Source organism: Alcaligenes sp. Marseille-Q7550 (genome assembly GCF_965112015.1).
The window spans coordinates 115343-230685 of sequence record NZ_CBCOPU010000001.1 but is presented as its reverse complement, the minus strand read 5'-3'; the positions used below and the strand labels follow the sequence as shown (position 1 = coordinate 230685).

The 115343-nt window shown below is 66.2% G+C and carries 99 protein-coding genes and 7 pseudogenes (1 of these 106 cut by a window edge); 52 read left to right on the top strand and 54 right to left on the bottom strand.

Annotated elements, in window-relative coordinates; all coding sequences use genetic code 11:
* The 4 genes from ACWPWO_RS01055 to ACWPWO_RS01040 form a co-directional block, all read left to right on the top strand.
* Positions 1-229, top strand: the 3' portion of a protein-coding gene (locus ACWPWO_RS01055) for a DEAD/DEAH box helicase (protein WP_454003742.1). It extends 1157 nt beyond the left edge of the window; 229 of the gene's 1386 nt are visible here — the last part of the coding sequence; its start codon lies beyond the left edge, outside the window; the stop codon is at positions 227-229.
* Positions 230-294: 65 nt separating this feature from the next.
* Positions 295-921, top strand: coding sequence for a LysE family transporter (locus ACWPWO_RS01050; RefSeq protein ID WP_394063249.1), 627 nt, complete (start codon positions 295-297; stop codon positions 919-921).
* Between the two features lie 106 nt (positions 922-1027).
* Complete coding sequence (locus ACWPWO_RS01045) at positions 1028-2644, top strand: peptide chain release factor 3 (RefSeq protein WP_454003741.1); 1617 nt, start codon at positions 1028-1030, stop codon at positions 2642-2644.
* Between the two features lie 108 nt (positions 2645-2752).
* Positions 2753-3379 carry a hypothetical protein gene (locus tag ACWPWO_RS01040; protein ID WP_454003739.1) on the top strand — a complete coding sequence of 209 codons (627 nt, stop codon included), beginning with the start codon at positions 2753-2755 and terminating at the stop codon, positions 3377-3379.
* 63 nt (positions 3380-3442) lie between these two features.
* Here ACWPWO_RS01040 and bfr read toward each other — a convergent pair whose 3' ends face one another.
* The 3 genes from bfr to rpoN form a co-directional block, all read right to left on the bottom strand.
* Complete coding sequence (gene bfr / locus ACWPWO_RS01035) at positions 3443-3922, bottom strand: bacterioferritin (protein WP_394063243.1); 480 nt, start codon at positions 3920-3922, stop codon at positions 3443-3445.
* 278 nt (positions 3923-4200) lie between these two features.
* On the bottom strand, positions 4201-4488 hold the full coding sequence (locus tag ACWPWO_RS01030; protein ID WP_454003735.1) for a (2Fe-2S)-binding protein: 288 nt from the start codon (positions 4486-4488) through the stop codon (positions 4201-4203).
* A gap of 174 nt (positions 4489-4662) precedes the next feature.
* Positions 4663-6045, bottom strand: coding sequence for an RNA polymerase factor sigma-54 (gene rpoN, locus ACWPWO_RS01025; RefSeq protein WP_454003733.1), 1383 nt, complete (start codon positions 6043-6045; stop codon positions 4663-4665).
* A gap of 16 nt (positions 6046-6061) precedes the next feature.
* On the opposite strand from rpoN, the gene ACWPWO_RS01020 reads away from it, so the two are divergent.
* From ACWPWO_RS01020 to ACWPWO_RS01005, 4 genes and pseudogenes are all read left to right on the top strand, one after another.
* Positions 6062-6616 (top strand): hypothetical protein, encoded by a 555-nt coding sequence (locus tag ACWPWO_RS01020; protein ID WP_454003731.1) that lies wholly within the window; start codon positions 6062-6064, stop codon positions 6614-6616.
* Between the two features lie 52 nt (positions 6617-6668).
* Entirely contained in the window at positions 6669-6818 is a 150-nt protein-coding gene (locus ACWPWO_RS01015; RefSeq protein ID WP_454003730.1) for a hypothetical protein, read from the top strand.
* Between the two features lie 136 nt (positions 6819-6954).
* Positions 6955-8651 (top strand): annotated as a pseudogene (gene leuA / locus ACWPWO_RS01010) (2-isopropylmalate synthase).
* A 271-nt stretch (positions 8652-8922) separates the two neighbouring features.
* Positions 8923-10035: a porin gene (locus tag ACWPWO_RS01005; RefSeq protein ID WP_454003728.1), complete on the top strand. Its 1113-nt coding sequence runs from the start codon at positions 8923-8925 to the stop codon at positions 10033-10035.
* 49 nt (positions 10036-10084) lie between these two features.
* On the opposite strand, the gene ACWPWO_RS01000 is transcribed toward ACWPWO_RS01005, so the two are convergent.
* A complete protein-coding gene (locus tag ACWPWO_RS01000; protein WP_454003726.1) occupies positions 10085-10402 on the bottom strand; it encodes a hypothetical protein in 318 nt (105 codons plus the stop codon).
* An 85-nt stretch (positions 10403-10487) separates the two neighbouring features.
* Positions 10488-10835, bottom strand: coding sequence for a DUF1840 domain-containing protein (locus ACWPWO_RS00995; RefSeq protein ID WP_454003725.1), 348 nt, complete (start codon positions 10833-10835; stop codon positions 10488-10490).
* 97 nt (positions 10836-10932) lie between these two features.
* On the opposite strand from ACWPWO_RS00995, the gene ACWPWO_RS00990 reads away from it, so the two are divergent.
* The 6 genes from ACWPWO_RS00990 (at position 10933) to ACWPWO_RS00965 (ending at position 17758) form a co-directional block, all read left to right on the top strand.
* Complete coding sequence (locus tag ACWPWO_RS00990; protein WP_454003723.1) at positions 10933-11196, top strand: hypothetical protein; 264 nt, start codon at positions 10933-10935, stop codon at positions 11194-11196.
* On the top strand, positions 11193-11816 hold the full coding sequence (locus tag ACWPWO_RS00985) for a hypothetical protein (RefSeq protein WP_454003721.1): 624 nt from the start codon (positions 11193-11195) through the stop codon (positions 11814-11816). The genes ACWPWO_RS00990 and ACWPWO_RS00985 overlap by 4 nt, the downstream gene beginning before the upstream one ends.
* On the top strand, positions 11764-14466 hold the full coding sequence (locus tag ACWPWO_RS00980) for a phospholipase effector Tle1 domain-containing protein (protein ID WP_454003719.1): 2703 nt from the start codon (positions 11764-11766) through the stop codon (positions 14464-14466). The genes ACWPWO_RS00985 and ACWPWO_RS00980 overlap by 53 nt, the downstream gene beginning before the upstream one ends.
* A gap of 122 nt (positions 14467-14588) precedes the next feature.
* Positions 14589-16274 (top strand): arginine--tRNA ligase, encoded by a 1686-nt coding sequence (gene argS / locus ACWPWO_RS00975; RefSeq protein ID WP_454003717.1) that lies wholly within the window; start codon positions 14589-14591, stop codon positions 16272-16274.
* A 387-nt stretch (positions 16275-16661) separates the two neighbouring features.
* Positions 16662-17027, top strand: a complete 366-nt coding sequence (locus tag ACWPWO_RS00970) for an SPOR domain-containing protein (RefSeq protein WP_454003715.1) — start codon at positions 16662-16664, stop codon at positions 17025-17027.
* A gap of 92 nt (positions 17028-17119) precedes the next feature.
* On the top strand, positions 17120-17758 hold the full coding sequence (locus ACWPWO_RS00965) for a thiol:disulfide interchange protein DsbA/DsbL (protein WP_454003713.1): 639 nt from the start codon (positions 17120-17122) through the stop codon (positions 17756-17758).
* Positions 17759-17881: 123 nt separating this feature from the next.
* On the opposite strand, the gene ACWPWO_RS00960 is transcribed toward ACWPWO_RS00965, so the two are convergent.
* The 3 genes from ACWPWO_RS00960 to ACWPWO_RS00950 all read right to left on the bottom strand — a co-directional run bounded on the left by ACWPWO_RS00960 (position 17882) and on the right by ACWPWO_RS00950 (position 21627).
* The gene (locus ACWPWO_RS00960) at positions 17882-18829 is read right to left on the bottom strand and encodes an Rpn family recombination-promoting nuclease/putative transposase (RefSeq protein WP_454003711.1); all 948 of its coding nucleotides are present in this window, start codon (positions 18827-18829) and stop codon (positions 17882-17884) included.
* 431 nt (positions 18830-19260) lie between these two features.
* Positions 19261-20457 (bottom strand): cystathionine beta-lyase, encoded by a 1197-nt coding sequence (gene metC / locus ACWPWO_RS00955; protein ID WP_454003709.1) that lies wholly within the window; start codon positions 20455-20457, stop codon positions 19261-19263.
* A gap of 96 nt (positions 20458-20553) precedes the next feature.
* Positions 20554-21627 carry an MBL fold metallo-hydrolase gene (locus ACWPWO_RS00950; RefSeq protein ID WP_454003708.1) on the bottom strand — a complete coding sequence of 358 codons (1074 nt, stop codon included), beginning with the start codon at positions 21625-21627 and terminating at the stop codon, positions 20554-20556.
* 399 nt (positions 21628-22026) lie between these two features.
* Here ACWPWO_RS00950 and ACWPWO_RS00945 point away from each other — a divergent pair, with 399 nt between their 5' ends.
* From ACWPWO_RS00945 to ACWPWO_RS00910, 8 genes are all read left to right on the top strand, one after another.
* A complete protein-coding gene (locus ACWPWO_RS00945) occupies positions 22027-22416 on the top strand; it encodes a MerR family transcriptional regulator (protein WP_454003706.1) in 390 nt (129 codons plus the stop codon).
* An 82-nt stretch (positions 22417-22498) separates the two neighbouring features.
* A complete protein-coding gene (locus ACWPWO_RS00940) occupies positions 22499-23677 on the top strand; it encodes an isovaleryl-CoA dehydrogenase (RefSeq protein WP_454003704.1) in 1179 nt (392 codons plus the stop codon).
* Between the two features lie 7 nt (positions 23678-23684).
* Positions 23685-25568 carry a bifunctional isocitrate dehydrogenase kinase/phosphatase gene (aceK, locus tag ACWPWO_RS00935; RefSeq protein WP_454003702.1) on the top strand — a complete coding sequence of 628 codons (1884 nt, stop codon included), beginning with the start codon at positions 23685-23687 and terminating at the stop codon, positions 25566-25568.
* Between the two features lie 26 nt (positions 25569-25594).
* Positions 25595-26734, top strand: a complete 1140-nt coding sequence (locus tag ACWPWO_RS00930) for an acetyl-CoA C-acyltransferase (protein WP_454003700.1) — start codon at positions 25595-25597, stop codon at positions 26732-26734.
* A gap of 73 nt (positions 26735-26807) precedes the next feature.
* Positions 26808-28415 carry a carboxyl transferase domain-containing protein gene (locus ACWPWO_RS00925; RefSeq protein ID WP_454003698.1) on the top strand — a complete coding sequence of 536 codons (1608 nt, stop codon included), beginning with the start codon at positions 26808-26810 and terminating at the stop codon, positions 28413-28415.
* Between the two features lie 20 nt (positions 28416-28435).
* Entirely contained in the window at positions 28436-30460 is a 2025-nt protein-coding gene (locus ACWPWO_RS00920; RefSeq protein ID WP_454003696.1) for an ATP-binding protein, read from the top strand.
* 109 nt (positions 30461-30569) lie between these two features.
* On the top strand, positions 30570-31481 hold the full coding sequence (gluQRS, locus tag ACWPWO_RS00915; RefSeq protein WP_454003695.1) for a tRNA glutamyl-Q(34) synthetase GluQRS: 912 nt from the start codon (positions 30570-30572) through the stop codon (positions 31479-31481).
* Between the two features lie 233 nt (positions 31482-31714).
* A complete protein-coding gene (locus ACWPWO_RS00910; RefSeq protein WP_454003694.1) occupies positions 31715-32173 on the top strand; it encodes a DUF494 family protein in 459 nt (152 codons plus the stop codon).
* Between the two features lie 85 nt (positions 32174-32258).
* On the opposite strand, the gene ACWPWO_RS00905 is transcribed toward ACWPWO_RS00910, so the two are convergent.
* Positions 32259-34658 (bottom strand): GDYXXLXY domain-containing protein, encoded by a 2400-nt coding sequence (locus ACWPWO_RS00905; RefSeq protein WP_454003692.1) that lies wholly within the window; start codon positions 34656-34658, stop codon positions 32259-32261.
* Positions 34659-34786: 128 nt separating this feature from the next.
* On the opposite strand from ACWPWO_RS00905, the gene ACWPWO_RS00900 reads away from it, so the two are divergent.
* The 6 genes from ACWPWO_RS00900 (at position 34787) to ACWPWO_RS00875 (ending at position 42712) form a co-directional block, all read left to right on the top strand.
* Positions 34787-37366, top strand: a complete 2580-nt coding sequence (locus ACWPWO_RS00900; protein ID WP_454003690.1) for a DNA topoisomerase III — start codon at positions 34787-34789, stop codon at positions 37364-37366.
* Between the two features lie 182 nt (positions 37367-37548).
* Positions 37549-38079: an RNA polymerase sigma factor gene (locus tag ACWPWO_RS00895; RefSeq protein ID WP_394063195.1), complete on the top strand. Its 531-nt coding sequence runs from the start codon at positions 37549-37551 to the stop codon at positions 38077-38079.
* Positions 38080-38967 carry a FecR family protein gene (locus ACWPWO_RS00890; protein ID WP_454003688.1) on the top strand — a complete coding sequence of 296 codons (888 nt, stop codon included), beginning with the start codon at positions 38080-38082 and terminating at the stop codon, positions 38965-38967.
* A 79-nt stretch (positions 38968-39046) separates the two neighbouring features.
* Positions 39047-39427 carry an STN domain-containing protein gene (locus ACWPWO_RS00885; RefSeq protein ID WP_454003686.1) on the top strand — a complete coding sequence of 127 codons (381 nt, stop codon included), beginning with the start codon at positions 39047-39049 and terminating at the stop codon, positions 39425-39427.
* 25 nt (positions 39428-39452) lie between these two features.
* Positions 39453-41561 carry a TonB-dependent receptor gene (locus tag ACWPWO_RS00880; protein WP_454003684.1) on the top strand — a complete coding sequence of 703 codons (2109 nt, stop codon included), beginning with the start codon at positions 39453-39455 and terminating at the stop codon, positions 41559-41561.
* A gap of 14 nt (positions 41562-41575) precedes the next feature.
* A complete protein-coding gene (locus tag ACWPWO_RS00875) occupies positions 41576-42712 on the top strand; it encodes a YncE family protein (protein ID WP_454003682.1) in 1137 nt (378 codons plus the stop codon).
* Here ACWPWO_RS00875 and ACWPWO_RS00870 read toward each other — a convergent pair.
* The 5 genes and pseudogenes from ACWPWO_RS00870 to ilvB form a co-directional block, all read right to left on the bottom strand.
* Positions 42697-43131: a CopD family copper resistance protein gene (locus tag ACWPWO_RS00870; protein WP_454003680.1), complete on the bottom strand. Its 435-nt coding sequence runs from the start codon at positions 43129-43131 to the stop codon at positions 42697-42699. The two genes, ACWPWO_RS00875 and ACWPWO_RS00870, sit on opposite strands and share 16 nt — an antisense overlap.
* Before the next feature lie 28 nt (positions 43132-43159).
* A pseudogene (locus tag ACWPWO_RS00865) lies at positions 43160-44438 on the bottom strand (TRAP transporter large permease).
* 20 nt (positions 44439-44458) lie between these two features.
* Complete coding sequence (locus ACWPWO_RS00860) at positions 44459-44956, bottom strand: TRAP transporter small permease (protein ID WP_454003678.1); 498 nt, start codon at positions 44954-44956, stop codon at positions 44459-44461.
* Positions 44957-44961: 5 nt separating this feature from the next.
* Positions 44962-45924 (bottom strand): TRAP transporter substrate-binding protein, encoded by a 963-nt coding sequence (locus ACWPWO_RS00855; protein WP_454006219.1) that lies wholly within the window; start codon positions 45922-45924, stop codon positions 44962-44964.
* A gap of 111 nt (positions 45925-46035) precedes the next feature.
* Positions 46036-47772 carry a biosynthetic-type acetolactate synthase large subunit gene (gene ilvB, locus ACWPWO_RS00850; protein ID WP_454003675.1) on the bottom strand — a complete coding sequence of 579 codons (1737 nt, stop codon included), beginning with the start codon at positions 47770-47772 and terminating at the stop codon, positions 46036-46038.
* A gap of 75 nt (positions 47773-47847) precedes the next feature.
* Between ilvB and ACWPWO_RS00845 the strand changes: the two genes are divergently transcribed.
* From ACWPWO_RS00845 to ACWPWO_RS00820, 6 genes are all read left to right on the top strand, one after another.
* Complete coding sequence (locus tag ACWPWO_RS00845; protein ID WP_454003673.1) at positions 47848-48678, top strand: SET domain-containing protein; 831 nt, start codon at positions 47848-47850, stop codon at positions 48676-48678.
* Positions 48679-49095: 417 nt separating this feature from the next.
* Positions 49096-49617 carry a TRAP transporter small permease gene (locus ACWPWO_RS00840; protein WP_454003671.1) on the top strand — a complete coding sequence of 174 codons (522 nt, stop codon included), beginning with the start codon at positions 49096-49098 and terminating at the stop codon, positions 49615-49617.
* Positions 49614-50948: a TRAP transporter large permease gene (locus tag ACWPWO_RS00835; protein WP_454003669.1), complete on the top strand. Its 1335-nt coding sequence runs from the start codon at positions 49614-49616 to the stop codon at positions 50946-50948. The genes ACWPWO_RS00840 and ACWPWO_RS00835 overlap by 4 nt, the downstream gene beginning before the upstream one ends.
* A 21-nt stretch (positions 50949-50969) precedes the next feature.
* Positions 50970-51995, top strand: a complete 1026-nt coding sequence (locus ACWPWO_RS00830; RefSeq protein WP_454003668.1) for a DctP family TRAP transporter solute-binding subunit — start codon at positions 50970-50972, stop codon at positions 51993-51995.
* A 151-nt stretch (positions 51996-52146) separates the two neighbouring features.
* A complete protein-coding gene (locus tag ACWPWO_RS00825) occupies positions 52147-52953 on the top strand; it encodes a MetQ/NlpA family ABC transporter substrate-binding protein (RefSeq protein WP_454003666.1) in 807 nt (268 codons plus the stop codon).
* A gap of 13 nt (positions 52954-52966) precedes the next feature.
* The gene (locus ACWPWO_RS00820; RefSeq protein ID WP_454003664.1) at positions 52967-53620 is read left to right on the top strand and encodes a methionine ABC transporter permease; all 654 of its coding nucleotides are present in this window, start codon (positions 52967-52969) and stop codon (positions 53618-53620) included.
* A gap of 4 nt (positions 53621-53624) precedes the next feature.
* On the opposite strand, the gene ACWPWO_RS00815 is transcribed toward ACWPWO_RS00820, so the two are convergent.
* The gene (locus ACWPWO_RS00815) at positions 53625-55127 is read right to left on the bottom strand and encodes an AMP nucleosidase (protein WP_454003662.1); all 1503 of its coding nucleotides are present in this window, start codon (positions 55125-55127) and stop codon (positions 53625-53627) included.
* A gap of 99 nt (positions 55128-55226) precedes the next feature.
* Here ACWPWO_RS00815 and ACWPWO_RS00810 point away from each other — a divergent pair, with 99 nt between their 5' ends.
* The 6 genes and pseudogenes from ACWPWO_RS00810 (at position 55227) to ACWPWO_RS00785 (ending at position 61223) form a co-directional block, all read left to right on the top strand.
* Entirely contained in the window at positions 55227-56168 is a 942-nt protein-coding gene (locus tag ACWPWO_RS00810; protein ID WP_454003660.1) for an AEC family transporter, read from the top strand.
* Between the two features lie 393 nt (positions 56169-56561).
* A pseudogene (locus ACWPWO_RS00805) lies at positions 56562-58682 on the top strand (malate synthase G); the annotation flags it as partial.
* A gap of 365 nt (positions 58683-59047) precedes the next feature.
* Positions 59048-59200 carry a hypothetical protein gene (locus ACWPWO_RS00800; protein WP_454003659.1) on the top strand — a complete coding sequence of 51 codons (153 nt, stop codon included), beginning with the start codon at positions 59048-59050 and terminating at the stop codon, positions 59198-59200.
* A complete protein-coding gene (gene modD / locus ACWPWO_RS00795; protein ID WP_454003657.1) occupies positions 59197-60126 on the top strand; it encodes a ModD protein in 930 nt (309 codons plus the stop codon). Before ACWPWO_RS00800 ends, modD begins: the two co-directional genes overlap by 4 nt.
* Positions 60127-60215: 89 nt before the next feature.
* A pseudogene (locus tag ACWPWO_RS00790) lies at positions 60216-60809 on the top strand (cupin domain-containing protein); the annotation flags it as partial.
* A 111-nt stretch (positions 60810-60920) separates the two neighbouring features.
* Positions 60921-61223, top strand: coding sequence for a helix-turn-helix transcriptional regulator (locus ACWPWO_RS00785; RefSeq protein WP_454006217.1), 303 nt, complete (start codon positions 60921-60923; stop codon positions 61221-61223).
* Here ACWPWO_RS00785 and ACWPWO_RS00780 read toward each other — a convergent pair.
* The 3 genes and pseudogenes from ACWPWO_RS00780 to dinB all read right to left on the bottom strand — a co-directional run bounded on the left by ACWPWO_RS00780 (position 61220) and on the right by dinB (position 64460).
* Positions 61220-61729 (bottom strand): 2,4'-dihydroxyacetophenone dioxygenase family protein, encoded by a 510-nt coding sequence (locus ACWPWO_RS00780; RefSeq protein ID WP_454003655.1) that lies wholly within the window; start codon positions 61727-61729, stop codon positions 61220-61222. The two genes, ACWPWO_RS00785 and ACWPWO_RS00780, sit on opposite strands and share 4 nt — an antisense overlap.
* Positions 61730-61930: 201 nt before the next feature.
* Positions 61931-63115: pseudogene (locus tag ACWPWO_RS00775) on the bottom strand (acetylornithine transaminase); the annotation flags it as partial.
* 190 nt (positions 63116-63305) lie between these two features.
* Entirely contained in the window at positions 63306-64460 is a 1155-nt protein-coding gene (gene dinB, locus ACWPWO_RS00770) for a DNA polymerase IV (protein WP_454003652.1), read from the bottom strand.
* Positions 64461-64712: 252 nt separating this feature from the next.
* Here dinB and ACWPWO_RS00765 point away from each other — a divergent pair, with 252 nt between their 5' ends.
* From ACWPWO_RS00765 to ACWPWO_RS00745, 5 genes are all read left to right on the top strand, one after another.
* A complete protein-coding gene (locus tag ACWPWO_RS00765) occupies positions 64713-66284 on the top strand; it encodes an ABC transporter substrate-binding protein (protein WP_454003650.1) in 1572 nt (523 codons plus the stop codon).
* Positions 66285-66437: 153 nt separating this feature from the next.
* Positions 66438-67424: an ABC transporter permease gene (locus ACWPWO_RS00760; protein WP_454003648.1), complete on the top strand. Its 987-nt coding sequence runs from the start codon at positions 66438-66440 to the stop codon at positions 67422-67424.
* A 1-nt stretch (position 67425) separates the two neighbouring features.
* Positions 67426-68340, top strand: a complete 915-nt coding sequence (locus ACWPWO_RS00755) for an ABC transporter permease (RefSeq protein ID WP_394063147.1) — start codon at positions 67426-67428, stop codon at positions 68338-68340.
* A 3-nt stretch (positions 68341-68343) separates the two neighbouring features.
* Complete coding sequence (locus ACWPWO_RS00750) at positions 68344-69318, top strand: ABC transporter ATP-binding protein (RefSeq protein WP_454003646.1); 975 nt, start codon at positions 68344-68346, stop codon at positions 69316-69318.
* The gene (locus ACWPWO_RS00745; protein WP_394063143.1) at positions 69315-70319 is read left to right on the top strand and encodes an ABC transporter ATP-binding protein; all 1005 of its coding nucleotides are present in this window, start codon (positions 69315-69317) and stop codon (positions 70317-70319) included. Before ACWPWO_RS00750 ends, ACWPWO_RS00745 begins: the two co-directional genes overlap by 4 nt.
* A 480-nt stretch (positions 70320-70799) precedes the next feature.
* Here the strand turns inward: ACWPWO_RS00745 and ACWPWO_RS00740 are convergent, their stop codons facing one another.
* From ACWPWO_RS00740 to ACWPWO_RS00710, 7 genes are read right to left on the bottom strand one after another with little or no spacing between them, the layout of a single operon-like run.
* Entirely contained in the window at positions 70800-71510 is a 711-nt protein-coding gene (locus ACWPWO_RS00740) for an energy-coupling factor ABC transporter ATP-binding protein (RefSeq protein WP_454003644.1), read from the bottom strand.
* Entirely contained in the window at positions 71507-72196 is a 690-nt protein-coding gene (locus tag ACWPWO_RS00735; protein WP_454003642.1) for a CbiQ family ECF transporter T component, read from the bottom strand. Before ACWPWO_RS00735 ends, ACWPWO_RS00740 begins: the two co-directional genes overlap by 4 nt.
* Positions 72196-72795, bottom strand: coding sequence for a cobalt transporter CbiM (gene cbiM / locus ACWPWO_RS00730; RefSeq protein WP_454003640.1), 600 nt, complete (start codon positions 72793-72795; stop codon positions 72196-72198). Before cbiM ends, ACWPWO_RS00735 begins: the two co-directional genes overlap by 1 nt.
* Before the next feature lie 9 nt (positions 72796-72804).
* Entirely contained in the window at positions 72805-73311 is a 507-nt protein-coding gene (locus tag ACWPWO_RS00725) for a hypothetical protein (RefSeq protein ID WP_454003638.1), read from the bottom strand.
* Entirely contained in the window at positions 73311-74009 is a 699-nt protein-coding gene (locus ACWPWO_RS00720) for a DUF4198 domain-containing protein (RefSeq protein ID WP_454003636.1), read from the bottom strand. Before ACWPWO_RS00720 ends, ACWPWO_RS00725 begins: the two co-directional genes overlap by 1 nt.
* Before the next feature lie 26 nt (positions 74010-74035).
* The gene (locus ACWPWO_RS00715) at positions 74036-75082 is read right to left on the bottom strand and encodes a TonB-dependent receptor domain-containing protein (RefSeq protein WP_454003635.1); all 1047 of its coding nucleotides are present in this window, start codon (positions 75080-75082) and stop codon (positions 74036-74038) included.
* On the bottom strand, positions 75079-76119 hold the full coding sequence (locus ACWPWO_RS00710) for a TonB-dependent receptor (RefSeq protein WP_454003632.1): 1041 nt from the start codon (positions 76117-76119) through the stop codon (positions 75079-75081). Before ACWPWO_RS00710 ends, ACWPWO_RS00715 begins: the two co-directional genes overlap by 4 nt.
* 352 nt (positions 76120-76471) lie before the next feature.
* On the opposite strand from ACWPWO_RS00710, the gene nikR reads away from it, so the two are divergent.
* Positions 76472-76933 (top strand): nickel-responsive transcriptional regulator NikR, encoded by a 462-nt coding sequence (gene nikR, locus ACWPWO_RS00705; RefSeq protein ID WP_454003630.1) that lies wholly within the window; start codon positions 76472-76474, stop codon positions 76931-76933.
* Positions 76934-76991: 58 nt separating this feature from the next.
* On the opposite strand, the gene panD is transcribed toward nikR, so the two are convergent.
* The gene (panD, locus tag ACWPWO_RS00700) at positions 76992-77549 is read right to left on the bottom strand and encodes an aspartate 1-decarboxylase (RefSeq protein ID WP_454003628.1); all 558 of its coding nucleotides are present in this window, start codon (positions 77547-77549) and stop codon (positions 76992-76994) included.
* A 271-nt stretch (positions 77550-77820) separates the two neighbouring features.
* Between panD and ACWPWO_RS00695 the strand changes: the two genes are divergently transcribed.
* Complete coding sequence (locus ACWPWO_RS00695) at positions 77821-78597, top strand: ABC transporter ATP-binding protein (protein ID WP_394063126.1); 777 nt, start codon at positions 77821-77823, stop codon at positions 78595-78597.
* A gap of 3 nt (positions 78598-78600) precedes the next feature.
* Here the strand turns inward: ACWPWO_RS00695 and ACWPWO_RS00690 are convergent, their stop codons facing one another.
* Positions 78601-79215, bottom strand: coding sequence for a flavin reductase family protein (locus ACWPWO_RS00690; RefSeq protein ID WP_394063124.1), 615 nt, complete (start codon positions 79213-79215; stop codon positions 78601-78603).
* Between the two features lie 152 nt (positions 79216-79367).
* On the opposite strand from ACWPWO_RS00690, the gene ACWPWO_RS00685 reads away from it, so the two are divergent.
* Complete coding sequence (locus tag ACWPWO_RS00685; RefSeq protein WP_454003625.1) at positions 79368-80345, top strand: AraC family transcriptional regulator; 978 nt, start codon at positions 79368-79370, stop codon at positions 80343-80345.
* Positions 80346-80384: 39 nt separating this feature from the next.
* Here the strand turns inward: ACWPWO_RS00685 and ACWPWO_RS00680 are convergent, their stop codons facing one another.
* From ACWPWO_RS00680 to ACWPWO_RS00660, 5 genes are all read right to left on the bottom strand, one after another.
* Positions 80385-81977: a phytoene desaturase family protein gene (locus ACWPWO_RS00680; protein ID WP_454003623.1), complete on the bottom strand. Its 1593-nt coding sequence runs from the start codon at positions 81975-81977 to the stop codon at positions 80385-80387.
* A 1-nt stretch (position 81978) separates the two neighbouring features.
* Complete coding sequence (locus tag ACWPWO_RS00675) at positions 81979-82566, bottom strand: flavin reductase family protein (RefSeq protein WP_454003621.1); 588 nt, start codon at positions 82564-82566, stop codon at positions 81979-81981.
* 18 nt (positions 82567-82584) lie between these two features.
* The gene (locus tag ACWPWO_RS00670; protein ID WP_454003619.1) at positions 82585-83829 is read right to left on the bottom strand and encodes a styrene monooxygenase/indole monooxygenase family protein; all 1245 of its coding nucleotides are present in this window, start codon (positions 83827-83829) and stop codon (positions 82585-82587) included.
* A 179-nt stretch (positions 83830-84008) separates the two neighbouring features.
* A complete protein-coding gene (locus tag ACWPWO_RS00665) occupies positions 84009-84791 on the bottom strand; it encodes an SDR family oxidoreductase (protein ID WP_454003617.1) in 783 nt (260 codons plus the stop codon).
* A gap of 22 nt (positions 84792-84813) precedes the next feature.
* The gene (locus ACWPWO_RS00660; RefSeq protein WP_454003615.1) at positions 84814-85701 is read right to left on the bottom strand and encodes a SphA family protein; all 888 of its coding nucleotides are present in this window, start codon (positions 85699-85701) and stop codon (positions 84814-84816) included.
* A 359-nt stretch (positions 85702-86060) separates the two neighbouring features.
* Between ACWPWO_RS00660 and ACWPWO_RS00655 the strand changes: the two genes are divergently transcribed.
* Entirely contained in the window at positions 86061-87431 is a 1371-nt protein-coding gene (locus tag ACWPWO_RS00655) for a DUF6056 family protein (protein ID WP_454003613.1), read from the top strand.
* Positions 87432-87484: 53 nt separating this feature from the next.
* On the opposite strand, the gene ACWPWO_RS00650 is transcribed toward ACWPWO_RS00655, so the two are convergent.
* The 19 genes from ACWPWO_RS00650 to ACWPWO_RS00560 form a co-directional block, all read right to left on the bottom strand.
* On the bottom strand, positions 87485-88528 hold the full coding sequence (locus tag ACWPWO_RS00650; protein WP_454003611.1) for a TRAP transporter substrate-binding protein: 1044 nt from the start codon (positions 88526-88528) through the stop codon (positions 87485-87487).
* A 57-nt stretch (positions 88529-88585) separates the two neighbouring features.
* The gene (locus tag ACWPWO_RS00645) at positions 88586-89875 is read right to left on the bottom strand and encodes a TRAP transporter large permease (RefSeq protein WP_454003609.1); all 1290 of its coding nucleotides are present in this window, start codon (positions 89873-89875) and stop codon (positions 88586-88588) included.
* 15 nt (positions 89876-89890) lie between these two features.
* Positions 89891-90310: a TRAP transporter small permease gene (locus tag ACWPWO_RS00640; protein WP_454003607.1), complete on the bottom strand. Its 420-nt coding sequence runs from the start codon at positions 90308-90310 to the stop codon at positions 89891-89893.
* A 368-nt stretch (positions 90311-90678) separates the two neighbouring features.
* Positions 90679-91410, bottom strand: coding sequence for an SDR family NAD(P)-dependent oxidoreductase (locus ACWPWO_RS00635; RefSeq protein WP_394063102.1), 732 nt, complete (start codon positions 91408-91410; stop codon positions 90679-90681).
* A gap of 20 nt (positions 91411-91430) precedes the next feature.
* Positions 91431-91844, bottom strand: coding sequence for a Zn-ribbon domain-containing OB-fold protein (locus ACWPWO_RS00630; protein WP_454003604.1), 414 nt, complete (start codon positions 91842-91844; stop codon positions 91431-91433).
* Positions 91841-93025 (bottom strand): thiolase family protein, encoded by a 1185-nt coding sequence (locus ACWPWO_RS00625; protein WP_454003602.1) that lies wholly within the window; start codon positions 93023-93025, stop codon positions 91841-91843. Before ACWPWO_RS00625 ends, ACWPWO_RS00630 begins: the two co-directional genes overlap by 4 nt.
* A gap of 3 nt (positions 93026-93028) precedes the next feature.
* Positions 93029-94660 carry an AMP-binding protein gene (locus ACWPWO_RS00620; protein ID WP_454003600.1) on the bottom strand — a complete coding sequence of 544 codons (1632 nt, stop codon included), beginning with the start codon at positions 94658-94660 and terminating at the stop codon, positions 93029-93031.
* 22 nt (positions 94661-94682) lie between these two features.
* Complete coding sequence (locus ACWPWO_RS00615) at positions 94683-95165, bottom strand: aromatic-ring-hydroxylating dioxygenase subunit beta (protein ID WP_454003598.1); 483 nt, start codon at positions 95163-95165, stop codon at positions 94683-94685.
* Positions 95166-95183: 18 nt separating this feature from the next.
* Complete coding sequence (locus tag ACWPWO_RS00610; RefSeq protein WP_454003596.1) at positions 95184-96503, bottom strand: aromatic ring-hydroxylating dioxygenase subunit alpha; 1320 nt, start codon at positions 96501-96503, stop codon at positions 95184-95186.
* 24 nt (positions 96504-96527) lie between these two features.
* Entirely contained in the window at positions 96528-97502 is a 975-nt protein-coding gene (locus tag ACWPWO_RS00605; protein WP_454003594.1) for a PDR/VanB family oxidoreductase, read from the bottom strand.
* 321 nt (positions 97503-97823) lie between these two features.
* The gene (locus tag ACWPWO_RS00600) at positions 97824-98612 is read right to left on the bottom strand and encodes a cyclase family protein (RefSeq protein ID WP_394063088.1); all 789 of its coding nucleotides are present in this window, start codon (positions 98610-98612) and stop codon (positions 97824-97826) included.
* A 211-nt stretch (positions 98613-98823) separates the two neighbouring features.
* Positions 98824-99855: a carbon-nitrogen hydrolase family protein gene (locus tag ACWPWO_RS00595; RefSeq protein ID WP_454003591.1), complete on the bottom strand. Its 1032-nt coding sequence runs from the start codon at positions 99853-99855 to the stop codon at positions 98824-98826.
* Positions 99856-99870: 15 nt separating this feature from the next.
* Positions 99871-100794 carry a fumarylacetoacetate hydrolase family protein gene (locus tag ACWPWO_RS00590; protein WP_394063084.1) on the bottom strand — a complete coding sequence of 308 codons (924 nt, stop codon included), beginning with the start codon at positions 100792-100794 and terminating at the stop codon, positions 99871-99873.
* A 90-nt stretch (positions 100795-100884) separates the two neighbouring features.
* On the bottom strand, positions 100885-102015 hold the full coding sequence (locus ACWPWO_RS00585) for a cupin domain-containing protein (protein WP_394063082.1): 1131 nt from the start codon (positions 102013-102015) through the stop codon (positions 100885-100887).
* A gap of 20 nt (positions 102016-102035) precedes the next feature.
* Positions 102036-104372, bottom strand: coding sequence for a bifunctional salicylyl-CoA 5-hydroxylase/oxidoreductase (locus ACWPWO_RS00580; protein ID WP_454003588.1), 2337 nt, complete (start codon positions 104370-104372; stop codon positions 102036-102038).
* Positions 104373-104515: 143 nt separating this feature from the next.
* Positions 104516-104959: an acyl-CoA thioesterase gene (locus ACWPWO_RS00575; protein ID WP_394063079.1), complete on the bottom strand. Its 444-nt coding sequence runs from the start codon at positions 104957-104959 to the stop codon at positions 104516-104518.
* Between the two features lie 97 nt (positions 104960-105056).
* On the bottom strand, positions 105057-105572 hold the full coding sequence (locus ACWPWO_RS00570; protein WP_394063077.1) for a MarR family winged helix-turn-helix transcriptional regulator: 516 nt from the start codon (positions 105570-105572) through the stop codon (positions 105057-105059).
* A 230-nt stretch (positions 105573-105802) separates the two neighbouring features.
* On the bottom strand, positions 105803-107308 hold the full coding sequence (locus ACWPWO_RS00565; RefSeq protein ID WP_454003585.1) for an indolepyruvate oxidoreductase subunit beta family protein: 1506 nt from the start codon (positions 107306-107308) through the stop codon (positions 105803-105805).
* A gap of 21 nt (positions 107309-107329) precedes the next feature.
* Positions 107330-109528 (bottom strand): thiamine pyrophosphate-dependent enzyme, encoded by a 2199-nt coding sequence (locus ACWPWO_RS00560; protein WP_454003583.1) that lies wholly within the window; start codon positions 109526-109528, stop codon positions 107330-107332.
* Positions 109529-109728: 200 nt separating this feature from the next.
* Between ACWPWO_RS00560 and ACWPWO_RS00555 the strand changes: the two genes are divergently transcribed.
* Positions 109729-110187 (top strand): MarR family winged helix-turn-helix transcriptional regulator, encoded by a 459-nt coding sequence (locus tag ACWPWO_RS00555; protein WP_394063071.1) that lies wholly within the window; start codon positions 109729-109731, stop codon positions 110185-110187.
* A gap of 129 nt (positions 110188-110316) precedes the next feature.
* Here ACWPWO_RS00555 and ACWPWO_RS00550 read toward each other — a convergent pair whose 3' ends face one another.
* Together ACWPWO_RS00550 and ACWPWO_RS00545 are read right to left on the bottom strand one after the other, a co-directional pair.
* Positions 110317-111300 (bottom strand): Bug family tripartite tricarboxylate transporter substrate binding protein, encoded by a 984-nt coding sequence (locus tag ACWPWO_RS00550; protein ID WP_394063069.1) that lies wholly within the window; start codon positions 111298-111300, stop codon positions 110317-110319.
* A gap of 58 nt (positions 111301-111358) precedes the next feature.
* Positions 111359-112908: pseudogene (locus ACWPWO_RS00545) on the bottom strand (sulfatase-like hydrolase/transferase).
* Positions 112909-113218: 310 nt separating this feature from the next.
* On the opposite strand from ACWPWO_RS00545, the gene ACWPWO_RS00540 reads away from it, so the two are divergent.
* Entirely contained in the window at positions 113219-114001 is a 783-nt protein-coding gene (locus ACWPWO_RS00540) for an IclR family transcriptional regulator (RefSeq protein ID WP_454003580.1), read from the top strand.
* Here ACWPWO_RS00540 and ACWPWO_RS00535 read toward each other — a convergent pair.
* Positions 113962-114897, bottom strand: a complete 936-nt coding sequence (locus ACWPWO_RS00535; protein WP_454003578.1) for a 5'-nucleotidase — start codon at positions 114895-114897, stop codon at positions 113962-113964. The two genes, ACWPWO_RS00540 and ACWPWO_RS00535, sit on opposite strands and share 40 nt — an antisense overlap.
* A 120-nt stretch (positions 114898-115017) precedes the next feature.
* Between ACWPWO_RS00535 and ACWPWO_RS00530 the strand changes: the two are divergent.
* Positions 115018-115212, top strand: a pseudogene (locus ACWPWO_RS00530) (hypothetical protein); the annotation flags it as partial.
* Positions 115213-115343 lie beyond the last annotated feature (131 nt).

Sequence of the window (115343 nt, the reverse complement as noted above, 5' to 3'; positions counted from 1 at the left end):
CTTCAACAATGCGCCCGCCCCGCGCGCGCATGCTCCGCGCCGCTCCGGCCAGGGCCGGCCCGGCGAAGGCCGCGGCAGCGCGGACACCCGTCCCCGCCGTCCCGGCAACGACAGCCGTCCACGCCGCAACGGCGCGCCCGCCCAGGGTCGTCCCGCCCAGGGCCGCCAGGAAGGGCGCGGCCAGGGCCGCGGCAACGGCGGTCGCGGCGCGCAGCACGCCAAGGCCTGATCCCTCATCAGGCGCATCGCCTGCCTGGGGCGGGCGATGCGCCCGCCTCTGGATAGAACGACATCATGGCACTGAGCACCTGGCTCGCCTTCTTCGCGGCTTCCTGGGTCATCTCCTTCTCGCCCGGACCGGGCGCGATCTCCTCCATGTCCTCGGGGCTGAAGTACGGCTTCCGGCGCGGCTACTGGATGGCCATAGGCCTGAACATCGGCATCATGATCCAGGTGCTGATCATCAGCCTGGGACTGGGCCAGGTGCTGGCCCGCTCCGAACTGGCCTTCAACATCATCAAATGGCTGGGCGCGGCCTACCTGATCTACCTGGGCTGGAAGCAACTGCGCACCGACGCCATGCCGGTGGAGGTCGCCGGACAGGAACCCAGCGACTTCCGCATCCGCGACCTGCTGCTGCGCGGCTGCCTGATCAACATCACTAACCCCAAGGGCACGGTCTTCCTGCTGGCCATCATGCCGCAGTTCCTGGACCTGGGCCGGCCGCTGCCCCTGCAGTACCTGCTGATCGCCCTGACGCTGTGCTTCACGGACCTGGTGGCCATGGGCTGCTACACCTCGCTGGCCGCCCGCATGCTCCGCATGCTGCGCCAGGCGCGCCACATCCGGCTGCTGAACCGCGTCTTCGGTTCGCTGTTCATCCTGGCCGGCACCGTGCTGGCGGGCGTCTCGCGTCACTGAAGCCGATCGGCCGCCGGCGGGCGCGGCTTGCCCCGCACCCGCCCTTTACGGATAATTCGCTACTGTTTTCCACGCGCCGACCGCGGCGCCGCCACAAGGATTTTCAATGTCGTCCGGTGACATACGCTCTGAAGTCAAGAAACGCCGCACTTTCGCCATCATCTCCCACCCCGACGCGGGCAAGACCACGCTGACTGAAAAACTGCTGCTGTTCGCGGGCGCGATCCAGATCGCCGGCAGTGTGAAGGCGCGCAAGGCCAGCCGCCACGCCTCGTCGGACTGGATGGAGATCGAAAAGCAGCGCGGCATTTCGGTGGCTTCGTCCGTGATGCAGATGGAGTACCGGGACTGCGTGATCAACCTGCTCGACACCCCCGGCCACCAGGACTTCTCGGAAGACACCTACCGCGTGCTGACCGCCGTGGACGCCGCCCTGATGGTGATCGACGCGGCCAACGGCGTGGAGCCGCAGACCATCCGCCTGCTGCAGGTCTGCCGCGCGCGCAACACCCCCATCATCACCTTCGTCAACAAGCTGGACCGCGAAGTGCAGGAGCCGCTGGACCTGCTGTCGGAAATCGAATCGCACCTGAGCATGGAAGCCGTGCCCTTTTCCTGGCCCATCGGCATGGCGCGCCGCTTCGGCGGCGTATTCAACCTGCGCAAGGACCACATGCGCGTCTTCAAGCCCGGCCAGGAGCGCCACGGCGACGACGACGAACTGATCCCCGGCCTGGACAACCCGGTCATCGCCCAGCGCTTTGGCGAGGCCTTCGAAAAAGCCCGCGAGGAGATCGAGCTGATCTCCGAAGCCTCGCCCGTCTTCGACCACCAGGCCTTCCTGGACGGCCGCCAGACTCCGGTCTTCTTCGGATCGGCCATCAACAACTTCGGCGTGCAGGAAGTGCTGGACGCCCTGGTGGAGCTGGCGCCCGCTCCCGGCCCGCGCACGGCCCTGCAGCGTGAAGTGCAGCCGGACGAACCCAAGTTCAGCGGCGTGGTCTTCAAGGTGCAGGCCAATATGGACCCGGCCCACCGCGACCGCGTGGCCTTCGTGCGCGTGAGCTCCGGCCACTTCAAGCGCGGCATGAAGCTGAAGGTGTCGCGCACCGGCAAGGAAATCCGCCCCAACAACGTGGTGTCCTTCCTGTCCCAGCGCCGCGAACTGCTGGACGATGCCTTCGCCGGCGACATCATCGGCGTGCCCAACCATGGCGTGCTGCAGCTGGGCGACGTGCTGACCGAGGGCGAAAACCTGCAATTCACCGGCCTGCCGTTCTTCGCCCCCGAACTCTTCCAATCCATCGAGGTCAAAGATCCTTTGCGCACCAAGCAGTTGCGCACCGGCCTGACCCAACTGGGCGAAGAGGGCGCGATTCAGGTGTTCCGCCCGCATATGGCCGGCGGCATGATGCTGTTGGGCGCCGTGGGCCAGCTGCAGTTCGAAGTGGTGGCTCACCGCCTCAAGACCGAATACGGCGTGGACGCCCGCCTGTCTTCCAGCCGCTTCAACCTGGCCCGCTGGGTGACCGCCAAGGATCCCAAGGACATGAAGAAATTCATCGAGACCAACGCAGGCAACATCGCCTACGATGTGGTCGAGGCAACCGCCTTCCTGGCTTCTTCGCCGGCGCAGTTGCGCGTGGCCCAGGAACTCAATCCCGGCATCGAGTTCCATGCCTTGCGCGAGCACGGCGGACACGTCTTCGGGGACGCAGTCTAATTCTGTCACAAGAGCGGCGCCGACATTTCGCTACAATGTCGGCTCCATTTCATCAATTTCACGCATCCGGAACGCGGATTGCCCACTGACTAGACCGAGAAATAGCCTATGCCCTGGCGTTTTATCATTGCTGTCTTGCTGCTGGCTGCAGGAGCCTCGGTATGGGGCGGACTGGAACTCGGAAACTGGCTGATCGCGCACGGTCCCGAGAAATCCATGGCCGTGGCCACGGCCGATCCGGACGACCTGCCCACGCTGGACGCGGACGGCAAGCCCTTTACCGCGCAGCCGCCTCAGCCCCTGCCGGACGGCCGCCTGGGGGTGCCCCAGCCCGGAACGCCCGTGGCCTGGGAAATCAATACCGAATCCCTGGAAGACGAAAAGCCGCCGATCGCGCTGGCCACCACCTCCATTTCCCTGGAAGAAGCCATCCAGATCGCCATGAGCGAGCAGAACCGCGAGCTGCAAGGCATCGCCACCGTCAACAATCTGGGCGGCCAGCAGCCCATCCAGCCCGTGGACATCGGCACGCCGCCGCCTCCGCCGCCGCAGAACGTGCAGGTGGGCGGCGCCAACGGCGGGGCCTGGCAGGCTCAACTGCAGCAGGAACTGAACGCCTGCAGCGCCAAAGGCTTTTTCGAGCGTCCCAGTTGTTCCTGGGAAGCCCGCAACAAGTACTGCGGCCCCAACAATGCCTGGGGCCGGGTGCCCGGCTGTCCCGACAAAGCTTTCTAGGCCGCTTGCGGCCCGCACGAAAAAAGCGCCCCGAGGGGCGCTTTTTCTTTGGAGCCGCGCGGCTTATTCGCCGTGCTCGCCCATCTGCGACTGCAGGTAGTTCTGCAGACCGACCTTGTTGATCAGCTCGATCTGGGTCTCCAGCCAGTCGATGTGCTCTTCAGTGTCGTCCAGGATCTTCAGGAACAGGTCGCGGGACACGTAGTCGCGTGCGGATTCACAGTATTCGATGGCCTCGACCACGGTCTCGCGGGCGGCCTTCTCCAGCTTCAGATCGCAGCCCAGCAGCTCGGGCACGTTCTCGCCAATCATGATCTTGTGCATGTCCTGCAGATTGGGCAGGCCGTCCAGCATGAAGATGCGCTCGATCAGCATGTCGGCGTGCTTCATTTCCCCGATGGACTCGTCGTACTCGTGCTTGCCCAGCTTGTTGAAGCCCCAATGGTTCAGCATGCGGGCATGCAGGAAATACTGGTTGATGGCCGTGAGTTCGTTCTTCAGTTGCTTGTTCAGGTGTTGAACCACCACTTTATCGCCAAACATGTTCTTCTCCTGTGAATCTGGCGGCGCCTGCCCCAACAGGACGCCGGACTCCCGCAACGCGGGGCCGGGCCGGCTTCGGAGCGAACACGAAATCCGGCCCCTGGCTTTGGGGGTGAAAGCCACAGACTACCATGCACAGGGGAATTGCGGCGCAAAAGAGGACAGTCCCGCTGCCCGATCCGTTGCGGATTTGGGTTAATAGCAGGACTAACGAAACTCATTCCCACTACCGGAGCCGGTGCGGGGTGGTTCGGGGCCGGCCAGTCACCGGAGCCGCGTCAGGCGCGGCAGACGATGCGTTCGAAGGCTTGCTCGGCGATGTGGTTGTCGTTGGCGGCGTCCTCGACCCGGGCGGCCCCGGCCGGGGCGATCATGACCTGGTTGGCGTAGCGCCCGCCCGGCAGGTAATCCTGGGCCGTATCCGCACAACAACCGCAGCAGGACGCAACCCCCAGCTGACCCTGCAGGTCCGCCAGGCTGGCAGCGCCGCCTTGCACAGCTTCCTGTACTTGACGCTCGGTGATGGCATTACATATGCAAATATACATGAGAACAATTATCATCAAGAATATTGAAAAGATCAATAGTCATTCTCATTTAGTTCACATTTTCTGTTCCGTCTCCCTATGAGAGCCCTTTCGACACCCGGCATAAGCAGCAGAAAGCGCGTCAATCCTGCAACAAATGGCCCATCAGCAAACAAACGCCTTCTCGATTTCTCCTAATTCCCCTCTCTATTTCTACGCACCCGCCGCCGCCCGCATCTTGCGCTGCGAAGCCGTGGCCAGGCCTTCGGCCTCGCGGTATTTGGCCACGGTGCGCCGGGCCACGTTCAGGCCCCGGGCCTGCAACTGATCGGTGATCTGCTGGTCGGACAGGGGCTTGGCAGGCGACTCGGCGCGTATCATCTGGACGATCAGGGCGCGCACCGCCGCGGCGGAGGTATCGTTGCGGCCGTCCGCACTGTTCAGGCCCACGCTGAAGAACTGCTTGAGCTCCATGACGCCGTGCGGAGTCTGGAGATACTTCTGGCGCGTGGCGCGCGAGATGGTCGATTCATGCAGGTCCAGCTCGGCCGCCAGGTCGGCGAGCTGCATGGGGCGCAGGCCGGCGGCGCCCCGGATGAAGAAGTCCTGCTGAATCCGCACGATGGCCTGGGCCACGCGCAGGATGGTGGCGAAGCGGCTGTGCACGCTGCGCAGCAGGCCCGCCGCCTTCTGGCGTTCGGCCAGCAGCGCGGGATGCGCCTCGATGTCGCAGCCCGGCATGGACGCCAGCCGCAGACGCGGCACCGCCAGGGGATTGAGCACCGCCTCCCAGCGGTCCCCGACGCGCTTGAGCAGGACGTCGGGGACCACATAGGCGGACACATTCTGGGTCCAGCCGCGTCCCGGCTTGGGATCCAGCTTCAGGATCAGGTGATGGGCACGCTCCACCAGTTCGGCGGCGAACAGGCCCGCGGTGCGCTGGCGCAACTGATTGGGCGAAGCCAGGCTGGCCACATGCTCGCGCGCCAGAGGGCGGGCGCAGCGCAGCAGGTCCGGCTCCAGGCGGCCCGCCGACTGCATCAGCTGCAGATCCAGGCATTCGGCCAGGTCGCGCGCTCCCACTCCGGCCGGCTCCAGCGACTGCACGCGGGCCAGGGCGCAACGCAGCTCCTCGGCCTGCACCTCCAGCTCGGCCGGCAGCCAGGCCAGAACCTCGTCCAGGGAGCAGGGCAGGTAGCCGTTGTCGTCCAGCTCGTCGATCAGCAGTTGCGCCAGCGCCAGCTCGCGCGGGGCCAGGCGCAGCAGGCCGAGCTGCTGGCGCAGGTGCGCCCCGAGGTCCTGGGGGGCGCGCGTCTCGGGAACCCAGTCCTCGTCCTCGTCGCCGCCGCGAAAGTTGGAAAAATCCAACGCCGCCCACGACTGATCCGCCTCGTCCCGCCCATCGTCGGAAGACGGCCCGGCAACGTCCGCCTGCGGGTCCAGTCGCTCCAGCAGCGGGTTCTCCAGCAGGGCCTGGGCCAGCTCCTGTTCCAGTTCCGCCCCCGACAGCTGCAGCACTTTAATAGACTGTTGCAATTGCGGCGTCAAAGCCAGCGTCTGCTGCTGGCGCAAATCTAGTGACTGACGCGTAAGCATAGGTACAATCGTTTCCATGAAAACCGACAATGCCCAGATCCCTACCCCGAGTGACAGCCAGACGCTGCGCAACACTCTGTTCAAGCTCTGCGCCACGGCCACCATCATCTGCGCCGTGATCATCGTCGCCGTCGCCATCGTCTGGTGGGACCTGCTCAACCGTCTGATCAGTTTCGGGCGCGGACTGGACTATTCCGGCCTGCAGGCCCTGAGCATCCAGAACCTGGCCCTGATCAAGCAATACAACCCCTTCTTCTGGTGGACGGTGGTTGGCATCATTTCCCTTATTATTGCCTATCTTTTACACGGCTTCGTACAGGCCGTCATGCGCCGCAACCGGCAGCGCATCGTGGATGAAGCCACCATCGCGCACCTGGCCCGCAACCTGAGCCGGCCCGCGCGCGACGTCATCCTGTGGGCCTGGCCCGACCCGCGCAACCCCATCACTGTCGGCGATTTGCAACGCGCCTACGCCGAAATGCGCTCGGGCCGATACTCGAAGATGCAACTGGCCCAGCAGCAGAACCTGCTCCTGCAGACCGACTACGAGCGCAGCGAGCCCCAGGCCTGAGAACCTCTTTCGGCGCTTGCCTTGTTGCTCTTTTTGTGTTTGACTTACGGACATGGACCACGCACGCACATCCTTCAACGCATTCCAGGGCTTCAGCCGCGCCGCTGAACCGTCCCTGCATGCCGTGCGTCCCGGCCGCCGTCCGGCCGCCCTGTCCCGCCTGTTCTCCCTGCTACTACTATCGTCCGGTTGCCGGGCCTAGCGTCCCGCGGCAGTTCGGCAGCCAGACTCAGCCACATCTACGTCATCTGCGCCGCCACCGGCCTACGTACATGCTGAACCGCTGGTGACGGCAAGAAGTAAAAAACACTTTTTGTCCGACAGGTATCCCCATGGCAATGCTGAAAAACCCCTCCCAGAAGTATCGTCCGTTCGTCGCGTTCGACCGCGATTTCTCGGAACGCACCTGGCCGTCCAAGCGCATCACCCAGGCTCCGATCTGGATGAGCACGGACCTGCGCGACGGTAACCAGTCCCTGATCGAACCCATGAGCGTGGCCCGCAAGCTGCGCTTCTTCGAACAGCTGGTCAAGATCGGCTTCAAGGAAATCGAGGTCGGTTTTCCATCGGCATCGCAGACCGACTTCGATTTCGTTCGCAAGCTGATCGACGAGAAGCGCATCCCCGAGGACGTCACCATCATCGTGCTGACCCAGTCCCGCGAAGACCTGATCAAGCGCACCGTGGAAGCGGCCGCCGGCGCCAAGCAGGCCATCATCCACCTGTACAACGCCTGCGCCCCGGCCTTTCGCAAGATCGTCTTCAACCTGAGCAAGGACGAAATCAAGAATATCGCCCTGACGGGCACGCGCCTGGTCAAGCAGGAGGTGGCCAAATATCCGCAGACCTCCTGGCGCTACGAGTACTCGCCTGAAGTCTTCAGCACCACCGAGCCCGAATTCGCGCTGGAAGTCTGCAACGCCGTGGTCCAGGCCTGGGAGCCGACCGCCGACAAGCCCGTCATCCTGAACCTGCCCGCCACCATCGAGGCCACCACGCCCAATATGTATGCGGACCAGATCGAATGGATGCACAACAACCTGCAGCAGCGCGACCGCATCGTGCTGAGCGTGCACCCCCACAATGACCGCGGCACGGCCGTGGCCGCCGCCGAGCTGGCCGTGATGGCCGGCGCGGACCGCATCGAGGGCTGCCTGTTCGGCAGCGGCGAGCGCACCGGCAACGTCTGCCTGGTCACCCTGGCGCTGAACCTCTACACCCAGGGCGTGGATCCCGAACTGGACTTCTCCGACATCGACGAAGTGCGCCGTACCGCCGAATACTGCAACCAGCTGCCCGTGCACCCGCGCCACCCCTATGCCGGCGACCTGGTCTTCACGGCCTTCTCCGGCTCGCACCAGGACGCCATCAAGAAAGGCTTCGCACAGCAGAAGTCCGACGAGCCCTGGGAAGTGCCCTACCTGCCCATCGACCCGGCCGACCTGGGCCGCAGCTACGACGCCGTGATCCGCGTCAACAGCCAGTCCGGCAAGGGCGGCGTGTCCTACCTGCTGGAGCAGGAACACGGCCTGGTGCTGCCGCGCCGCATGCAGATCGAGTTCAGCCGCGCCATCCAGCGCGTGACGGACTCCACCGGCAAGGAAGTCACGCCCGCCGACGTGTACGGCATCTTCGCCGCCGAATACCTGGACTGCAAGAAGCACTGGAAGCTGCTCAATCACCGCATCGTCAGCCAGCCGCATGCCGACAGCGGCCAGCAGTTCACCATCGAGGTGGACATCGAGCAGGACGGCAAGGTGCGCAGCCTGAGCGGCTCGGGCGAGGGCGCCATCTCGGCCTTCGTGAACGCGCTGGACCTGTCCATCAAGATCATGGACTACAACGAGCACGCCATCGGCTCGGGCGCCGAGACCCGCGCCGCCTCCTACGTGGAGATGCGCATCGGCGACAGCCCCTCGGGCTTTGGCGTGGGCATCCCCCCCCCGACATCGCCCCGGCCCCCTCCCGGCCCTCCCGGGGCCCCGTCAACCGCCACATCATCGCCCAGGCCGAGCAGGAAGCCGCCACGGCCTGACCCTTTTCACGGATGCCGGGCGGCGATCCCGCCCAGCATCCGGCCCGGCCCATTCCCGCCGGGCCCAAGACTTCGCATCGCAGCCCGCTTACCGGCGCGGCCGCAGGACACCCGCCCACGAGGCGGGTTTTTCATTGGCAGGCACCATTCACGGAACGGCGCGCCGGGACGACGGGCGTCCTGCCGCAGGTATCGTCTTCGCTGTCATGCGGCTGTAGCACCGGCTCCCTACACTGCGGGTTCCGATCAAGTCCCAAAGAGGATACCAACCGTGAAGACCTTCCTGCGCATCGCGGCGGCCGGCGCATGCCTGTCCGCTCTCTCCCTCCCCGCCATCGCGGCCAATGCCGCATCGGTTCAGCTCTACGGGCTGATCGACACCGGCATGGAGTTCATCAACCACGCCCCTGGCGGCGGCACGCACACCGGCTTCGGCTCGGGCAACTGGTACGGCTCACGCTGGGGCCTGCGCGGCGCCGAAGACCTGGGCGGCGGCCTCAAGACCGTATTCGCCCTGGAAAGCGGTTTTGACATCGCCACCGGCAACTCGCTGCAAGGCAAGCGCCTGTTCGGACGCCAGGCCTATGTAGGCCTGTCCGACCGAAGCTGGGGGGAACTGACCCTGGGACGCCACAACACGCTGATGATCGACTGGATGAGCAAGTTCAATCCGTACAGCAACTCCAGCTTCGGGGGCAAGAATCTCGACCCCGCATTTTCGGACCGGATGGACAACTCCATCAAATACACAACGAAGCTCGGCGCCGTCACCCTGGGCGCGTACTACAGCTTCGGGTGGAACAACGAACAGAGCTGGGACGACGCGAACCGCGGCCGCATGCTGGGCCTGGGCCTGCAATACAAGGCCGACGGCCTGACCGCCGCCGTGCTGTACCACAGCAAGCGCGCCGACGCGCCCAAGGCCGGCGCCAACAGCAGCGACAACCGTGAAGACCGCGTCCTGACGGGTGTCTCGTACCAGGCCGCGGACTTCACGTTCTACGGCGGTTACCGCTGGCTCGACCAGCACCTGACGACCCGCTCCTACATCAGCCACCTGTTCTGGGCCGGCCTGACCTACCGCCCCGCCAGGAACACGCGCCTGTCCGCCGTGGTCTACCACCAGCGCGGCACCGCCTGCGACAACATGAACCTGGTCTCGTGCCCGTCCGTGCAGCAGGCCGGCCGCGACCAGCGTCCTTCGCTGATCACCCTGGGCGCGGAATACGACCTCTCCAAGCGCACCTCGCTCTATGGCCTGGCCTCTTACGCGGTCAACAACCACGGCTCGTCCGTGAGCGTGCGCGGCGGCAAGTTCGGGGCCAACATCGAGCCGGGCCGCAATCAGCTCGGCGGCGCGGTCGGCATCGTCCATCGTTTCTGATCCTGGGGCGGGCCGGGCCTCAAGCCGCGGCCTTGTAGCGCGCCCGGAACTAGAAGGTGACCGCCAGCCCCGGCAGGTCCACCGTGACGCGCGAGGACTGCAGCGCCTGCAGGCAGTGGCGGGCGAACTCCTGGGCGCGGTCCTGGTCCTGGGACAGCACGTCATGGCCCAGGGCGTCGGCCACGCCCATGATCTTGTCCAGCAGCGGCGCTTTGCCGCTGGGGCGCAGCGGCTCGCAGCCCAGACGCTCCCAGGTCTGGTCCAGCCAGTCCCGCGAGGTCGCGCTGGCCTGCGCATCGGGCTGCACCGAAGTGACCAGCTCCAGTTGCTGGCGCGGGTTGAAAATCACGAGAACAATGGCGCGCATGCAAGGCCTCCGCGGGAAATGGGATGTGGTTCCAGCTTAAGCAAAGACGGCCCGCCGGAATGTCGGCGGGCCGACAATCCACCCCTCACCAGGAACTGTCGGCGGGTTCCCACAAAACCGGGTCGCCGCTCTTGTGCGCCTGGCGCAGCATGTCCAGGAGCGGAAAGGCGCGCTGCTTGAAGCTGACCGCCTGGGAGATGGGATGGTCGGGCTCGCGGTCTTCGTCGTCATGGGGCGCATGTTCGTTTTCCCTGTCCTGCCCCACGGCGTGTTCTATGCCCTGTATGGCCGCGGGCAGCTGTTCCGCCGTGAACACGCCGCGCTCGGGCAAGCCGTCAGGGTAGGAGCGTCCTGCCGCCCGGAGAATAGGCATGGCATGTTCAGCAAACATCAGGACATCGGCCGCGGCCTTGCTTTTGAATACGACTAGCATACGGTTTCTCCTTATGGATCTTTGTGCTTCCCAGGCTGTTTTCGGGCTGCACACATCACCAAGATAGCAGGGATTGCCTTCTTGTGGAGAGTCCCTCATGTCTGCCGCGCGTCTACGATGGTTCATCTTCCTGCCGGCCCTGCTTCCCGCGGCGGCCTGGCCGCAGGCAGGGCGAACCTGCTCCCTGCCGCCGACCGCGCCGTCCTGCGCGCCCGCCGCCGAACTGGCCGGCGAGCCGGAACCCGCGCCCGACCTGGGCCTGCTCAACCCCGTGGACCTGCTCACGGACGCAAGCAGCAAAGCGACACCGACCTGCCTGCGAGCCGGGCCTGGCCATTGCTGCAACTGCAACGGCACATGAACGGCGACACGCCCAATCCCACCCCCACGCTCGGGCCGACCGGCTGGGCGCTGAACTACGACCTGCAGGTGCGCAGCCAGGGCGCCGCGCTGCACCTGCCCGACGGCCGCCGCCTGACCCTGTCTCCTCCAGCCCGGCCCGAAGCCGGAGGCTGGCGCTGGCAGGGCGCCGACGGCCTGATGCTGCACTTCAATGAACAGGGCTGGCTGACCCGCCTGCGCACCTCCGCGCGCCGCTGGCTGCACATCGAACGCCTGCCGGCCGACCGCCCCGACGCTCATGCCGTGCGCCAGGTCCGCAATCACCTGGGCCAGGTCCTGCGACTGGACTGGCAGGCGGACCGGCAGGCGCTGGCCGTCCAGACGCCCGCCGGCCTGTTCCGCTGGCGCATGACGGGACAAGGAGGGCGGCCCTGGCTGGCCAGCGTGTCCCGGCCTGACGGCCTCATGCGCTCTCTACCACGCCGCTCCCGCGCCCTGGAGCCGGCGGCTGGGCGGCGTCAGCCTGCAAGCCCCCGGGCAGCCCGCGCACCGACTGCAGCAATGGGATTACGACGAACAAGGCAGGGTGCGGCGCATCGTCTCGCACGCCCTGGACCAGGAATGGACCGCAAGCCATGAACCGGGCCTCAGCCTCTGGACCCAGGGCCAGGAGCAGCACCGGTTCGCGTACAGCCTGATCCAGGGTCAGGCGCGCCTGGACAGCCTGGAAAGCCGCTGGTGCGACGGCTGCCCCGCCTACCGGACCGTCTGGCGGCACGATGCGCAAGGCCGATGGCTGCAGGCAGGCCCGTGGCATGCGCAGCGGCGCGCCGACGGCTCCATCCGGCGCCTGCGGCAAGCCGACGGCGGATGGGGGCCGATGACGCTGGACCTGGACGAGCGCGGCCGGCTGCAAGGCTGGGACACGCTTCTGACCGGTCCGCAGACGCGGCGCTGGAACACGGACGGGACGCTGGCCGAAGTCCGCCATGCGGGCGCGAACGGACTGCTCATGCAGCATGACGCCTCCGGGCGTCTGGCCAGCCTGCATCACCGCCGCGGACAGGAAAGCGAGCTGACCCGCCTGCGCTGGCTGGGACACGGCCTGCTGCGCATCGAACATCCCGAAGAGACGCAGCGGCTGAAACTGCGCGCCGGACTGCTGCGCGAACGCCGCCTGGAGCGGCGCCACAGCCCCGGCCAAGCCTGGACGGAGCGCTTCGACTACGACGATCTCCAGCGCCTGGTCCGGCACCACCTGCCCGAAGGCGGCCGGCTGGACTACCGCTGGGACGCGCAAGGCCGCCTCGCCGCCCTGGACTGGACCGACGCCCAGGGCCGTCTGCACAGCGTCGTGCAGGCGCGCGACCCCGGCTATGCCTGGGGCAACGGCCTGCACCTGATCAGCCGCGCCGACGCAACCCGGCACAGCGTGGACCTGATGCTGCTGCGTCCGGACGGCAGCCCGGTCTGGACCAGCGCGCGTCGCCTGGATGCGCAGGGCCGGGTCAGGGCGGAACGCCACCACTACGCGGCGCTGGGCCAGGAACGCACCTGGAGGCTGGACTATGACGGGGCGGGCCGTCTGGCCGCCTATCGCCAGGACGGGGAACAGGACGTCCATTGGCTGGCCTGGGAGGGCACGGGCGCCCTGCGCGTCCGCCATCCGCTGCCCGCGCCGGCCATGGACCGCGCCGCCGACGGTCTGCCGACCCGCGTGGGCGAACTGGACCTGGACTACGGACCCAGCCGGCGACTGCGCGCGGTGCGCTCGCCGGCCGGAATCCTGGTCCAGTACCGCCACGACGCTTTCGGTCAGCGCATCCTGCGCACCCAGGGCGATCGGCAGCGCGCCTTCTTCCACCACAACCAGCAGTTGCTGGCCGAGCTGGACCTGCCGGCCACGGCGCAACGCATCGTGTCGCGCCGCTACCTGTACGCGGGACTGACTCCGGTGGGCCTGATCGTCTACGACGAGCACGGCCAGGGTCGCCTGCACTACCTGCACAGCGACCTGATGGGCGCGGTTCGCCTGGCCACCGACGAGCAGGGCAGGGCCGTGTGGGCGGCCGACCTCGATCCCCTGGGTCAGGCCCGCATCCTGCTCGAAGACCTGGAACTGCACCTGCGCCTGCCGGGCCAGTACGCGGACCCCGCCACGGGCTGGCATGACAATCTGCTGCGCACCTACTCGCCGCGCCACGGCCACTACCTGGAGCCCGATCCCCTGGGACCATGGCCCGGCTCGCAAGCCCTGGGCTATGCGGGCCAGCAGCCCCTGCGGCGCGTGGATCCGCTGGGCCTGTTGCTGTTCGCCTTCGACGGCCCCCGCCAGAGCCGCGTCACCCGCAGCAATGTCTGGAAGCTGGCCCAACTGTACCGGGAGGGCGCGGCGCATTACCACGACGGACCGGGCAACCCGCACTCCCTGGACGCGGATGCGCTGACCGCCTGGCGGGCCGGCCGCATCCTGCAAACCCAGTGGACGCGCCTGCTGGACAGCCTGCAGCAGGCCGGTCCCGGCCCGGCCGCCACGCCCGTGGACCTGCTGGGCTTTTCCCGCGGAGCGGCGTTGGCGCGCGATTTCGCCAACCGCATCCTGGATCCCACCCAGGCGGGCTGGTTCCTGCTGGACGACCCGCTGCGCGGCCGCATCCGCGCCTGCATCACGCCTCGCTTCCTGGGCCTGTTCGACACGGTGGCGCAGTTCGGCCTGTCAGGCACGCACAACTCGCGCTACCGCCTGGGCGTGCCCGAAGCCTGGCAATGGGTGGCGCACGCCGTCTCCCTGCACGAGCACCGCCACCTGTTTCCCCTGAGCGCCCTGGCCCAGGCCATGAACGTGGTGGAGATGCCCTTTATCGGCGCGCACGGCGACATAGGCGGCGGCGTGCTGCCCGCCGACCCCGCGCCGCAGCCCGGCGACCTGGACAAGGTGGCGCTGGCCTGGATGCACTGGCAGGCCAGGGCGGCGGGCCTGACCCTGGCGCAGCTTCCCCTGACCGATCTCTCCGTGGCGCACCCCATCCTGCACGACATGCGCCCGGCCTGGCAGCGCAGCATCCAGAACGGCGACCGCCAGGTCAACTACCACGGCCATGGCCGGGACCACGCCTACCAGGAGCAGCACCCCAAGCTGGGCGCGGCCATGCGCCGCTCGGTGCAGGCCCTGATCCGTCGCCACGAGGATTGGCGCAGCCGCGAGGGCCACGACGCCGGGGTCGTGGACATGAAGGCGTATGACGCGTGGCTCAAGGACCACCTGGGCTGGGACCGAGAGGCCTATTGAAAGGAATTTGCCCGCAAATCACGCTATCATGTAGGACTGTCCGGCGGGGCATTGTCGCGCCCGCCATCCGGGGCATGCCGCATGCGCCCGGCTTGTTTCCATACCGACCCAGAACATTTTCTATGCTTCCTGAGCAACAGTCCCAGTTAATCGCCCGCCTGCAGGCGGCCGTCAGCGCCATCCTGCCGCAGGCCCAGCCCACCATCACGCTCGAGCGGCCCAAAGTGGCCGCCCACGGCGATGTGGCCTGCAACGTCGCCATGCAGCTGGCCAAGCCCGCCGGCCGCAACCCCCGCGAACTGGCTCAGGAGATCGTCAACACCCTGCTGGCCGACCCGGCCGCCACGGCCCTCATCGCCAGCGCCGAGATCGCCGGCCCCGGCTTCATCAACTTCCGGCTGTCCGCCGCCACCCAGCAGGCCGTGCTGTACGCCATCGGCGAGCAGGGCGAGCGCTACGGCCACGTGGCCCCGCGCCAGGAAAAGCTGATGGTGGAATTCGTATCCGCCAATCCCACCGGCCCGCTGCACGTGGGCCACGCCCGCCAGGCCGCGCTGGGCGATTCGCTGTGCCGCGTCTTCAGCGCCCAGGGTTATGACGTCACCCGCGAGTTCTACTACAACGACGCGGGCAACCAGATCGACAACCTGACTATCAGCGTGCAGGCGCGTGCGCGCGGCATCGCGCCCGACTCCGAACAGTTCCCCGCCGACGGCTACAAGGGCGACTACATCCTGGACATCGCCCGCGACTACCTGGCCGGCGCCACCGTGCAGGCGGCCGACGGCCAGTCCGTGACCGCCAGCGGCGACCTGGACAACACCGAGGACATCCGCCGCTTCGCCGTGGCCTACCTGCGCCGCGAACAGGACCTGGACCTGCAGGCCTTCGGCCTGAAGTTCGACAATTTCTTCCTGGAAAGCTCGCTCTACACCTCCGGCCGCGTGGAAAAGACCGTGCAGGCCCTGATCGAGGCCGGCCACACCTACGAACAGGACGGCGCGCTGTGGCTGCGCACCACGGAGCTGGGCACCGGCGACGACAAGGACCGCGTGATGCGCAAGTCCGAAGGCGGCTATACCTATTTCGTGCCCGACGTGGCCTACCACGTGGCCAAGTGGGAGCGCGGCTTCCACCACGCCATCAACATCCAGGGCACGGACCACCACGGCACCATCGCGCGCGTGCGCGCCGGACTGCAGGGCCTGAACCTGGGCATCCCCAAGGATTTTCCCGCCTACATCCTGCACAAGATGGTCAAGGTGGTGCGCAACGGCCAGGAAGTGAAGATATCCAAGCGCGCCGGCAGCTACGTCACCCTGCGCGACCTGATCGAATGGGTGGGCCAGGACGCCGTGCGCTTCTTCCTGATCCAGCGCCGCGCCGACTCCGAATTCGTCTTCGACATCGACCTGGCCCTGTCCAAGAGCGAAGAGAACCCCGTCTACTACATCCAATACGCCCACGCCCGCATCTGCTCGGTGCTGAACCAGTCGGCCGAACTGCTCTCGCAAGTGCCCCAGGCGGACGTCGCGCCCCTGACCGCCCCCAGCGAGATCGCCCTGCTGCAGCGCCTGGCCGAGTACCCGGCCGTACTGGCCCAGGCCGCCCGCGAACTGGCCCCCCACCACATCGCCTTCTGGCTGCGCGACTGCGCTTCGGACTTCCATACCTGGTACAACGCCGAACGCGTGCTGGTGGACGACACGGCCCTGCGCCTGGCCCGCCTGCGCCTGGCCCAGTCCTGCGCCCAGGTCATCCGCAACGGCCTGGACCTGCTGGGCGTGTCCGCCCCTGAACGCATGTAAACCTCCATAGGCAGATATGGCACGAGCACGCAAGAAGTCCTCCGGTTCTGGCGGCACCTACACCGGCATACTGATAGGCCTGATCCTGGGCCTGGGCGCCGCCGTGGCAGTGGCCCTGTTCGTCACCAAGGTGCCCATGCCCTTCGTGGACAAGGCCAGCCGGGAAGCGCCCACCGTGGCCCTGCCCGAAGGACGCGACCTGCTGGACCCGAACCGGGGCCTTTACGGTTCGGACTCCTCCAATGTTCCGCCGCCCGCCGTGGAGAACATTCCGGGCCTGACCCTGCCCAGCCTGCCCGCGCCGCCTGCAGGCCAGGCCAAGCCTCCGGCAGCGCCCGCGCCCGACGCCCTGGGCGATCTCATCGCCACGCTGCCGCTGCCGAAGCGGTGCCCCCCGCCAAACCGGACAGCCGCGGCGCCACGCCCGGCGCCGCCGCCCCGGCCGCACCGGCCGCACCGGCCGCCAAGCCCGCCGCTCCGCCGTTGCCCCCGCCGCCCGCGCCCAGTAAGCCGCCCAGCACCAGCACGACCTACTATCTGCAAGCCGGGGCCTTCCGCAACAATGCCGACGCCGAGGCCATGAAGGCGCGCCTGCTCATGCTCGGCTTCAATGCATCGGTGCAGAGCGCCCAGGTCAACGGCGGGACCGTCAACCGCGTGCGCATGGGCCCCTTCAAGGGCATAGACGAAATGAACCGGGCCCGCAGCCGCCTGGCCGAGGAAAAAATCGACACCTCGGTCGTGCGTCCCTAGGCTGGAATACCGTTCACCCTGAGGCCCGGTTTGAACTTTCCCGCCATCGGGCTGGTCATAGAGAACACCTTCCCATTTAAGGAAACCGATTCATGAAGCTGAACGCACTGTTTGTACGAGTCCTGACCGGCGCCAGCCTGGTCGCCGGCGCGAGCCTGCTGCCCGCCGCCGCGCTGGCCCAGCAGGCCGGCCAGGGTTACGTCACCCTGACTCCCGCCCAGCCCTCCGACACCGCCGGCAAGACTGAAGTGCTGGAGTTCTTTGCCTACAGCTGCCCGCACTGCGCCATCCTGGAACCCAAGCTGCAGGCCTGGGCCAAGACCCTGCCCGCCGATGTCGCGCTGCGCCCCGTGCCCGTGGCCTTCAACGCCGGCATGGGCGACCTGCAAAAGCTGTACTACACCCTGGAAGCCATGGATCGCCTGGACCTGCACCCCAAGGTCTTCGAAGCCATCCATCAGCAGCGCGAGCGCCTGTTCGACGCCAAGACCATCACCGAATGGGTCGCCAAGCAGGGCGTGGACAAGGCCAAGTTCGAACAGACCTTCAATTCCTTCGGCGTGCAGACCAAGGCCAACAAGGCCAACGAACTGGCCCGCAACTACCAGATCGACGGCACCCCCAGCCTGGCCGTGGGCGGCAAATACGTGACCTCGCCCGCGCTGGCCAACGGCTACGACGAAAGCATCACCAAGGCCCAGGAACTGCTGAAGCTGGCCAAGAAAGGCTGATCCCGGACAGACTGTAATGCCTGGCGTCGGTTAAAAATCCGGACACCAAGGTCAACCATGCACAAGGAGCGCGAATCGCGCTCCTTGTGCATGGCGGCGGCCCGATGAACGGCAGCCAAGGCTTTATGCAGGAGTCCGAGGGCGTGCCTGGAACACCTCGTCGATCGTGTCGGCATCCAAGACCCTCAGGCTCCATGCTGCCAACTGCTGCGAATTGCCCTGTGCAACGTGTTGCCGGTATATGTCTTGCATCGCGCCGAATTTATGCTGGAGCAGGCTGAGCAAGGTGCTTTGCAAGCCCTTTTGTATACCCTGGGCTTCCCACTGGTGCAGCCAGGAATCGGCATTGTCTTCAAGCATGGCGTGTATATCCTTTAGGCGTAGATGTTGAGGCAAATCCAGATTGGGCAGGCAGCGCGGCAATATGGCCTGGTTCAACCAGGCGGCCAGATCCCGCAGCAAAGCTTCGTCCGAGCAAATATTCAGAACAGTCTGCATCAGCTTGCTCAGGTCCGCCAGCCCGTGATTGTGTTGAATCCGGCAGATCAGCCCAAACAGGCTGGACGACGGCAAGGATGGATTCAAAGATTGTTTTTTAAGGTCAATCAGCCAATAAGCTTGCCTTGGAATGTGGTCGATCGGCCACGGAGTAGCCAGTGCGGGAAACAGGTCCTGGCTGCAGGTCGGCACCGTCCAGGCTTGCTTGCCGCTGTACAGCACCAGCATCAGGGGCACGGGCAAGATTGGACTGGACTGGTGCTGCTGAACAAACGCTTCCAATTGCAGATGTCGATAAGTGCCGGTACGCAAGGCCATATGACGTTCAGGTCGGGACTGATGCTCGATGCCAACCAGCAGGGCAGGATCATCCTGCCGGCGTGGCGGCACTTCCCAGGCCAGGTCTCCCTGGCGTTTCTGCATCGCCGGGCCGACATAAACGGGGGACATGGGCAAGGCCCGGTTCAGATCAAGCCGCTCCAGCAGGGAGGCCGCGCAGACCAGGTGCAGCAGCTCCTGCAACAAAGTACGATGACTGAACAATCGTCGATAGCTGGCGTCGAATAGGGACATGGGACACATAGCAGGCAATGAAGATACCTTCAGCATGACGCATCCCCCCGCCACCCGGTGGCCCGAAGTCCGCTGTTTGTCCAGCGCACAACTGCTTATGGATAAGCATGCCAAAACGAGGCATTTTTCCATATGCGCGGCAAAGCCTTACTGAAGCCAGGCTGCGCAGCTTCCGGCAAGCGCCCGTGGACCTGGACATGTCGCCCTCGGCCTTGAGCCACGCGCTGCGCGGCCGCAAACAGCCCGGCAGGGCTGGGCCTAGCCTATCTCTGCGCGCAGTATGAGCAGGACGCTCTGGCCAGCGGGCAACTGATCAGCGTGCTGGACGATTGACGGCCACCCGGAACCAGCCTCTCTCTGCTATTCCTGCCATCGCCTGGTATCGGCAAGGCCGCACGCCTCTACTGAGCTGGCACATGGCCTAGGATGAATCAACCCCGCGCCGCCTTGTCCAGGGCCTGGGCCAGGTCGGCGCACAGGTCCTGCGCGGATTCCAAGCCGATGTGCAGGCGCACCAGGGCGTCCTCGGTCTGCGGCCAATAGCTGTGACCGCGCAATAGGCCGGGGTCCACCAGTTGCACCAGGCTCTCAAAGCCGCCCCAGGAAAAACCGATGCCGAACAAAGTCAGGGCATCGACGAAGGCGCGCGCCTGTGCCTGCGTCAGGCGCAACTGCATGGACAGCATGCCGTTGGAGCCGGTGCAGTCGCGCCGCCACATGGCGTGGCCCGGGTCCTGCGGCCAGGCGGGGTGGTAGATCCGCGTCACTTCCGGTCGGGCGGCCAGGAACTCACACACCTTGAGCGCATTGGCGGCGCTTTCGCGCATGCGGATGGGCAAGGTGCGCACGCCGCGCAGGGCCAGCCAGACGTCATCGGCGCTGATGGAAAAACCCAGGGCGTAATGGTTGTCGTGCAGTCGCTTGTTCAGGGCCGGCTCGGCCGACATGACCGCGCCCAGCATCAGGTCCGAGTGGCCCGCCACGTACTTGGTGCCGGCCACGATGGACACGTCGAAGCCCAGCTCCAGCGGACGATAGATGTAGCCTGACCCCCAGGTATTGTCCGTGACCAGCAGCAAGTCGTGGCGGCGGCCGAATTGCGCCAATGCCGGCATGTCCAGCATCTGCATCAGCAGCGAGCCGGGCGATTCCACGTAGAGCATGCGCGTGTTGGGCTGCACGTGGCGCTCCAGATCCTCGAGGCTGGCCGCGCAGAACGTGACCTGGATGCCCAGTCGGCGCAGCCCGGTCTTCTCCAGGTAGCGCACCGGGCCATAGGCGCTGTCGGCGACCAGCACATGGTCGCCCGTGTCCAGCAGGCTCAACAGGCCCAGGCTGATGGCCGCCATGCCCGAGGGCGCGAGCAGGGCCTGGGTGGCGGACTCCAGCTGGCAGAACACGGATTCCAGGGCGGCGTGGGTGTCCATGCCGGAGCGCCCGTAGGTGATCGAACGCTGAGCCGGATCCGCCTTGGCGGCCTGGGCGCGGTCCAGCGCGTCCAGGTTGCGAAAGCGCACCGTGCTGGTGCGCACGATGGGCACGGCCACCGGCGCCGATTCCGTGCGTGCATCGAAGGGCGCAAGCCCGGTATGTTGCAGGGTGGTGTCCAGGGCGTGATCAGAACTCATGGTGCGCGAGGGAAGTCAGTGTCGGGAAAGGCTATACGCTATCACAGCCTGGCGGCGGCCATCCGGAAGACCGCCCAATAAGCGCCATACCTGTTGCTATATGCGCTCGAAACGCAGCACGCCGTCCTCGCCTTCGAGGCGGCGCAGCCGGCCGTCGAAATACAGGGCGTGCAGGTGGGCGATGGCCTCGCCCATGGCGAAGGTCATCTGGTGGGAGTCCAGCTTGCGGTGAAACAGCACGGGCAGGATGTCGGCCGCGCTGCTGGGCCGGGCGCAGGCTTGCAGGACCTCCTCCAGGCGCGCGGCGTGATGCTCCTGCTGCTGGCGGATGCGCTCGTGCATGCCCCGGAAAGGCTTGCCGTGCGAGGGCAGCACCAGGGTATCGGGCGCCAGTTCCTGGTAGGAGTCCAGCGATCGCAAATACAGCGGCAGGGGATTGGCCAGAGGCTCGGTATCGAACACGCTCACATTGGTGGAGATGCGCGGCAGCAGCATGTCGCCGGAGATCAGCACCCGCAGATCTGGGCTATACAGCGACATGTGTTCGGGCGCATGGCCGTAGCCCACGATCAGGCGCCAGGGCCGGCCGGCGATCGTCACCGCCTGGCCGTCGAGCAGGCGCACGAAGCGCTCCGGCACCGAAGGCACCATGGACGGGTAGTAGTCGCCGCGGCTGCGGATCTGGGCGCGCGCCTGCTCGTCCTGCAGGCCGTGCCGCACGAAATGCGCTTCGGCCGCCACGCCGTTGGGGCCGCCGGCTTCCCCCGCGGGCTGGCTGGCCGCGCCGGACCACAGGCGCGCCACGGCGTAGTCCGTCATGCTCATCCACAGCGGCGCGTTCCAGCGTCGGCACAGCCAGTCCGCCAGGCCCACGTGGTCCGGGTGCATGTGGGTGACGATCACGCGCAGCACCGGCAGCCCCTGGAGCTCGTGCTCGAATACCTGTTCCCACAGCTCGCGCACCTGCGCGCGGGCTATGCCCGTGTCCACGACGGTCCAGCCCGGCCGGCCGTCGATCTCATCGCGCAGCAGCCACAGGTTGATGTGGTCCAGGGCGAAGGGCAGGGGCATGCGCAGCCAGCGCACGCCCGGGGCCACCTCCAGGCTGCGTCCCGGTTCGGGCAGGGCGTCCGCCCAGGGATAGACGAGTTTCTGTTCGTTGGGATTCATGCTTGCTCCAAAAAAATGCCCCCACGCTGCGCAGGCTGATCGCCTGCTTGCTGCCCCCCAAGGGGGTGCTTTTGCCTTGGGGCGGCCCGACGGCAAAAATGCCCCCACGCTGCGCAGGCTGATCGCCTGCTTGCTGCCCCCCAAGGGGGTGCTTTTGCCTTGGGGCGGCCCGACGGCAAAAATGCCCCCACGCTGCGCAGGCCGAAGGACTGCTTGCTGTCCACCTCGCGGCGTGCATGCCGCTCGGATTCGCCAGGCGCGGAACAGTCCTCAAGGACTGTCCCCCGTCCGGGCTCATCCCCCAAGGGGGTGCTTTTTGCCTTGGGCGGTCCGGCGCTATGGTGAACGCGTGAGCTCTATGGCATGATAGTTTACGTTAACGTAAACCGCATAAGAAAAATGACGACTACCACCTGGACGATATCCGATCTGGCGCATGAGTTCGCCGTCACTCCCCGGACCCTGCGCTTCTACGAGGACCAGGGCATCCTGAGCCCGCTGCGCCAGGGCAACCAGCGCATCTACCAGGCGCGCGACCGCACCCGCCTGAAGGCGCTGCGCGGCAAGCGCCTGGGCCTGCAGCTGTCGGAAATCCTGACGCTGATCAATATGTACGAATCCCCGATGGACACATCCGCGCAGCTCAAGCATTATGAAGCGGTGCTGGAGGAGCATCGCCTGCGGCTGGAGCGCCAGCGCCAGGACATCGACCAGACCCTGCAGGAGATCCATGACCAGCTCCAGCTATGCCGCTCCCTGCTGGATCAGCGCGACGCCCCTTTCCGCTAAGGGAAAACCCAACTATATTACGTTTACGTAAACGTAATATAAATGAGATTCTGAACACGCACCCCCTTTTCTGGAGAGCTTCATGAGTCTGCCCGGCCTGAATTTCGACCTTGGTTCCGATCTGGACATGCTGCGCGACACCGTCGCCGATTTTTCCCGGTCCGAAATCGCCCCCTTGGCCGCTGAACTCGACCGCGACGACCAGTTCCCCATGCACCTGTGGAAGAAATTCGGCGACATGGGCCTGCTGGGCATGACGGTCAGCGAAGAATACGGCGGCACGGACATGGGCTACCTGGCCCACATGATCGCCATGGAGGAAATCTCCCGGGCCAGCGCCTCGGTGGCCCTGTCCTACGGGGCCCACTCCAATCTGTGCGTGAACCAGATCAACCGCAACGGCACCGAAGCCCAGAAGCGCAAGTACCTGCCCGGCCTGATCAGCGGCGAGCAGGTCGGCGCCCTGGCCATGAGCGAACCGGGCGCCGGCTCGGACGTGGTGGGCATGAAGCTGCGCGCCGACAAGAAGGGCGACCGCTACGTGCTGAACGGCTCCAAGATGTGGATCACCAACGGCCCGGACGCCGACACGCTGGTGGTGTACGCCAAGACCGACCCCCAGGCCGGCGCGCGCGGCATCACCGCCTTCCTGATCGAAAAAGGCTTTCCCGGCTTTTCCGTGGCGCAGAAGCTGGACAAGCTGGGCATGCGCGGCAGCCACACGGGCGAGCTGGTCTTCCAGGACTGCGAAGTGCCCGAGGAGAACGTGCTCGGCCAGCTCAACGGCGGGGTCAAGGTGCTGATGTCCGGACTGGACTACGAGCGCGCCGTGCTGGCCGGCGGGCCGCTGGGCATCATGCAGGCCGTCATGGACGTGGTGATCCCCTACGTGCACGATCGCAAGCAGTTCGGCCAGGCCATCGGCGAATTCCAGCTGATCCAGGGCAAGCTGGCCGACATGTACACCACCCTGCAGGCCAGCCGCGCCCTGTGCTATGCCGTGGGCAAGAACCTGGACCGGCTGGGCGCCGCACACGTGCGCTCGGTGCGCAAGGACTGCGCCGCCGCCATCCTGTACAGCGCGGAGAAAGCCACCTGGATGGCCGGCGAAGGCATCCAGATCCTGGGCGGCAACGGCTACATCAACGAATTTCCCACCGGCCGGCTGTGGCGCGACGCCAAGCTGTACGAGATCGGCGCGGGCACCAGCGAAATCCGGCGCATGCTGATCGGCCGCGAGCTGTTCGCCGAGACCGCCTGACGCCATCATGTGCAGCACCGATTTCGGCGAAACCACCGTCATCACCCCGGTCGCCAGGCCAGGCCTGACGCCGCAGGAAGTGGCGCAGGCCATGCTGGACGGCTTCAACCGCCATTACGCCCTATTCCGTTACAGCGCGCAGCGCGCCAAATCGCTGTACGAATCAGGCGACTGGCATGGCATCCAGCAGCTCGCGCGCGAGCGCATCGAATACTACGCCACGCGGGTGCGCGAATGCGCCGCCATGCTGAGCCAGGCCCTGCGCCTGCGCCCGGCCGGTCCGGCCGGCGACGGGCAGCTGGACGAGGAGCAGCAGCAATTCTGGCTGCAGGCCAAGAGCGAATTCGTGCGCCTGCTCTCCGGGCACCGCCAGCCCGAATGCGCCGAGACCTTCTTCAATTCCGTATCGTGCCGCGTGCTGCATCGGCACTACTTCCGCAATGAATTCATCTTCGTGCGTCCGGCCGTGGCCACCGACTACCTGGACGGCGCGCTGCCTTCCTACCGCGTCTACTACCCGGTCCAGGAAGGCCTGGAGGATTGCCTGACCCACATGCTGGCCGACTTCGGCCTGGCCGCTCCCTTCGAGGACCTGCCCGCCGACGTTCGCACGCTGTCGCGCCTGGCGCTGCGCCAGTTGTGCCGGCGCCTGCCGCGCGGCCACGGGCCGCGCATCGGCTCGGACTGCCAGATCCAGGTCCTGAACTCCCTGTTCTTCCGCAACAAGGGCGCCTACGTGGTGGGCCGGCTGATCAACCACGGCGAAGTCCACCCCTTTTCGCTGGCCATCCTGCATCGCCCCTCGGGCCACCTGTACATCGACGCGCTGCTGCACACCACGGATGACCTGTCCACGCTGTTCAGCTTCACGCGGGCCTATTTCCTGGTGGACATGGAGGCGCCGTCGGCCTACGTGGACTTCCTGTCCAGCCTGCTGCCGCGCAAGCCCAAGGCCGAACTCTACACCGCCATCGGCCTGCAAAAGCAGGGAAAGACGCTCTTCTACCGCGATTTCCTGCATCACCTGTCGCATTCGCACGACCGCTTCGACCTGGCGCCGGGCATCCGCGGGATGGTGATGACCGTCTTCACCCTGCCGTCCTACCCCTATGTGTTCAAGCTGATCCGCGACCGCATCCAGAAGCCGGGCATGGACCACGCCACCGTGCGCGCCAAGTACCAGCTGGTCAAGAAGCACGACCGGGTCGGCCGCATGGCCGACACCTGGGACTATTCCCAGGTGGCCCTGCCCAAGGCGCGCTTCTCGCCGGCCCTGCTGCACGAGCTGCGCACCGAGGTGCCCAGCCTGCTGGAGGAAACCGAAGACACCATCGTGCTGCGCCACGTCTACATCGAGCGCCGCATGACGCCGCTGAACCTGTTCCTAAACAAGGCCAGCGACGCCGCCCTGAATGCGGCCGTGCGCCAGTACGGCAACGCCATCCGCGAGCTGGCCGCCGCCGACATCTTCCCCGGCGACATGCTGTACAAGAACTTCGGCGTGCCCCGCCTGGGCCGGGTGGTGTTCTACGACTACGACGAGATCCAGCACATGCGCGAGATGAACTTCCGCGCCATTCCGCCCGCGCCCAACGAAGAGGCCGAGATGGCCAGCGAACCCTGGTACCCCATCGGCCCGAACGACGTGTTTCCCGAGGAATTCGGCTACTTCCTGCTCGGCGAGCCGCGCGTCCGCAAGGCCTTCATGGCCCACCACGCGCAGCTGCTGGACCCGCAATGGTGGGCGCAATGTCGCCAGCGTGTGACACAAGGCCGAATTGAAAACATTTTCCCGTACGATAGTGACAGGCAGCTGCAGGACTTTCGTCGGCAGGCGCCTGTCACCGTCACTTCTTCACACTCAGGAGTCCCTCATGGTCTGAGGCAGTAATCATTGTCACGGTCGCCCGCACTCCCATGGGCGGCATGCTCGGCAGCCTGTCCGACCTGGCCGCTCACGAGCTGGGCGCCGTCGCCATCAAGGCCGCGGTCGAGCGCTCGGGCATCGCCGGGGAAGCGATCAACGAAGTCATCATGGGCAACGTGCTGCAGGCCGGGCAGGGACAGGCTCCCGCCCGCCAGGCCGCCCTGGGCGCCGGACTGCCCAAGGGAGTGGCGTGCACCACCATCCACAAAGTCTGCGGCTCGGGCCTGAAGGCCGCCATGTTCGCGCACGACCTGATCAAGGCCGGCAGCGCCGAGGTGGTGGTGGCCGGCGGCCAGGAAAGCATGAGCAACGCCCCCTACCTGCTGCTCAAGGGCCGCCAGGGCTACCGCTACGGCCACTCCACGGTTTACGACCACATGGCCCTGGACGGCCTGGAGGACGCCTACAGCCGCGGCACCGCCATGGGCGTGTTCGCCGAGGACTGCGCCGGCAAATACAACTTCAGCCGCGAAGAGCAGGACGCCTTTGCGCTGGAATCGCTGCGCCGCGCCCGCCAGGCCAGCGAGGACGGCAGCTTCGACTGGGAAATCGCCCCCGTGACCATCGCCGGCCGCAAGGGCGAGGTGGTCATCGCCAAGGACGAGGCGCCCGCCAAGGCCCTGCCGGAAAAAATCCCCACGCTGCGCCCTGCCTTCAAGAAGGACGGCACCATCACCGCCGCCAACGCCTCCTCCATCTCGGACGGGGCCGCCGCCATGGTGCTGACCACCGAATCCAAGGCCAGGGAGCTGGGCGCGACGCCCCTGGCGCGCATCGTGGCCCACACCCAGCACTCGCAGGAGCCGCAGTGGTTCACCACCGCGCCGGTGGGCGCCATCCAGAAGCTGCTCGACAAGACCGGCTGGAGCGTGGCGGACGTGGATCTGTTCGAGATCAACGAAGCCTTCGCGGTGGTCACCATGGCCGCCATGAAGGAGCTGAACCTGCCTCATGACAAGGTCAACATCCACGGCGGCGCCACCGCCCTGGGCCACCCCATCGGCGCCTCCGGCGCGCGCCTGCTGGCCACCCTGGTCGGCGCGCTGCGCAAGACCGGCGGCAAGCGCGGCATCGCCTCGCTGTGCATCGGCGGGGGCGAAGCCGTCGCTCTGGCCGTCGAGCTGGTCTAAGCAAGTCCGCCTGCCGGGCCGCGAGGCCCGGCAGGGCATCCGGGCTTTCCTCCGTTCTCTTTCCAGGCACGCCATGTCAGTCATCGAATCCCGCATCAATACGCGCTCCCAGGACTTCCAGGACAACGCCTCGGTCATGCAGGCCCTGATCGCCGACCTGCGCCGGAAACTGCAGCAGACCGCCCTGGGCGGGTCCGAACAGTCTCGCCAGCGCCACCTGGCGCGCGGCAAGCTGCTGCCGCGCGAGCGCGTGGAGCGGCTGCTGGATCCCGGCACCCCCTTCCTGGAACTGTCCCCGCTGGCGGCCCAGGACGTCTACGACAATGAATCGCCCGGTGCGGGCATCATCACCGGCATAGGCCGCGTGGCCGGCGTCGAATGCGTGATCGTCTGCAACGACGCCACCGTCAAGGTCGGGACCTACTACCCGCTGACGGTCAAGAAGCACCTGCGCGCCCAGGAGATCGCCCAGCAGAATCGCCTGCCGTGCATCTACCTGGTCGAGTCGGGCGGGGCCAACCTGCCCAACCAGGACGAAGTCTTCCCGGACCGCGACCATTTCGGCCGCATCTTCTACAACCAGGCCAACCTGTCGGCCCAGGGCGTCGCCCAGATCGCCGTGGTCATGGGTTCGTGCACGGCCGGCGGCGCCTACGTGCCCGCCATGAGCGATGAATCCATCATCGTGCGCGACCAGGGCACGATCTTCCTGGGCGGCCCGCCGCTGGTGAAGGCCGCCACGGGGGAGGAAGTCAGCGCCGAGGACCTGGGCGGGGGCGACGTGCACACGCGGCTGTCCGGGGTGGCAGACCACCTGGCCGAGGACGACCTGCACGCCCTGCAGCTGGCGCGCCGCTGCGTGGGCCGCCTGAATCGCAGCAAGCGCCTGCCCTGGCCCCTGCAGCCGGTGCGCGAGCCGCTGTACGATCCGCAGGAGCTCAACGGCATCATTCCCGCCGACACCCGCAAGCCCTACGACGTGCGCGAGGTCATCGCCCGCATCGTGGACGGCTCCGAATTCGACGAATTCAAGGCGCGCTTCGGCACCACCCTGGTCACGGGCTTCGCCCACATACACGGCATGCCGGTGGGCATCATCGCCAACAACGGCATCCTGTTCTCCGAGGCCGCCCAGAAGGGCACGCACTTCATCGAACTGTGCTGCCAGCGCAAGACGCCGCTGGTCTTTCTGCAGAACATCACGGGATTCATGGTGGGGCGCAAGTACGAGAACGAAGGCATCGCCCGCCACGGCGCCAAGATGGTCACGGCCGTGTCAACCGCCGCCGTGCCCAAATTCACCGTCATCCTGGGCGGCTCCTTCGGCGCAGGCAACTACGGCATGTGCGGCCGCGCCTTCGGCCCGCGCCTGTTGTTCCTGTGGCCCAACGCCCGCATTTCCGTCATGGGCGGCGAACAGGCCGCCAGCGTGCTGGCCACGGTGCGGCGCGACGGCCTGGAGGCCCGCGGCCAGAGCTGGAGCGCCCAGGAAGAAGAAGCCTTCAAGGCGCCCATACGCGCCCAGTACGAGCATGAAGGGCACCCGTACTACGCCACGGCGCGGCTGTGGGACGACGGCATCATCCAGCCCTCGGACACCCGGCGCGTGCTGGCCCTGGGCCTGTCCGCGGCCCTGAACGCCCCCATCGAAGACACCCGCTTCGGCGTGTTCCGCATGTAAGTCCACGGGAGACAGAAAACATGTTCCAGACCCTGCTGATCGCCAACCGCGGCGAAATCGCCTGCCGGGTGGCCGCCCCCGCCCGACGCCTGGGGCTGCGCCCCGTGGCCGTCTACTCGGACGCCGACGCGGACGCCCCGCACGTGCGCGCCTGCGACCAGGCCGTGCGCATCGGCGGCCCCGAGCCGCGCGACAGCTACCTGAAGATAGACGCCATCCTGGCCGCCGCGCGCGCCGCCGGCGCCCACGCCGTCCACCCCGGCTACGGCTTCCTGTCCGAGAACGAACATTTCGCCCGCGCCTGCGAGGAGGCCGGACTGATCTTCGTCGGCCCGCCCGCCCAGGCCATCGCGGCCATGGGCAGCAAGTCCGCCGCCAAGGCCCTGATGGAGCGCGCCGGCGTGCCGCTGGTGCCCGGCTACCACGGCGACGAGCAGGCCCCCGACTTCCTGCACCGGCAGGCCGACGCCATAGGCTACCCCGTGCTGATCAAGGCCAGCGCCGGCGGCGGGGGCAAGGGCATGCGCATCGTGGAATCGTCGGGCGCCTTCCTGGAAGCCCTGCGTTCCTGCCAGCGCGAGGCCGCCAGCAGCTTCGGCGACGATCGCGTCCTGATCGAGCGCTACATCACCAAGCCGCGCCACATCGAGATCCAGGTCTTCGGCGACCAGCACGGCCAGTACGTCTACCTGTTCGAGCGCGACTGCTCGGTGCAGCGCCGCCACCAGAAGGTCATCGAGGAAGCCCCCGCGCCCGGCATGACGGCCGAGCGGCGGCAAGCCATGGGAGAGGCGGCCATCGCCGCCGCGCGCGCCGTGAACTACGTGGGCGCCGGCACGGTGGAATTCATCGCCGAGCAGGACGGCCGCTTCTACTTCAGGGAGATAAACACCCGCCTGCAGGTCGAACACCCGGTCACGGAGCTGATCACCGGCCACGACCTGGTGGAGTGGCAGTTGCGCGTGGCCGACGGCCAGCCCCTGCCGGCCCGCCAGGAAGACCTGCGCATAGACGGCCATGCCATCGAGGTGCGCATCTACGCGGAAAATCCGGACAAGGACTTCCTGCCTTCCATCGGCACCCTGCGCACGCTGCGCTATCCGGAGCACGCGGCCTTTGCGCCCGGCCCGGTGCGCATCGACAGCGGCGTGCGCCAGGGCAGCGTCATCAGCCCCTTCTACGATCCCATGATCGCCAAGGTCATCACGCACGGCGCGGACCGCGAACAGGCCCGCCGCCGGCTGATCCGCACGCTGGCCGACACGCAGGTGGCGGGCGTGCACACCAACAAGACCTTTCTGCAGCGCCTGCTGGGCGATGCGGCATTCGCCCAGGCCGATCTGGATACCGGCCTGATCCCGCGCCGGCATGACGCATTGTTCCCGCAGGCCGGCGCCGTGCCCGCCGCCGTGCTGTCCCTGGCCGCCTGCGCCTTGCTGGCCCGCCAAGCCCTGCCGGGCCGGGACCGCAGCCCGACCCCGCCGGCCGATCCCTGGTCCGCCCGCGACGGCTGGCGGGTGGGCGGCGACTACCACCAGACCCTATCCCTGATGGCCGGGGAACAACGCCACGACCTGCGCCTGGAACGTCAGGAACAGGCTTGGCGCCTGCAGGCCGCCGACGGCGTGCGCCTGCTGGACTGGCAGGCCGCGGCCCGGCCCGACCAGCCCGAAGCGCAGACCCTGCGGGTCTGGCTGGACGGCGCCGAGCATCGCGGCCAGGTGCTGCAGGACGGCGACCAGCTGCAGGTGAGCCTGGACGGCGCGGACTGGGCGCTGAGCCTGTTCGACCCGCTGCTGGCCGCCGGCCAGGGCCGGGACGAAGGACATGGCGGCCGCTTGACCGCTCCCATGCCGGGCAAGATCACCGCCCTGAACGTGGACGCGGGCGCCAGCGTCAAGCGCGGCGACGTGCTGCTGGTCATGGAAGCCATGAAGATGGAGCACTCCATCCTGGCGCCGGCCGACGGCACCGTCACGGAACTGTTCTTCGCAGTCGGCGACCAGGTGCCCGAAGGCGCCGAGCTGGCCGCCATGGAGCACTAGCGCGCGGCGGGCCGATCCGGCGCGCCGCATTGCCGGACCGGCAAAATCAGCGTACAGTCGCAATCGGCAAGGGCCCCCGGAACGGGGCCCTTGCCGTTGAGACCCGATCATGAACGCCTTTTCCGCCCCTTCCTATTGCGGCCGCTTCGCGCCCAGCCCCAGCGGTCCCCTGCACGACGGCTCGCTGGTCGCCGCCATGGCCAGCCATCTGGAAGCCCGCGCCCGGCAAGGCCGCTGGCTGCTGCGCATCGAAGACATCGATGCGCCGCGCGTGGTGGCGGGGGCCGACCGGCTCATCATGCAGCAGCTGCAGGCCCTGGGCATGCGCTGGGACGGCGAACCCGTCTGGCAGCAGCAGCGCCTGAGGCGCTATCAGGAAGTCTTCGACGGCCTGCTGGAGCGCGGCCTGGTGTATGGCTGCGCCTGCACCCGCCAGGAAATCCAGGCTGCCTCGCGTCCGCCCGCGCCCGGGTCGCACGAACGCCCTTATCCAGGCACCTGCCGCCAGGGCGTGCCGGCCGGCCGTTCGGTGCGGGCCTGGCGCCTGCGCGTGCCCGAGGGCGTCGAACGCTTCAACGATCGCTGGGCGGGGCCGCAGCAGCAAGACGTGGCCCGCGACGTGGGCGACTTCACCCTGAAACGCGCGGACGGCATGTGGGCCTATCAATTCGTGGTGGTGATCGATGACGCCGACCAGGGCGTGACCGACGTGGTTCGCGGCGCCGACCTGCTGGACTCCACGGCGCGCCAGCGCGTGCTGCAGCATATCCTGGGCGTCCCCCTGCCGCGCACGCTGCACGTGCCGCTGGCCCTGGACGAACGCGGCCAGAAGCTGTCCAAGCAGAACCACGCGCCCGCCCTGGACCTGGTCCATCCCTTGCAGACCTTGAACCGCGCCTGGACTTTCCTGGGTTTCGAAGCCCTGGCCGCCGCCGGCATCGACGACTTCTGGTCCAGAGCGACGGCGGCGTGGGCGCAACGCTTTCCCTGGCCCGGTCCGGAGGACGATGGTTTCAAATAAACCACACATCGGGTGAGCCAAACTGCTCTTTGCCGCAATTATCAGGCGCCGTAGCAGCAGAGCGCCCAGGCCCCTGCGGCCCTAGGGAAAAAGCAAGCTTCGCACAGGGCCGGAGCGCCTGTCAGCCCAAGAAAATCCCCATTTGCCCCGCACCGTAAATCAGCGTAAAGTCTGACACAACGGTTACCGAACCACCCAGCCTTTTAATCACTTAGGACGGCAACCTTATACACATGTTTGATATCCTGGTTTCCCTATTCGAGACGTACTACAACCCCCAGGCCTGTCCCAAGGCGGAGGTTCTGGCCCACAAACTGGCCGCTATCGGCTTTGAAGACGAGGACATCAACGACGCACTCAGCTGGCTGCACGCCATGGGCGAGACATCGTCCCAGTGCCAGCCCCTGCAACAACGAAGCGACGCCAGCCTGCGCATTTTCTCGGACCACGAACAGCATGTGCTGGGCGCCGAAGCCATGGGCTTCATCACTTTCCTGCAGAACTCGGGCGCCTTGCCCGCGCATCTGCGTGAAATCCTGATCGAAAGCGCGATGGCGGTGGACGAAAGCCCCGTGTCGCTGGACAAGATCAAGATCGTCGCCCTGATGGTGCTCTGGAGCCACGAAGCGGAGATCGATCACCTGATCTTCGAAGAACTGCTCAGCGACGACTCCACGCGCCTGTCCCACTGAAACCAAACCCAAATGACAAAGCCCCGCGCAAGCGGGGCTTTGTCATTCAGGCGCCGCCCCGGCCAGCACGGACCGGGGCGCAGGTTCAAGGTATTTCCTGCAGTTGCGCGTCCAGCATGCGGCGCAGCAGGGCCTGCCCGCCGTCGGACACGGCAAACTCGCCATACCGGGCTTCCTCGAAGCGCCCGCCCGTACCTTCCGCAAAGAACCAGGCGTCCGTACCCGGAGTCCAGCCCGACTGGCGACGCTTCAAGCTCAGGCGCACGGCGTCCTGCGGCTCGGCCTGCTGCTCCACGCCCAGCCAGCGCGATTCTCCGTCCAGGTCCACATGCACTCCGCGCAGCTGCGCCACGCCCCGCTCGTCCAGCTGCAGGCTGGCCTGCAGCCGCCCGGCCTGGCGCACAGCCTGCTCCTGTTCGAGCGGCAGCCCGCCGATCAGGGCCGACACCTGCTGGGAGACGGCGAAGTTCAGCGCCATATAGTCGCCCTGCATCAGAGAACGGGGATCCACCGGCGCCAGCTCCAGCACCACGGGGCGGCCGCCGGACAGGATGCGTTCCTTCTGGACGATGACGGCATTGGCCACGCCCAGGACCAGCGCCAGACCGGCCAGCACGCCGGCCACGACTCCCCGAGGCGGGCTGGCCGGCGCAGCGGCCTGCCCGTCAAGGCGCCGTTCCCGGCCCAGCCCGGCCAGGACCACGCATCCGGCTCCGGTGGCCAGTAACAGCCAGGCCTTGTCCAACAGGCTGATGTCCAGCAGGTAGTAAAGCCGCCACAGGCTGAACAGCCCCAAGGCCACGCCCACGGCCAGCAGGCTGAGATAACGCCAGGCATAGGCGGCCAGGATCCAGCTCAAGGCCAGGGCCACGGGCGGATAGGGCAGCCAGGCCGCGCACAGGGCCGCCAGACCGGCAAAAGCGACCAGGCCGACCCGGGGACGCTCACGCCAGTCCCGCCAGTACAGGCCCAGAATGAACAGGGGCAGGATGGACACCAGTACGTCGACCACATTGAGGGGCGGGCGCTCCAGGTAGGCGCTCAGACCCCAGCGCACGGCTTCCCAGGCCACGCTGCGCCACAGGCCATGCAGCATCAGCGCCCAGAACAGCGGCATCCAGAAGGAGCCGCGGTCCGCCTGCTTGAAACTGCGGTGCCCCAGCCAGAGCGCCAGCAGGAAGAAAAGCAGGCCCGGAAGGCTCAGCAGCCAGCCCGGCGGTTCCCGCCTGCGTTCCAGCATCCGGTCGATGAACAGGTATTGCAGGCCCAGCAGCGCCCAGGCCGCCAGCAGGAAGCGCAGCACGAACTGGCCGCGCGCCTGGCGGTACAGCAGGCCGGCGACCAGCACGCCCAACAAGGCGCTGACTTCCCGCGGCCACGGGTAATAGCCGTCGATGAGCGGGGCGCTGAGCAGCAGCACGGCGCACAGCACCCAGCCACCCACCAGATCGCGGCGCGCCAGGGTCTGGGCGCGGACATACAGCAGCGGCGAGGCCAATGCCATCACCGCGCCCACCACGCCCATGGCCTCGATGCTCAAGTCCAGCGACAAGGCCAGATAAAGCAGCACCAGCAGGGGCAAGACGATGTAGAGCACCAGCTTGACCACGCGCAGATACCAGGGATAGTGCTCGTCGCCCGCGGGGTCAGCTTCGTCCCCGCCGGCGGCTGGCCGCGCATTCCGCCAGTGCGCCAGATGCAGCTGCAGGACGCGCAGCAGGCCCAGGCCCAGGGCGATCAGCACCGCCAGGGCCAGCAGGAAGGAGCTGTCGACCAGATAATCCAGCACCAGCGCGAACACGACGCCATAGGCGCCCAGCAGCGCCACCGCCGACATGAACAGATCGCTGCGCCACAGACGATAGAGCCCGTAGAGCGCCAGGTACAGGCCCAGCGCCGGCCACAGCCCCTGCTCGATCGCCAGAAGGGCGATGAAGCCGGCCACCGCCACGGCCGCGGACCGCGCCAGCAGCCGCCAGGGATCATGACGCGGCCGCCATACGGTTTCCGCCGCCAGGAGCAGCAGCGCATTGAGCCCCAGGCCCAGCCAGATCGGCCACGTTTCTGCGCCGCCCGCCCAATACGTCACCTGCGTGTCTATCCATAAGTACAGGGCGGCATTGAGCACGACCAGCCAGAGCACGGACAGGAACACGCTGCGCACCGTCAGCACCCAGGGCAGGATGAGGGCGGCCCACAAGGCGAACAGCTGCCAAGGGTCGGCCCCCGTCTGGTAGACCTGGCCGATCAGCGCGAACAGGCCGCCGCAGCCCACGGCCGCCAGCCCGGTCAGGGCCGCGGGCACGCCCAGATCATGGGACCAGCCGCCCTGGCGCCGCCGCATCAGCAGCGCCAGCAGGGCGGACAGGGCCAACGCCCCCTGGGCCAGCGCCAGCCTGGCCGTCGGCCCCCAGCCCGGCCAATTGGCGGCGATCCAGGTGATCAAACCGCTGGCCAGCAGCAAAACCGCCAGCCCCCAGGCCATTTTTGTCAGAAAGACTCGCCAGTCCGACGGCCATACGTTAGTCTTGTCAGGTCTCATAACTTGCATAGAGCGATTGGCACCTCGTATCATCCGCGCTATTGCCGCGGAATTGCTGTCACTGGAATCATATGGATAAAACACTCATCATTGCCGAGAAACCTTCTGTCGCCGTAGATATATCACGGGCATTGGGCGGTTTCACGCGAGAAGGTGACTATTTTGAAAGCGATCGCTATGTGCTGGCCTCCAGCATCGGCCATCTGCTGAGCCTGGTGGCTCCCAATGATCCCGTGCGCGGCAAGTGGAGCTTCACGCATCTGCCCGTGATTCCCCCGCAGTTCGAGCTCAACCCCACCGACAAGAAATCGGCCGAGCGCCTGAAGCTGCTGGTCAAACTGATCAAGCGCAAGGACGTCACCGCCGTCATCAACGCCTGTGACGCGGGACGCGAGGGCGAGCTGATCTTCCGCTACATCATGCAGTACGCCGGCGCCAAGAAGCCCGTGCAGCGCCTGTGGCTGCGTTCCATGACGCAGAGCGCCATCCGCGAGGCCTTCGAGAACCTGCGCGACGACGAAGACATGAAGCCGCTGGAGTCCGCGGCCCGCTCGCGCGCCGAAGCCGACTGGCTGGTGGGCATCAACGGCACGCGCGCCATGACGGCCTTCAACAGCAAGGACGGCGGCTTCTTCAAGACGCCCGTGGGCCGCGTGCAGACGCCCACCCTGGCCATCGTCAACGAACGCGAGAACCGCATCCGCCAGTTCGTCTCGCGCGACTACTGGGAAGTGCACGCCGACTTCGTGGCGGCCGCCGGCCTGTACACCGGCCGCTGGTTCGATCCCAAATTCGTCAAGGACGAGCACGACCCGGAAAAGCGCGACTCGCGCCTGTGGTCGCTGCCCGCCGCCCAGACCATCGTGGCCGCCTGCCGCGACAAGCCGGGCGTGGTCACCGAGGAATCCAAGCCCAGCACGCAGATCTCGCCCGCGCTGTTCGACCTGACCTCGCTGCAGCGCGAGGCCAACTCGCGCTTCGGCTTTTCCGCCAAGACCACCCTGGCCCTGGCCCAGACCCTGTACGAGCGCCACAAGGCCCTGACCTACCCCCGTACGGATTCGCGCTACCTGCCCGAAGACTACCTGGGCACCGTCAAGGACACCATGCGCGCCCTGGCCGACAGCGCCACGCCCGCCGCCGCTTCCGTCCAGCCTTTTGCCAGGACCGTGGTCCAGAACAACTGGGTCAAGCCCAACCGCCGCATCTTCGACAACAAGAAGGTGTCGGACCACTTCGCCATCATTCCCACGCTGCAGATCCCGCGCGAGCTGAGCGATGCCGAGAACAAGATCTACGAACTGGTGACGCGCCGCTTCCTGGCCGTGTTCTTCCCGGCCGCGGAATTCAAGGTCACCACCCGCATCACGGAAGTCTCGGGCTACCACTTCAAGACCGAAGGCAAGGTGCTGGTCTCGCCGGGCTGGCTGGCCATCTACGGACGCGACGCCCAGGGCGAGGACGCCTCGCTGGTGCCGGTGGCCGAGGGCGAGAAGGTGCGCACCGAGGACATCGCCCCCAAGGGGCTGGCCACCAAGCCGCCGGCGCGCTTCACCGAAGCCACGCTGCTGTCGGCCATGGAAGGTGCCGGCAAGCTGGTGGACGACGAAGCCCTGCGCGAAGCCATGTCAGAGCGCGGGCTGGGCACCCCGGCCACGCGCGCGGCCATCATCGAAGGCCTGCTCAACGAAGGCTACCTGCGCCGCGAGGGGCGCGAGCTGGTGCCCAGCGCCAAGGCGCGCCAGCTCATGACGCTGCTCTCGGGCCTGGGCGTGAGCGAACTGACCTCGCCCGAGCTGACCGGCGAATGGGAGCACCAGCTCAAGCAGATCGAGCAGCGCCAGCTGGACCGCGACGTCTTCATGCGCGAGATCGCGCAGATGACCCAGGTGATCGTCAAGCGCGCCAAGGAATACGAGCGCGACACCGTGCCGGGCGACTACGCCACGCTGCAGACCCCCTGCCCCAAGTGCGGCGGCGTGGTCAAGGAGAACTACCGCCGCTACGCCTGCACTTCCTGCGATTTTTCCATCGGCAAGCATCCGGGCGGGCGCACCTTCGAGCTGCCCGAAGTGGAAGAACTGCTGGCCAAGAAGGAACTGGGCCCGCTGCCCGGCTTCATCAGCAAGATGGGCCGGCCCTTTGCCGCCATCCTGCGCATCACCGACGACTACAAGCTGGAATTCGACTTCGGCCAGAACGACGAAGACGAGGACGAAGCCGTGGACTTCACCGGCCAGACTCCGGTCGGCCCCTGCCCCAAGTGCCAGTCCCCGGTATTCGAGCACGGCCTGCGCTACATCTGCGAAAAATCCGTCGGTCCGGCCAAGTCCTGCGATTTCCGCAGCGGCAAGGTCATCCTGCAGCAGGAGATCAACCGCGACCAGATGGCCAAGCTGCTGAACGAGGGCAAGACCGACCTGCTGGACGGTTTCGTGTCCTCGCGCACCAATCGCAAGTTCAAGGCCTTCCTGGTGCGCCAGGCCGACGGCAAGATCGGCTTCGAGTTCGAACCGCGTCCGGAGAAGACCGCGCGCAAGACCGCGGCCAAGAAGAGCGCGACCAAGGCCGCCGCCAAGAAGACCGCCGCCAAGAAAACGGCGGCGAGAAAGACGGCCGTGAAAAAAACCGCCGCCAAGGCGGCGGAATAAGACGCTGCCGCCGCCAAGGCAACGGCCTCCCTCCGGGAGGCCGTTTGCTTTGGATGATCCTGCGCGCCGCCAAGAACAGATGAGTTCTACCTGGATTTTCACTTTATATTAAAATAAGAATCGTTTTTATTTGCCTTACCTTTTATAACTCCATTTTCAGCCTAGCAGGCGTCCGATTCTGCATGCCGACAGACTCCAGCTCATCCTCCAACAACCGGCGCAGCCTACTGGTCGACGCCTTATGCGAGCATTATGACGATCTGCTCGGCCAGTTGCGCCGACGCTTTGGAGCCCATGCCTTTGTACAGGACGTGCTGCATGACGCCTGCGTGCGCTTGCTGGAGCGCCCCGAGCCCGCCCTTGTGCGTTCGCCCCTGCGCTTGCTGCGCCGCATCCTGAATCACCTTGCGATCGACCGCTATCGCAGCGATCAGGCGCGCGCACGCCATGACGCCCAATTCAGGGCCATGGACGAGCTGGCCTGCCCAACCGCCAATCCTGAACAACGGACCTGCGCACGCCAGCAGCTGGAGCGATTGATGCATGCCATCGACACCTTGCCGCCCCGCTGCCGCGAGGTCTTCATCCTGCACAAAATCCACGGCATGCATCAGGCCGACGTGGCCCGCCTGCAAGCCATTTCCATCAAGACCGTGGAAAAACATATACGGACGGGCCTGGCGCACTGCCGCCGCCGGATGGAGCGCTGCTGAATGAACCCGACGCCTGCCGAACAAGCCTGCCTGCCCCCAGAGCCCGACGGGCAGGGCATGGACAAGCTGCTGAGCCGTCACCAGGCCGAACTGCGCGTCCGCTTCCCCTTGCCCGACCTGGAGCGCCTGGCCCGCGATGCCGCCGAGCGCAAGCGCCAGCGCGAACGCCGGCGGGCCGGCGGGGGCCTGCTGGCCCTGGCAGCCTTAAGCGCGAGCCCGCGGGATTGGAACCCGGCCTGGCGCCACGAGCGCCTGAGCAGTCCTCTGAACGCCCAGGCCCAGGTAACGCTGCGCGACGGCACATCGGCGACGCTGGACCGCGACACCCGCCTGTCGGCCGCCTGGCGGTTGCGCAGCCGCGACCTGACCCTGGAGCAAGGGCGCGCCTACTTCGACGTCAGCCATTCCGCCTGGCGCCCTTTCCACGTTCAAGCCGGCCGCGTCCAGGTGCGAGTCCTGGGAACTCGCTTTGCCGTGGAGCAGGCCGCCTCTGCCGTGGCAGTGACCGTCGAAGAAGGCCGGGTGCACGTGCGCCACCAGGCGCATCCCGGCATCCAGGACCAGGAACTGGACGCAAACGAACGTCTGATCCTAAGCGATACGGGCCAGGCCAGCCGCGAAACGGTTCAGGCCGACAGGCTGTTGGCCTGGCAGCGCGGCCAGTTGATCATCAATGACCTGCCCCTGTCGCAAGCGCTGGCGCAATTGCAGCCCTACTTGCCCCAGCCCCTGCGCCTGGGCGACCCGGCGCTGGCCCGACAGCGCGTCAGCGCCGTCTTTCAACTGGCCTCATTGGCGCAGCTGCCTGCTCTGCTGCCGCATGTATGGCCGGTGTCCGTCCAGAAACAGGACGACGGAGGCCTGCTCTTGCTGCCCGCCAAGAAGTAACGTTTTGCAACGATGGTAGGGATGACTTCCGGTTGAAACGGCTAAGCCTGTTCAGACCTCTTTCCAAGGATTTCCGCTCATGCCCTTGCCGTTCATCGTTCGCCTGGCTCCGCTGGCCCTTGCCTGCGTGAGCGCGGCACTTCATGCCCAGTCCCTGACTTTCAGCCAGGCCGCCCAGCCCCTGGGCACGGCCTTGACCCGTATCGCCAGCCAGGCCGGGGTGCAAGTGTTCTTCACCCAGGACCTGGTCGAGAACCGCCAGGCGCCCGCCCTGCAAGGCCAGTACACGGCCCGCCAGGCCTTGCAAGCAGTACTGCAGGGATCAGGGCTGACCTTGAAGCCGGCGGGCCCCGATTCCTACACACTGCAAACGGCAGACGTCCCGCTCGGCGAGACAAAAACCATCCGACAGGGCGATACCCTGGCTGCGGTGACGGTCGTGGCCTCGCGCACGCCCTAAAACGAGGGAAGAAGCCGCCAATACCGTGTGGGTCATTGATTCGGAGCAGATCGCCGAGCAGACCCGGGGCGGCGTGCCGCTGAAGGAAATGCTGGGTCAGTTGATTCCTGGCCTGGACATGGGCGGGCAATCGCGCACCAATGCCGGCCAATACCTGCGCGGCCGTCCCACGCAAGTCATGATAGACGGCATCTCCCTGAACGGCTCGCGCCAGCTCAGCCGCCAGTTCGACTCCATCGACCCCTTCAATATCGAGCGTATCGAGGTCTTGTCCGGCGCAACCGCCATCCACGGCGGCAACGCGACCGGCGGAATCATCAACATCATCACCAAGCGAGCAGAGCCCGGAGCGGCCAGTTTTGTTTCGGAGGTCGGGGTACGCAGCGGCCTGCGCGCCGGCGACGACCTGAACGCCACCTTGTCCCAATCGGTGCAGGGCGGCACCGATACCGTCCAGGCACGGCTGGCCCTGTCCTTGAGCCGCAACGGCGGCGCCTACGACAGCCGCGGCGACCGGGTGCTGCCCGACATCACCCAGACCGATCTGCAGTGGAACCGCTCGGTGGATCTGATGGGCGCGCTGAACGTAGATCTTCAAGACGCCGGCGAGCTGCGGCTGCTGGCCCAGTACTACGACTCCGGATTCCAGCCCGGCAAAGCCCTGTGGCTGCGACCCGGCACCGACGGCAGCATCCTGACCCCGTCCGAACTGGACATACGCAGCGGCTTCGACTCCGACTACAAGCCGCACACCGAACGCCAGATCCTGGCCGCCGACTACGTCAAGGGCGGCATTCTGGGCGGACAGGACTTGTACCTGAAGGCCTACGTGCGCAACGAGTCCATGCGTTTCTATCCCTATCCCGATTCGGACGCCAATCCGCTGGCGCCAGGCGCCCGCATCTACAACTGGAGCGTGTCCACCCAGGACACGCGCACTTTCGGCCTGAAGGCCATGCTGAACAAAGACTGGGAGCGCATCAGTCTGAACTACGGCCTGGACTACGACCATGAAACCTTCAAGGCCGACCAGACCATGTTCGACATCGCCAAGGCCATGAACAGCGGCGGCCTGGTATTTGACAAGACCAGCACCCTGAAGCGCTATCCCGGTTTCCGCAACCATATCCTGGGAGCCTTCGCGCAGGCCGATGCGCGCCTGAACGACAGGCTGAGCCTGAGCGCAGGCGTACGCCGCCAGCACGTACGCGTGCGGGTGGACGACTCTGTCCAAGCCGTCGAGCAGCGTCTGATGGCGGGCGGCGACGGCCAGGCCGCCGACCCCATTCCAGGCGGACGCAACAGCTACGGCACGACCTTGTTCAATGCCGGCCTGCTGTACAAGCTGACGCCCGCTCAGCAACTGTGGGCCAATTACTCCGAAGGCTTCGAGCTGGCCGACCCGGCCAAATACTACGGCACCGGGGCCAGCTACACCCTGGTCGGCAACCATTGGACGCTGGGCCGGCATCTCAGCGTGGAAGGCTCCACCATGTCAGCCATCAAGACCCGTTCGGCCGAGATAGGCTGGCGCTACAACGACGGCCCCCTGTCCGCCCAGGTAGCCTTGTTCCACTCGCAATCGGACAAATCCATCGTCCTGGACCGCAAAACGCTGAACATTTCCCTGATGGACACCAAGGTGCGCAACTACGGCCTGGAAGGCCAACTGGATCTGCGCCTGGGCGATGGCTGGAGCACCGGGGCCAGCTTGCTGCTGATCCGCAACGAAGAGCTGAAGGACGGCGACTGGCAGCGGCGCGGCGTCTACTACTCCAGCCCCTCCAAAGTCACCGCCTATGTCGGCAAGCAAAGCGGAAACTGGGCCGTTCGCGCCCAGCTTGCCCATTCCATGAAGCTGCGCAGCGACATCCCCAGCGTAGGCGGCGGCCAGCAGCAGGAATCCCTGCCCAGCCTGACGCTGGTCGATTTGCTGGGACGTTACCGCTTCGACCACAGCGCCCAGGCCAAGGGCACATTGTCCCTGGGCGTGCAGAACCTGTTCAACAAATCCTACGAGACGCGCTGGAGTCAGCAGGCCAAGCTGATCTACAGCGGCATTATCGCCCCCGGCGTGCTGGACTTCCGCGGCCAGGGACGCACTTACGCCCTGACCTACACCCTGGAATATTAAAAGGAGCGACATTCATGCCTTCACGTTGGACTCTGGCCATGCTGGCCCTCGGCTGCACGCTGGCCGCCCCTTTGCAAGCCCAGCGCCTGTGCGCCCCCGACACACCGCCCTTGCAGAACCAGGTCGGACCCGGGGTCTATGAACTGGCCTACAGCCCCAGCCAACAGGCGGTCTATGCGGCAGTGGCGGGCGGCTTCAAAGACGATGCGCCGCCCAGCAGCGTGGTGCGCCTGGACGCTGCGACCCTGCAAGAGCAGTCCCGCCTGCTCTTGCCTTATCGGGCCTTCGGGCTGGCCCTGGATGATGAAAAAGGGCGCTTATACGTGGGCCACTCTCTGCAGGGACGCATCAGCGTGGTGGATACGGCACGCAATCGGCGGCTGCACACCGTGCAGCTGAGCCGTCCGCGTCCGGACGGCAAGCGCTATGAGCACGATTTGCGCGGCTTGATCCTGGACAAGGCCAACAGCCAGTTGTTCGTGCCCGGCCTGTCGGCCGGCGACAGTGTTCTGTTCGTGCTGGACAGCGACACTCTCGTTCTGAAGAAAACCATTCCCAATCTGGGCATGTATCCGACCGGCTTGGCGCTGGATGAAGCTGGCCAGCGCCTGTTCGTCTCGACCATGGCGGGCGAGATCGCCGTGGTGGACGTCCGGACCCTGCGTGTACTGGGTCGATGGACCCTGACCGGGGTGCACCAGCCGGTCAACCTGGCCTATCACCAAGGGCGCCTGTATGTGGCCGATCAAGGCCTGGAGTCCATCACGCCGTGGCAGCAGCGCCTGCTGCCCAAGCGCGACTGGTCCGGATCGCGCCAACAGGTCCTGATGCTGGACCCGGACAATGGCCAGGTACTGGCTGCACAGGCCGCGCGGGGTCATCCGCTGGCACTGGCCGTCGACGCGGCAGCGGGCCTGCTGTACGTGACCGAGCGCAGCGACGGGCGCGTGGCAGCCTATACCCTGGACGGGCTGCGTCCCGTTGCCGCCGGCTTGACCGGCAAGCTGGCCAACAGCCTGGCGCTGGATGCCGCGCACAGCCGGGTCTACGGGTCTGTAAAAAATCCCGGCAAAAGCGAACAGCGCAGCGGCGAGTCCGTAGCGCTGGCCTGCCTCGAGCCTTGGACGGCCGTCGCTCAGAACGGGAAATAAAACAGGAACTTGGCCAGCACCACGATCAGCAGCACGTGCACGAAGACGCTGCGATGAATCAGGCGGGAGCGGCGCCCCGTCATGGCGCCGCGCCGGCTCAGGACCATGACGGTGACGAAATGGCCGAACACGCTGAGCGCCAGGACGATCTTGGCGCCCAGCAGCCAGGCGGGGCCGCCGCCCGCCTCGAACAGGGCGCGATGCTGCCAGGCCAGGCCCAGGCCGGCGCCGTACAGGACCAGCAGGACCCAGGGGACGATGCGGCGCGCACGCCGGCCCAGTTCCTGCTCCACCGCGCGCATGGCCGGCTGGGGCACGCGGCGGGCGATGGGCGAGAGCATCAGCACTTCGAAGAACACGGTGCCGATGAAGAACAGGGCGGCCAGCAAGTGCGCCAGGAGCAGGGCCAGGTAAGTCATGGAGGAAGCAGGCAGGGCGGATGATGAACTAACGATACACCAGGTCCCGCGCCCAGAGGCTGACTTCCGGCACATAGCTGATCACCATCAAACAGGCCACCACCACCAGCACGAAAGGCACCAGGGGCCTGACCAGTCTTTCCAGCGAGATGCCGGCCACGGCGCAGGCGGCGAACAGGTTCACGCCGAAGGGCGGGGTGACCATGCCCAGCGCCAGGTTGACCTACCATGCTGACGCCGAAATGCGCCGGATCGAGGCCGAAATGCAGGGCGACCGGCAGCAGCAGGGGGGCCAGCACCACGATGGAGGCGGAGGTCTCCACGAACATGCCGATGAGGAACAGGGCGGCGTTGACGCCCAGCAGAAAAGTGAAGGGGCTGTGGAAAATCTCGCCCAGCCAGGCCCCCAGGGCGGCCGGTATGCCGGCGCGGTTGAGCAGGAAGCCGAACACCCCGGCGTTGGCAATGATGAACATGATGACGGCGGTGGACACCACCGAGCGGTGCAACACCTTGGAGAGATCGCGCAAGGTCAGGCTGCGATAGACGAACAGGGCGACCGCCAAAGCGTACATGACGGCCACGGCCGAGGCTTCCGTCGGCGTGAAGATGCCGCCGTAGATGCCGCCCAGGATGATCACCGGCATCAGCAGGGCCAGCCAGGCCTGGCGCAGGGCGACCCCGAAGCCCAGGCGGCCCTGGCCATCCTGCAGGCCCAGGCCGTGGCGGCGCGCGTACAGCCACACGTACACCATCAGGGCGCCGCCGATCAGCAGCCCCGGCCCCAGGCCGGCCACGAACAGTTCGCCCACGGAGGTGTCGGTGGACACGGCGAACAGAATCATGGGGATGGACGGCGGAATGATGACGCCCAGCTCCGCGGCCGAGGCCTGCAGGGACGCGGCGAAAGGGCGCGGATAGCCGTGGCGCACCATGGCCGGGATCAGGATGCCTCCCGCGGCGAAGGTCGTGGCCTCGCTGGAGCCGGCCACCGCCGCGAAGATCATGCAGGTCAGCACGCAGCTGCAGGCCAGCCCGCCCTGGACGCCGCCCACCACGCTCCCGGCGCACTCCACCATGCCGGCCGAGATGCCGCCCGCCTCCATCAGGTCGCCGGCCAGGATGAAGAAGGGCACCGCCACCAGGGGATACTTGTCCAGCGCCGCATACAACTGCTGGGCGATGACCAGGAAGGTCATGCGGCCTTCCCAGGCCACCCCGGCCATATTGGCCAGTCCCACCGCGATGGCCACGGGCACGGTCAGCACGAAGAACAGCAGCATGGACAAGAGCATGATCTGGGGCACGGTGCCTTCTCCGCTTCAGGCTAGAGCTGGGTATCGTCCACGACGGCGGGCGCCGGGTTCTCGATCCAGCGCGCCAGCAGGCCCAGCATGGCCAGCACGGCGCCAATCGGGATGGCGATGTACACCCAGGAGATGGACCATTCCAGACTGGGCATGGTCTGGAAACGCACCCGCCAGCTCATCTGCCCACCCACCCAGGCCAGCAGGCCGAAGAACGCCAGGCAGATCAGCAGCACCACGCCGTCCAGCCAGCGCTGCGAGCGGGTGCCCAGCCACAGGCGCGCAACGTCCACGCTGAGCATGGCGCCCTGGCGCAAGGCCAGGCACAGGCCCAGCATCACGGTCCAGATCAAGGCGGCACGCGACCAGGCCTCGCTCCAGTCGGCGGGCGACTGGAGCACGAAACGGGCGATGACCTGGTAGAAGGCCGCCAGCACGGCCGACAGCAGCAAGGCCTGCGCCAGCCACGACACGACGCGGAACAGCCCCCGGTCCAGGACGGACAGCATGGCCTTCATGGCGCTTACTGCGTCTGGCGGATGGCCTCGACCAGTTCCTGGCCGAACTGCTTGTAGTACTGTGGATAGACGGGCTCGACCGCCTTGGCGAAGGCGGCATGGTCCACCGTATTGACCTGCATGCCTTCGGCCTTCACGGCGTCCACGCCGGATTTCTCGATGTCGTCCACGTAGGCGCGCATGGCCTGGGCGGCCGCCAGGCCCGCCTCCTTGAACTGCTGCTTGTCCGCGTCGGACAGGCCGTCATAGGCGGCCGGCGACATCAGCACCAGGGCCGGGCCGTACACGTGCGCCGTCAGGGACAGATACTTCTGCAATTGCGGCAGCTTGGCCGACACGATCACGGACAGCGGATTCTCCTGGCCGTCGATGGTGCCCTGCTGCAGGGCGGTGGCCACCTCCGGCCAGGCCATGGGCGTGGCCAGGATGCCCATCTGGCGGAAGGCGGCGATGTGGATGGGATTTTCCGTGGTGCGGATCTTCAGGCCCTTGGCGTCGGCCGGCGTATTGACCGGACGCACATTGTTGGTCAGGTGCCGGAAGCCCTGCTCGCCCCAGGCCAGCGCCACGATGCCGCGCTTGGGAAATTCCGCCAGCATGTCCTGGCCGATCTTGCCGTCCAGCACATGGCGGGCGTGATCCAGGTCGCGGAACAGGAAGGGGATGTCGAACACGCCGGTCTTGGGCACGAAGTTCAGGGTGGCGCCCGTGGACACGATGGCCAGATCTATGGTGCCCAGCTGCAGGCCTTCGATGACCTCGCGCTCGCCGCCCAGGGCGCTGTTGGGGAAGGCTTCGATCTTGTACTGGCCGCCTTTTTCCAGGGTTTGCGCCAGGGCCTTGGCGCCTGCTCCGTAGTTGGAGCTGGTGGACAGGGCGTAGGCCAGCTTCAGGGTGGTCTGCGCCCCCGCCGTGGCCGCCATGGTCAGGCCCAGTGTCAGGGCCGCGGCCAGAAGGCCGTTCTTCATCCGCTTGCACAGCATGACTTCCCCTCCTGTCTGAATGGATCAGATGTATTTAAATCTCAGGCTCTACAGGGCGACATTGGGGTTTCTACGCCCGTGCGCGCCCGAACCGGCTTATTCTTCCACGTACCAGTTGTCCTCGGACAGCATCACCTGCTGGTGCCCGTAGCCGGCCGGCATCATGGGGAAGCAGTTCTCCAGGGCCAGCACTTCCACGTTCAGGAAGAACGGCCCGTCATGGGCCAGGCAGCGCTCCAGCGCGGCGTCCAACTGGTCAGGCTGGGCCACCCGTTCGGCCTGCCAGCCAAACGAGCGCGCCAGGGCCACGAAGTCCGGCAGCGCCTCGTTGTAGCTGTGGCTGTAGCGTCCGTCGTGGATCAGTTCCTGCCACTGGCGCACCATGCCCATGTGACGGTTGTTGCACAGGATGACCTTGACCGGGGCGCGGTGCTGCACGGCGGTGGCCAGTTCCTGGATGTTCATCAGCACGGAAGCGTCGCCGCTGACGCACACCACCAGCTTGTCCGGATGAGCGATCTGCGCGCCCAGGGCGGCGGGCAAGCCGTAGCCCATGGTGCCGGCTCCGCCCGAGGTCAGCCAGCGGCGCGGCCGGTTGAAGTGGATGTACTGCGCGGCCCACATCTGGTGCTGGCCCACGTCGGTGGACACGATGGCGTCGCGCCCCTCCAGCTGCACATCCAGGCGCTGCAGCAGGTGTTGCGGCAGGCTGGCGTCGGTCTGCGGCGTGACCTTCAGGCATTCCTGGGCGCGCCAGACGCCGATGCGCTGCCACCAGTCATCCAGCCGTCCCGCGGGCAGGTCATGGGCCGAAAGCTCTTTGCGCAGGGCGCGCAACAGGGGGTAGCAGTCGCCCACCAAGGCCACGTCGGCGCGCACCACCTTGTCGATGGAACCGGGGTCTATGTCGATGTGGATCTTGCTGGCGTGCGGGCAGAAGTCCGACAGGCGGCCGGTGATGCGATCGTCGAAACGCGCGCCCACGCAGATGATGAGGTCCGCATGGTGCATGGCCAGGTTGGCCTCCAGCGTGCCGTGCATGCCCAGCATGACCAGGAACTGGCCGTCCCTGGCCGGATAGGCGCCCAGGCCCATCAGCGTCAGCGTGCAGGGCGCGCCGGTCTCCTGCACCAGGCTGGTGAAGGCGTGGCAGGCGTCGGCGCCCGAATTGATCAGGCCGCCACCGCCATAGAAGACCGGACGGCGGGCATGGGAAATCAGGGCGGCGGCGCGCTTGATGGCGGCCTCCTGTGCGGGAGCGGCCTGCGCGGCCGGGGGTTCGGCCTGGTCCGGCTCGGCGGCCTGGGCGGGCGCCGCGGCGATCTGGATGTCCTTGGGGAAGTCCAGCAGCACCGGGCCGGGGCGGCCCTGCGTGCACAGGCGCAGCGCCTTGGCCGCCAGCGCGGCCACGTCCTCGACGCGGCGCACCTGGGCGTTCCACTTGGTGACGGGGCGCGAGATGCCCACGGCGTCGCACTCCTGGAAGGCGGAGGTGCCGATGGCGGTGGTGGCGACCTGGCCGCTGATGCACAGCACGGGGATAGAATCGCACAAGGCGTCCAGCAGGCCCGAGGTGGTGTTGGCCATGCCGGGACCGGAAGTCACCAGGACCACGCCGGGCTTGCCGGTGCTGCGCGCGTAGCCTTCGGCCGCGTGCACGGCGGCCTGCTCGTGGCGCACCAGGATGTAGCGGATCCGCAGCTCGGTGTACAGGGCATCATACAGCGGTATCACCGCTCCGCCAGGATAGCCGAATATGGTATCCACCCCCTGGGCGATCAAGGTTTCGAGCAAGAGTTGCGCGCCGTTGCGAGCGGTCGGTTCGACTGACATGGTTACGTGGCCCTGCTTGTTTTGTAAGATAGAGATCGCCTTCCAGTTTATTCCTTTTTTACAGGCACATCCCTCATGGTCGCTCCACGCCAACCCTGGCACGTCGTCAAACCCTCGCAACTGCATGGCAACGGTGTGTTCGCCAACCGCGACATCCCCGCCGGCACCCGCATCCTGCAGTACGCCGGCAAGCGGCTGACGCCCGAGCAGGCCGATGCGCTGTTTCCCGTCAACCCGGACGATCCGTACCACACGTTCTTCTTTTCGCTGAGCAGCGGCAAGATCATCGACGGCGGGCAGGGCGGGAACGATTCGCGCTGGATCAACCACTCCTGCGCGCCCAACTGCGAAGGCCACGAGAACAGCGACGGCACGCGCGTCTACATCGTGGCCATGCGCGACATCCCCGCCGGAGAAGAACTGCTGTACGATTATTCCCTGGTCATCGATGACGAGATCACCGAAGAGCTGAAACAGAATTACCGCTGCCTGTGCGGCGCCCCCCAATGCCGGGGCACCATGATCGCCCCCCAGCCGGCCGACGAGCGCCGCCAGGCCGCCGCCGACGAACTGCGCCAGGCCGCCGCCGAACTGGAAGCCGAAATGGAGCATGCCCGCAACGCCCCTCTGGAAGAGGATGCGCCGGCCGGCGAAGATAAGAAGAAAGGCAAGAAGGACAAGAAATCCAAAAGAAAAAGGACGGCAAGAAGGACAAGAAAGCCGCCAAAAAAGACAAGAAGGACAAGAAAGAAAACAAGAAGAAGTAGGGCGCTTCGCGCCCGCCGGGTCCGCCCGGCCGCAACCCCGTCGCATGGCGGGGTTTTTTGGCTATCGCCAGTTCGCGGGGCAGAGATCGACTGGACGATAGCCAAGCCGGCCTTTGCAAAGACGCCGTTCAGGAAGTAGGCGGGCTCGTCTGGGCTGATGGCTTGCCGGTGCTGCGCACCGGTCCCCTTGCCGGCGAATCGCTCCGGGCGCGCCTTGAACTCGCCGCGTGGTTCGTACCGAACCACAAGCGTGCGGCTCAAACAGCAAGGCGCTTGCCTCCCGCCCCGACGCGCTGACAAGGACACCCGTGCGCAGCGCGGGCGAAGGACCCAGCCAAGCCGGCCCGCATGGCCCCCCTCAAGAAAACCGAGTCTTTCCCCTGCTTGGTCCAAAAAGACATTGCTCATATTGCAGCGCCCACGAACGTCGAGAAAGAACCTTTTTCGCCGTGCTCAGGACCTCACGCAGAGGCGTCCACCGGGGAAATCACCCAATGCCAGCGCGCCCCATGACCGCTAGCATGTAGCTTTGTCGCAAATCCCGAATCCATCCTCCATGGAACCACGCCTTCAAGAACCGCAGCAAGAACACCTGGTCACCCCGCCGGCGCCCCGCACCCGCATCCCTCTGCAGCTCGAAGACTGGGCCTCGGTCCTGATCATGGCCGCGCTGGCCCTGATCACCTTCGCCAACGTCATCGTGCGCTACCTGACCGACACTTCCTTTGCCTGGACCGAGGAAATCTCCATCTTCCTGCTCGTGGTGCTGACCATGAACGCCGGGGCCAGCGCCTTCGTGCGCCACCTGCACATCCGCATCGAAATCGTGGCCGACACCGGAGCCGAGCGCCGCCGGCGCCGCCTGGCCCTGTTCGGCATCGGCGTGACGCTGCTGTTCTTCATCGGCATGGCCGTCTTGTCGGGCCGCATGGCGCTGGACGAACTGGAGTGGGGCGACACCTCGCCCTCCATCGGCGTGCCCACCTGGTGGTACTCCATGTGGCTGCCCATCCTGTCCACCACCCTGAGCCTGCGCCTGCTGGGCATGTGGGTGCGCCGCTGGCGGGGCGAGCCATGATCGCCGCCGCACTCGCCGCCGCACTGTTCCTGATCTTCATCGCCCTGATGATCGTGGGCGTGCCCGTGGGCGTGGCCCTGGGCGCGGGCGGGGCCTTCGCCATCCTGATGTCCAACCTGGACACGCACTGGTTCGGCCTGATGGCCGTGCCCCAGAGCTTCTACGCCGGGCTGGCCAAGTACCCGCTGCTGGCCATCCCCATGTTCGTGCTGGTGGGCTCCATCTTCGACCGCTCCGGCGTGGCCAGCCGCCTGGTCAATTTCGCCATCGCCGTGGTGGGACGCGGGCCGGGCATGCTGCCGCTGGTGGCCATCGCCGTGGCCATGTTCCTGGGTGGCATCTCCGGTTCCGGGCCCGCCTGCGCGGCCGCCGTGGGCGCGGTGATGATAGGGGCCATGAAGCGCGCCGGCTATCCCAATCCCTTTTCCGCCAGCATCGTGGCCGCCGGGGCGGCCACCGACATCCTGATCCCGCCCTCGATCGCCTTCATCATCTATTCCGTGCTGGTGCCCGAGGCCTCCGTGCCGGCGCTGTTCGCCGCCGGCATGTTCCCCGGCATCCTGGCCGGCATAGGCCTGATCATCCCGGCGGTGTGGCTGTCGCGCCGCTACAAGCTGGGCACGGCCGAATCCCAACTGCCGCGCCCGCCGTTCTGGCGCAGCCTGCGCGAAGCGTCCTGGGGCCTGATCGCCCCGGTCATCATCCTGGGCGGCATGCGCATGGGCCTGTTCACGCCCACCGAGGCCGCGGTGGTGGCCGTGTTCTACGGTCTGTTCGTGGGCATGGCCGTCCATCGGACCATCAAGGTGCGCGACCTGTTCGACATCCTGCGCGAGGCCGCGGAACTGTCGGCCGTGATCATGATGGTGGTGGCGCTGGCCGGCATCTTCGCCTGGGCCCTGTCCACCCTGAGCATCGTCGATCCCCTGACCTCCGCCATCATCAACTCGGGTCTGGGCGAGTACGGCATCCTGGCGCTGATGATCGTCCTGCTGATCGTGCTGGGCATGTTCCTGGAATCGAACGCCGCCTACATCATGCTGGTGCCTCTGTTCGCGCCCCTGGCGCTGGCCTACGGCATAGACCCGCTGTACTTCGGCTTCCTGTTCGTGTTCAACCTGATCATCGGCATGATGACCCCGCCCGTGGGCGTGCTGTATTTCGTGGTCAGCGGCATCGGCAAGGTGCCGCTGGGAACCTTGATCCGGGATTCCTTCCCCTTTGTGCTGGTGCAGTGGGTCTCACCATGCTGCTGGTCATCGCACAACCCGAGATCGCCCTGTGGCTGCCGCGCCACCTGGGCTTCAACTAGAAGACTTCATCACCACTGATAAAAAAGGGAGACACGCCCCATGAAACTGCGACACATCCTGGCCGCCCTGGCCTGCACGGCCGCCACGCTGGCCGGCGCGCCCGCCGCGCAGGCGGCCTACAAGTCCGAATACAAATTGTCCATCGTGGTGGGCACCACCTTCCCCTGGGGACAGGGCGCGGTGATCTGGTCCGACCTGGTGCGCGAGCGCACCGACGGGCGCATCAACATCAAGATCTATCCCGGCACCTCGCTGGTGCAGGGCGACCAGACGCGCGAATTCACCGCCATCCGCCAGGGCCTGATCGACATGGCCGTGGGCTCCACCATCAACTGGTCGCCGCAGATCAAGCAGTTGAACCTGTTCTCGCTGCCCTTCCTGCAGCCGGACTCCAAGGCCACGGACGCGCTCATCCAGGGCGAGGTGGGCAAGGAACTGTTCGGCTACATCGAGAAGGCGGGGGTGGTGCCGCTGGCCTGGGGCGAGAACGGCTTTCGCCAGCTGAGCAATTCCAAGCATGAAGTCACCAAGCCCGAGGACATGAAGGGCCTGAAGCTGCGCGTGGTCGGCTCGCCGCTCTACATCGACACCTTCACCGCGCTGGGCGCCAACCCCACCCAGATGAGCTGGGCCGACGCCCAGCCCGCCCTGGCCAACAAGGCCGTGGACGGCCAGGAGAACCCGCTGTCCATCTACGCCGGCGCCAAGCTCTACGACGTGCAGCAGCAGTACCTGACGCTCTGGAACTACGTCTCCGATCCGCTGGTCTTCGTGGTCAACCGCGACGTCTGGAAGTCCTGGTCGCCCGAGGACCAGAAGATCGTGCGCGAAGCCGCCATCGAGGCCGGCAAGCGCGAGATCGAGATCGCCCGCAAAGGCATCACGGCCGAGGACCCCAGCCTGCTCAAGGAGATCGAAGGCCACGGCGTGACCATCACGCGCCTGACGCCCGAGCAGCACCAGGCCTTCGCGCAGGCCACCGCGCCCGTGGTCGAGAAATGGACCACGGACATAGGCGAGGACCTGGTGAAGAAGGCGCGCGAGGCCATCGCCCAGTCGCGCTGATGCCCATGGCGATCGGGCGGCGGCTCAGGCCCGCGCCCGGCTATATGTTTACGCCCGCGCCCGGCATAACCATGTGATCAGTCTGTCGTAGGGCGCGGGCGTCGAGCTTCCTAGAATGGATCCTTCCATTGCACTCCCGAAGGAAGCCGTCATGAAGCCCTATCTCGCACGCCGCCTGCTGGCCCTGTTCATCCTGACCGCCACCCAGGCCTGGGCGGCGGACGACGCCCCGCTGAAAGTCGGCGTGCGGGGCGGGGTGGACGAGCAGATCTGGGAAGTGGTCACCCAGGTGGCGGCCGAGCGCGGACTGAAGGTGCAGCCGGTGGTCATCACCGGCACCGCCAGCCCCAACGAGGCGCTGAACAACGGCGACCTGCACGCCAACGCCTTTCAGCACATCCCTTTCCTGAACGACCAGGTCAAGCAGCGCGGCTACCGCATCGTGCCGGTGGCCAACACCCTGATCTCGCCCATCGCCTTCTACTCGCGCCGGCACAAGGACATCAAGGATCTGCCCGAGGGCGCCAAGATCGGCATTCCCAACGACCCCAGCAACCAGACCCGCGCGCTGGTGGTGCTGCGCGACCACGGCCTGATCACCCTGCGGGACGGCGCGGACCCGCGCCAGGGCGCGGTGACGCTGGCCGACGTGGCGAGCAACCCGAAGAAGCTGGACTTCGTGGAGAGCACCTCCGTGGTGCTGGCCCGCTCCCTGCAGGACGTGGACGCCGCCGCCATCGTCAACAGCTTCGCCTACCAGGCCGGCCTGATCGCCACCCGCGACGGCATCGCCGTCGAGAAGGCCGAGGACAATCCCTATGTGAACATCATCGCGGTGCGCGAGCAGGACAAGGACGCGCCCTGGGTGCCCGAACTGGTCAAGGCCTACCACTCGCCCGCGGTCAAGGACTTCATCGAGAGCAAGTTCGAGGGCTCGGTGATTCCCGTCTTCGACTGAGAGCGCGTCCGCCATGTCCTCGCCCGCGCTCGACAAGTACCTGGCCGCCTTCCTGGAGACCCTGATCATGGTGGGAGTCTCCTCGGTGATCGCCATCGCGGCGGGGCTGCTCATCGCGCTTGTGCTGGCCATCACCGGCAAGGGCGGCATCCACCCCCTGCCGCGCTGCCACAAGGCGCTGTCGGTGCTGATCAACGCCTTCCGGGCCGTGCCCTTCATCATCCTGCTGATCGCCATGCTGCCGGTGACGCGCGCCCTGGTCGGCACCACGCTGGGCACCTGGGCGGCCATCGTGCCGCTGTCGGCCAACCTGATTCCCTTTTTCGCGCGCATCGCCCAGGTCAGCCTGAACGATGTGGACCCGGGCCTGATCGAGGCGGCGCGGGCCATGGGCTGCGAACGGCGCCACATCGTGCGCCACGTGCTGCTGCCCGAGGCGCTGCCGGGCATCATCGGCGGCATGACGGTCAGCGTCATCGCCATGATCAACGCCTCGGCCATGGCCGGCGCCGTGGGCGCGGGCGGCCTGGGAGACCTGGCCATACGCTACGGCTACGAGCGCTACGAGACCCGCGTCATGTTCGAGGTGATCGTGATCCTGATCGCGGTGGTGTCGCTGATCCAGTTCGCAGGCGAATGGCTCGCCCGGCGGGTGAACCACCGCTAGCAGGCTACTGGAAGGCGGTTTCCAGGAAGCTGCGCAGCTTGCGCGAATGCAGGCGCTCCTTGGGCATGTCGCGCAGCAGCTCCAGCGCCCGTATGCCGATATGCAGGTGCTGGCCCACCTGGCGGGCGTAGAACTCGCTGGCCATGCCCGGCAGCTTCAGCTCGCCGTGCAGCGGCTTGTCGGAGACGCACAGCAAGGTGCCGTAGGGCACGCGGAAGCGGAAGCCGTTGGCCGCGATGGTGGCCGACTCCATATCCAGCGCGATGGCGCGCGACTGCGACAGGCGGCGCACCGGCTCGTGATGATCGCGCAGCTCCCAGTTGCGGTTGTCGATGGAGGCCACCGTCCCCGTGCGCATGATGCGCTTGAGCTCCCAGCCCGACAGGCCCGCGACCTCGGCCACGGCCTGCTCCAGGGCCACCTGGATTTCCGCCAGCGGCGGGATGGGCACCCAGGTGGGCAGGTCGTCGTCCAGCACATGGTCCTGGCGCACGTAGCCATGGGCCAGCACGTAGTCGCCCAGGCGCTGCGTGGTGCGCAGGCCCGCGCAATGGCCCAGCATCAGCCAGGCGGCCGGGCGCAGCACCGCCACGTGATCGGTGATGGTCTTGGCGTTGGATGGGCCCACGCCGATGTTGATCAGGGTGATGCCGGTATGGTTGGCGCGCCGCAGGTGGTAGGAAGGCATCTGCGGGGCGCGCGCCAGCGGCGAGCCTATGGTGGCCGCATGGGCGCCGGCCGGCGTGATGATGTTGCCCGGCTCGACCAGGTCTATGTAGCCCTGGTCGTCGGCCGCCAGCACGTCGCGCGCCCACTGGCAGAACTCATCCACGTAGAACTGGGAGTTGGTGAACAGCACGAAGTTCTGGAAATACTCCGGGCGCGTGGCCGTGTAGTGCTGCAGTCGGTGCAGGGAATAGTCGATGCGCGGCGCGGTGAAGGGCGCCAGGGGCAGGGGCTCGTTGTGCACGCGCTCCCAGGTGCCGTTGACGATGGCGTCGTCCATGACGGCCAGGTCGGGCACGTCGAAATGGTCCCTCAAGGTGTCGCCCGGGGATTCGAGCACGATGGTGACGGCGGACTTCACCCCGTTGTTCAACGCGAAATGCAGGGGGATGGGCAGGGAGGACTCGCCGATCTCCACCTTCACGCCGTGGTTGCGGATCAGCAGCTCCAGCTGCTCGAGCAGGTAGTCGTGGTAGAGCTCGGGCGCGGTGATGGTAGTCATGTAGGTGCCGGGCTCGACCACGTGGCCGTAGGACAGGCGGCTGTCCACTTCCTGGTAGGTGTCCACGCGCAGGCGCACCGCCGGATAGCAGGCCCGGAAGCGCTGGCCGCGCGGAAAGCCCGTCTGCAGGCACTGGGCGAAGGAGTCGCGCAGGAAAGCCGTGTTGCGGTCGTAGATGGCGCGCAACTGCTCCACGGCCCGGCCGGCGTCCTCGTAACCGTCGAACGGGATCAGTTCGGGCGTGGACGTGGTGCGGGCATAACCGGTCTGCTCAAGCATGGCGACAGTTCCAAGGCAAAAAAACGAGTATAGAAAGACAGCATGACAATCATAAGCGGTTTATAGTGCCCGCTTATCGCTTCCGCCCCTTATCCTGCCGTGAACCAGATCATCAACGCCGTCCTGCCCACGTTCGCCCTGATCCTGCTGGGCTGGCTGGCCCGGCGCGGCGGCGTGCTGGGCGGGGAGGCCATGGACGCGCTCAACAAGTTCGTGGTCTACCTGGCCCTGCCGGCGCTGCTGTTCAAGGCCATGGCCGAAATCCCCCTGGACCAGTTGCGCCAGCCCGGCTTCATCGCCGCCACGCTGCTGAGCATCGCCGTCGTCTATCTGCTGGGCTGGCTGTCCAGCCGCCGCCAGTGCGTGGAGCGCGCGGACGCCGCCCTGGACGCGCTCTCGGCCTCCTACTCCAATTCCGGCTACATGGGCATCCCGTTGTGCCTGATGCTTTATGGTCCGCAAAGCCTGCCCGTGGTGGCGCTGGCCATCGTCATGACGGCCTGCCTGCTGTTCGCCTTCACCCTGGCCAAGATCGAGTTCCTGCGCCAGCGCGGCGGCAACGGCCTGGCCGTGGCCCTGACGGTGGGGCGTTCGCTGCTGAGCAACCCCCTGGTGCTGGCGCCGCTGGCCGGCGCAGCCTTCGCCCTGGGCGAACTGCGGCTGCCCGCGGGCCTGTCCAGCACCGCCGGCCTGCTGGGCGCGGCGGCCAGCCCCTGCGCTCTGGTTTGCATTGGACTGTTTCTGGCGCAACCGCAAGCCCCCCTGTCCACCCAGCGGACACGTCTTTCTGTTGTTTTGTGCCTAAAACTGCTCGTCCAGCCAGCCCTGGCTGCGCTGTTCGCCTTCGTTTTGTTCGATATGCCGGTGATGTGGGCCAGCATCGCCGTACTGCTTTCCGCCCTGCCCACCGGCACCGGTCCATTCATGCTCGCGGCGCTCTACATGCGGGATAGCGCCCTGATCTCGCGCTCCATCCTGTGGTCCACATTGCTGTCCGTGGCGACCGTTTCGGTGCTCGTACGTCTTCTACCTCATATATAAGACTTGTCGAAAACCAGTAAATACATTAAGTATGTAGTCTTATTACAATAAGTATGAGATTCGGGCAGGCCGACTCCTTCATAATTTAGCGTTATCCAACCTGGCGTTGTGCTGGACGCGCGTGTGCCGTCTGCCATCAAGCCGCAAAATTAGCCTCCGTTAGAGCTTGTTTGCGAGGGTTTAGCGTTTTTTATATGCCGTTGGATGACGGTCTGCTTGCCCTGATGCCATACGAGCCCCGACGCCTGCGCCGCGGCCAGCGTCCCGCGCCCGACCCCCGCCCGCCGGCTGTATCGGGCGGGTTGCAGCAGCGATGTACGCCCGGCCTTTGCTTCGGGTTGGTCTGCGACATCGCCTTTACCGAATCACTTTTCACTATCAGCAAGGGTAACCATGACCACACGAATCTCCTGCCAGCGATTGCAAGTCGCCGAGGTGCTTCATCAGTTCATCGAGCAAGAAGCCTTGCCCGGCACTGGTGTTTCCTCCGAGTCCTTCTGGGCTGGTTTCGACAAACTGGTACATGACCTGGCTCCCAAGAACCGCGCGCTGCTCGCCGAGCGCGACCGCCTGCAGGCCGAACTGGACAAATGGCACGGCGCGAACCCAGGTCCCATCGCCGACATGGGCGCCTACAAGACGTTCCTGAAATCCATCGGCTACCTGCACGATGCGCCCGCCTCCGTAAAGGTGAACACCGCCAACGTGGACACCGAGATCACCGACCAGGGCGGCCCGCAACTGGTCGTGCCCATCATGAACGCCCGCTACGCCCTGAACGCCGCGAACGCGCGCTGGGGCAGCCTGTACGATGCCCTGTACGGCACCAACGCCATCCCCGATACCGACGGCGCGGAGCGCGGCGGCGCCTACAACCCCGTGCGCGGCGCCAAGGTCATCGCCTTCGGCCGCCAGTTCCTGAACGACTCCATCCCGCTGGCCCAGGGCAGCCATGACCAGGCCACCTCCTACGCCATCGTCGACGGTGCCCTGCGCGTCACGCTGGAAGACGGCGGCAGCACCGGCCTGAAGGACACCACCACCCTGCTGGGCTACCGCGGCCAGCCCGACGCGCCCGAGGCCATCGTGTTCCTGCACAACGGCCTGCACTTCGAGCTGCAGATCGACGCCGACAGCCCCATCGGCAAGACCGATCCGGCCGGCGTGAAGGACATCGTCCTGGAATCGGCCCTGACCACCATCATGGACTGCGAAGACTCCGTGGCCGCCGTGGATGCCGAGGACAAGACCCTGGCCTACCGCAACTGGCTGGGCCTGATCACCGGCTCGCTGACCGAAGACATCCGCAAGGGCGACAAGGTCTTCACCCGCCGCCTGGCCGAAGACCGCCAGTACACCGACCTGCAAGGCAAGGCCCAGGTGCTGCCCGGCCGCTCGCTGATGTTCGTGCGCAACGTGGGCCACCTGATGACCAACCCCGCCATCATCGACGGCGAAGGCTTCGAGATCCCCGAAGGCATCCTGGACGCCGTGGTCACCACCCTGATCGGCATGCGCGACCTGCAGCTGAAGAAGAATTCGCGCACCGGCTCGCTGTACGTGGTCAAGCCCAAGATGCACGGCCCCGACGAAGTGGCCTTCGCCTGCGAAACCTTCGACCGCGTCGAAGCCCTGCTGGGCCTGCCCGCCAACACGGTCAAGATCGGCATCATGGACGAAGAGCGCCGCACCAGCGTGAACCTGAAGGCCGCCATCGCCAAGGCCACCGAGCGCGTGGTGTTCATCAACACCGGCTTCCTGGACCGCACCGGCGACGAGATCCACACCTGCATGCAGGCCGGCCCCGTCGTGCGCAAGGCCGACATGAAGCAAGCCACGTGGCAACCCGCCTACGAGCGCAACAACGTCCAGGTCGGCCTGCAGTGCGGCCTGCGCGGCCACGCCCAGATCGGCAAGGGCATGTGGGCCATGCCCGACCTGATGGCCGAGATGCTGGAGCAGAAGATCGCCCACCCCAAGGCCGGCGGCAACACCGCCTGAGTGCCTTCGCCCACGGCCGCCACGCTGCACGCGCTGCACTACCACCAGGTCAACGTGGTGGAAGTCCAGAAGAGCCTGGAAAACGAAAACAACGACTACCTGGACAGCATCCTGACCATCCCCGTGGTGGAGAAACCCACCTGGACCGCCCAGGAAATCCAGGAAGAGCTGGACAACAACGCCCAGGGCATCCTGGGTTACGTGGTGCGCTGGATCGACCAGGGCGTGGGCTGCTCCAAGGTGCCCGACATCCATGACGTGGGCCTGATGGAAGACCGCGCCACGCTGCGCATCTCCAGCCAGCACATCGCCAACTGGCTGCTGCACGGCGTCGTCACCCGCGACCAGGTCGTCCAGACCCTGCATCGCATGGCCGCCGTCGTGGACAAGCAGAACGCCGGCGACCCCGCCTACCGCGACATGGCCGGCAACTTCGACACGTCGGAGGCCTACAAGGCCGCCGAAGACCTGGTGCTCAAAGGCCTGGAACAGCCCAACGGCTACACCGAGCCCACGAGACCGAGGCTGCCTGGTCTTCAAAGAAGCCCACGCCACGGTCTAAGCCCGGCTGCGCCGCCCGCCCCGCGCGGGGCAGGCCCATCCCCAGGAATCCCCGCCTCGCCAGCGGGGATTTTTTTGCCGCCGGGCTGCCGGAATGCCGCATCGCCCAAGGTAAAAAGCGCCCCCTTGGGGCGGCAAGCCGAAGGCGCAGCGTGGTGGTATTTTTTACCGCCGGAACGATCAGGCCGCGATGACGGCGATGCCTTTGAAGACTCCCCTGCGCATGACCTTTCCTACCGACGCGCTGCGGGCGATTCCTGTTTGCCCGTTCTCGTTATAAACTCTTCTACATAACGAAACCGCCAACAGGAAATCCCATGAGATCTTTGCTGTTTTCCGCCGTCTGCCATGAGCCCATCGACCTGAGCCTGGCCGTGCTGAAGGGACGCCCCGGCACGCCAGCCCTGGCTTCCTGGACGCGGTTCCTGGGCTGCTTTCCGGCGCTGCGGCGCCATGGGAATCACACATGAGCGTATTTTTCGAGCAAAGCCAGATCGACCAGTGGATCAGCGAGGACGCTTCCTACCTGGACCTGACCAGCCACATGCTGGGCCTGACCGAGCAGCCGGCCATGCTGCGCTTCATGGTCAGGAACGAGATCACCGTGGCCGGCACCGAGGAAGTCGTGCGTCTGGTGCAGGCCTGCGGCGGCCAGACCCGGCTGCACCTGCGCAGCGGCGCGCGCGCCGCGCCCGGCCAGGCCCTGCTGCTGGCCCAGGGGCCGGCGCAGGCGCTGCTGCGCGCCTGGAAGGTGGGGCAGAACCTGCTGGAATTCGCCTGCGGAGTGGCCAGCCTGACGCATGAGGTCGTGCGGGCCGTGCAGGCCGTAAACCCCGCCGTGGCCGTGCTCACCACCCGCAAGCACGCGCCGGGGCTGCGCAAGCTGGCGCTCAAGGCCACCCTGGCCGGCGGCGCCATGCCCCACCGCCTGGGCCTGGGCGAGACCATTCTGGTCTTTCCCCAGCATCGCGCCCTGCTGGGCGGCTGGGGTGAAGTCAGGCAGGCCGTCGACCGCCACAAGCACGCCATGTGCGAAAAGAAGATCGTGATCGAAGCCGACGGCCTGGACGAGGCCCGCCGCGCGATCGAAGCCGGCGCCGACGTGGTCCAGTTCGACAAGGTGCCGCCCGAGATCCTGGCGCGCATCGTGCCCGAGCTGCGCGCCGCCCATCCCGGCGTCCCCCTGCTGGCGGCCGGCGGCATCCACGCCGGCAACGCCGCCGCCTATGCGGCCACGGGCGTGAATGCGCTGGTGACCAGCAGCCTGCACTACGCCAAACCGGCCGATATCGGCGTGAAGATCGAACTGGCCGGCGGCCGCGGCGAACAGACGCTGCCGGCCACCGGGATGCCGGCCACCGGAGTGCCGGCCACCGGAACCGACGGGTTTCGCTGAGCCGCGAGCCGGATGAAGCGCTCAGGGATACCCCCCATGCAGGCGCCGACCGGGCGGGCCTACACTAGGCCCTTGCCACATTTCCACTCATGCTCCGGAACGGGGGGTTCCACATGGCGGCGGCAGCAGGGCTGGACCTGTCGGGACTGTACCGCAGCCCGGTCTTTCATTCTCAGGCGGCGGACCCGTCGCATCAGGAACTGAGCAAAGTCATCTCCAAGCACGGCCTGACCTGGGGCCGGGGCCGCGTCAACACGACGCTGTTTCGCCGCGACATCAGCCGCATCAGCGTCATGATCCTGGGCTACGGGGCCGAAGTGGAGATCCAGGCCGACGGCTTCCAGGGCTTCAGCCTGGTGCAGATGCCCTTGCGCGGCGTCGCCGAATTCATCAGCGACGGCTGAACCCTGACCGCCTGTCCGGGCGAGGTCGCCATCCTGTCGCCGCGCCAGCAGGTGCGCACGCTCTGGCAGGGCGGTTGCGAACAGCTCATTCTCAAGGTTCCCCATGCCCTTTTCGACGGGGCCTCTGGGCAGGATGCGCCGGCAGGCGTACGCCCCGCTCCCGCAGGCAAGATCGACAGCCGCCACGCGCCGCAGTGGGCGGCCCTGATCCGGCAATTGCTGTCCTTGTCCGGCTCCGACCATCCCGCCTGGCTGCGCCATGTCGAGACCGGACTCGCCCTGTTCCTGCTGTGCCACGGCGTCGCCGAGGAGCCAGCGGCCCGCGAACAGGTTCTGCTCGGGTCACAGGCCCGGGCCGGGCTGGCGCGCCTGCGGCAGGCGCAGGCCTACGTGCTGGGTCACCTGCACGCTCCCGTTTCCCTGGCCGACCTGGCCAGCGCGGCCGGGCTCAGCCCGCGGGCGCTGCACATACTGTGCCGTCGCCACCATGGGGAATCGCCCATGAACTGGGCGCGCAACCTGCGCCTGGAGGCCGCGCGCCGACGCCTGCTGGCCGACCCGCGCGTCGGCGTCACCGAGGTGGCGCTGGCGCACGGCTTCGGGCACCTGGGCCGTTTCTCCGCCTACTACCAGGCGCGCTTCGGCGAATTGCCGAGCGCCACGGGGCGGCGCGCGCCGCCCGGTCCGGCCTAGATGAACATGGCCTTGTTGATCGGCAGATCGTGCTGCTTACAGTAGCTCAGGTAGTGGTCCATCATCCAGAACACATCCACGATCTCGATGATGCGATCCTGCTCGTCCAGGAACTCGATGGGCGTGCCCAGGTGGAACAAGGTCTCCATGCCCTCGTCGGAGACCAGGGTGTGCGTGCGGCCGGGACTTTCATGGATGTAGTCGCCCGCCCTGGCCACCCAGTCATATTCTTCGTAGCGCAGGCTGCCCTTCAGCACGTAGCCGGTCACCTTGGCGCGGTGCCGATGCCGGCCCAGCGAACCGCCCTTGTCCGCGCGCATGATGTGCACGGATACGTTGTTGCGCACGTCGAAGCTCAGGTGGCGCAGCCAGATGTTGGGGATGCAGGGAATCCACGGCGAGGTCTCTTCCGACGTGTCGAAATGGCCCTCCACCAGCGCAAACTGGTCCCGCACCTGATCCAGGCGCTGCTCCACCTCGATGTACTTGTCGACGGTCTGTTCCATGTGTTTGTCTCCTGTTGGAATGAAGGCGTGATGCCGGACTTCATTCTAGGAATCGGTACGCCGCCAAACTATCCGGAAACCGCATGATGTGGGGCGGCGTCTGTCCGCTTCCGGCACGGACCGCCCGCGCCCATGCCGGGCGCGCAAGAAAAAACCCGCCGAGGAGGCGGGTTTTTCAGGGAAAGGCAGCAGGACATAGCCGCGCACCTGCACCAGCAGTTCATCCAGCCAGGCCAGCATCAGGTCGATTTCCTGGGACGTGATGTTCAGGGCGGGCATGAAGCGCAGCAGATTGGGGCGGGGCGAATTGAGCAGCATGCCTTCGGGCGCGCGCTCGCGGGCGGCGTTGACGATGGCCGGACCGTCGTCCTGGTCCAGGATCAAAGCGCGCAGCAGGCCGGAGCCGCGCTCGCCCTGCATGCCCCACTTGGCGCTGATGGCCAGCAGGCCCTCGGACAGTTGCCGGGCGCGGGCGTTGACCGCGTCCAGGAAGCCGGGCGAGGTCAGTTCGTCGAACACGGCCACGCCGGCGGCGGTCATGAGAGGGTTGCCGTTGTAGGTGCCGCCCTGGTCGCCGGGCTGGAAGCAGGAGACTTCCTCGCGGGCGCACAGCGCCGACAGCGGCACGCCGCCGCCGATGCCCTTGCCCAGGGTCATGATGTCGGGACGAATGCCGGCATGCTCGTAGGCGAACAGCGTGCCGGTGCGGCCCATGCCGGTCTGCACCTCGTCCACGATCAGCAGCACTTTGTGCTCGTCGGCCAGGGCGCGCAGGCCCTGCAGGAACTCCACCGTGGCGCGGATGACCCCGGCCCCGCCCTGCACGTGCTCCAGCATGATGCCCACGGGCTTGTCGTCGATCAGGGCGCGGACCGATTCCAGATTGTTCAGTTCGGCCTTGGGGAAACCCTCCACCTGGGGCGCGAACAGGCGATCCCAGCCGGGTTTGCCCGAAGCGGACATGGTGGCCAGGGTGCGGCCATGGAAGGAATGGTCGAAGGTGATGATCTTGTAGGCGCCATCCTTGTTCAACTGGCCCCACTTGCGGGCCAGCTTGATCGCGCCTTCGTTGGCCTCGGCGCCGCTGTTGGCGAAGAACACGCGGTCAAAGCAGGAGTGCGTGACGATGCGCTTGGCCAGCTCGATGGAGGGCTCGTTGTAGAAGGCGGGCGAGGGATTGATCAGCTTGGCGGCCTGCTCGTTGATCGCCTTGATGACGCCGGCGGGACTGTGGCCCAGCGCGTTCACCGCCCAGCCCTGGACCGTGTCCAGGTATCGCTTGCCGTTGTGGTCTTCCAGCCAGGAACCTTCTCCTCGCACGAAAACCAACTCCGGACGCTGGGTAATTTCCATTAATGCACGTACACCGGCCCGATCGAATTCCATAACGGCAAACCTTGATCAAAGAAGAAAAAATAAACCAGCCCGGCGGCTGGACAAGCCAATTCTAACGCAGCCTGCCCCGCCCGGAACGCTTGAGCCTGGGACAATTGTCTTCCGGCCGCCGATTGTCCCTTTTCCGGCACAAACGGGGCGCCCGGGCCGGCCGCAAGCCGCGCGCCGACGGGCCTGGCAGCTAGAACAGGCCGTCCAGGTTCAGTTGGCGGGGCTGCTCCGGGGGCAGCTCGCTGATGGGCAGCAGGGCGCTGGCCTTGACGCCCAGCAGGCGCAGGCGCCGGTCCAGCACGGCGCGCTTCAGGTTCTGGCGCGCGGCGGCCAGGATGGCGTCGGCCGCCAGCACCGGCGCGGGCAGGGACAGGTCGCGGGTGACGATCTTGAAATCCTCGAACTTGAGCTTGACGCCTATGGTCTGGGCGCACATGCCGGACTTGCGCAGGTCCTGCTCCAGCTGCTCGCACAAGGCCTGCAGCACGGCCGACAGGCGGGCGCGGTCCTGGCGCACGTGCAGGTCACGCTCGAAGGTGGTTTCGCGGCTGGTGGACTTCGGGATGCGTTCGGTGGACAAGGGCCGCTCGTCCTGGCCCCGGGAGACGGCCATCAGCCACCGGGCGTAGCGCAGGCCGAAATGCTCCTGCAGCAGCTCGGCCGGCGCCGCCCCCATTTCCCCGATCTGGTGCATGCCCAGCCCCGCCACCTTCTGAAAGACCTTGGGGCCGATGCCGTTGATCTTGCCGACCGACATGGGCCAGATGCGCGTGGGCACGTCCTCCATGGTCAGCACGCAGGCGCCGTTGGGCGTGTTCAGCTCGGAGGCGATCTTGGACAGCAGCTTGTTGGGCGTGACGCCCACCGAACAGGTCAGGCCCGTGGCCTGGTTGACGGCGCGGCGGATCTGCTCGGCCAGGACCAGGCTGTCTTCGGTCCTGTGGCTGAGGTCCACGTAGATCTCGTCGATGCCGCGATCCTCGATGCGGTCGGACACCGTGGCCACGGCCTGCTTGAACAGGTGCGAAAAATGGCGATAGGCGTGGAAGTCGGCCGGCAGCAGGATGGCCTGGGGCGCCAGCTGGGCCGCCTTCATCAGGCCCATGGCGGAGAACACGCCCAACTGGCGCGCTTCGTAGGTGGAGGTGGTGACCACCCCGCGCCCGACATAATCCCCCAGGCGCGCCAGGCGCCAGCTGCCGTCGGGCAACTGGCGCGGCGCCTGGGTGCTGCGCCCGCCGATGACCACGGGCAGGCCGCGCAGATGCGGGTAGCGCAAGAGCTCCACGGAGGCGTAGAACGCATCCATGTCCACGTGCGCGATGCGTCGGTCAAGCGATTCCATCCCCTGCGCCTGGGCCTTGGCCAGCCTCCATACTGTATATATAGACACTATTGTAGCGTCAAGACCGAGCGCCCGGCTGAATGAACAGATGGATGACTTGGGTCACTAAATTAAATAACAGTGGCTTTTCGCTGAAGATATGTATTGAGATGATCTGACTTATAGCTGAAATTACGTATTGAGCCCGCTTGGATCACTCATATACTATGCAGCCACTCGTCAGCGAACCACACACCCCACAAGGAGGTTTTCATGAAAAAAACACTATTGGCCGCCGCACTGGCGGCCCTGGTCGCCGTACCCCTGGCCGGCCATGCCAAAACGCTGAGATGGTCCAGCCAGGGCGACTTCATGACCCTGGACCCGCACGCCCAGAATGAAAACCTCATCATCACCGGCAGCTCCTATGTGTACGAGCCGCTGGTGGACTACGACAAGGACTTCAAGATCGTGCCCTCGCTGGCCACGTCCTGGGAGCAGCGCGAACCCACCGTCTGGCGCTTCAAGCTGCGCGAAGGCGTGAAATTCCACAACGGCGAGCCCTTCTCGGCCGACGACGTGGTGTTCTCCATCCATCGCGCCCTGGCGCCCACCTCCAACTTCAAGGCCTACGTGAACGGCATCGACAAGGCCGTGAAGGTGGACGAGCACACGGTGGACATCATCACCACCGCCCCCAACCCCGTGCTGCTGCGCCAATTGACCAACGTGTTCATCATGAACAAGGACTGGTCGGAAAAGAACAACGCCGCCCAGCCGCAGGATTTCAACAAGAACGAGGAAACCTATTCCGCGCGCAACACGAACGGCACCGGCCCCTACAAGCTGAAGTCGCGTGAAGTGGACGTGCGCACCGTGTTCGTGGAAAACGAGCAGTGGTGGAACAAGGACAAGAAGATCGGCAACGTCACCGAAGTGATCTACACCCCGATCAAGCAGAACGCCACCCGCACGGCGGCGCTGCTCTCGGGCGAAGTGGACCTGGTGCTGGATCCGCCCGCCCAGGACCTGCAGCGTTTGCGCCAGCAGGCCAAGATCGTGGAAGGCAACGAATACCGCACCATCTTCCTGGGCCTGGACCAGAAGAGTCCCGAACTGAAGTACAGCGCCATCAAGGGCAAGAACCCCTTTGCCGACCAGCGCGTGCGCGAGGCCCTGTACCTGGCCATCGATACCGAGGCCATCAAGAAGGCCGTGATGCGCGGCTCCTCCGCCCCCACCGGCACCATGATCGCGCCCCAGGTCCATGGCTGGACCAAGGAGCTGGCCCAGCGCGTGCCCTACGACCTGGACAAGGCCAAGCAACTGCTCAAGGACGCCGGCTACGAGAACTCCCTGTCCTTCACGCTGGACTGCCCGAACAACCGCTACATCAACGATGAGGCCATCTGCCAGGCCGTGGTGGGCATGTGGGCCAAGGCCGGCGTCAAGGCCAGCCTGAACGCCATGCCGCGCGCCACCTACTTCCCCAAGGTGCAGAACTACGACACCAGCGCCTACCTGTTCGGCTGGGGCGCGCCCACCTTCGACGCCCTGTACACCCTGCCAAGCCTGATGCACAGCAAGGGCGAAGGCGCCGACGGCTCCTTCAACTTCGGCAACTACGAGAACGCCGAGGCGGACAAGCTGATCGACCAGATCAAGACCGAGACCGATACCGCCAAGCGCGACGCGGCCATCCACAAGGCCCTGGAGATCCACGCAAAGAAATTCGGCCACATCCCCCGGCACGACCAGATCATTCCCGGGGCCATGGCCAAGAACGTGGACGTGATCCACCGCGCCGACAACCGCCTGTCCGCCCAGTGGGTGACCATCAAGTAAACCCGTCCCGCGCCCGTCCCGCATCCGGGGCGGCGCACCTGTCCTGCCGCCGCAGGGAGCCATGCCCCCCATTGCGCAATCCATGGACGAATTCAAACTATAAAGACAACACTGGGGTCGCGAGTGATCCTCGCATTCCACCAGGAGCAGCCTATGCTGGTATTCATCATTCGCCGCCTGATCCAGGCGGTCCTCGTCATGCTGACGGTCAGCCTGCTGGCCTTCGTGCTTTTCCGCTACATCGGCGATCCGGTCACCATCATGCTGGGCCAGGACGCCACTGAACAGGATCGCATCCAGTTGCGCGCCAGCCTCGGGCTGGACCAGCCCGCGCCCGTCCAGTTCACCCGCTTCGTGAGCCAGGCGGTGCAGGGCGAGTTCGGCCTGTCGCTGCGCCAGGCCCAGCCGGTCTCCACACTGCTCAAGGAACGCCTGCCCGCCACCGTGGAGCTGTCCGTGGTGGCCGCCTTCCTGGCCCTGCTCATAGGCCTGCCGCTGGGGGTATACACCGCCCTGAAACGCAACGGCTTCCTCGCCCAGAGCGTGCTGGCCTTCTCCCTGCTGGGCATCTCGCTGCCCACCTTCCTGATCGGCATACTGCTGATCCTGGTCTTTTCCGTGCTGCTGGGCTGGCTGCCCAGCTACGGCCGCGGCGAGGTGGTGCGCCTGGGCTGGTGGAGCACGGGCCTGCTGACCTGGGACGGCATCAAGCACCTTATCCTGCCGGCCATCACCCTGTGCCTGTTCCAGCTCACGCTCATCCTGCGCCTGGTGCGCTCGGAGATGCTGGAAGTGCTGCGCGCCGACTACATCAAGTTCGCCCGCGCCCGCGGCCTTTCGCGGCGCGCCATCCACTTCGGACACGCCCTGAAGAACACCATGGCGCCGGTCATCACCATCACCGGACTGCAGCTGGGCGGCATCATCGCCTTCGCCATCGTGACCGAAACCGTCTTCCAGTGGCCGGGCATGGGCCTGCTCTTCATCCAGGCCGTGCAGTTCGCCGACATCCCTGTCATGGCGGCCTACCTGTGCCTGATCGCTCTGGTCTTCGTCATCATCAACCTGCTGGTCGACCTGCTGTACTTCCTGGTCGATCCGCGTTTGCGCTCCCAGTTGTCGGGCGCCAAGGGGCATTGACATGAGCGCCAGCCTGAAACGCGCCTGGAACAGCGACCTGGTCTGGTCGTGGCGCCATTCCCCCATGGCCGTCGCGGCCACCATCCTTACGCTGCTGCTGTTCATCGGCGCCCTGGGCGCCCGCTGGATAGCGCCCTTCGACCCCTTCGACCTGGCCTCCATCAACCTGATCGACGCGCTCAAGCCGCCCGTCTGGGCCGCCGACGGCGAGGCCCGCTACCTGCTGGGCACCGACAGCCAGGGCCGGGACCTGTATTCCGCCCTGCTGTACGGCACGCGCACCTCGCTGTTGATCGGCCTGGCCTCGGTGCTTCTGTCCATGCTCGCGGGCATCGTGCTGGGCCTGGTCGCCGGCTACGCGGGCGGACGCGTGGATGCCTTCATCATGCGGGTGGCCGACGTGCAGCTGTCCTTCCCGGCCATCCTGATCGCGCTGCTGATCGACGGCGTGGCGCGCGCCGTCTTCCCGCTGAACATGCACGATGCCATCGCCTTCCCGGTGCTGATCGGGGCCATCGCCCTGGCCGGCTGGCCGCAGTACGCCCGCACCGTGCGCGGCTCCACGCTGGTGGAGAAGAACCGCGAGTACGTCCAGGCCGCGCGCGTCATCGGCGTGTCCGCGCCGCGCATCATGTTCAGCCACGTGCTGCCCAACGTGACGGGGCCCGTGCTGGTGCTGGCCACCGTGCACCTGGCCACCGCCATCATCACCGAGGCCACCCTGTCCTTCCTGGGCGTGGGGGTGCCGGCCACCTCGCCCTCGCTGGGCACCCTGATCCGCATTGGCAACGACTTCCTGTTCTCCGGCGAGTGGTGGATCACCATCTTCCCCGGCGCCATGCTGGTGCTGCTGGTGCTGTCGGTCAACCTGCTGGGCGATTGGCTGCGCGACGCCCTGAACCCCAAACTGAACTGAACCATGACTGCCTTATTGACTGTCCAAGACCTGTGCGTCGAATTTCCGACCCGGCATGGCGTGCTGCATGCGCTCGATCATGTGTCGTTCTCCATCAGCGCCGGCGAAGTGCTGGGCGTGGTGGGGGAGTCGGGCGCCGGCAAGTCCCTGACCGGCTCCTCCATCATCGGCCTGCTCGATGCGCCCGGACGCATCAGCGGCGGGCGGATCCTGCTGGACGGCCAGCGCATCGACAATCTGGACGAAGAACAGATGCGCAAGGTGCGCGGCCGTCGGATCGGCGCCATCTTCCAGGACCCGCTGACCTCGCTCAACCCGCTGTACACCGTCGGCCGGCAGCTTGCCGAGACCATCGTGACGCACCTGCCGCTGTCCTGGAAACAGGCGCGCGAACGGGCCATCGAACTGCTGGAGGCCACCGGCATCCCGGCCGCGCGCGAGCGCATCGACCACTACCCGCACCAGTTCTCCGGCGGCATGCGCCAGCGCGTGGTGATCGCCCTGGCCCTGGCGGCCGAGCCCAAGCTGATCGTGGCCGACGAGCCCACCACCGCGCTGGACGTGTCCATCCAGGCGCAGATCATCGATCTGCTCAAGAAGCTGTGCCGCTCGCAGGGCACGGCCGTGATGCTGATCACGCACGATATGGGTGTGATCGCCGAGACGGCGGACCGCGTGGCCGTCATGTACGCCGGGCGCGTCATCGAGATCGGTCCGGTGCAGGACGTGATCCAGAAGCCCAGCCATCCCTATACCGCGGGCCTGATGCGCTCCATCCCCAACCTGCACGCCCAGCTGGAACGCCTGGAGCAGATCCCCGGCAGCATGCCGCGCCTGAACGCCATCCCCCCGGGCTGCGCCTTCAATCCGCGCTGCAGCCGCCGCATGGAGCGGTGCCTGCGCGAGCGTCCCGAACTGATGCCCGTTCCCCCACAAACGCTGGCGGCCTGTTGGCTGCATGAACAGGAGCCCGCATGAGCACCTCCCATCAAGCCCTGGTCCACGTCGAGGACGCCGCCTGCTGGTTCGACGTCTCGCCGCCGCTGCTCGAGCGCCTGGTGTACCGCAAGCCCAAGGTCAGCCTGCGCGCCGTGGACGGGGTGAGCTTCACCCTGAACAAGGGCGAAACCCTGGCCCTGGTGGGCGAGTCCGGCTGCGGCAAGTCCACCGTGGCGCGCCTGCTCACGGGCCTGTATTCGCTGACGCGCGGCGACATCCGCTTTGACGGCAAGTCCATCCAATCCATGGACAAGGCCGAGCTGCAGGCCATGCGCAAACGCCGCCAGATGATCTTCCAGGATCCCTACGCCAGCCTGAATCCGCGCTGGCGCGTGGGCCGCATCATCGCCGAGCCGCTGGTCACGCACACGCGCCTGACGGCCCAGGAGCAGGAGCAGAAGGTGGGCGAGCTGCTGACCCAGGTCGGCCTGAGCCCGGCGGATGCGCAGCGCTACCCGCACCAGTTCTCGGGCGGCCAGCGCCAGCGCATCTCCATTGCACGCGCCCTGGCCATGCAGCCCGAGTTCATCGTCTGCGACGAACCGACCTCGGCCCTGGACGTCTCCGTCCAGGCCCAGGTGCTCAACCTGATGAAGGACCTGCAGCGCGAACTGGGCCTGACCTATCTGTTCATCTCCCACAACCTGGCCGTGGTGCACCACGTGGCCGACCGGGTGGGCGTGATGTATCTGGGCCGCATCGTGGAAATCGCCGGCCGGGACGCCTTGTTCTCGCAGCCGCGCCACCCCTACACGCGCATGCTGCTGGGCGCCATTCCCGACATGAGCGGAGCCGGCAAGAGCCGCATCCCGGTGGCCGGCGAAGTGCCCAACCCGCTGAACCCGCCCTCGGGCTGCACCTTCCATCCGCGCTGTCCCCTGGCCAACGAACGCTGTCGCCGCGAGGCGCCGGCGCTGCTGGACACCGCCGGGCACGAAGTGGCCTGCCATGCGGTGCAGGAGGGTCGCAGCGAGCCGTGAATACGGGCTCTTCCTTGATGAAGTCACAGGGGGGCTCTACCTGTTCAGAAGCAGGGGAAGCTTGGGGTCGGCTAAGCAATGGCAAGAATGGTCTTTGTGAAGGCGCCATGGCCTTGGGTCACTGCGCTCCATGTCTTGATCACGCTGGCACACCGCCGTTTGGGCCAAGTAAAGCGATGCTGTTTTCTTGAGGGGGACTGGCTGGGGCTGGCGGGCGAGTCAGGGCTCTCGCCGCAGACCGTTGACCGGGGCAGGAGGCAAGACCCGTTCTGTTTGAGGGCGACGCTTGTGGCTTGTCCGGGGGACAAGCCACCGTCCGAGTTAACGGGGCGCCTGCTCCGGGCAATGGACAAGGGCACCCGTGCGCAGCACGGGCGAGAGGCCCAGCCGGACAGCCCCAGCCAGTCCCCCTCAAGAAGACCGAGACTCTTCCTTGCTTGGCCCAAACAACCCACCCCACAGGAACTCTCTTCCAACAAATCAAGCCCGCCGACGCAAAGGCTGCAGGCCCGGCGCCGGCGTGACGGCGGGGTGAGGGGCCTGCATGTGCAGGCTGCGGGTAGCCAGGGCCTGTTCGCAGGCGTCGTCGTGCGTGGCGAACAGCAGGGGCAGGCCGCAGTCGAGCAGCGCCTGCTCGACCTGCTCGGCCGCCCGACGATCCAGCGAGGCCGTGGGCTCGTCCAGGATCAGCAGCCGCGGACGCATGGCCAGCAGGCCCGCCAGGGCCACGCGCCGTTTCTGCCCGCCCGACAGCACGGCGCAGGGGCGCTGCGCCAGCTCGGCGATGTGCAGCGCCTCCAGCACGCCCCAGGCCCGCTCGGTGGCCTGGGCGTCATCCAATCCCAGGTTCAAGGGGCCGAAGCGCACGTCGTCCAGCACCGTGGGGCAGAACAGTTGATCGTCGGGGTTCTGGAACATGAAACCCACCGGCCCGCGCAACACGTCGAAATCGCGCGGCCGCGCCAGGGCGTGGCCCAAGATGCGCAAGCTTCCGCCGTGCAGGGGCAGAAAGCCCATCAGAGCCATCAGCAAAGTGGTCTTGCCCACTCCCGACGGCCCGCGCAAGGCCAGGCGCTCGCCCGGCAGCAGATCCAGGTCCAGCTGGTCCACGATGCGCAACCCGCCCTGCTCGACGCACAGGCCGCGCGCCTCGATCAGGGAATCGGCAGGGGTGGGGGAAATCGGTTTCATAAGGGCATCCATAACAGCAGCGCCAGCCCCATCAGGGCCAAGGCCGCCAGCAAGCCGTCGCGCCGCGCCGGGCCCGCGCCCGCCCGCACGAGGAAGCGGCCGCGATAGGCCCTGGCCTGCATGGCCCGGGCGATGGCGGTGGCGCGGTCCAGGCCGTCCAGGAACAGGTGGGCCAGCAGCAGGCCCAGCGTGCGATAGCTGTGCCGGTCGCCGCGAAAGCGAAAGCCGCGCGCCGCCAGCACGCGCTCCAGGCGCAGGCGCACCTGGCGAATGTCTTCCAGGTAGCGGATCATCAGAAAGGCCACCAGCGCCAGCTTGTCCGAGCGCGTCAGGGCCGCGATGCCGGCCGCCAGCGAATCGGCATTCTGACGGCGCAACGCGATGGCGCACAACAACATGGCCCCATTGGCCCGCGCCAGGGCGAGCAGTCCCAGGTCCAGGCCCGCCGGCGACAGGCTCCAGGCGGAAATGTCCACTGCCAGCAAAAGCAGCATGAACAGCAGCAATATATTGGCGGGGACCAGGCGGCGCAGCAAGGCGCGCTGCTGGCCGCGCCAGCGCCAGAGCGCCAGGGGCAGCAGCAGGACGGCCGCCAGGACGCTGCGCGCCAGATCGTGCGAGACGGCCAGCATCAGGCTGCCGGCGAACGCCAGCAGCAAAGGCAGCCGGGCGTCGCGCGCGGCCATCAGGAGCGCAGCAGCGCGAACACGTCCGGGCGCAGTTGCTGCAGGCCGCGCAGGCACAGCGCCGTCACCGCCGCCTCGATGGCGACGATGGGCAGGTGGAACACGAACAAGGTTGCAATGGCCTTGGCGAACAAATGGCCGCCGCTCAGGTACAGCAGCGCGGCGGCCACGAGCGCCGCGCCGCTGACGCCGGCGGCCGCGGCCAGCGCGCCGGCCAGCAGGGGCCGCGTCTGCAGCCAGGGGCAGGCCAGGTAATGGGCCAATACGGCCGGCAACCCCATGATGAGCAGGTTGGCGCCCCACACGGCAAAGCCGCCGAAGCCGAACAGGGCCGCCTGCAGCACCAGGGCCAAGGCGATGACGGGCACGGCGGTCCAGCCCAGCAGCGCACCCAGCAGCCCGTTCAGGATCAGGTGCACGCTGCCGGGCCCCACCGGCACGTGTATGGTGCCCAACGCGAAGAACACGCAGCCCAGCATGGCCGCCAGCGGAATGGTGCGCTCGTTCAGGCGGCGCACCGTGGCGGCCACCAGCGCGCCGGACAGGACCAGGCTGCTGGTGACGACGGGAGCGGACAGGATTCCTTCGGATAGATGCATGGTCGACGCCTAGCGGGGACGGCGGCGGCTGAGCCAGTACAGGTACGCGCCCGCCAAACCGACAATGTAGCCGATTCCGCCCACGATATCCGACAGGCGCACGCGCGCCTCCAGGCGGGCGATGTCCTGGCGGATCAAGGCCAGGTCGGCCGCCTGCGCGGCCGGCACGGCCGAGCCCGCCGAGGCGGCGCTGACGGCCACCTCGGCCTGGGCGCGATGGCCTTCCATGCCGTAGGCCACGGCCAGGTAATGGCCGTCGGGGGCGTCCGGCCACGCGAAGCGGCCCTGGGGGTCGGTCTGGGTGTAATGCCTGGGATCGCCGTCGATCGGGCCGGGCTGGGCGAAGAATTCCACCCGCTCGTCCACGGCGGGCGTGCCGTCGGAATAGAAAAGCTGGCCGGTGACGCCCTGCGCGCCGGACTGGGCCGACAGCATCAGGGCGTGGGACCAGGCCGCGCCCGCCCACAGGGCGGACAGGCCCAGCACGCCGGCGGCGAGTCGCTGGACCGTCTTCATCACTGGCCTGCGTTGAAGATCAGGTTGACGGAGATGGAGTTCTCGTCGGTCTTGGGATCGCCCTGCACGGGCACGCGGTGGCTGGCGGAAATGAAATTGCGGCCCGGCGTCACGTCGAAGAAGGCCTTGCCCTGCGCGTCGGTCCTGAGCGGACTGTCCTCGGAATCGTCGATGCCCACGGCCCAGCCGGCGGCCGGCCGCCCCTGGTACAGCACCTGGACCTCGACCTTCTCGCCGGCCTTGGGAGCCTGGGCGTTCAGGGCAAGGATCTCCGCCTCCTGACCTGCGGGCCGGCCGGCCTGGGCGGACCAGTCCATGATGTATTTGTGATACTTGACCGGATGCGTGCCATGCGTGGCGCCTTTGTTCTCGTCCTTGGCCACATTGATGGTCTTGCCGCCGGGGGCCTTGCTCCAGTAGCCATTGTCGAACACCAGGGTGGCCAGGGCGGGCTCGCCCGCAAAGCTCAGCACCACGCCCTTGTCGGTGTCCTGGCGCTGCACCTGCAGCGCCTTGCCCTGGGCGTCCACCGCCTGGACCTGCTTGACCTTGTCGTTGGCATAGGGCTCGAGACCGGCCTTGTGGCCGTAGACCACAGCCCAGTTGCCGTCCTGGGGCGCCAGCCAGGCATCATGCGCCTGGGCCAGGCCCGTCAAGGACAGGGACAGGGCCAATGCGGAAAGAAGGCTTTTTTTCATGACAGACTCCATCAATAAAAAACAGGTTAGAACGAAAGCTGGGCGCCCAGCATGACGCTGCGCGGCGCGCCCACGCCATAAAGCGGCTGGCCGGAGATCATGAACGCGCTGGAGGCGTACTTCTTGTCGAAAACATTGGCCACGTTCAGGTAGAGGCGATGCGTGCCCTTGTGCTTGAAGCGATAGCTGAGGCCGGCGTCGAACACGGTGTAGGCGCCCGCCATGCGCTGCTCGCGAAGCTCGGCGTCAGGCACATTGAGCGCCTGGCGGCCCACATGACGCACGGCCGCGAAACCGCCCAGGCCCAGTTCCGGGCGATAGGACACTTCCAGGCGGCTGGTGCTGCGCGGCACATTGGCCACGCGCGCGCCCACGGCATGGGGATCGGGATTGCGCAGCACCTCGCTGTCGGACCAGGCGGTGACGGCGGCCAGGTGCCAGTCGGGTACGAACTCCCAGCCCAGGGACAGTTCCACACCGTCGCGGCGCGTCTTGCCGAAGTTCTGCGCCACCCCGCCCACGGTGCCGATCTCGTTGCTGCTGGTCAGGCGATACCAGGCCAGGTCCGCCTCCAGCGAATCGAGCAGGTCGAACTTGGCGCCCACCTCGATCTGGTCGAAGGTATTGGGCTTCAGGTCCACGCCGCGCTTGTAGATGGCTTCCACGGGCGGCAAGGCGAAACCGCGGCTCCAGCTGCTGCGCAGATCCAGCCAGGAAGCGACCTGCGAGCTGAAGCCGACCTTGGGACTGAACTGCTTGTAGCGCTCGGTGGAGGAGCAGTCCCGTCCGTCGGCCAGCTCCCTGCCGCGCACCGAGCACTTGCCCTTGAAGGTATCGAAGCGCAGCCCCGCCGTGGGACGGAACACGGGCGTGGGCACCCACTGCACTTCGCCGAACAAGCCGGTGCTGTCCAGGCGGTAGCGGCGGTTGCTGCCGGGCTCCAGCCCCGCGCGCGAGCGATCCTGCTCGCCGTCGAAGCGCAGGTAGTCCGTGGTCTCGCGGTACAGCTCGAAGCCGCTGGTCCAGTTCAGTTCCGAACCGCCGCCCAGCATGTGGCGGCCGTTCAGGTTCATGCCCGCGCCCAGCACGGTGCGCTTGTAGTCATCCTCGCTCTGGCTCCAGGGCCGTCCGGCATCGCATCCTTGGGGTAGGTGGACCAGCGGGTCAAGGTCTGGTGCGTGGCGTAGGCGAAGCTCAGCAGCTTGAGCTGCTCGGACAGGGCATGGTTGACGTCCACCCGGCCCGTGAAGAAATCCTTCTTGCCGCCATCGCCCTGCACGCGCGGATCCACGCTGTAGGGGTCCCGGTCGAAGCGGTCCTGAGTGACATAGGAGCCGGCATCCCACCTGCCGCTGTAGGCGCGCCCCGAAAAAGCGATGTCCAGATCCGGATTGACGAACCAGTTGTAGCGCGCCGCCACCGTGCCCTTGTCGAAGCGCGAATCATCGCGGAAACCATTGCTGCGGCCCAGTTGCATGGCCGCATTGAATTGGCCGGCCTCGTTCTCGGCGCCAACGGCGCCCTGCAGGTCGCCCGTGCCGAAGGAGCCCCCGGACGCGTCCACCTCCTGGTAGTTGCCGCCCTTGCGGGTCTGCATCTCCACCAGGCCTGCACGGTTGAAGTTGCCGTACAGCACGGAGCTGGGACCTTTGTAGACAGTCATGCGCTCCAGTTCCAGCGGAATGACCACATTCAGATCCGCGTAGCCGTCATCGTGCGACATGGCTTCGTTCAAGGGGATGCCATCCAGCATGAAGCCCAGGCTGCCGCCATGTCCGCCGCCGCTGAAGCCGCGCACGGAGATCGAATCGGCGATGCCGCCCAGGTTGTAGTTGTCCACGCTGACGCCCGCCACGCGGTTCAGCAATTCCTGGGGCTGGCGCGTGACGGAGTCGCGGATCAGTTCCTGGTCAAAGCTCTGGGCCGTGACCGGCAGCACGTCGGCCCGCAATGCCTGACCCTTGAGCACGATGGCGTCCAGGCGGGGCGCCTGCTGCGCGTGGACGGTCGCGGCCAGACAGGCCGACAGGACGGCGGCGCTCCATGCGCACGGCCGGACGACAGAAACGTGACGCGACATGCCGCCGTCGCGACCCAGGTGCAACAACATCGAAATTCCTTGAGTGCCAGAGAATGACCGGCGGCCTGACGCGCGCAACGCGCTCGCCCAGAAGGATCAGCACCGGGGCAAATGGCGGCGCATCCCCGCCGGCGGCAGGCATGGCCCCATGTATCGTATGAAGAATTCATAAAAGTTCATACGGCGGCACAGAATAGCATAGTGGCGGCGGGAATCAATATGCCGCCCCCAAATACGCATATCGGTTTGAATATAGTCCTGATCAGCTTGGCGCAGGGCGTCGCCTCCACCCGCCCATCAGCGCTCTTTGGCCCGCATTCCCGCGTAAAACGCGTAAAATCGGACATTGCGCCCACGCCCCGAAACCGCCACAAGGAACGCCATGCGACGCCTAACCATTTCTGTCGAGGACAGCCTGGCCGACGCGTTCGATGAACTCGTCCAGAAGAAAAACTACCTGAACCGCTCCGAAGCCTTCCGCGACCTGGTCCGCAAGGAACTAGGCCAGCACGAGCTGCAGGATGACGGGGTGGAGTGGTGTGTGGCCACCGTGTCCTATGTGTACGACCACCACGAACGCCAGTTGGCCAACCGCCTGACCCAGATGCAGCACGACCATCACGACGTCATGGTGGTCTCCCAGCACATCCACCTGGACCATGCCCACTGCCTGGAAACCGCCATCCTGCGCGGTCCCATCGCCCAGGTGCGCGCTTGCGCGGACGCCATCGTGGCCCAGACCGGCGTGCGCCACGGCCACGTGCACATCGTGCCGGTGGAAGTCAGCGAGCACGCCCACACCCACGGCCACAGCGAGCACGTGCACGTCCAGCCGCTGCGCTAGGCGGGGCCGGAATCATCTGGCAGGAAGGTAAAGCCCAGGCGCCGCCTGGGCGAAGCCGCTAGCCCTGGCGCGCGGGAGCGAAATCCGCCAGGTGGCAGGACAGGATGTCGGCGATGGCGCGGTCATCCAGGCCGCGCTGGCGCAGGTCGGCCGACAGGGCGTCTATGTCCACGCGGGCCAGTTCGCGTTCGGCGCCGCGGGGTCGTTCATCGCGCACGATGCGGAAGTCGAAGTCCCGCTGGGCGGTCTTGCGCACTTCGTAGTACATGATCTCGTCAATCTCGTTCTCGGGCGTGAAGGTCAGCACCGTGGGCCGCATGTCGTACAGCTCGGCCGTCTGCACGTACTCGGAAGCGCAGATGATGACCGTGTCGCCCTTCTGGCAGGTGCGCGCGGCCGCGCCGTTGAGCACCACGCAACGCGAGCCGGGTTCGCCGTAGATCACGTAGGTGGATATGCGGGCGCCGCTGTCCTTGTTCCAGATCTCCACGAACTCCATGGGCAGGATGCCTGCCTTTTCACAGATTTCGGGATCCAGCGTGATGGACCCGTGGTAATTCAGGTCGGCGCCGGTAATCTTGATGCCATGCAGCTTCGCACGGACCACTTTTTTCATGACAACACTCTCTAGGGTGAATCAGTCCGCTTCGGGCGGACTCCTGGAGCCCTGTGGACGCGCCGGCGGCGCGGGCCCCGCAACCCCGTCGGGGGTAAGATGGAGTCTGAATGATAAACCCAGAAGCTTCGCGAAATACGTTTTTATCCACAAATGTTTACGGGAAAACCACAGCCAGGATGATTTTCCTGGGACGCACTCTGTGATGTAATTCCCCTTCCGTGCGCAACGCCCGGCCGACCTTTTTCATTTCCGACACGATACGCCCTCCATGCCCAACCTGCTCATCGAAAACATTCACAAACGCTACGGCTCCCTGGAAGTCCTCAAAGGGGTGTCGCTGAGCGCCGAGCCTGGAGACGTCATCAGCCTGATCGGCTCCAGCGGTTCGGGCAAGAGCACCTTCCTGCGCTGCATCAACTTCCTGGAGACGCCCAGCGCGGGCCGCATCGTCATCAAGGGAGAGGAACTCAAGACCCGGCCGGACCCCAGGACGGGCGAGCTGGCCGTGCAGGACAAGCAGCAGCTGATGCGCCTGCGCACCAGCCTGGCCATGGTGTTCCAGCACTTCAACCTGTGGTCCCACATGACGGTGCTGGAAAACATCATCGCCACGCCAATCCATGTGCAAGGCGTGGACAAGGCCCAGGCCATCGCCAAGGCCGAGCACTACCTGGACAAGGTCGGCCTGTCGCGCGACCTGGCCAGGCAATACCCGGCCTTCCTGTCCGGCGGCCAGCAGCAGCGCGTGGCCATCGCCCGGGCGCTGGCGCTGGAGCCCGAAGTGATGCTGTTCGATGAACCCACCTCCGCCCTGGACCCGGAACGGGTGGGCGAAGTGCTGCGCGTGATGCAGGACCTGGCCGAGGAAGGCCGCACCATGGTGGTGGTGACGCACGAAATGAGCTTTGCGCGCAATGTATCCACCAAGGTGGTCTACCTGCACGAAGGCGTGGTCGAGGAAGAAGGCGCGCCCGAACAGGTGCTGGTGGCCCCGCGCAGTCCCCGCCTGGCCCAGTTCCTGGCGGCCGGGGACCACCCGCGCTAACGCTTACTTGGGCCGGCGCATGTCGAACAGCGTCGTGTCCGAGACCTCGAAATAATCGCCGGGGCCGCCGCCGCGCAGAATGGGGCGCGGCAGGGCGGTCTGGTAGATGCCGTCCACGATGCAATCGGGCGACACGTGCACGCCCACGACTTCGCCCAGCACCATCCAGGTATCCAGTTCCTTGCCCTGCGAGTCCTGCAGGCGGAAATGATGCGTCAGCCTGCACTCCAGCGAAGCCGGACTCTCGCCCACGCGCGGCGCATCCACGAAGCGCGATTCCACCGGCGTCAGGCCGGCGATCTCGAACTCGCGCACGTCCTGCTCCAGGCTGGTCTGGTTCATGCGCTCGGCCAGCTCGCGCGTGGCCAGGTTCCAGGTGAACACGCCGGTCTCGATGGCGTTGCGGATGCTGTCCTTGTAGCCCACGCTGGAAAAGGCGATCACCGGCGGGCGGTAGTTGAACACATTGCAGAAACTGTAGGGGGCCAGGTTCAGCACGCCCTGCGTGCTCTTGGTGCCGATCCAGCCGATGACGCGAGGGCCGACGATGGAACTGATGGGGTCATGACGCAGCCCATGGCCTTGCGTCGGCTCGTAGAAATGAAAATCTTCCTGCACGGTTCTCTCTGTTGTTCATCAAGGAATACACCTCGGGAAATCCCGATAGCCCACGATATACTTTACAACTAAAATATAACTGCTGCAAACCGTTGAAACTCAAGGTTTTGCCTACCAACCCTGCCTTCCTGAACCATCCAGGCGCACGAATCATGCAGAACACCACCACACAATGGGCCTGTTTCGCATCCGGTGACCTGGAGCAGGTGCGCAATTCGGTCAGCGACTTGATCAAATCGCACCAGCTCAGCCAGTTGCGCGCCGACCAGACCCTGCAGACCCGACTGCGCCACGTGCAGTTCGGCCAGGTGGCGCTCAGCCGCCTGGGCTATGGCGCCGACGTGCACATCCAGCCCGAACACCTGGCCGGCTTCTACCTGGTGCAGATGCCGCAGTACGGCACCGCCCGCGTGCGCTGCGGCGGACAGACCGTGGAGTCCGCCCCCGACACCGCCACCATCCTCAACCCCAACGAGGACGTGGACATGGTCTGGCACGCCAACAACGAACAGCTCATGCTCAAGATAGACCGCAGCCTGGTCGAGCAGGCCGCGCGCGGGCTGGGGCTGGACGCGGGCCCGCAGGGGCTGGTCTTTCCGGTGCGCCTGCAGGCGCACACCCAGCCATCCTGGCAGATCATGCTGAGCTTCGTGCTGGACTGCGCCCGCAACTCGCAGGACATCCTGCGCTCGCCGCTGCTCGTCAGCCAGCTGGAACAACTGACCGTGACCACGCTGCTGGGCCTGCATCCGCCCGCCCAGGCCCAGCGCCAGCCGCTGGGCCGCGTGCTGCCGCGCCATCTGAAGAAGGTGGAAGCCTACCTGCAGGACAGGGCCCACCTGCCCATCACGGTGGACGAACTGAGCGCGGTGGCCGGGGTGAGCGCACGCACGCTGCAGCAGGCTTTCCGCGATCATTACGGCCTCAGCCCCATGCAGTACCTGCGCCAGGTGCGGCTGGACCGGCTGCGCCACGAACTGATGCATTCGGATGAAGCCCGCCTGTCCCTGGCCGACCTGGCCATGCGCTGGGGCTTCGCCCACCAGGGCCGCTTCAGCGCCGAATACCGCAGCCGTTTCGGCGAGACGCCGAGCCAGACCCTGCTGCGCGTGCGGGGCCTGCAGCACTGAGGCGGCCGGTCGCCGCCTGGCCAAGCCTCTGATCCGGTTCTAGCCCTTCAGGATGCGCTGCGCCGCCAGGTAGCCCGACTGGCCGCCCAGGCCGGGGCCGGGATGCACCGAGGCCCCGATCTGGTGCAGATTGCGCCAGGGCGTGGCGCCGCTGCGGGCCTTCTTGTGGCCGGCGAACGGGCGCATGAAGAAGAACTGATCGGGCGAACATACGCCGCTGTAGGGATCGCCGCCCACCAGGTTCATGTTCAAGGACTCCAGATCGACGGGGCTGAAGCTGCGCCGGCCGATGATCTTGCCGGCCAGGCCGGGCATCACGGTTTCCAGGCGCGCCTGCACGCGATCGGCCATGGCCTCGCGCACCGCCTCGGTCCAGCGCCCGTCGGGCGGCACGGCGATCTGTCCCGCCTCGTCGCCCTTGATGCGCGCGGGCAGTTCCTGCATCTGCACCCACAATATCCAGTGCCCGTCGGGGGCGCGGCTCGCATCCACCGCCACCGGCTGCCCCACGGCCAGGGTGGGGCGGGCCGGCAGGTAGCCGTTGTTGGCCATGACGACCGAGGCGCAGACCTGCTCCATGCTTTCGGTGACATGCACCATGGGCACGCGGGCCAGCTCCGGATCCACCCAGTCGGGCGGAGAATTCAAAGCGAAGTGGATCTGCATGCCGCCGCGGCCATAGTGATAGTCGCGGGCCGCCTGCTGCAGGGCGGGCTCGACCTCGGGCAGCAATTCGCCGTAGAGCTGGCCGGGCGTCACATTGCAGACCACGGCGCGGCGCGCCCGATAGACCTGCGCGCCCACGCTCACGCCCGTGGCCTTGCCGCCCTCGACCAGCACGCGGTCCACGTGCCGGCCGGTCAGCACGGCGCCGCCCGCCTGCTCGATGAGGCGGGTGAAAGCCTGCACGATGCGCGCGCTGCCGCCCTTGACCACCGGCATGCCGCCGCCGACCACGGCCCCGAAGGTCAGCTTGCCGATCAGGGCAGAGCTGGCTTCGTCCGGACCCAGGCCGCTGTGCAGCACCCAGGGCGCGATCATGGCGCGCGCCAGGTCCGTGCGCAAATCGCGCAAGGCCCAGCGCCGGAAGCTCTCCAGCGCCTGCGAGCCGAAGGCCAGCAGACCGTCCAGGCCGCGCTCGCGCCAGGCGCCGAACACCAGCTTGGCCATGGGCCAGCGGTAGGGCTCGCCGCCCAGCAGGCCGAACACCAGGCCGGCGTCCGGGCCGAACATGCGCGCCGCCATGGCGCCCAGGGCGTCGCCCTCGCCAGGCGCCAGGCTGTTGAAGCGGCGCACGGTATCGTCCATGTCCTGGCGCAAGGCCAGGGCCGGGCCGCCGGGAATGGCCAGGCCGGTGCTGTACTGACCCTGCGCGAACTCCAGGCCGGCCGCCGCCAGGGGGCCCGAGAGCGCCGCATAGGACGCCCCGCCCATGAACAGCGGATACCAGCTCGAGAGCACGTCGTGCGTAAAGCCCGGAAACAGCTCCTCGGTGCGTATGCAGCCGCCGGCCACGGCATTGCGCTCCAGCACCGTCACCTTCAGGCCCCGCTGGGCCAGCAGGGCCGCGCAGGTCAGGGAGTTCATCCCGCTGCCGACGATGACCACGTCGGCGCTGTGCGCCTCGCTCATGTCAACGGTCTCCTTGCGGGGTGGACAGGGTCGCGAAGCGGCCGCGATGGAAGACGGCCGGCTCGTGCTCGGTCAGCGTGTTGTGGCGCACCACCCGGCCGATGAACAGCGTATGGTCGCCGCCTTCGTGCTGGCGGTAGTTCTCGCACACGAACGTGGCCACGCAGTCGTCGATCAATGGCACGCCTTCTTCGCCGTCCATGTGCGAGACCAGCGCGAACTTGTCCTTGACCTGCGAGTTGGCGAAGCCCAGGGCCACGGGCACCTGCTCCTGGCTGATCACGTTGATGGCGAAGTGGCTGCAGTTCTGGAAAATCTCCAGGCTGGGGGAATGGTTCACCAGGCTCCACATCACCAGCGGCGGCTCCAGCGACAGGGAAGTGAAGGAGTTGATGGTCAGCCCCACCGCCCGGCCATCCGGACAGCGGGTGGTGACGATGGCCACGCCGGTCGGGAAATGGCCCAGCGCCTGGCGGAAAGCGCGGCTGTCGATCACGTTCGGGCCGCCCGCGGACTGGGCGCGGGGCCCGGCGGCCAGTACGGGAGCCGGCTCGGACGAAGGACGTTGCAGCGTAGCGGTCGGGGTCATGATGCTTCTCCTCGTGTATCAGGCGGCCACGGTCTGGCTCGCGCTCTGGGCAATCAGTTGCTGCGCCGCGCCCATGTCGTCCCAGGCGGGGAACAGCACGGGCGGGTGGTTGAAGGCGTTGGCCAGGAAATGCGCCAGGCGCGGATGCTGCTGGGCGGACGTCAGCAGGGCGAAGGACTGCTCGGTAGGCGGCACCAGCATGGAATTGGTCCAGCGCACCACCAGGTTCGCGTAGTTCCAGTAGCGATCGAACGTGGCCTGCATCCAGGCGCGGTCGAAGGCGCCCTCGCCGTGCTCCAGGATGCTGTCCAGGTAGACCTGGGCGGCCTTGGCGGCGTTATTGGAACCCTGGCCGGTGATGGGGTCGTTGACCACCACGGCATCGCCCAGGCCCAGCACGATACGGCCCGAGGGCAGCGTCAGCACGGGCTTGCGCACCGTGGGGGGGAAGGCTCCGGACAGATAGCCCTGCGCGTCGGTCAGTTCCACATTGCGGGCGCGGTCGGCCTCCCAGGGCAGGAAGTCGCGCAGGAAGGACAGGCTCTGCTCCAGGTGCGCCTCGGGCGTCTTGGCATCGCGGAAACGGTCCAGCGGGCCGCCGGGCACGCCTTCGAACACCATGATGTCGCAGGGGCCGGACAGGGTCAGGGAGGGGAACACGAAATATTCGCCCACGCCCGGGATGAAATTGAAGGACACGCGCGAATACTCGGGCGTGGGCTCCAGGCCGTGCACGTAGGTCAGGGCCAGGGCGCGCTGGGGCTTGTCGTAGGGAGAACGGTCGGCGTCGCGCTCGAACAGCTTGACCACCTCGCCCTTGCCGGCGGCCAGCATGGTCAGGTCGTATTCCTGCGTGATGCGCTCCAGCTCGGCCACGCCCACGTCTTCCAGGACCAGCTTGCCGCCGCGCTGCTCGAACAGCTCCAGCCAGTATGGCATCTTGACGCGCTGGTCGGTGGCCTGCGCCTCGCGGTCCAGGCGGCCGCTCCAGTCCACCGCCTTGGTGTCGGGCTGCTCGGGATTGGGCAGGGCGAAACCGATGCCCTGGACAGGCGGGCATTCCTCGTCCCAGAAATTCAGGCCCAGGCGGCGCTCCACGTCCAGAGCCTCGGCGAACATGCACTGGCTGGACATCACGCGGCCGCGGCGCACGTCGTCCGGGCTGCGGTTGGTGAACACGGCCACTTCATAGCCCTTGGCCAGCAGGCCGAATGCAACGGGCATGCCGGCCTGGCCGGCGCCCACGATAGCAACTTTACGCATAATGATTTCCTTCTAGGGGGTGAAGAGCTCCGGCTTCCCGGCCGGAGCCTCTTCGCCATGATTCAGGAGCGCTTGCCGCGCCACATCGATCTCGCCTTGCCCGACCCCGCCGCAGACGGCGAGATTTATGCAAAGGCACATGGTCAGGCGGGCGCCGCCCCGGGCGTCGCCCTGATTTCCTATTCGGCCAGCTTGGGGATGGCCGGCACGTTCTGCTCGGGACCCATGGCCGAATAGCCGCCGTCCACGGCATAGTCGGCGCCGGTCACGAAGCTGGCGGCGTCGGACAGCAGGAAGGCCACGACTTCGCCCACTTCCTGCGGGTCGCCCACGCGGCCCAGCAGGTGAAAGGCGGAGGCGACGCGATCGGTCTTGGCGCGATCGCCGCCGGTCAGCTCGTCCATCACGCGCGACCAGGTCCAGCCGGGCGAGACGGAATTGACGCGGATGCCGTCGGGGGCGAAGTCCATGGCCATGCTGCGCGTGAGCTGCAGCAGCGCCGCCTTGGACACGGGGTAGAGCCAGCGTCCGGTCTGGGCGATGGACGAGGAAATCGAGGTGAAGTTGACGATGGAACCGCCCCGGGGCAGCAGGGGCCGCACGGCCTTGGCGGCCTGCACGGCGCTGACCAGATTGATGTCCAGCGCCTTGAGCCAGTCCGCGCGGCTCGAGGCCATGCCCTCGTCCAGATAGGAGCAGGCCAGATTGACCAGGCCGTCCACGCGGCCGAAATGCGCCAGCACCTGCTGCACGGCGGCCTCGAGGCGGGCGTCGTCGGTGATGTCCGCTTCCCAGAACCTGGCGCGCGCCTCGTCCGCGCCCACCGCCTTGCGTCCGCCGACCGCATCGATGTCGAACACCGCCACGCGCGCGCCGTAGCCCAGCAGCACCTCGACCACGCCGGCGCCGATGCGGGTCGCCCCGCCAGTCACCACGAATACCTTGTCCTTGAGTCCTTTCATGTCACTCTCCTGCTTCGGGCCGTCAGAACGGCACCGCCACTTTCACAAAAAACTGCTTGCCTTCGGGGCGGCCGCGCACGCCCAGGTCCTGCTGGTACTTGGCGGTGATCAGCAGGCCCTTGTCGTTGGCGTAGCGGATGCTGGGGCCGATGGCGAAGGCCCGGGCACGGCCGTCCCCGGCCAGGGGGCCGCGGTCGCGCTCGATCTGCTGGTAGGCATAGCCGCCCACGCCCACCACCAGGCCGTTGCCCAGCCCCCAGCCCAGGGCATAGTCGGCATGGATGGCCTTGCCCGTGCGGGTGTCGGTGTCGCGATTGCGCATGTTGAAGTCGAACATCACCTTCAGGTCCGCGTTCAGGCCGCTGGGCTGGATGTAGCTCAGGGCGGCAGCGGGCTGGATGGCCCAGTAGTTGCGGCCCAGGTTGGCGCTGTCATTGACGTCGTAGCGGCCTGTGGGCGCCACGAAGTCCACGCCCAGGATGTAGTGCAGCTTCTCGCTGGGATGAAAGCCCAGCGCCGGGCCGAACACCACGTCGCCCAGGCCGCTGCGGCGCTGCGACTGGCCGGCGGCCTGCGCCTTGACGGTCAAGAGCGGCGCCAGCGCGTGAAAGGCCAGTTGGCCGCCCAGCACCTGCTGCTCCGTCACCCACACCAGGCGCGGCGCGATCACGCCCACGTCCACGCGGAAGTCCGGAATCGGCAGCTTGTCGCCATGGCGATCGCGCACCGAGTCGTAGCGCATGGCCCCGCCATAGATCAGCGCGTGCACGCCGGGCGGCGGCAAGGCGCCGCTCATGTAGTTCTCCAGGCCATCCGGATAGACGGGCAGGCCGTTGCCTTCGATGGCCCAGGCCGAGCCCGCGCCCAGCGAACCGGCCGCCAGCACGGCCGCCATTGCGTTCTTTTTCATGCCCCCCATGTCTCCACTCCTTTTCTTTTTGGGTTTGACAGTGAGGCCCATGGTAGGAGCGCGCCCAGAGCGGGTATATCCACTTTGCGCAGCGCCTGGCCGATAAACGCAGCAACACGCAAAAGCAGGGAAAACCCCGATCTCGTTTAGGCTTAAAGAAGAAGGCGCCGCGCCAGGCAATGGCGCGCGCCGGCATGCGTCCAGAACCGCCCGTCCCGGTCTTTAAACGGCTGTCAGCGAAACTCTCTCGCCAAGGCAGTTACGTAATAAGGAATATCACCGGCGATTTCACGAATGAACGGTTAAATGAAATCCAATACGGTAGTCTGCGCCCTTGGGCCATTTTCCAGCGAATCACCATGAGTCATCCCCTCGCCGCCACCTCTCCCAGCATCGGCACGCCCCGCCTGCGCGCGCGGCTTTCAAACCGCATCGCGGTCTGCCTGGCGGTGTTGGCCCTGGCGGTGACCTGGGCGCTGAACTGGCTCACGCCCATGAGCTCCGACGACTTCAGCTACGCCAATAAAGGCGTGTCATGGAATGCGGTCTGGCGCCACTACACGGGCTGGAGCGGGCGCCTGGTCGCGGATACGCTGTCCAGCTGGATGCTCAACCTGGAGCAGACCTGGATGGTCGCCACGCTCAACACCATGGCCGTGACCGGCCTGTCCCTCATCCTGGCCGCGCTGGGGGCCCGCCTGGCCGGCCGGACGCTGCGGCCGCAGCTCGTATTGCTGGTCTTCTTTCTTTACTGGCTCGCCAACCCCGACCTGGGACAGACCACCTTCTGGGTCGTGGGCGCCGCCAATTACCTGTGGCCCAATGTCTTCAACTTCGGCTTTGCGCTCGCCTATCTGTGGCGTCTGCGGCAAGGCTCCACGCCGCTCTGGCTGGCCGCGGCCCTGGCCCTGCTGGCCTTGCCGGCCGGCTGTTCCAACGAAAACACCGGCATCGTCACCTGGTGCCTGCTGGCCTGGCTGACCTACCGCCATGCCCGCCAACGCCCCCTGGGCGCATGGCCCCTCATCTGGCTGCTGTGCATGGCGGCCGGCATTGCCATACTGCTGCTGGCGCCGGGCAATCAGATCCGCGCCGAAGCCTTCGATCACTGGTACAGCCAGCCCGCGCTCGGGCGCGCCTTAGACCATTTCAGCCGCCGCTTTCCCGACGCCATGCTGCGCTACGCCGGCGTCTTCCTCATCCTGGGAGCGTGGCGCCTGCATGCCGGCCCGCCCTCCCCCAAAACTCGGCGCGCAATGGTTCTGCTGGTCGGCGCCTCCTGCCTGGCCAACGCCATTCTGGTCCTGGCGCCCAATATTCCGAAACGGGCCCTGAATGGCGGATTCATGTACCTGCTGGTCGCCCTGTCCCTGTATGGACACGACCTGCAGGACAAGGCGGCGCTCTGGCGGCGAGGCCTGTCCGTCACGCTCGCGGCCTGCGCCCTTGCATGGCTGCTGTCCGGCGGGCTCATGCTGCGCGCCTATCACGGCGCCTGGCAGCAGGACCAGGTCCGCAGGGCCATCATCGCCGACGGGCTGGAGCGCAAGCTGGCCCGCATCGAAATTCCCCAGTACCACTTCCGGCGCACGCTGCGCTCCCGGGACCGGTTCGACACCTTCTTCGATGGCAGCGCCCTGGCGAACTACTACAACAGCACGGCCACGATCGTCGAATACCCCGTCAAGGAACACTACGACCTGCACAAGCCGCCGCAACGCCTGGAATGAAAAAAACCCCGCGACCCGAAGGGCGCGGGGTTCATCCAGCCATGCGAAGCCGCTTACTGCTGCTTGGCGGCGCTCAGTTCCTTGATCTGCTCGCGGAAGTAGGCCAGGGCGGCGGGGCCGTCCACCTTCTTCTTCTCGGCGGCCTTCAGCCAATCCTCTTCGACGAAGGCCAGGCGCTGCTTCAGTTGTTCCAGGGCCTCGCCCTCGATGCGCACGGTCTTCAGGCCCTCCGCGGTCAGCTTCTCGATGGCCTTCTGCTCGGCGGCCTGCCACTTGGAGCCGAAATCGTTGGCCATCCATTCGCCGGTGATCTTCTCGATGGCGGCGCGGTCCTGTTCGGACAGGCTCCTCCACTTGCGCTCGTTCATGAACAGGTACTGGCTGGACTTGCCAAAGCCGCCCGGCACGGACACGGCGGTCTTGATCAGCTTGTCCAGCTTCCAGTTCTCGATCTGGTCGTACTGGAAGTACATGCCGTCGATCACGCCGCGCGAGAGCATTTCATAGCTGTCGGAGGCCGGCGCATTGACCGTGACGATGCCCAGGGCCTTGCCGATGGCATCGAACAGCGGGCTGGGCGAACGCAGCTTCATGCCCTTCAGATCGTCGATGGACTTCACGTCCTCGCGGCTGGTGAAGATCACCGTGGCCGGGCTGGTCCACACGCCCATCAGCTTGACGCCCTTGTGCTCGCCGGCGTCCATCATGAACTTTTCATAGGTGCGCCAGTAGGCCACCGAGTTCACGCCGCCGTCATCGGTGGTGAAAGGCAGCTCGGCGAATTCGATCAGCGGGAAACGGTTGGCGGTGTAGCTGTGCACCGACATGCCCAGGTCCGCCACGCCGTTGCGCACCAGGTCCAGGTGGGCCTGCGGCTTGCCCAGCGCATTGATGAACTCCACCTTCACGCGGCCTTCGGTGACCTTCTCCACTTCCTTGGCCCAGGGCTCGAACATCTCGGTGACGATGTAGTGGCCCGGCGGCATCCACTGGGAAAAACGCAGGGTGGTGACTTCGGCAGCCGCGGACGGCAGCGTCGGGGCCAGCGCGGCGGCGGCCAGGCCCAGGCTCAGACCCAGTTTCTTGAAAATACGCATATCGACTCCTCGTTGGTTATGTCTTGCCGGGGCAGGGCCCAGCGGCAAAATTTCGGTTTACATACTGTTGGGTATGACCAGGATGATCCAGGGCACGAAGATCAGCAGCAGCAGGCGCACGATGTCGGTGATCACGAAAGGCGTCACCCCGCGGATGATGGTGCCCAGCGACACGTCCGGCATCACGTTCTTGATCATGAAGATGTTCAGGCCCAGCGGCGGGGTGATCAGGCTGATCTCGGCGGCCACCACCACGATGATGCCGAACCACACCAGATCGAAGCCCAGCGAGGCCACGATGGGGTAGAAGATGGGCACGGTCAGCATGACCATGGACATGGTTTCCAGAAAGCACCCCAGCACCAGGTAGATGGCGCAGATGATCAGGATCACCGCGATGGGCGAGACGTCGATGCCCTCGATGAAGCCCAGCAACTGGCTGGGCAGGCCGGCCACCGTTAGGAAATTGGTGAACACCAGCGCGCCGATCACCAAGGCGAACATGATGGCGGTGGTCTGGGCCGCCCCGATCAACACGGTCAGGTACAGGCGCGGCTGCCAGCCGCGGCGCTTGAGCGTCATCACAAACGTGGCGGCGGCGCCGATGCCGGCTGCTTCCGTGGGGGTGAACACGCCGCCATAGATGCCGCCCATGATGACCACGAACAGCACGGTAATGGCCAGCACGCCCTTGGTGGCCTGCAGGCGCTCGCGCCAGCTGGCCTTCTCGCCGGGGCGGCCCAGGTTGGGATTGACAGCGGTAATGATGGTGACGGTGATCAGGTACATGAGCATGGCTACCATGCCGGGCAGAAAACCCGCGGCGAACAGCTTGCCGATGTCGGTTTCCGTCAGGATGCCGTAGACCACCATCATCACGCTGGGCGGGATCAGAATGCCCAGCGTGCCGCCGGCGGCGATGCTGCCGGTGGCCAGGCGGTCATCGTAGTTGTACTTGCGCATATTGGGCATGGCCACGCGGCCCATGGCAGCCGTGGTCGCCATGCTGGAGCCGCACAGGGCGCTGAAGGCGCCGCAAGCCACGATGGTGGCCATGGCCAGGCCGCCGCGCAGGTGGCCGATGAAGGCGTGCGCAGCCTTGTACAGGTCCTTGGACAGGCCCGAGGCGTTGACCAGATTGCCCATCAGGATGAACAGGGGCAGCACCGTGAAGCTGTAGCTCATGGCGGTGTCGAAGCTGGTCTGGGCCGCCATGGTCAGGGCGGCCTCCAGGCCGGTGAAATAGGCAAAGCCCAGCGTGCCCACCAGCAGCATGCCCCAGGCGATGGGCAGGCCCAGGAAAAGGCTGGCCAGCAGGACGACCAGTCCGATAATGGAAATCAACATGGAAACACTCCGTCTTTATCGGCGGGGGGAGCAGAAGACCTGGATCAGCGAGGCCAAGGTGGCGATCCCGGTCATGATGGAGATGACGTAGGCGAAGGGCGCGATGGGCACTCGCAAGCCGTTGCTCATGTCGCCGTAGTCCGCCAGCTGGGCGGCGTGCCCCCACAAGTAGACCGTCAGCACCGCCAGCATCACCGTGGAGGCGACGTTGATCAGGAACTGCTGCACGCGGCGCGCCAGCGGGCCCAGCCAGGCGTCGATCAGGCTGACCGTCAGGTGCTGCCGGTGCCAGGTCACGCGCGGCAGGGCGGCAAAGATCAGCACGCCCAGCAACAGTTCGCTGGCTTCATAGGCGCCCAGAAGGGGGGAATGAAACAGATACCGGCCCACCACGTCCACGGTGGTGATGCCGGTCATGAGGATCAGGATGACCACACAGACGGTATCCAGAATTGCTTCTACAACTCTTACCACTCCACGTGACCGTACCAGCTCCATCCCTGGCAGATCGTCGTTCATTACAGCTCCACTTGTCTCGGCCCGGTCGGGGCCAGTTTCCTCGGCGAGCATGCGGCGCTCGGTCGCGGACGCATCTCTTATATTTCTGTTCTAAATAGTTTATAGATGAACAAATCCACGTAAATAGAAAAAAACCCTTAAATCCATCCAGAATCATGAATTCCAGGAACACGTTGCCGGTTCGACTGCATACCCGGCAAGCCCTGGCAAATCTTCAATGAATAAAAAGCCCCCTGGAAAACCAGGAGGCTATCGCCGCAGCAGGATGTGAAGGACCTGCGCGATCAGATCGTCAAGGTCCCCACGCTGGCGCCGCCGCAGACGTACAGGGTCTGCCCGGTGACAAAACCGTTCTCCGGATCGGCGAAGAACATGGTGGCGCGGCTGATGTCGTCCACGCGGCCCAGACGCTTGACGGGAATGGAGGCGGCCAGCTGGGCCTCGCGCTCGCTGCCGGCGTCCACCACGTCGTAGAACATATTGGTCTGGATGGGGCCGGGAGCCAGCACATTGACCGTGATGCCCTGGTCGGCCAGCTCCAGCGCCCAGGTGCGGGCCATGCCCAGCATGCCGGCCTTGGTCGCCGAATAGGCGGTGCGCGTCTGCAGGCCCAGCACGCCGCGCGAGGACATCAGGATGATGCGGCCGAACTGGCGTTTGCGCATGGCCGGCAATACGGCCTGGGTGATCTGTATGGCCGAGCCCAGGTGGATCTGGGTCAGTCCCTGCAGGTCCTCCAGCTTCACTTCGGGCAGCAGGGCGGGCCAGATCACGCCGGCGTTGTGCACGAAGTGAGTCACCTCGAAGCGCTCTGCGATGTCTTGCGCGGCTTTTTCCGTGGCGGCGGCATCGAGCAGGTCCACCTGCACGCAATGCAGGCGCTCGTGGGTCCAGGGCAGCGCATTGCGGGCCATGGAGATCACGGTATAGCCGGCATCGAGCATCTTGCGACAGATGTCTTCGCCAATGCCGGTGCTGCCTCCGGTGACCACGGCGGTGTAGTGGGGTTGTGTCATGTCTTGTTCTCCAGGCAAATTCAGGGGACGGGACGGGCCACCAGCACGGCCACCCCGCCCTCGTCCAGCTCCAGGCTCAGGCGCACGGGCTGGTCGGCCTGCCCGCCTTCGGGCAGATGGGCGATGGCGAAGGGGCCGCAATCCAGTTGCACCGTGCCGATACGCCAGGGCAGGCGGGCGCGGAAGTAGGCCTCGTTGCTGTGGTGCAACGTGGTGGTGGCGCGCAGCACGCCGGTATCGGGCACCTGCTTCCAGATCAGGGTGGTGTGCAGGCAACGGTCGCAAACGTCGCGCACGGGGTACTGCACCGTGCCACAGGACGGGCAGACCTGCAGGGCGAATTCGCCGCGCTGCGCCGCCTCGGTCAGGCCCGCCGCCGGGGCGCTGCGCGCGCCGGGCGGCAGCACGCCGTTCAGGGCATCGGAAATCGTCATGGCTGGCCTCGTTCGAGCAGGGCCGCGGCGGTGCAGAGGCCGCGGTCATAGTTGATCATGCCAAAGCCGGAGACCAGGCCGATGCGCGCATCGCGCACCTGCGTGTCGCCGGCCGTGCCGGTCAGTTGCCGCAAGGCCTGCACCAGGCCCAGGTAGCCGCCGGCTGCGCCCGCCTGCCCCACCGACAGCTGGCCGCCGCTGGTGTTGAAGGGAAAGCTGCCCTCTATCGTGAATGTATGCTCGCGGATGAAGGCCGGTCCCTGGCCCTTGGCGCAAAAGCCCAGGTCCTCGAACTGCAATACATTGATGACCGGATAGTCATCGTAGGTTTCCAGGAAGTCCACGTCCGCCGGGCTCAGGCCAGCATGCTCGTAAAAGGCGTCCTTGTCCATGGCCCAGCCGCCGCGAAACTGCACGGGATCCTGGGGAAAGGCATTGTGGCGCTCGATGGTGGAACGGATGCGCACGTAAGGCAGGCCCAGTTCCTCGGCCTGTTCGCGGCGCATCACCAGAAAGCCTTCCGCGCCCGCGCAGGGCATGACGCAGTCGAACAGATGGATGGGGTCGGCGATGACGCGCGCCTCCAGGTACTGCTCCAGCGTCAGGGGCTTTTTCATCAAGGCATGCGGATTGCGCAGCGCATTGTCGCGCTGGGCCACGCACAGCTTGCCGAAATCTTCGCGGGTGGCGCCGAAATGGCGCATGTAATAGTCGGTCAGCAGCGCGAAGCTGGCATTGGGTCCGCCTGCGCCGTAGGGGTAGACGGCGTCCTGCGAGAAACGCGAGAAGCCGGCCACCGTGTTCTTGAAGGATTCGAGCTGGTTCGTGTCGCCCGCGATGCAGGCCACGATGGACGCATCGCCGCACTGCACGGCGCGCGCCGCGCGGCGCAGGGCCACCACGCCGCTGGCCCCGCCCATGGGGATATGGTCCAGCCAGCGCGGACTCATCTGGAAGTGCTGCATCAGGCCCACGGCGGTGTCCGTGCCCAGCGTGAAGCTGGACACGCACACGCCGTCGACATCGGCCTTGCTCAGGCCAGCCTCGCGGATGGCCTGGCCCAGGGCCGCGCCCAGCCACCAGTGCGCCGTCTGCTCGGAGTGGCGCTGGTAGGGAATGGTCACCGGCGTGGTCAGCACGACGTCGTCGTAGGCCATCCGGGCTTTTGGCTTCAAGGCCATGACTCAGGCCTCCTGGCGCTTTTTCAGGTGATTGGTGTTGATGCAGTCGGGATTGGCCAGGGCCGCCAGGGCCACGGTCTTGAGCTCGCCGCGCTGGATCTTGTTGGTGGAGGTCAGGGGCAGCGCATCCACGAACAGGACGTAGCCGGGCACCTTGAAATAGGCCAGCTGCGTCAGGCCCCACTTGACCAGCTCGACGGCGGCCTTCTCCTTGTCCTCGCGGCTGGCCAGCGGCGCGTGCGGCACGACCAGGGCCATGACTTCGTCGCCGCGGATGTCATCGGGCACGGCGGCCACGGCAATGGAGCGCACCAGCGGGTTCTGCTGCAGGATGTTCTCCACTTCCACGGCGGCGATGTTCTCGCCGCTGCGGCGGATCACGTTCTTCTTGCGGTCCACGAAATGCAGATAGCCTTGCGCGTCGCGGCGCACGATGTCCCCGGTATGGAACCAGCCGTCCTTCCAGGCCTCGTCGGTGGCGGCCGGATCCTTCCAGTAGCCGGAGAAAAAGCCGTAGCGCGGATTCTCGCCGGCCGAGCGCACCAGCAGCTCGCCGTTCTCGTCCGTGGCCGCGGGTCGGCCCTCGTCGGTCATCAGCAGCACTTCGACCACCGGCATCTCCTTGCCGAAGCAGGAGGTGCCGATGTGGCGCGGCTCGTGATTGGCGATGATGCTGGCGCCCGCGCCGGTCTCGGTCATGGCCCAGGCTTCCAGCAGCGGAAAGCCGAAGCGTTCTTCGAACAGGGGGTGCAGGCCGCGGTCCACGCCGGCGCCGAAGCCGAAGCGCACCTGGTGCTCGCGGTCCTGCGCGGACGGTTCGGCCTTCATCAGGATGGCGGGCATCACGCCCAGGTAGTGCACCACGGTGGCGCGCGATTCGCGCACCGACTGCCACCAACTGCGCGGGTGGAAGCGGTCCAGGGAAATCAGGCAGCCGCCGGTCTTGACCATGGCCATGGTCGAGCAGGCCATGGCGTTCATGTGGAACAGGGGCAGGGGCGTGAGCATGCGCTCCTGGCCGGGGTGCAGCCGGGCCAGGCCGCCGATGTCGCGATACCATTCGCCCGCATAGTGGAAATACTGGTTGGACAGCATGCAGCCCTTGGGGCGGCCGGTGGTGCCGGAGGTGTACAGCAGGGCGCACTCGCTGTGCTCGTCGGGCACGTCGCAGGAGCGCGATGCGGCCTGCGTCACCACGGGCGGCACATCGCCGTCGGCCATGATGGCAAAGGGCTGGCCGGCCCGCTGGGCCGCTTCCACCAGGTCCTGGTGGCGGCTGGGCAGGGCGATGGCCATGATCATCTCGGAGTGGCCGATCAGGTATTCCAGCTCGGCGGCGCGCAGGTCCGGATTGATGGGGACGATGGACACGCCCAGGCTGTTCAGGGCGAACCAGTGCAGGAAGAACACCGGGCGGTTCTCCAGCAGGATGCCCACGCGGTGGCCGTGGCCATAGCCTGCGGCGGCATAGTCGGCGCGCAGGGCGTCGATGCGCTCCAGCGCCTGGCCGTAGCTCAGTTCGCCGGCCGGGATGCCGTAGATCTCGGCGGTTTCGGGCAGGGTGCACACGAACGGCTTGTCGCCCCAGCGTTGGGCGGTGTCGCGAAAAGCCTGGTAGACCGTGGTATTGGCCATTGAAATGTTCTCCTGTCCTCTGTCACATAAACAACTGGATGTTGCCGAAGGGGGCGTCGCAGTTGAGCAAATCCACCCGCTTCAGGCGGATCTTCAGCGCGCCGTCCTGACGCACCAGCGTGTAGGTGCTCCAGCCCACATAGATTTCCTGCCGGTCGCCGCGGGTTTCCGTGTAGTGGAAGGCGCAGCGCACGCTGTACTCGCCCTTTTCCTCGTCCATGCTTTCCACGGTGGGCTGCTGCAGCAAATGGTGGCTGCGGCTCTTGGGCTGCTGGGAAAACGTGCGCCGGCCCGCCAGGCGCTCGACGCGGATGCGCAGCAGCAGCTTGTCCTCGTGCATCAGGGAGGCATGCAGGCGGGCGTCCTGCTGGTCGTGCGCCAGCGGCATCCAGTAGTAGCCGTCCTCGGTGAACAGGTCGAGCCACTGCTCGTAGCGCTGTTCATCCAGCAGGCGGGCTTCCGCATAGACAAAGTCGATGAGTGCCTGACGGCTGATCTCGCTCATGGTCGTTCCTTTTATTTCTTAAGCCTTCTGCTCGGGCAGCATGTACTTGAGCCAGGCGCGGAACTGTGCGCGCATCTGCATCTCGCTGGTGCCGTTGATCACCACGTTCTTCTTCTGGTCCTCGTCCTTCTCGACCAGGCGGGCCAGGTTCATCCAGTCGCGGCCGCGCGATTGCAGGCCCTGCTGGGCGCGTTCGTACATTTCCAGGTCGTCGTGACCCACCATGGAGGTCGGCGCGTTGATCAGGCGGTTGTACATCAGGGTGCGCTCCAGGAAGGTGTCGGGCGCGCCCACCAGGCGGAAGGTCCAGGACTCCACCAGGGTCTTGTCGGCGGCCAGCGGCTTGAAGACGCGCAGGGTCTGGATGGGGCCCTTGACCATGATGTTGGGGAAATAGCAGGTGTTGTGGCGGGTGTCGGCCAGGATGGCCTTGGCGCGCTCTTCGCCGTAGGCCTGCACCATCTGGTCCCAGTAGCCGGGAATCTCGGAGTAATCGGCATGGATGGAGTTGCTCACGCCCGTATGGCCGTGGCCGTTCTCCCACACGCGTATGCCCATGCCCTCGTAGAACTCGTAGGGCGACATGAAGGGCGCGAACAGCTCCACGGCCATGGGCTTGGGAGTGCCTTCGGGCGCTTCCTGCCAGGCCTTGACGGCCGTGCCGGCCGAAGACTCGTGCGCCACCATGGGATGGCAGGTGTCGGTCTGGTTGTCCACCAGCATCTTCCAGTTGCAGTGATGCATGTAGCGCATCACCCCGCCGGCCACTTCCAGGCGCCCTTCAGGCGAGCGGTCCACCATATTGTCTATGGTGCTCAGGGACTGGCCGAAGAAGTCCTCGAAACTCTCGCCTTGTTCGCTCAGGCGGCAGAAGACGAAGTCGCGGTACACCTGCACGTTCTTGACGGCGGCCATGCCGTGGCTGGCCTCGGTGCACTCGAAGCCGGTATTCTCGTAGCCTTTCTTCAGCGGGATGGACAGCAGCGAGCCGTCCGTCTTGAAGGTCCAGGCGTGATAGGGGCAACGGAAGAACTTGCCCGTGTTGCCACAGGGTTCGGCGGCGACCTGCACGCCCTTGTGCGGGCAGCGGTTGTACAGCACGCGGATGCTGTCGTCGGTGTGGCGCACCATGATCACCGATTCATTGCCCACCGTGGTGGTGTAGAAATCGCCCTTGTTGGGCGCCCGGCTGGCGTGGCCCACGTAGACACAGGTATTGGCGAACAGGCGCTCCATCTCCAGCTCGAACAGCTCCTGGCTGATGTACAGGTCCTTGTGCACCTCGGCTTCGCGCACCAGTTCGCGGATGGCCTGGGGATTGTCGCGGTACTTTTCCATGTTGTTCTCCGTGGCTCTCAGGCGTTACAGATCCAGCACCAGACGCGGGGTCTTGGAGCGGGAAATACAGATCTGGATGACTTTGTTGCTGGCTTTTTCCGAGTCGCTCAGGAAATAGTCGCGATGGTCGGGCTCGCCTTCGATCACGTCGCAGGTACAGACACCGCACTCGCCGCGCTTGCAGTCGATCATGGGGTCCAGGCCCTGCTCTTCCATCACGTCCACGATGGTCTTGTCGGCGGGGATCTGCAGGGTCACGCCGCTCTGGCGCAGCTCCACCTCGAAGGGCTGGTCGCCTTCCTGCGCGGCGGCGGTCATGAACAGTTCGAAGTGCACGTGATCGGCGGGCCAGCCGCGCTGCTTGCAGCCCTCGATCACCGCATCGATCATGCCCTTGGGACCGCAGACATAGATGTGCTGGTCCTTGGACAGGCCATCGAGCAAGGCGTCCAGGGAGAAGCGCTGCTCGGTGTCGTCGGCGTAGTGGCGCACGGCCGGGCCGGCAAGCTGCTGCAGCTCGTCCAGGTAGGCCAGTTGCTGCAGGCTGCGGCCGGCGTAATGCAACTGGTAGGGACGGCCCTGGTGATGCAGCGCCGCGGCCATGCTGGCGATCGGGGTGATGCCGCTGCCGCCGGCGATCAGCACCGTCTCGGTCTCGCCGGGTGTGGCGGCATGCAAGGGAAAATCGTTCTTGGGGCCGGACACCGTCAGCGTGTCGCCCACTTTCAGATCGTGCATGTAGCGCGAGCCGCCGGCGCTGTTTTCCTCCAGGCGCACGCCCAGGCGGTAGCGGTCGGGGCACTGGCCGTTGACGCAATGCGGCTCCAGCGAGATCAGCGAGTAGCAGCGGTGATTGTTCAGGGCGGGAATGTGCACCTTCAGGTGCGAGCCCGGCGCGAATGCGGGCAGGGCGCCGGCCTGGGCAGGCTCCAGCGTGAAACTGCGGATCAGCGGGGATGCGTTCTGGATGTCCCGGATGACGAGTTCAAAAGTATCCATCGTGTGCCTACCATTGAGCGTGACAACAACCATTACCCAGCCGGGGCGGCGGGCCTGTGTCATGATGCACCGGTAAGCGGCGGTCCGATGGCGCCGGCCCCTGGGGCTGGCTTTATCCTCGTCTACTGTCTCCGCCAGACCGTGTGCAGGGCATCAGGGCAGGCTGCACGGCTGGATCACTATTCATTATTCTGAATTTTATTTTATTGATGAATAGTTTACGGATCAATATATACGCGCGAATATAATGGAAAACCATTAGGTGAGAATCCGGCATGGGCGGGACAAGGCCCCGCCCATGCCGGATGGCTCGAACGCGGCTTACTGGGCGACCAGGGCGACGACGCGCAGCGGGCTGCCCGAACCGCCTTCGATCTTCAGCGGAGCGGACATGATCAGCGCGCCCTGGGGGGGCAGCTGGTCCAGGTTGCACAGGCACTGCAGGCCGTAGCGGTTGGCGCCGTGCATCAGGGTGTGGCAAGGATAGGCCACGGGCCAGGAGTAGGACTGGCCGGCGTCGGTGTTGATGGTCTCCACGCCGAAGCCGTGCACATTGCGCTCGTGGATCATCCATTCCACGGCGGCCTGCGACGGGCCGGGCGTATGGGCGCCGTCCTCGCGCATGTTCAGGAAGGCGGCGGCGTCATTGACGCGCTTGGACCAGTCGGTGCGAAACAGCACCCAGGCGCCCGCGGGGATGCGGCCATGCTTGGCCTCCCAGGCCTGCAGGAACTCGGGCGTCAGCACGAAATCCTCGTTCTGGGCCACTTCGGCGCTGGCGTCCACCACCACGGCGGGGCGCAGGAAGTTGTCCACGGGAATGGTGTCCACGCTGTTGTTGGGGTGGTCCTTGCCCGTGATCCAGTGCACCGGCGCATCGAAGTGCGTGCCCGTGTGTTCGCCACAGGTGAAGTTGTTCCAGTACCAGCCTGGACCGGCCTCGTCGTACTGGCTGATGCGCTGCACGGAGAAACCGACAGTCTGACCGAACTGCGGCGGCAGCTGCAGGGCGGGGAAACTGGGGGAGAGGGTCTGGGTCAGGTCCACGAAGCGGACCTTCTTGCTGTCCAGCGCCTGGGTCAGGGCGGCCAGTGGGTGCATCTCGGTCATGTCATCTCCTACGTCGATCTTGTTTAATCGTTATCAGTGTCTTTCTGCGCCGCGGCGCAGGGCTCGGGAGCGCCGGCGCAGCGGCCCGGCCCCGAAAGCCGGATGCGGCCCGCCGCTCAGGAGGTCGGCAGGCCGCGGGGTGCTTTCCGCCGCGCCTCTTGCGGCGGAAAACGCGCTCGATGGGCGGCAGTCCGGAACGCCGCCCGTGGTCTTACAGACCCGCGTCCTTGTCCTCCACGGCGGAGAACTCGGCTGGATTCAGGTCTGGCTGGGGCTGGTCGCCTTCGTAGAATCGGGCCGGCGTCATGGCCTTGCGGTTGACGCGCAGATCGAAAATGTCGAAGCGGTTGTAGTGCCCCGTGATGTCGTGCATCTGGCGTGGCTGGATGCAGCGCGACAGGTCGATGTCCGCGTAGGCGATGCCTTCGCGGTCGATCAGGGCCTCGCCGATCACGCGGCCGTCAGGGCCGATGATGCCGGAGAAGGCGCTGTTCGGACGGGCCAGCAGTTCGCGGGCCTGGGGATGAGAGGCCGCCATGGCGTCCACGATCTCCTCGGACACGGTCGAGCAGGCCACCACCGTGAACACCTTGCCCTCGAAGCAGTGGGCGGAGGCGCGCAGGCGGATGGCTTCGGCCATGTCGTAGTCCTTGGGCGCCACGGGCAGCGAGATGTAGCTGGCCACATGCACCAGCTCGCCCTGGGACAGCAGGCTGAAGCGGGCGAGCGTGTTGGTGTTCTCGCCGCAGGCCAGCGCGCCCAGCGGGCCGATGGTGGTGTCGTGCACGCGCAGCGAGGACGCATCGCCGTTGGCCCAGGTCAGCTTCTCGGCCCAGGTGGGCACCAGCTTGCGGTGGCGGCCCAGGATGCGGCCGTCCGAACCGATGGTCACCAGGGTGTTGTAGATGGTGGCCACACCGACCGGACTGCGCTCGTTCACGCCCAGCACCACGTTGACCTTGCGCTGGCGCGCAACCTGCGCAACCTTCTGCACTTCAGGGCCGGGCACTTCGATGGCCGACTTGCACAGGCGCTCGAACCAGGGGCTGCCTTCGACCGGGTTCATCACCCAGCTCCAGTAGGGATAACCGGACACGAACACCTCGGGGAAGGCGATCAGTTCGGCCCCGTTGTCAGCCGCTTCGTGAATCAGGCGGCACACCTTGTCGATGGTCGCATTCGTGTCCAGGAACACGGGAGCCGCCTGGACTGCCGCGGCCTTGAACTGGCGCAATTCCAGCATCACGCTCTCCTTTGCTTAGTTTTGAGGGGTCACGTCCACGATGGGGTGACGCAGCTCGCCGATGCCTTCCACCACGGCATGCACCACGTCGCCCGGCCACATCCATTCCTGAGGATTGCGGCCGGCGCCCACGCCTTCGGGCGTGCCGGTGGCGATGATGTCGCCCGGCTCCAGCGTGATGCCGGCGCTGATGTCGGCGATCAGGTCGTTGACGTTGAACAGCATGTGCTTGGTGTTGGAGCTCTGCTTGGTCACGCCGTTCAGGGTCAGGCTCAGGTTCAGGTTGTGCGGATCGGTCAGCTCGTCGGCGGTCACGATCACGGGACCGAATGGAGCGTAGGTGTCCTGGCCCTTGGAGTAGATCCACTGGCCGGCGCGGCGGCAGTCACGGGCGCTGACGTCGATCATCACGGAGTAGCCGAAGACGTACTTCAGGGCGTCTTCCTTGGCCACGCGCTGGGCGCGGGTGCCCATGATCACGGCCAGTTCCACTTCCCAGTCCATCTGCTGCGTGATGTTCTTGTTGTGCTCGATGGCGTCGCCGGGGCCGATGACGGTGGTGGGCGGCTTGGAGAAGATCACGGGCTGCTTGGGCAGCTCCTTGGAGGTGTCCAGGGTGCGGCTGGATTCGGCCACGTGCTCGACGTAGTTCAGGCCGATGCCGAAGATGTTCTTGCGTGGACGCGGAATGGGCGCCAGCAGCTTGACGTTGGCCAGGGGCAGCGCCACGCCGAAAGGCATGTCGTCGGCGTAGGTTTCCAGCAGGCGGGCCGTGGACTTCACGGCGGCGGGGCCCAGGTCGATGAAATCGAGCATGTTGTCGGGCAGCATGTGGCCGGTGGCATCGCCCAGGTAGCCCAGGTCCACCACCAGATCGCCAACGATGGCGCCCAGGCGGCCGGCTGCAGCAACTTCACTACGGTACGTTACAAGACGCATTTCTATCTCCAGATTGGGCCATCTTTGAAGATGGCTTGAATAAACGGTGGCGGGTCCGCCGCAACGGGCCCGCCGAACAAGCTTGAGCGATCAACCTTCCAGGATGGGCTGGTATCCGCCGTTCTCGGCCAGGGCCTGTTCGCGATACAGGTTCAGGGCGCGCATCACGGGCAGGTCATGGAAGGAGAACAGGCAGGCGTCGTCCGAGGACGAGCCGTTGACGTGTTCGTGGAACATCCAGGACGGCACGCAGAAGATGTCGCGCTCGCGCCAGTCGTAGCGCTTGCCGTTGATGATGGAATAACCCTCGCCCTTGGCGCATTGGTAAATGATGCTGCCGGTGTGGCGGTGGGCCTTGGTGTGCTCGCCGGGGCGCAGCATCTGCATGCTGGCGCCGATGGTGGACATCACCGGGCCGCCGGTCAGCGGATTGATGTAGTCCATGATGACGCCGTCGAACGGGCTGCCGTCGGTGACCTTGGCGTAAGCCGACAAGGCCTCGTAGGTGGGCTCCCACTCGTACTTGAGCAGCGGCGAATACGGCTTTTGCCAGTCGTGCAGCGTGGGCTTGAGGCCGCGGCCGCCCCAGATGCCCACGGCGTCGTTGACCGGGTGGGTCACGGCCTGGGACAGGTCGGGGTGGACCACGTAGAAGCCGGCTTCCAGCGCGTTGACCAGGGGGATGTCCAGGCCGTCCTGCCAGATGCAGGGCGTGCCGTCGGCCTCGACGCCGTGCTCGTGCCAGCAGCCGTTGGGCGTCAGCACGAAGTCGTTGGCGCCCAACGTCATCTTGTGGCCGTCCACGATGGTGTAGGCGCCGCGCCCTTCCATGATGAAGCGCAGGGCCGAGGAGGAATGGGCATGGGCCGAGGCGGCCTCGCCCGGGTTCATGACCTGCAGGCCCGAGTACAGCCAGCCCACGGCGGCCGAGACGTCCTGGCGGCCGGGGTTGTTCAGGTAGATCACGCGGCGGCCGGCTTTTTCAGGGGTGACCAGGTCCACCGAGCGCAGCACGTAGTCGCGCAGGTCGCGGTAGCGCCAGACCACGGGCACGGAATCGGACTTGGGCTCCCAGGGCTCGATCTTGTTGGCCACGGTCCACAGGGCGCCGGCCTCGAACCGGGTCAGGTCCTGGTAGTACTTCACCAGCTCGGGCGTGTCCTCGACATCAGCACGGCCAAGCACGCTTTCGCGATAGGTGTCAAAACGTTCTTCCGACATGTTGCTGTCTCCTTCTGTTCTTAATGGATGGCGGGGCCTTCCTGAGCGGCCGAGGCGCGCTTGGTCTGGCGGTGCAGCCAGTCCTTGCCCAGTTCGTACTGCACGGGCCACTGCACCCCTTCGTAGCCCACCAGGGCGGCTTCGCGCTGCGGCCAGTTGGGCTCGGCCATGAAGCCGCGCGACAGGGCGCACAGGTCGGCGCGGCCGGCCGCGATGATGCTGTTGGCGTGATCCGCTTCCATGATAGAGCCGACAGCCATGGTGGCGATACCCGCTTCGTTGCGGATGCGGTCCGCGAACGGCGTCTGGTACATGCGGCCGTAGACGGGCTTCTGCTCGGGCACGACCTCGCCGGAGGACACGTCGATCAGGTCGGCGCCGGCCTGCTTGAACAGGCGGGCGATCTGCACGCCGTCATCGGCCGTGATGCCGCCCTCGGCCCAGTCGGTGGCGGAAATGCGCACCAGCACGGGCTTGCCCTGCGGCCAGACGGCGCGCACGGCCTGGAACACTTCCAGCGGGTAGGCCATGCGGTTTTCCAGGCTGCCGCCGAATTCGTCGCTGCGCTGATTGGTCAGCGGCGAGATGAAGCTGGACAGCAGGTAGCCGTGGCCGGCCTGCAATTCGATGCAGTCGAAGCCGGCCTGGTCGGCGCGGCGGGCGGCCGCCACGAAGGCGTCGCGGATCTCGTCCATCTGGGCGCGGGTGATTTCGGCGGGCACGGCGGACACGCCGGGCTGGTAGGCCAGCGCGGACGCCGACACCAGCGGCCAGTTGCCCTGGGCCAGCGGCTGGTTGGGCTTGTCCCAGCCCAGCTGCGTGGAGCCGCGGCGACCGGCATGGCCCAGCTGCACGCCGATCTTGGCGCCTTGCTCGTGGGCGAACCGCACCACGGGCGCCCAGGCGGCGGCCTGCTCGTCATTCCAGAGGCCCGTGCAGCCGGGAGTCACGCGACCCTCGGGCGTCACGGCGGTCATCTCCGCCATGATCAGGCCTGCGCCGCCCATGGCGCGGCTGCCGTAGTGAACCTGGTGGGTGGCGCCGGGCATGCCGTCCACGGCGCTGTACAGCAGCGTGGGCGAGAGCACGATGCGGTTCTTGAGCTGCATGTCGCGCAGCTTGAAGGGGGTGAACATGGGCGGCGGGGCTTTTTCGCCCTCGGCCAGCTTCAGGCCCGATTCCGCAGCCAGCCAGCGCTCGTACTGTTCGATCCAGGCCGCGTCGCGCAGGCGCAGGTTCTCGTGCGAGATGCGCTGCGAGCGGGTCAGCATGGAATAGGTGAACTGCTCGGGCTTCATGTTGGCGTAGCGGGCCACGTTCTCGAACCATTCGGTCGAGTTGCGCGCGGCATTCTGGATGCGCAGCACGTCCACGCTGCGGGCGGCCTCGTAGTCCTTCAGGGCCTCTTCCAGCGATTCGCGGTTCATGTGCTGGGCCAGGCTGATCGCGTCTTCCAGCGCCAGCTTGGTGCCCGAGCCGATGGAGAAGTGGGCCGTGTGGGCGGCGTCGCCCATCAGCACCACGGGGATCTTCTTGCCCGTGCCGTAATCCTGCCAATGCACCCACTTGTTGCAGATGACGCGCGGGAAGCGGATCCAGATGGCCGAGCCGCGCAGATGGGTGGCGTTGCTGATCAGCTTGTTGCCGTCCAGGTAGGGGGCGAACAGCTTTTCGCAATAGGCGATGGCGTCTTCCTGCGACATCTCGCCGATGCCGGCCTTCTGCCAGGTTTCCTCGGGCGTTTCCACGATGAAGGTGGACAGGCCGTCCTGGAAGCGGTAGGCGTGCGCCTGGAACCAACCGTGCTCGGTCTCGACGAAGATGAAATTGAAGGCGTCGAACACTTTTTCCGTGCCCAGCCACACGAAGCGGCAGTTGCGCGTGTCGATATCGGGCTGGTAGACGTCCTGGTAGCGGGTGCGGATGGCGCTGTTGATGCCGTCCGAGGCGATCAGCAGGTCGTCATTGTATTTGCGGGCCAGTTCAGCCTCGTCGGACACATTGGTCTCGAACACCAGGTGCACGCCCACTTCTTCGCAGCGCGCCTGCAGGATGTTGAGCAGTTTCTTGCGGCCGATGCCGATGAAGCCGTGGCCGCTGGAGCGCACGGCGCTGCCCTTGTAATGGGTCTCGATGTCGTCCCAGTGGTTGAACGCATCACCGATGGTCTGCGCGGACACGGGGTCGGCCTCGCGCAGATTCTCCATGGTGGCGTCCGAGAACACCACGCCCCATCCGAAGGTGTCGTACGGTCGGTTGCGCTCCACCACGTAGACCTCGTTCCGAGGGTTCTGCAGCTTCATCAGCAGACCAAAATACAACCCGGCCGGGCCTCCGCCAATACATACGATATTCATGATATGTCCGTATGGTCTAAATACCGCTCATGTGCCTGAGCATAGTATATTTATTAATAAATATTATACAAGTCAACTATTCAGGTCAAAAAAAACAGGATAGTCGGACCCGCACAATACTTGCCGCTTCATCAAAAAGAACGTCAGACGCTGGCCTGCTCCTGCGCCGGAATCACGTATTCCTGCATGGGCGCGCGCAGGAAGTCGGGAATCGGGATGCCCAGGTGGGTTTCCAGCGAGGTCGTCACCACGGTCTGGCGCACCTGCATGCGCAGCACGCCGTCCTTGCCGGTGCAGCGCAGGCGCAGCGTCAGCGAGCTGTTGCCGATGCGCTCGATACCCAGGCTCATCACCACATCATCGCCCATACGGCTGATGGCTTTGAAATCGGCCTCCAGATGCACCGAGGGCATGCCCACGCGCTTGCTGGCGATCATGTTGTGAAAACCCTCGGGGACCATGGAATCGATCCATGCTTCCAGCAGGTCGTTGAACAGCACAAAATACTGCGGGTAGAAAACGATGCCCGCCGGATCGCATTCCGAAAAACGGATGCGATGTTCTTGTTCGTACAGCTTGAAACCCATGTTGTAGACACCTTGTTAGCAAGGGTTTTATTTGCGCCTTGCGGGGCGCTCCCAGCGTCCTGCCAGGCCCTGGAGCCGGGCGGGACGCATCCTGTGGCTAGCCGGCCGCGCTTTGCAGGTGGACGCGCAGCAGGCCCAGATGCTGGTGGATCTGCACGACCTGATCCGTGCCCAGGCCTTCGAACATCTCCGCGATCCAGTCGCTGTGCGCCTTGGCCATGGCCTCGAAACTGCTTTTGCCCTTGGGCGTGAGGCGCAGCACCCAGGCGCGTCTGTCGGTCGGACTGCTCTCGCGCGAGACCATGCCTTCGCGGGCCAGCTCGTCGGTCAGTCCGGTGATATTGCCGCCGGTCACCATCAGGTAGCGGGACAGCTCACCCATCTTCAACCCTTGCGGGTAGCGGTAGAGCTGGGCCATGTAGTCGAAACGGGCCAGCGAAATATCAAAATTCTGGCGCAGGCGACGACGGATCTCGTCCTCGATCTGCTTGGTACATGTGAGCATGCGCAACCACAATTTCAGGCTGGCGGGGTCCTTGGGGCCCAGCCGGCCTTCGTAGCCCGCCTCGGCCGGCTCCGGCTTGAATTGGAGTGCTGCTTCACTCTGGTTCATGTGTTATTTCCCCCAAACTTCGGCTATTTCAGGTTGACCGGCAGCTTGCATCTTCTTGCTCGAATACCTGCCGGATGGAGCGGTGCCGCGCCCGCAAAGGCCCGCACGCCGCACTGTACACCTTAATTTAGATTCTACTATGAATATTTTAGAAATAAAGTATTTAAGAGGGAAAAATCACTGGTTCCAGGGTTTTCACCGAGGCCGCCGGCGGGCGGCCCCGGCACGGCTCAGACCAGCGAGTTCTGGCGCAGCGCCGCCTCCAGCTTCTTGCCATGCTCATCGGCCAGCGCGGCCTCGCGCAGCGCGCCCAGCAGGGCCGGCGACATGGTGGTCTCGTTGCGCGCCAGCGCATCCATCACGGTCTGGTAGTTGCGCAGGCCGCGGGCGTGCGTATCGCCGTAGCCCTTGACCAGGCGCTGGCACTGCGCGATCTCCAGGGCCAGCGCGGGGTGCGCGTCGGCCGCATCCTGGATGCGCTTGAGCCAGGCCTCGATGCGCTGCTGCTCGGCCTGGTAGCGCAGGGTGCGGCGACGCCAGCGCTTGAAGCCCGAGAGCAGGTACAGAGGAATGAAACCGCGCACCGAGCTGGTCTGGATGACGCGGCCGGACTTGGTCTGCGTCTTGAGCAGCTTGTTGCCCCAGGTCGGGCGCATCAGCCAGCGGCCCAGGCCTGCGAAAGGCAGGATCTCGCTGATCTCCTCGACGCGCGGATGCATGTATTCGTTGATGGCCACGATCTGGCCGTCGGTGGCGCGCACTTCCTTGCGCACGCGGTCAAAACGCGTGGCGCGGGTCTTGAGCTCGGCCACGCGGATGGCGTCCTCGTAGGACATCCACAAAGCCAGGTAGCGGCCGGTCTCGCGGATCAGGGCCACGTCGTCGGGACGGGCGTACTGGCGGATCTGCTTGAGCCGGTCCAGGTACAGGTTGGCGTAGGCCACATCCTGGTAGTCCAGCACGCGGCGCACGCCTTCCACCACGATCTGCTGGGCGCCTTCGGGGATCTCGGCGCGCACGCGCTCGACCAGCCTGGCCACGGCGGGATCGCGCGGCTTCAACTGCGACACCGGCACGGCGGGCGCGGCCTGATCATCCTTGCCGGCGTCGCCTTCGGCCACGCGGGCATAGGCGGCCGAGAAGGCCTTCAGGCTGGGCTTGACGCCCACGCCGCCGCGCTCGATGGTCTGCTCGAACTGCGAACGGCTGAACGGCAGCACGCCGGTGGAGGCCAGGGCGCCGAACATCACGGCGCTGATCACGCTGCCGGAATCCTCGGCGGCCTTTTCCATGTTGAAGTGCACGAAGCGCTTGGCCGCCTGCGTGGCATGGGCAATCAGGGCGTCGTTGTCCACACGGCCGTCGCCCATGGCCGATTTCTCGGCAATGGAGTAGACGCGGTGCGTGGAGGCGATCAGGGTGGTGCGGTCATTGGTCACCAGGCCGCGCTGCACGGCGCGGCCGGCTTCCATCAGCTCGGAGGCCAGCACCACGTCCACGTCGCCGGGCATGGGCATCAGGGCCAGCACCGGCGTCTTGCCGGCGGGCGCGGCCTCGCGGGGGAACAGCTCCACGTAATAGGTCGTGGCGCCGGTGCGCTGGGCCACGCCGGGCACCGAGGTGGTCTGCGCGAAATAGCCGTTGTGCTCGCCCAGGTTCACGATCCAGTCGGCCAGCACGCCGCCGCCTTCGCCGCCCATGGCGAGAATGGCAATCTTGATTGGTTTCATCTGCATGATAGAACTCACTTCGGGTGATCAGAATGCCAGGCGCTCGCGGCGGGCAGCGTCGCGACGCTGCAGCCAGCCGATGAAGCCGCGGCGGGTCTTTTCACGGAACTTGTCCCAGCTGGTGGGGTTGCTGACAACCTGGGCGCGGTAGAAGGACGGGCACAAGATGGCGGCGTGCGAAACCTCGCCGCACAGGCCGCAGCCCACGCAGCTGTTCATCACATTGGCCACCGGATCGGTGCGCAGGGTGTCCGGATTGGGCCGGATGGACAGCGAGGGGCAGCCCGACAGGCGGATGCAGGAATGATCGCCCGTGCAGGTGTCCGGATCCACGCCGAAGCGCTCGCGCACCACGCGCTCGCCCGCGGCCACGGCCTTGCGGACCTGGCCTTTCTCGCGGCGCTGGCGGTTCAGCATGCACTCGCTTTGCGCCACCAGCACCTTGGGACCCTTTTCCTTGGTCGTCAGCGCTTCGCGCAGGGTGGCCGTCATGGTCTTCAGGTCGTAGGTGCGGCGGATGGTGCGCAGCCATTCCACGCCCACGCCGCGCGCGGCCTTCTCGATCAGGTGGCCGGTGCTGCGCGTCTGGTTCTTGGCCTTGGAGGACAGAATGTCCTGGCCGCCCGTGGCCGCCGTGTAGCTGTTGTCGATGACGATGGTCAGGTTGTCGCTGCGGTTGAACACGGCATTGGCGATGCCGCTGGTCAGGCCGTTGTGCCAGAAGCCGCCGTCGCCCATCACCGAGATGGCGCGCTTGTCGGATTCGGCGTTCAGCGCGGCCGAACCGGCGCCGCCCAGGCCGTAGCCCATGGTGGTGTTGCCCAGGTTGAAGGGCGGCAGGATGGAAAACAGGTGGCAGCCGATGTCGGCGGACACGTGGTGCTCGCCCAACTCGCGCTCGACCAGTTTCAGGGCGGTGAAGATGGGGCGCTCGGGGCAGCCGGTGCAGAATCCGGGCGGGCGCGCATGCACGTTCTCGTCCAGGCTGCTCATGGGCTTGACCTCGGCGGCCAGCACTTCGGTCTGCGCCTTGGGACGCTCGGCGGTCTCCACCTTCATGGGAATGACGCGCGGCTTGGGCGCGGGCAGCGGCTCGATGCGGCCGTATTTTTCCATGAAGGCGCGCATGCCCTTGAGCATGGTGGCCGTGTTGTATTCGCCGGCCAGGGGCAGCAGGTCCTTGCCGTGTAGGACCACCTTGCATTCGTGGCGGCGCACGATGTCGGAGATGTTCTGCTCGACGAAGTTGGGCTGGCCTTCCTCCAGCACCAGCACGGCGCGCTTGCCCTGGCAGAAACGCACTATTTCCGATTCGATCAGCGGATAGGCCACGTTCATGACGTACATGGGAACCTTGGACTCGCCGAACACATCGGCCAGGCCCAGGTGCTCCAGGGCGCGGATGGCGGTGTTGTAGCCGCCGCCCTGCACGATCAGGCCCACGTCGTCGGTCCCGTCGGCAAAGAATTCGTTCAGCTGGCGCTCTTCGATGAACTTGACGGCGTTGGGCCAGCGCTGCTCGATCTTTTCTTTTTCATGCAGGAAGCTGGCCGGCGGCAGCACGATGCGATTGATGTCGCGCGTGGGCTGCTCCATGGCTTCCTTGATGGTGAACTTGGCGCGGCGGTTGTCCGAGGCCACGAACTGGCCGTGCACGTGGCAGGCGCGGATGCGCAGCTGCAGCATCACGGGCGTGTTGGACGCCTCGGACAGGTCGAAGCCGTCTTTGACGGCCTGCACGATACAGGGCAGGTTGGGGCGCGGATCCAGCAGCCACATCTGCGACTTCATGGCAAAAGCGTGGCTGCGCTCCTGCATGATGGAAGAGCCTTCGCCGTAGTCCTCGCCCACGATGATCAGCGCGCCGCCCTTGACCCCGCCCGAGGCCAGGTTGGCCAGCGCGTCGGAGGCCACGTTGGTGCCCACGGTGGCCTTGAAGGTGATGGCGCCGCGCAGCGGATAGTTCACGGACGCGGCCAGGGTCGCGGCCGCGGTGGCCTCGCTGGCGCTGTTTTCAAAACGGATGCCGTTTTCCTTCAGGATGTCCTGGGCGTCGGCCAGCACGTCCATCAGGTGGGAGATGGGCGCGCCCTGGTAGCCGGCCACGTAGGACACGCCGGATTCCAGCAGCGCCTTGGTGACGGCCAGGATGCCCTCGCCGCTGAATACGTCCCCATCACCCAAGCGCAGTTTCTTGACTTCTTCGACAAAAGATCGCTCAGCCATTTTCTTTCCTCAGTAACCGCTTATTTTGAACATGGTATTTATTTTCATCGGAATATGTTTATATCTCAACATATCCATCCTCATGGTTTTCCCTAGTAAGGTGTTTCCATGCATTTGCGACACGCGCGGGTCCGGGTTCGGTATAGTGAGCGCTGCCGCCCCGGGCGGCGCTTCATAGCCTGCAACGATAACAACGCATCATGAGTCCCACCGAACACGATACGGTCTTCGTCGAGAACTACCTGCCCGCCCTGCTGGCGCAGGCAAGCCAGCTCATTTCCGCCGAATTCCACCAGGTCGTCCTGAGCAACGGCCTGTCCATCTCCGAATGGCGCGTGCTCTCCACGCTGTCGGGCGCCGGCGAGGTCAGCATCGGCCACCTGGCGCGCATCGCCACCACCAAGCAGCCCACCGTCACCCGCCTGCTGGACCGGCTGGAAAAACAGGGCCTGCTGCGCCGCGTGGCGCACGACGTGGACCGCCGCATCACGCTGGTGCGCATCACCGACGAGGGCCAGACCCTGATCTCGGGCCTGATCGCCAAGGCCCGCCTGCACGAGGACGAAGTGGTCAAGCGCCTGCAGCCCCTGGACGTGGACGCCCTGAAATCCACCCTGCGCCGGCTGATCGCCGAGCAGCACGACTACAACGAGCAGTGAAACGCAGCGCGCCCCGGCGCGCCATTCGTTGAAACCCTGCGCGCGCACCCGCGCTGTTTCCTTCACGCTTCCACTACGAAAAACCGCGCCCCGAGGGGCGCGGTTGCGTGACGGCCAGGCCTTGTCGCCTTACTCGGGCTGTATGCCCAGGGTGGGGATCAGCTCGGAATAGACCTTGGAGTCGTTCTGCACCCGCTCCAGCGTCTGGGCCGGCGTGGTGTAGAACTGGGCCAGGCCGCGGCTCTTGAAGGCCGCCTGCATCTCGGGGGTGCGCAGGGCGGCGTCCACTTTCTCCTGGATCTCCTTGACGGTCTCGTCGGGCGTGGCGCCGGGCGCGAACAGGGCGAACGTGGTGGTGGGAATGCTGTTGGCATGGCCGCCGGCTTCCTGCACGGTGGGCACGTCAGGCAGCAGTTCGGTGCGCTTGTCCGCGCCCACGGCCAGCACGCGGATCTTGCCGCCGTTCACGTGCTGGGAGGCCAGGATGCCGCCCACCAGCATGGCGTCGGTCTCGCCGCCCAGAATGGCGTTGGTGGCCGGGGCCATGCCCTTGTAGGGCACGTAGGTGAAGTTCAGGCCTTCCTCGCGCGCCAGCAGGCCCATGCCCAGGTGGGTGACGTGGCCGCGCCCGCCGGTGCCCACGTTGACGTCGCCATTGGCCTTCTTGGCGGCCGCCACGAACTCCTTGTAGTCCTTGGCGGGGAAGTCGTTCCTCACCAGCAGGTACAGGTTCACGCCGGCCACGGTGGTGACGGGCTTGAGGTCCTTTTCCCACTTGTAGGGCAGGTTCTTGTACAGCAGCGGATTGGTGGACACGGCCAGGCTGTCCACCATCAGCAGAGCGGAGCCGTCGCCCTTGGCCTTGGCGATGTTGTCGGTGCCGATGATGGCGTTGGCGCCGGGCCGGTTCTCGATCACGAAGACCTTGCCGGTGGCCTTGTTCAGGTGCACGCCCAGGTCGCGGGCCAGGATGTCGGGCTCGGTCCCGGGAGGATAAGGCACCACGATGCGCACCTGTTCGGTCGTGGGCCAGGCGGCCTGCGCCATCATGGGGGCCAGGGCACCCACGCCTGCCAGCAGCAGGGCCAGTGTCGTGTTCTTGAGCTGCTTCATTATCTCCACTCCTTGTGTTTTTATGGATATGCCGCGCCTGCGCGGCCTTGCAAAGCCTTTACCACCGGCCAATCAGAATATTCATCATGCGCTCGTGCGCATTGGTGCGGTCTTCCACGTCCGGCCAGCTCTCGCTGGCCCGCCCCTTCAGTCCGTCCTTCCAGTCGAACAACGCTTCCTTCATGCGTCGGCGCACGTCCTCGCGGCCCGGGTCGGCGCCCAGGTCATGCAGTTCGTCCGGATCCTGGCGCAGGTCGAACAACTGCGGCCGGTATCCCTGCCAATGGATGTACTTGTAGCCGCCGTCGCGCAGCATCAGGCCGTGGCACTCGTTGACGCCGCGGCCCAGCAGCTGGCGCGCCTCGCGGTAGGCGTAGTCCAGGCTGGCCACCGTGTAGTCGCGCGCCCAGCCGCCGCGCCCATGCAGCAGCGGCAGCAGGGAATGGCCCTCCACGCGGTGCGGGCGGGCCGGCAGGCCCAGGGCGTCCAGGATGGTGGGCGTCACGTCCACGCATTCCACGAACTCGCCGCTGGCCTGGCCGCGGGTGGCATCGGCCTGCGTGCGCGGGTCGACCACGATCAGGGGCACGCGGATGGCGTTCTCGAAAAAGTATTCCTTTTCTCCGAGCCAGTGGTCGCCCTGCAGGTCGCCGTGGTCGGAACTGAAGATGATCAAGGTATCGTCCAGCCGGCCCTGCTGCTCCAGCATGTCCAGCAGCCGGCCGATCTCGTCGTCGATCTGCTTGACCAGGCCCATGTACACCGGCTTGACGGCCCGCCAGACCTCGTCCTTGGCGAAGGACCGGGACTCCTCGTGCTGCTGGTAGGCCGCATGCACGGGATGGGCGTGCTCGCGCTCATGGTCCGCGCGCACCGGCGCCTCGGCGTCCTCGGGACCGAACAGGTCGTTGTAGGGCGCCGGCGCCTTGTAGGGCCAGTGCGGCTTGATGAAAGACAGGTGCAGCACCCAGGGCTCCTCGCCCTTCTCGGTGATGAAATCCATGGCGCGCTGCGTGAAATAGGCCGTCTCGGAATCTTCCGCCCGTACGCGCGCCGCCAGGGGCGCATTGCGCATGTACCAGCCCGAGGCGAAGCGGCCGTCCGCGTCCAGGCTGCCGATGAAGTAGTCCTCCCAGGGGCGGTCGCTGTCATAGCCGCGCGCCTGCAGGTATTGGCGGTAGTCGCTGTCCTTGCCCATCTCGAAGTGGCCGTCGTAGCGCTCGACGGGCGTGAAGCCGCCCTGCCAGAAACGGTCCGCGCCGTCGGCCTGGACCTGGAAGCGGCGCGCGTTGGCGCCCTCCGGATCGGGCACATGATGCGTCTTGCCCAGCAGCCAGCAGCCCAGCCCGGCCTGCGCCAGGTAGTCGCCCAGGTACTGCTCGTCGATGGGATGGGGCACACGGTTCCAGGTGACGCGATGCGAGAGGGGATGGCGGCCGGTGTAGTAGGAGGCGCGCGCCGACGCGTAGAAGAGGGAAGTCACGTAGGCGCGCTAAAAGCGCATGCCCATGCGCGCCAGCCTGTCGATGTGCGGCGTGCGCAGCGGCGTGCGCAGGGCGCCCCCGGCGCATAACAGGACAGGTGATCGGCGCGCAGCTGATCACACATGATGAAAAGCACATTCCTGACGGCCTTGGGCGCCGTGTTCCGTACTGCCTCGTCCATGTCCACCTCGGTGGCGGCCCGGCCATCATGCCGGTCTGCCTGACTGCATTATGATGATTGTCGGATGCTGCCTGCACGCTCTATGGGCATGCTCGATGCGTTCATTATTACCGCAGTCTGAGAATTAATGATTAAGAAGTTTAATATTTAGGTGTAAACCATTAGAGCGATGGGGGTGTTTTCGTTGCGCCACATACGCGGTCCGCTCCGTGGTTAGAATGGTGCAACGCCAACCCCGCTGCCACGAGGGACCATGAACAGCCTCAGACGCATGTTGCAGATTCTCGACCTGTACGGCCCGGGCACGCCCGTGCTGGATGCGGACACCATAGGCCAGCGCCTGCAATATCCGCCCGCCACCATCTACCGCTACCTGAAGGAGCTGTGCGCCTGCGGCCTGCTGATCCGCTCGCCCGGCGGCTATGCGCCGGGTCCGCGCTTCATCGAGATGGACCTCCTCATCCGCGAGTTCGATCCGCGCATCACGCGCGGCCGGCCGCTGCTGCGCTCCCTGGAGGAGCAGACCGGGCCGGACGCGCTGATCGGGCAGCTCTATGGCGACCGCATCCTGAGCACGCACCAGGAAACCGGGCCCGACCGATTCGACCTGATGTTCGGGCGGGGCCGCACCATGGACATGTTCCGCAGCTCCACCGCGCGCATCGTGACCGCGCACCTGCCCCCCCGCCATCTGCGCCGGCTGTACGAAGCCAACCAGCACCTGGACTACGTGCGGCGGCTTGGCGCGCAGTGGCCCGAATTCTCCGCCCATATGCAGGAGCTGCGGCGCACGGGCTACTGCATCTCGCAGGAACAGATCAATCCCGGCATCGCGGGCATATCCGCGCCCATCTTCGACGATTCCCGGCGCATCTTCGGCAGCCTGACCCTGCTGGGCAGCATCGAACGCTTCCATGCCGTCAATCAGGACGCCCTGGCCACCCTGACCCAGCAGGCCGCGCGCGCCGTCAGCCGCGCCTTGCTGTGGGAACAGCGTCAGCCCGACGAGCCATTGACCACGCCGAACGGTATGTGAACCGAGGGCAGGGACTGCGCGGTGGGAATCAGGTGCGTGGTCTGGTCATCGAAGAAGATGTGCGGCTGCAGCACCTCCAGCACGCGCCGCTTCTCGATGCCGCCCAGGAAAAAAGCCTCGTTGACCTCGATCCCCCAGCTGCGCATGGTGTAGATGACGCGTTCGTGAGCCGGCGCATTGCGCGCCGTGACGATGGAGATCTTCAGGCGCGGCGCATAGGCGGCGTCGGCCTGATGGCGCGCCTGCTCCAGGGACTGGATGTGCGCCAGCTTCAGCAGGAAGGCCTGCAGCAGGCCGGGTTTGTGCGGCGTCTGCACCAGACGGGTCTCGTATTCGAAAAAGGCCGGCAGCCCGCCCTGGAGCTGGTAGATGCGTTCGGACTCGTCGTCCGCGATCACCCCGTCGAAGTCGAAGGCCACCCGGATGGGCTGGTCGTCGAACGCATCCTCGAACGCGGTGCTCAACACCCGCCCGGCCGGGTAGCCCTGCTGCACGGCCCGATGCACGTCGTCTTCGTTGGCGGACAGGAACAGACTGATGGACAGGGGCTGGATGTAGCGGCTCGGGTCGCCCCCTTGCAGGAACACCGCGCGGCTGATGCCCAGGCCGTGGTGGCGGATGGAGTTCATGACCCGCAGGCCGGTGTTGGGATCGTTGCGCGAGAGCAGGACCACCTCCACCAGCGGGTCGTCGGGCGAGAGGTCATTGAGGGCCAGCAGGCGCTTGATGAAGGAAAAAGCCACGCCGGGCCGCAGGGGCTGCTGCTCCCGGGCGAGCTGGTGCTCCCGGTACGCCGCTTCGCCCTTTTCCAGAAAGACCTGGTGCGATTCGCTCAGGTCGAACAAGGCACTGGACGCCAGTCCGATCACCAGGCGCTTGTCCAGATCGTAAGCCATTGCCATCCTCCGTCGACGTGCAGCAGACAGCATACCAACGGCGGCCGCCGCCTGGCACTACCCAATCGGGACAAAGCCCACTAAAGTGCAATAATTCCTACCACCACCATCGGAAACCCCATGAACGCAGCTACTGGCTACACCCTCGTCCTGGCCAATCCCCATTATTCGTCCTGGTCGCTGCGCCCCTGGCTCCTGATGACCCAGCAGGGCATCGGCTTCGAGACGCAGTGGTTCAATTTCGGTCCGCCGTTCAGCAGCCTGGCTTTCCACAAGGCCGCCCCGGCAGGACTGGTGCCGGTCCTGCACCACGACGGCGAGATCATCTGGGACAGCCTGGCCATCGCGGAGTACCTGGCCGAACGCCACCCCGGCATCTGGCCCATTCAGCCCCACGCCCGCGCCTGGGCGCGCTGCGCCAGCGCCGAGATGCATTCGGGCTTCAC

Coding starts and splice junctions, on each gene's coding strand:
- ACWPWO_RS00990 (WP_454003723.1), top strand. CDS start 10,933: ATGTCTGCCGCGCGTCTACGATGGTTCATCTTCCTGCCGGCCCTGCTT.
- ACWPWO_RS00670 (WP_454003619.1), bottom strand. CDS start 83,829: ATGCGTAAAGTTGCTATCGTGGGCGCCGGCCAGGCCGGCATGCCCGTT.
- ACWPWO_RS00885 (WP_454003686.1), top strand. CDS start 39,047: ATGCCCTTGCCGTTCATCGTTCGCCTGGCTCCGCTGGCCCTTGCCTGC.
- ACWPWO_RS00630 (WP_454003604.1), bottom strand. CDS start 91,844: ATGACGATTTCCGATGCCCTGAACGGCGTGCTGCCGCCCGGCGCGCGC.
- ACWPWO_RS00680 (WP_454003623.1), bottom strand. CDS start 81,977: ATGAGCGAGGCGCACAGCGCCGACGTGGTCATCGTCGGCAGCGGGATG.
- dinB (WP_454003652.1), bottom strand. CDS start 64,460: ATGGAATCGCTTGACCGACGCATCGCGCACGTGGACATGGATGCGTTC.
- ACWPWO_RS00905 (WP_454003692.1), bottom strand. CDS start 34,658: ATGGCCTGGGGGCTGGCGGTTTTGCTGCTGGCCAGCGGTTTGATCACC.
- ACWPWO_RS00950 (WP_454003708.1), bottom strand. CDS start 21,627: ATGAATCCCAACGAACAGAAACTCGTCTATCCCTGGGCGGACGCCCTG.
- ACWPWO_RS00675 (WP_454003621.1), bottom strand. CDS start 82,566: ATGACCCCGACCGCTACGCTGCAACGTCCTTCGTCCGAGCCGGCTCCC.
- ACWPWO_RS00840 (WP_454003671.1), top strand. CDS start 49,096: ATGGAACCACGCCTTCAAGAACCGCAGCAAGAACACCTGGTCACCCCG.
- ACWPWO_RS00605 (WP_454003594.1), bottom strand. CDS start 97,502: ATGGATACTTTTGAACTCGTCATCCGGGACATCCAGAACGCATCCCCG.
- gluQRS (WP_454003695.1), top strand. CDS start 30,570: ATGAACGCCTTTTCCGCCCCTTCCTATTGCGGCCGCTTCGCGCCCAGC.
- ACWPWO_RS00625 (WP_454003602.1), bottom strand. CDS start 93,025: ATGGCCTTGAAGCCAAAAGCCCGGATGGCCTACGACGACGTCGTGCTG.
- ACWPWO_RS00780 (WP_454003655.1), bottom strand. CDS start 61,729: ATGGAACAGACCGTCGACAAGTACATCGAGGTGGAGCAGCGCCTGGAT.
- ACWPWO_RS00580 (WP_454003588.1), bottom strand. CDS start 104,372: ATGAATATCGTATGTATTGGCGGAGGCCCGGCCGGGTTGTATTTTGGT.
- ACWPWO_RS00740 (WP_454003644.1), bottom strand. CDS start 71,510: ATGAAACCGATTTCCCCCACCCCTGCCGATTCCCTGATCGAGGCGCGC.
- ACWPWO_RS01000 (WP_454003726.1), bottom strand. CDS start 10,402: ATGCGCGCCATTGTTCTCGTGATTTTCAACCCGCGCCAGCAACTGGAG.
- ACWPWO_RS00960 (WP_454003711.1), bottom strand. CDS start 18,829: ATGTCCCTATTCGACGCCAGCTATCGACGATTGTTCAGTCATCGTACT.
- ACWPWO_RS00585 (WP_394063082.1), bottom strand. CDS start 102,015: ATGTCGGAAGAACGTTTTGACACCTATCGCGAAAGCGTGCTTGGCCGT.
- ACWPWO_RS00535 (WP_454003578.1), bottom strand. CDS start 114,897: ATGGCTTACGATCTGGACAAGCGCCTGGTGATCGGACTGGCGTCCAGT.
- cbiM (WP_454003640.1), bottom strand. CDS start 72,795: ATGCATCTATCCGAAGGAATCCTGTCCGCTCCCGTCGTCACCAGCAGC.
- ACWPWO_RS00900 (WP_454003690.1), top strand. CDS start 34,787: ATGGATAAAACACTCATCATTGCCGAGAAACCTTCTGTCGCCGTAGAT.
- ACWPWO_RS00765 (WP_454003650.1), top strand. CDS start 64,713: ATGAAAAAAACACTATTGGCCGCCGCACTGGCGGCCCTGGTCGCCGTA.
- ACWPWO_RS00645 (WP_454003609.1), bottom strand. CDS start 89,875: ATGTTGATTTCCATTATCGGACTGGTCGTCCTGCTGGCCAGCCTTTTC.
- ACWPWO_RS00910 (WP_454003694.1), top strand. CDS start 31,715: ATGTTTGATATCCTGGTTTCCCTATTCGAGACGTACTACAACCCCCAG.
- ACWPWO_RS00875 (WP_454003682.1), top strand. CDS start 41,576: ATGCCTTCACGTTGGACTCTGGCCATGCTGGCCCTCGGCTGCACGCTG.
- ACWPWO_RS00610 (WP_454003596.1), bottom strand. CDS start 96,503: ATGGAAAAGTACCGCGACAATCCCCAGGCCATCCGCGAACTGGTGCGC.
- ACWPWO_RS00760 (WP_454003648.1), top strand. CDS start 66,438: ATGCTGGTATTCATCATTCGCCGCCTGATCCAGGCGGTCCTCGTCATG.
- ACWPWO_RS00595 (WP_454003591.1), bottom strand. CDS start 99,855: ATGCTGGAATTGCGCCAGTTCAAGGCCGCGGCAGTCCAGGCGGCTCCC.
- ACWPWO_RS00800 (WP_454003659.1), top strand. CDS start 59,048: ATGAGATCTTTGCTGTTTTCCGCCGTCTGCCATGAGCCCATCGACCTG.
- ACWPWO_RS00755 (WP_394063147.1), top strand. CDS start 67,426: ATGAGCGCCAGCCTGAAACGCGCCTGGAACAGCGACCTGGTCTGGTCG.
- ACWPWO_RS00615 (WP_454003598.1), bottom strand. CDS start 95,165: ATGAGCGAGATCAGCCGTCAGGCACTCATCGACTTTGTCTATGCGGAA.
- ACWPWO_RS00920 (WP_454003696.1), top strand. CDS start 28,436: ATGTTCCAGACCCTGCTGATCGCCAACCGCGGCGAAATCGCCTGCCGG.
- bfr (WP_394063243.1), bottom strand. CDS start 3,922: ATGTTTGGCGATAAAGTGGTGGTTCAACACCTGAACAAGCAACTGAAG.
- ACWPWO_RS00540 (WP_454003580.1), top strand. CDS start 113,219: ATGAACAGCCTCAGACGCATGTTGCAGATTCTCGACCTGTACGGCCCG.
- ACWPWO_RS00940 (WP_454003704.1), top strand. CDS start 22,499: ATGAGTCTGCCCGGCCTGAATTTCGACCTTGGTTCCGATCTGGACATG.
- ACWPWO_RS00695 (WP_394063126.1), top strand. CDS start 77,821: ATGCCCAACCTGCTCATCGAAAACATTCACAAACGCTACGGCTCCCTG.
- ACWPWO_RS00890 (WP_454003688.1), top strand. CDS start 38,080: ATGAACCCGACGCCTGCCGAACAAGCCTGCCTGCCCCCAGAGCCCGAC.
- ACWPWO_RS00685 (WP_454003625.1), top strand. CDS start 79,368: ATGCAGAACACCACCACACAATGGGCCTGTTTCGCATCCGGTGACCTG.
- nikR (WP_454003630.1), top strand. CDS start 76,472: ATGCGACGCCTAACCATTTCTGTCGAGGACAGCCTGGCCGACGCGTTC.
- ACWPWO_RS00655 (WP_454003613.1), top strand. CDS start 86,061: ATGAGTCATCCCCTCGCCGCCACCTCTCCCAGCATCGGCACGCCCCGC.
- ACWPWO_RS00600 (WP_394063088.1), bottom strand. CDS start 98,612: ATGACCGAGATGCACCCACTGGCCGCCCTGACCCAGGCGCTGGACAGC.
- ACWPWO_RS00720 (WP_454003636.1), bottom strand. CDS start 74,009: ATGAAAAAAAGCCTTCTTTCCGCATTGGCCCTGTCCCTGTCCTTGACG.
- ACWPWO_RS00725 (WP_454003638.1), bottom strand. CDS start 73,311: ATGAAGACGGTCCAGCGACTCGCCGCCGGCGTGCTGGGCCTGTCCGCC.
- ACWPWO_RS00815 (WP_454003662.1), bottom strand. CDS start 55,127: ATGCTTGAGCAGACCGGTTATGCCCGCACCACGTCCACGCCCGAACTG.
- ACWPWO_RS01050 (WP_394063249.1), top strand. CDS start 295: ATGGCACTGAGCACCTGGCTCGCCTTCTTCGCGGCTTCCTGGGTCATC.
- ACWPWO_RS00985 (WP_454003721.1), top strand. CDS start 11,193: ATGAACGGCGACACGCCCAATCCCACCCCCACGCTCGGGCCGACCGGC.
- ACWPWO_RS00735 (WP_454003642.1), bottom strand. CDS start 72,196: ATGGCCGCGCGCGACGCCCGGCTGCCTTTGCTGCTGGCGTTCGCCGGC.
- ACWPWO_RS00620 (WP_454003600.1), bottom strand. CDS start 94,660: ATGGCCAATACCACGGTCTACCAGGCTTTTCGCGACACCGCCCAACGC.
- ilvB (WP_454003675.1), bottom strand. CDS start 47,772: ATGTCAGTCGAACCGACCGCTCGCAACGGCGCGCAACTCTTGCTCGAA.
- ACWPWO_RS00820 (WP_454003664.1), top strand. CDS start 52,967: ATGTCCTCGCCCGCGCTCGACAAGTACCTGGCCGCCTTCCTGGAGACC.
- rpoN (WP_454003733.1), bottom strand. CDS start 6,045: ATGCTTACGCGTCAGTCACTAGATTTGCGCCAGCAGCAGACGCTGGCT.
- ACWPWO_RS00965 (WP_454003713.1), top strand. CDS start 17,120: ATGAAGCTGAACGCACTGTTTGTACGAGTCCTGACCGGCGCCAGCCTG.
- argS (WP_454003717.1), top strand. CDS start 14,589: ATGCTTCCTGAGCAACAGTCCCAGTTAATCGCCCGCCTGCAGGCGGCC.
- ACWPWO_RS00635 (WP_394063102.1), bottom strand. CDS start 91,410: ATGACACAACCCCACTACACCGCCGTGGTCACCGGAGGCAGCACCGGC.
- ACWPWO_RS00845 (WP_454003673.1), top strand. CDS start 47,848: ATGGTCGCTCCACGCCAACCCTGGCACGTCGTCAAACCCTCGCAACTG.
- ACWPWO_RS00870 (WP_454003680.1), bottom strand. CDS start 43,131: ATGACTTACCTGGCCCTGCTCCTGGCGCACTTGCTGGCCGCCCTGTTC.
- ACWPWO_RS00825 (WP_454003666.1), top strand. CDS start 52,147: ATGAAGCCCTATCTCGCACGCCGCCTGCTGGCCCTGTTCATCCTGACC.
- ACWPWO_RS00665 (WP_454003617.1), bottom strand. CDS start 84,791: ATGAAAGGACTCAAGGACAAGGTATTCGTGGTGACTGGCGGGGCGACC.
- ACWPWO_RS00830 (WP_454003668.1), top strand. CDS start 50,970: ATGAAACTGCGACACATCCTGGCCGCCCTGGCCTGCACGGCCGCCACG.
- ACWPWO_RS01020 (WP_454003731.1), top strand. CDS start 6,062: ATGAAAACCGACAATGCCCAGATCCCTACCCCGAGTGACAGCCAGACG.
- ACWPWO_RS00550 (WP_394063069.1), bottom strand. CDS start 111,300: ATGAAGCAGCTCAAGAACACGACACTGGCCCTGCTGCTGGCAGGCGTG.
- ACWPWO_RS00895 (WP_394063195.1), top strand. CDS start 37,549: ATGCCGACAGACTCCAGCTCATCCTCCAACAACCGGCGCAGCCTACTG.
- aceK (WP_454003702.1), top strand. CDS start 23,685: ATGTGCAGCACCGATTTCGGCGAAACCACCGTCATCACCCCGGTCGCC.
- ACWPWO_RS01015 (WP_454003730.1), top strand. CDS start 6,669: ATGGACCACGCACGCACATCCTTCAACGCATTCCAGGGCTTCAGCCGC.
- ACWPWO_RS00575 (WP_394063079.1), bottom strand. CDS start 104,959: ATGGGTTTCAAGCTGTACGAACAAGAACATCGCATCCGTTTTTCGGAA.
- ACWPWO_RS00855 (WP_454006219.1), bottom strand. CDS start 45,924: ATGAAGAACGGCCTTCTGGCCGCGGCCCTGACACTGGGCCTGACCATG.
- ACWPWO_RS00560 (WP_454003583.1), bottom strand. CDS start 109,528: ATGGCTGAGCGATCTTTTGTCGAAGAAGTCAAGAAACTGCGCTTGGGT.
- ACWPWO_RS00590 (WP_394063084.1), bottom strand. CDS start 100,794: ATGCGTCTTGTAACGTACCGTAGTGAAGTTGCTGCAGCCGGCCGCCTG.
- ACWPWO_RS00835 (WP_454003669.1), top strand. CDS start 49,614: ATGATCGCCGCCGCACTCGCCGCCGCACTGTTCCTGATCTTCATCGCC.
- ACWPWO_RS00945 (WP_454003706.1), top strand. CDS start 22,027: ATGACGACTACCACCTGGACGATATCCGATCTGGCGCATGAGTTCGCC.
- ACWPWO_RS00565 (WP_454003585.1), bottom strand. CDS start 107,308: ATGCAGATGAAACCAATCAAGATTGCCATTCTCGCCATGGGCGGCGAA.
- ACWPWO_RS00995 (WP_454003725.1), bottom strand. CDS start 10,835: ATGCTAGTCGTATTCAAAAGCAAGGCCGCGGCCGATGTCCTGATGTTT.
- ACWPWO_RS00930 (WP_454003700.1), top strand. CDS start 25,595: ATGGGCGGCATGCTCGGCAGCCTGTCCGACCTGGCCGCTCACGAGCTG.
- ACWPWO_RS00925 (WP_454003698.1), top strand. CDS start 26,808: ATGTCAGTCATCGAATCCCGCATCAATACGCGCTCCCAGGACTTCCAG.
- metC (WP_454003709.1), bottom strand. CDS start 20,457: ATGAGTTCTGATCACGCCCTGGACACCACCCTGCAACATACCGGGCTT.
- ACWPWO_RS00745 (WP_394063143.1), top strand. CDS start 69,315: ATGAGCACCTCCCATCAAGCCCTGGTCCACGTCGAGGACGCCGCCTGC.
- ACWPWO_RS00555 (WP_394063071.1), top strand. CDS start 109,729: ATGAGTCCCACCGAACACGATACGGTCTTCGTCGAGAACTACCTGCCC.
- ACWPWO_RS00650 (WP_454003611.1), bottom strand. CDS start 88,528: ATGCGTATTTTCAAGAAACTGGGTCTGAGCCTGGGCCTGGCCGCCGCC.
- ACWPWO_RS00710 (WP_454003632.1), bottom strand. CDS start 76,119: ATGTTGTTGCACCTGGGTCGCGACGGCGGCATGTCGCGTCACGTTTCT.
- modD (WP_454003657.1), top strand. CDS start 59,197: ATGAGCGTATTTTTCGAGCAAAGCCAGATCGACCAGTGGATCAGCGAG.
- ACWPWO_RS01045 (WP_454003741.1), top strand. CDS start 1,028: ATGTCGTCCGGTGACATACGCTCTGAAGTCAAGAAACGCCGCACTTTC.
- ACWPWO_RS00715 (WP_454003635.1), bottom strand. CDS start 75,082: ATGAACCTGAACGGCCGCCACATGCTGGGCGGCGGTTCGGAACTGAAC.
- panD (WP_454003628.1), bottom strand. CDS start 77,549: ATGAAAAAAGTGGTCCGTGCGAAGCTGCATGGCATCAAGATTACCGGC.
- ACWPWO_RS00860 (WP_454003678.1), bottom strand. CDS start 44,956: ATGAAGGCCATGCTGTCCGTCCTGGACCGGGGGCTGTTCCGCGTCGTG.
- ACWPWO_RS00660 (WP_454003615.1), bottom strand. CDS start 85,701: ATGAAAAAGAACGCAATGGCGGCCGTGCTGGCGGCCGGTTCGCTGGGC.
- ACWPWO_RS01040 (WP_454003739.1), top strand. CDS start 2,753: ATGCCCTGGCGTTTTATCATTGCTGTCTTGCTGCTGGCTGCAGGAGCC.
- ACWPWO_RS00570 (WP_394063077.1), bottom strand. CDS start 105,572: ATGAACCAGAGTGAAGCAGCACTCCAATTCAAGCCGGAGCCGGCCGAG.
- ACWPWO_RS00750 (WP_454003646.1), top strand. CDS start 68,344: ATGACTGCCTTATTGACTGTCCAAGACCTGTGCGTCGAATTTCCGACC.